This window comes from Glycomyces sp. TRM65418 (genome assembly GCF_019710475.1).
In the GTDB taxonomy this organism is placed as follows: domain Bacteria; phylum Actinomycetota; class Actinomycetes; order Mycobacteriales; family Micromonosporaceae; genus Glycomyces.
Window position 1 is genome coordinate 171,885 of record NZ_JAJFAX010000004.1, and the last position, 115,343, is coordinate 287,227.

General features: G+C 70.8%; 96 protein-coding genes, 2 tRNA genes and 2 pseudogenes. 73 read left to right on the plus strand and 27 right to left on the minus strand.

What is annotated here, in order from left to right; genetic code table 11:
• Positions 1 to 149: 149 nt before the first annotated feature.
• Both K3N28_RS11125 and K3N28_RS11130 read right to left on the minus strand, forming a co-directional pair.
• Positions 150 to 857, minus strand: a complete 708-nt coding sequence (locus tag K3N28_RS11125) for a helix-hairpin-helix domain-containing protein (RefSeq protein WP_228092601.1) — start codon at positions 855 to 857, stop codon at positions 150 to 152.
• Positions 854 to 2,287: a serine/threonine-protein kinase gene (locus K3N28_RS11130; protein ID WP_228092602.1), complete on the minus strand. Its 1,434-nt coding sequence runs from the start codon at positions 2,285 to 2,287 to the stop codon at positions 854 to 856. Before K3N28_RS11130 ends, K3N28_RS11125 begins: the two co-directional genes overlap by 4 nt.
• Before the next feature lie 438 nt (positions 2,288 to 2,725).
• Here K3N28_RS11130 and K3N28_RS11135 point away from each other — a divergent pair, with 438 nt between their 5' ends.
• From K3N28_RS11135 to K3N28_RS11150, 4 genes are all read left to right on the plus strand, one after another.
• On the plus strand, positions 2,726 to 3,346 hold the full coding sequence (locus tag K3N28_RS11135; protein WP_255640271.1) for a DUF4272 domain-containing protein: 621 nt from the start codon (positions 2,726 to 2,728) through the stop codon (positions 3,344 to 3,346).
• A gap of 36 nt (positions 3,347 to 3,382) precedes the next feature.
• Positions 3,383 to 4,534, plus strand: a complete 1,152-nt coding sequence (locus tag K3N28_RS11140; RefSeq protein ID WP_228092604.1) for an adenosine deaminase — start codon at positions 3,383 to 3,385, stop codon at positions 4,532 to 4,534.
• Positions 4,535 to 4,548: 14 nt separating this feature from the next.
• Positions 4,549 to 5,787 (plus strand): amidohydrolase family protein, encoded by a 1,239-nt coding sequence (locus K3N28_RS11145; protein WP_228092605.1) that lies wholly within the window; start codon positions 4,549 to 4,551, stop codon positions 5,785 to 5,787.
• 1,088 nt (positions 5,788 to 6,875) lie between these two features.
• Complete coding sequence (locus tag K3N28_RS11150) at positions 6,876 to 7,514, plus strand: class I SAM-dependent methyltransferase (RefSeq protein ID WP_228092606.1); 639 nt, start codon at positions 6,876 to 6,878, stop codon at positions 7,512 to 7,514.
• Positions 7,515 to 7,800: 286 nt separating this feature from the next.
• On the opposite strand, the gene K3N28_RS11155 is transcribed toward K3N28_RS11150, so the two are convergent.
• Complete coding sequence (locus tag K3N28_RS11155; RefSeq protein WP_228092607.1) at positions 7,801 to 8,661, minus strand: dioxygenase; 861 nt, start codon at positions 8,659 to 8,661, stop codon at positions 7,801 to 7,803.
• A gap of 79 nt (positions 8,662 to 8,740) precedes the next feature.
• On the opposite strand from K3N28_RS11155, the gene K3N28_RS11160 reads away from it, so the two are divergent.
• Positions 8,741 to 9,199, plus strand: a complete 459-nt coding sequence (locus K3N28_RS11160; RefSeq protein WP_228092608.1) for a MarR family winged helix-turn-helix transcriptional regulator — start codon at positions 8,741 to 8,743, stop codon at positions 9,197 to 9,199.
• Between the two features lie 122 nt (positions 9,200 to 9,321).
• Here K3N28_RS11160 and wrbA read toward each other — a convergent pair whose 3' ends face one another.
• Positions 9,322 to 9,954: an NAD(P)H:quinone oxidoreductase gene (wrbA, locus tag K3N28_RS11165; protein WP_228092609.1), complete on the minus strand. Its 633-nt coding sequence runs from the start codon at positions 9,952 to 9,954 to the stop codon at positions 9,322 to 9,324.
• A gap of 448 nt (positions 9,955 to 10,402) precedes the next feature.
• On the opposite strand from wrbA, the pseudogene K3N28_RS11170 reads away from it, so the two are divergent.
• The 15 genes and pseudogenes from K3N28_RS11170 to nuoN form a co-directional block, all read left to right on the plus strand.
• A pseudogene (locus K3N28_RS11170) lies at positions 10,403 to 11,674 on the plus strand (geranylgeranyl reductase family protein); the annotation flags it as partial.
• 244 nt (positions 11,675 to 11,918) lie between these two features.
• Positions 11,919 to 12,278 (plus strand): NADH-quinone oxidoreductase subunit A, encoded by a 360-nt coding sequence (locus tag K3N28_RS11175; protein ID WP_228092611.1) that lies wholly within the window; start codon positions 11,919 to 11,921, stop codon positions 12,276 to 12,278.
• A gap of 9 nt (positions 12,279 to 12,287) precedes the next feature.
• The gene (locus K3N28_RS11180; RefSeq protein ID WP_308062138.1) at positions 12,288 to 12,923 is read left to right on the plus strand and encodes an NADH-quinone oxidoreductase subunit B family protein; all 636 of its coding nucleotides are present in this window, start codon (positions 12,288 to 12,290) and stop codon (positions 12,921 to 12,923) included.
• Positions 12,920 to 13,618 carry an NADH-quinone oxidoreductase subunit C gene (locus K3N28_RS11185; protein WP_228092612.1) on the plus strand — a complete coding sequence of 233 codons (699 nt, stop codon included), beginning with the start codon at positions 12,920 to 12,922 and terminating at the stop codon, positions 13,616 to 13,618. Before K3N28_RS11180 ends, K3N28_RS11185 begins: the two co-directional genes overlap by 4 nt.
• A gap of 67 nt (positions 13,619 to 13,685) precedes the next feature.
• A complete protein-coding gene (locus K3N28_RS11190; protein ID WP_228092613.1) occupies positions 13,686 to 15,020 on the plus strand; it encodes an NADH-quinone oxidoreductase subunit D in 1,335 nt (444 codons plus the stop codon).
• A pseudogene (gene nuoE, locus K3N28_RS11195) lies at positions 15,017 to 15,694 on the plus strand (NADH-quinone oxidoreductase subunit NuoE); the annotation flags it as partial. The gene K3N28_RS11190 and the pseudogene nuoE, both read left to right, overlap by 4 nt.
• Positions 15,695 to 15,792: 98 nt before the next feature.
• Positions 15,793 to 17,043 carry an NADH-quinone oxidoreductase subunit NuoF gene (gene nuoF / locus K3N28_RS11200; protein WP_374209752.1) on the plus strand — a complete coding sequence of 417 codons (1,251 nt, stop codon included), beginning with the start codon at positions 15,793 to 15,795 and terminating at the stop codon, positions 17,041 to 17,043.
• Between the two features lies 1 nt (position 17,044).
• Positions 17,045 to 19,492, plus strand: coding sequence for an NADH-quinone oxidoreductase subunit G (locus K3N28_RS11205; RefSeq protein ID WP_228092616.1), 2,448 nt, complete (start codon positions 17,045 to 17,047; stop codon positions 19,490 to 19,492).
• Positions 19,489 to 20,832 carry an NADH-quinone oxidoreductase subunit NuoH gene (nuoH, locus tag K3N28_RS11210; protein ID WP_228092617.1) on the plus strand — a complete coding sequence of 448 codons (1,344 nt, stop codon included), beginning with the start codon at positions 19,489 to 19,491 and terminating at the stop codon, positions 20,830 to 20,832. The genes K3N28_RS11205 and nuoH overlap by 4 nt, the downstream gene beginning before the upstream one ends.
• Entirely contained in the window at positions 20,833 to 21,399 is a 567-nt protein-coding gene (gene nuoI, locus K3N28_RS11215; protein ID WP_228092618.1) for an NADH-quinone oxidoreductase subunit NuoI, read from the plus strand. It abuts the gene before it with no gap.
• Positions 21,396 to 22,163, plus strand: a complete 768-nt coding sequence (locus K3N28_RS11220) for an NADH-quinone oxidoreductase subunit J (RefSeq protein ID WP_228092619.1) — start codon at positions 21,396 to 21,398, stop codon at positions 22,161 to 22,163. Before nuoI ends, K3N28_RS11220 begins: the two co-directional genes overlap by 4 nt.
• On the plus strand, positions 22,160 to 22,459 hold the full coding sequence (gene nuoK / locus K3N28_RS11225; protein ID WP_228092620.1) for an NADH-quinone oxidoreductase subunit NuoK: 300 nt from the start codon (positions 22,160 to 22,162) through the stop codon (positions 22,457 to 22,459). Before K3N28_RS11220 ends, nuoK begins: the two co-directional genes overlap by 4 nt.
• A gap of 10 nt (positions 22,460 to 22,469) precedes the next feature.
• Complete coding sequence (nuoL, locus tag K3N28_RS11230; protein WP_228092621.1) at positions 22,470 to 24,371, plus strand: NADH-quinone oxidoreductase subunit L; 1,902 nt, start codon at positions 22,470 to 22,472, stop codon at positions 24,369 to 24,371.
• Complete coding sequence (locus K3N28_RS11235) at positions 24,368 to 25,912, plus strand: NADH-quinone oxidoreductase subunit M (protein ID WP_228092622.1); 1,545 nt, start codon at positions 24,368 to 24,370, stop codon at positions 25,910 to 25,912. The genes nuoL and K3N28_RS11235 overlap by 4 nt, the downstream gene beginning before the upstream one ends.
• Entirely contained in the window at positions 25,905 to 27,452 is a 1,548-nt protein-coding gene (gene nuoN / locus K3N28_RS11240; protein WP_228092623.1) for an NADH-quinone oxidoreductase subunit NuoN, read from the plus strand. The genes K3N28_RS11235 and nuoN overlap by 8 nt, the downstream gene beginning before the upstream one ends.
• 216 nt (positions 27,453 to 27,668) lie before the next feature.
• On the opposite strand, the gene K3N28_RS11245 is transcribed toward nuoN, so the two are convergent.
• From K3N28_RS11245 to K3N28_RS11255, 3 genes are all read right to left on the minus strand, one after another.
• Positions 27,669 to 28,217 (minus strand): hypothetical protein, encoded by a 549-nt coding sequence (locus K3N28_RS11245; protein WP_228092624.1) that lies wholly within the window; start codon positions 28,215 to 28,217, stop codon positions 27,669 to 27,671.
• Positions 28,218 to 28,434: 217 nt separating this feature from the next.
• On the minus strand, positions 28,435 to 29,430 hold the full coding sequence (locus K3N28_RS11250; RefSeq protein ID WP_374209742.1) for a polyprenyl synthetase family protein: 996 nt from the start codon (positions 29,428 to 29,430) through the stop codon (positions 28,435 to 28,437).
• A 77-nt stretch (positions 29,431 to 29,507) separates the two neighbouring features.
• Positions 29,508 to 30,680, minus strand: coding sequence for an MFS transporter (locus tag K3N28_RS11255; protein ID WP_228092626.1), 1,173 nt, complete (start codon positions 30,678 to 30,680; stop codon positions 29,508 to 29,510).
• A 644-nt stretch (positions 30,681 to 31,324) separates the two neighbouring features.
• On the opposite strand from K3N28_RS11255, the gene K3N28_RS11260 reads away from it, so the two are divergent.
• Together K3N28_RS11260 and K3N28_RS11265 are read left to right on the plus strand one after the other, a co-directional pair.
• On the plus strand, positions 31,325 to 32,065 hold the full coding sequence (locus K3N28_RS11260) for an IclR family transcriptional regulator (RefSeq protein WP_374209753.1): 741 nt from the start codon (positions 31,325 to 31,327) through the stop codon (positions 32,063 to 32,065).
• Between the two features lie 73 nt (positions 32,066 to 32,138).
• Positions 32,139 to 33,335: a hypothetical protein gene (locus K3N28_RS11265; protein ID WP_228092628.1), complete on the plus strand. Its 1,197-nt coding sequence runs from the start codon at positions 32,139 to 32,141 to the stop codon at positions 33,333 to 33,335.
• Between the two features lie 60 nt (positions 33,336 to 33,395).
• On the opposite strand, the gene K3N28_RS11270 is transcribed toward K3N28_RS11265, so the two are convergent.
• The 4 genes from K3N28_RS11270 to K3N28_RS11285 all read right to left on the minus strand — a co-directional run bounded on the left by K3N28_RS11270 (position 33,396) and on the right by K3N28_RS11285 (position 38,141).
• A complete protein-coding gene (locus tag K3N28_RS11270; protein WP_228092629.1) occupies positions 33,396 to 34,415 on the minus strand; it encodes a 2-oxoacid:ferredoxin oxidoreductase subunit beta in 1,020 nt (339 codons plus the stop codon).
• Positions 34,408 to 36,264, minus strand: a complete 1,857-nt coding sequence (locus tag K3N28_RS11275; protein ID WP_228092630.1) for a 2-oxoacid:acceptor oxidoreductase subunit alpha — start codon at positions 36,262 to 36,264, stop codon at positions 34,408 to 34,410. Before K3N28_RS11275 ends, K3N28_RS11270 begins: the two co-directional genes overlap by 8 nt.
• Positions 36,265 to 36,591: 327 nt before the next feature.
• Positions 36,592 to 37,539, minus strand: a complete 948-nt coding sequence (locus K3N28_RS11280; protein ID WP_228092631.1) for a hypothetical protein — start codon at positions 37,537 to 37,539, stop codon at positions 36,592 to 36,594.
• On the minus strand, positions 37,536 to 38,141 hold the full coding sequence (locus tag K3N28_RS11285; RefSeq protein WP_228092632.1) for an RNA polymerase sigma factor: 606 nt from the start codon (positions 38,139 to 38,141) through the stop codon (positions 37,536 to 37,538). Before K3N28_RS11285 ends, K3N28_RS11280 begins: the two co-directional genes overlap by 4 nt.
• A 112-nt stretch (positions 38,142 to 38,253) precedes the next feature.
• On the opposite strand from K3N28_RS11285, the gene K3N28_RS11290 reads away from it, so the two are divergent.
• The 6 genes from K3N28_RS11290 to K3N28_RS11315 all read left to right on the plus strand — a co-directional run bounded on the left by K3N28_RS11290 (position 38,254) and on the right by K3N28_RS11315 (position 41,750).
• A complete protein-coding gene (locus K3N28_RS11290) occupies positions 38,254 to 38,472 on the plus strand; it encodes a hypothetical protein (protein WP_228092633.1) in 219 nt (72 codons plus the stop codon).
• A gap of 292 nt (positions 38,473 to 38,764) precedes the next feature.
• A complete protein-coding gene (locus K3N28_RS11295) occupies positions 38,765 to 39,211 on the plus strand; it encodes an NADH-quinone oxidoreductase subunit A (RefSeq protein WP_228092634.1) in 447 nt (148 codons plus the stop codon).
• Positions 39,212 to 39,279: 68 nt separating this feature from the next.
• A complete protein-coding gene (locus tag K3N28_RS11300) occupies positions 39,280 to 39,759 on the plus strand; it encodes an NADH-quinone oxidoreductase subunit B (RefSeq protein ID WP_255640273.1) in 480 nt (159 codons plus the stop codon).
• 27 nt (positions 39,760 to 39,786) lie between these two features.
• Positions 39,787 to 40,539, plus strand: coding sequence for an NADH-quinone oxidoreductase subunit C (locus K3N28_RS11305; protein WP_228092635.1), 753 nt, complete (start codon positions 39,787 to 39,789; stop codon positions 40,537 to 40,539).
• Positions 40,529 to 41,482, plus strand: coding sequence for a complex I subunit 1 family protein (locus tag K3N28_RS11310; RefSeq protein ID WP_228092636.1), 954 nt, complete (start codon positions 40,529 to 40,531; stop codon positions 41,480 to 41,482). Before K3N28_RS11305 ends, K3N28_RS11310 begins: the two co-directional genes overlap by 11 nt.
• Before the next feature lie 118 nt (positions 41,483 to 41,600).
• A complete protein-coding gene (locus K3N28_RS11315) occupies positions 41,601 to 41,750 on the plus strand; it encodes a hypothetical protein (RefSeq protein ID WP_228092637.1) in 150 nt (49 codons plus the stop codon).
• Between the two features lie 192 nt (positions 41,751 to 41,942).
• On the opposite strand, the gene K3N28_RS11320 is transcribed toward K3N28_RS11315, so the two are convergent.
• The gene (locus K3N28_RS11320; RefSeq protein ID WP_228092638.1) at positions 41,943 to 42,266 is read right to left on the minus strand and encodes an FmdB family zinc ribbon protein; all 324 of its coding nucleotides are present in this window, start codon (positions 42,264 to 42,266) and stop codon (positions 41,943 to 41,945) included.
• Positions 42,267 to 42,424: 158 nt separating this feature from the next.
• A complete protein-coding gene (locus tag K3N28_RS11325) occupies positions 42,425 to 43,027 on the minus strand; it encodes a 5-formyltetrahydrofolate cyclo-ligase (protein ID WP_228092639.1) in 603 nt (200 codons plus the stop codon).
• A 157-nt stretch (positions 43,028 to 43,184) separates the two neighbouring features.
• Here K3N28_RS11325 and K3N28_RS11330 point away from each other — a divergent pair, with 157 nt between their 5' ends.
• The 4 genes from K3N28_RS11330 to K3N28_RS11345 all read left to right on the plus strand — a co-directional run bounded on the left by K3N28_RS11330 (position 43,185) and on the right by K3N28_RS11345 (position 48,192).
• The gene (locus K3N28_RS11330) at positions 43,185 to 45,149 is read left to right on the plus strand and encodes a diguanylate cyclase (protein ID WP_228092640.1); all 1,965 of its coding nucleotides are present in this window, start codon (positions 43,185 to 43,187) and stop codon (positions 45,147 to 45,149) included.
• Positions 45,150 to 45,314: 165 nt separating this feature from the next.
• Complete coding sequence (locus K3N28_RS11335) at positions 45,315 to 46,199, plus strand: UTP--glucose-1-phosphate uridylyltransferase (RefSeq protein WP_228092641.1); 885 nt, start codon at positions 45,315 to 45,317, stop codon at positions 46,197 to 46,199.
• A 55-nt stretch (positions 46,200 to 46,254) separates the two neighbouring features.
• Complete coding sequence (gene glp, locus K3N28_RS11340) at positions 46,255 to 47,493, plus strand: gephyrin-like molybdotransferase Glp (RefSeq protein ID WP_374209743.1); 1,239 nt, start codon at positions 46,255 to 46,257, stop codon at positions 47,491 to 47,493.
• 69 nt (positions 47,494 to 47,562) lie between these two features.
• Entirely contained in the window at positions 47,563 to 48,192 is a 630-nt protein-coding gene (locus K3N28_RS11345) for a GNAT family N-acetyltransferase (protein ID WP_228092643.1), read from the plus strand.
• Positions 48,193 to 48,231: 39 nt separating this feature from the next.
• Here the strand turns inward: K3N28_RS11345 and map are convergent, their stop codons facing one another.
• Positions 48,232 to 48,999 (minus strand): type I methionyl aminopeptidase, encoded by a 768-nt coding sequence (map, locus tag K3N28_RS11350; RefSeq protein ID WP_228092644.1) that lies wholly within the window; start codon positions 48,997 to 48,999, stop codon positions 48,232 to 48,234.
• A 53-nt stretch (positions 49,000 to 49,052) separates the two neighbouring features.
• Between map and K3N28_RS11355 the strand changes: the two genes are divergently transcribed.
• From K3N28_RS11355 to K3N28_RS23535, 5 genes are all read left to right on the plus strand, one after another.
• Positions 49,053 to 49,319, plus strand: a complete 267-nt coding sequence (locus K3N28_RS11355; protein ID WP_228092645.1) for a helix-turn-helix domain-containing protein — start codon at positions 49,053 to 49,055, stop codon at positions 49,317 to 49,319.
• 93 nt (positions 49,320 to 49,412) lie between these two features.
• Complete coding sequence (locus K3N28_RS11360; RefSeq protein WP_228092646.1) at positions 49,413 to 50,546, plus strand: 5-(carboxyamino)imidazole ribonucleotide synthase; 1,134 nt, start codon at positions 49,413 to 49,415, stop codon at positions 50,544 to 50,546.
• A 7-nt stretch (positions 50,547 to 50,553) separates the two neighbouring features.
• Positions 50,554 to 51,066, plus strand: coding sequence for a 5-(carboxyamino)imidazole ribonucleotide mutase (purE, locus tag K3N28_RS11365; RefSeq protein ID WP_228092647.1), 513 nt, complete (start codon positions 50,554 to 50,556; stop codon positions 51,064 to 51,066).
• A 54-nt stretch (positions 51,067 to 51,120) separates the two neighbouring features.
• Positions 51,121 to 51,513 (plus strand): RidA family protein, encoded by a 393-nt coding sequence (locus tag K3N28_RS11370; RefSeq protein WP_228092648.1) that lies wholly within the window; start codon positions 51,121 to 51,123, stop codon positions 51,511 to 51,513.
• Positions 51,514 to 51,691: 178 nt separating this feature from the next.
• Positions 51,692 to 51,913 carry a CGNR zinc finger domain-containing protein gene (locus tag K3N28_RS23535; RefSeq protein ID WP_374209754.1) on the plus strand — a complete coding sequence of 74 codons (222 nt, stop codon included), beginning with the start codon at positions 51,692 to 51,694 and terminating at the stop codon, positions 51,911 to 51,913.
• Here the strand turns inward: K3N28_RS23535 and K3N28_RS11375 are convergent.
• The gene (locus K3N28_RS11375) at positions 51,834 to 52,997 is read right to left on the minus strand and encodes a class I SAM-dependent methyltransferase (protein ID WP_228092649.1); all 1,164 of its coding nucleotides are present in this window, start codon (positions 52,995 to 52,997) and stop codon (positions 51,834 to 51,836) included. The genes K3N28_RS23535 and K3N28_RS11375 overlap by 80 nt on opposite strands.
• A gap of 251 nt (positions 52,998 to 53,248) precedes the next feature.
• Here K3N28_RS11375 and groES point away from each other — a divergent pair, with 251 nt between their 5' ends.
• Both groES and groL read left to right on the plus strand, forming a co-directional pair.
• Positions 53,249 to 53,548, plus strand: a complete 300-nt coding sequence (gene groES / locus K3N28_RS11380; RefSeq protein ID WP_228092650.1) for a co-chaperone GroES — start codon at positions 53,249 to 53,251, stop codon at positions 53,546 to 53,548.
• A gap of 90 nt (positions 53,549 to 53,638) precedes the next feature.
• Positions 53,639 to 55,279 (plus strand): chaperonin GroEL, encoded by a 1,641-nt coding sequence (gene groL / locus K3N28_RS11385; protein WP_228092651.1) that lies wholly within the window; start codon positions 53,639 to 53,641, stop codon positions 55,277 to 55,279.
• 278 nt (positions 55,280 to 55,557) lie between these two features.
• On the opposite strand, the gene K3N28_RS11390 is transcribed toward groL, so the two are convergent.
• Entirely contained in the window at positions 55,558 to 57,294 is a 1,737-nt protein-coding gene (locus K3N28_RS11390; protein ID WP_228092652.1) for an ABC-ATPase domain-containing protein, read from the minus strand.
• A 187-nt stretch (positions 57,295 to 57,481) separates the two neighbouring features.
• Between K3N28_RS11390 and K3N28_RS11395 the strand changes: the two genes are divergently transcribed.
• A complete protein-coding gene (locus tag K3N28_RS11395; protein WP_228092653.1) occupies positions 57,482 to 58,102 on the plus strand; it encodes a response regulator transcription factor in 621 nt (206 codons plus the stop codon).
• A gap of 235 nt (positions 58,103 to 58,337) precedes the next feature.
• Here K3N28_RS11395 and K3N28_RS11400 read toward each other — a convergent pair whose 3' ends face one another.
• Both K3N28_RS11400 and K3N28_RS11405 read right to left on the minus strand, forming a co-directional pair.
• On the minus strand, positions 58,338 to 59,498 hold the full coding sequence (locus K3N28_RS11400; RefSeq protein ID WP_228092654.1) for an amidase: 1,161 nt from the start codon (positions 59,496 to 59,498) through the stop codon (positions 58,338 to 58,340).
• Positions 59,495 to 59,863 carry a DUF5319 family protein gene (locus K3N28_RS11405; RefSeq protein WP_228092655.1) on the minus strand — a complete coding sequence of 123 codons (369 nt, stop codon included), beginning with the start codon at positions 59,861 to 59,863 and terminating at the stop codon, positions 59,495 to 59,497. Before K3N28_RS11405 ends, K3N28_RS11400 begins: the two co-directional genes overlap by 4 nt.
• A 101-nt stretch (positions 59,864 to 59,964) precedes the next feature.
• Here K3N28_RS11405 and K3N28_RS11410 point away from each other — a divergent pair, with 101 nt between their 5' ends.
• From K3N28_RS11410 to K3N28_RS11430, 5 genes are all read left to right on the plus strand, one after another.
• Positions 59,965 to 60,243, plus strand: a complete 279-nt coding sequence (locus tag K3N28_RS11410; RefSeq protein ID WP_228092656.1) for a hypothetical protein — start codon at positions 59,965 to 59,967, stop codon at positions 60,241 to 60,243.
• Positions 60,244 to 60,485: 242 nt separating this feature from the next.
• Positions 60,486 to 61,976, plus strand: coding sequence for an IMP dehydrogenase (gene guaB / locus K3N28_RS11415; RefSeq protein ID WP_228092657.1), 1,491 nt, complete (start codon positions 60,486 to 60,488; stop codon positions 61,974 to 61,976).
• A gap of 24 nt (positions 61,977 to 62,000) precedes the next feature.
• Complete coding sequence (locus K3N28_RS11420; protein WP_228092658.1) at positions 62,001 to 63,122, plus strand: GuaB3 family IMP dehydrogenase-related protein; 1,122 nt, start codon at positions 62,001 to 62,003, stop codon at positions 63,120 to 63,122.
• A 641-nt stretch (positions 63,123 to 63,763) separates the two neighbouring features.
• Positions 63,764 to 67,144 carry an adenylate/guanylate cyclase domain-containing protein gene (locus tag K3N28_RS11425; protein ID WP_228092659.1) on the plus strand — a complete coding sequence of 1,127 codons (3,381 nt, stop codon included), beginning with the start codon at positions 63,764 to 63,766 and terminating at the stop codon, positions 67,142 to 67,144.
• A gap of 549 nt (positions 67,145 to 67,693) precedes the next feature.
• On the plus strand, positions 67,694 to 69,598 hold the full coding sequence (locus K3N28_RS11430; RefSeq protein ID WP_228092660.1) for a serine/threonine-protein kinase: 1,905 nt from the start codon (positions 67,694 to 67,696) through the stop codon (positions 69,596 to 69,598).
• A 154-nt stretch (positions 69,599 to 69,752) separates the two neighbouring features.
• Here the strand turns inward: K3N28_RS11430 and K3N28_RS11435 are convergent, their stop codons facing one another.
• Positions 69,753 to 70,748, minus strand: a complete 996-nt coding sequence (locus K3N28_RS11435; RefSeq protein WP_228092661.1) for a ribonucleotide-diphosphate reductase subunit beta — start codon at positions 70,746 to 70,748, stop codon at positions 69,753 to 69,755.
• A gap of 109 nt (positions 70,749 to 70,857) precedes the next feature.
• The gene (locus K3N28_RS11440; protein WP_228092662.1) at positions 70,858 to 73,230 is read right to left on the minus strand and encodes a ribonucleoside-diphosphate reductase subunit alpha; all 2,373 of its coding nucleotides are present in this window, start codon (positions 73,228 to 73,230) and stop codon (positions 70,858 to 70,860) included.
• 364 nt (positions 73,231 to 73,594) lie between these two features.
• Between K3N28_RS11440 and K3N28_RS11445 the strand changes: the two genes are divergently transcribed.
• Positions 73,595 to 73,667, plus strand: a tRNA-Arg gene (locus K3N28_RS11445).
• A gap of 179 nt (positions 73,668 to 73,846) precedes the next feature.
• Here K3N28_RS11445 and K3N28_RS11450 read toward each other — a convergent pair.
• Together K3N28_RS11450 and K3N28_RS11455 are read right to left on the minus strand one after the other, a co-directional pair.
• A complete protein-coding gene (locus K3N28_RS11450) occupies positions 73,847 to 74,428 on the minus strand; it encodes a dihydrofolate reductase family protein (protein ID WP_228092663.1) in 582 nt (193 codons plus the stop codon).
• Between the two features lie 130 nt (positions 74,429 to 74,558).
• On the minus strand, positions 74,559 to 74,876 hold the full coding sequence (locus tag K3N28_RS11455; RefSeq protein WP_228092664.1) for a DUF3817 domain-containing protein: 318 nt from the start codon (positions 74,874 to 74,876) through the stop codon (positions 74,559 to 74,561).
• A gap of 154 nt (positions 74,877 to 75,030) precedes the next feature.
• Here K3N28_RS11455 and K3N28_RS11460 point away from each other — a divergent pair, with 154 nt between their 5' ends.
• The 14 genes from K3N28_RS11460 (at position 75,031) to K3N28_RS11525 (ending at position 93,690) form a co-directional block, all read left to right on the plus strand.
• On the plus strand, positions 75,031 to 75,681 hold the full coding sequence (locus K3N28_RS11460) for an LppX_LprAFG lipoprotein (RefSeq protein WP_228092665.1): 651 nt from the start codon (positions 75,031 to 75,033) through the stop codon (positions 75,679 to 75,681).
• Positions 75,668 to 77,164: an MFS transporter gene (locus tag K3N28_RS11465; RefSeq protein WP_228092666.1), complete on the plus strand. Its 1,497-nt coding sequence runs from the start codon at positions 75,668 to 75,670 to the stop codon at positions 77,162 to 77,164. Before K3N28_RS11460 ends, K3N28_RS11465 begins: the two co-directional genes overlap by 14 nt.
• A gap of 10 nt (positions 77,165 to 77,174) precedes the next feature.
• Entirely contained in the window at positions 77,175 to 77,465 is a 291-nt protein-coding gene (locus K3N28_RS11470) for a GNAT family N-acetyltransferase (protein ID WP_228092667.1), read from the plus strand.
• Positions 77,466 to 77,648: 183 nt separating this feature from the next.
• Positions 77,649 to 78,155 carry a histidine phosphatase family protein gene (locus tag K3N28_RS11475; RefSeq protein WP_228092668.1) on the plus strand — a complete coding sequence of 169 codons (507 nt, stop codon included), beginning with the start codon at positions 77,649 to 77,651 and terminating at the stop codon, positions 78,153 to 78,155.
• A 140-nt stretch (positions 78,156 to 78,295) separates the two neighbouring features.
• Positions 78,296 to 80,266 (plus strand): AAA family ATPase, encoded by a 1,971-nt coding sequence (locus K3N28_RS11480; protein WP_374209755.1) that lies wholly within the window; start codon positions 78,296 to 78,298, stop codon positions 80,264 to 80,266.
• Positions 80,267 to 80,569: 303 nt separating this feature from the next.
• Positions 80,570 to 82,267: an ABC transporter family substrate-binding protein gene (locus K3N28_RS11485; protein WP_228092670.1), complete on the plus strand. Its 1,698-nt coding sequence runs from the start codon at positions 80,570 to 80,572 to the stop codon at positions 82,265 to 82,267.
• Between the two features lie 232 nt (positions 82,268 to 82,499).
• Positions 82,500 to 84,194: an ABC transporter substrate-binding protein gene (locus K3N28_RS11490; protein ID WP_228092671.1), complete on the plus strand. Its 1,695-nt coding sequence runs from the start codon at positions 82,500 to 82,502 to the stop codon at positions 84,192 to 84,194.
• Between the two features lie 325 nt (positions 84,195 to 84,519).
• A complete protein-coding gene (locus K3N28_RS11495) occupies positions 84,520 to 86,217 on the plus strand; it encodes an ABC transporter family substrate-binding protein (RefSeq protein WP_228092672.1) in 1,698 nt (565 codons plus the stop codon).
• A gap of 535 nt (positions 86,218 to 86,752) precedes the next feature.
• Complete coding sequence (locus tag K3N28_RS11500; protein ID WP_228092673.1) at positions 86,753 to 88,486, plus strand: ABC transporter family substrate-binding protein; 1,734 nt, start codon at positions 86,753 to 86,755, stop codon at positions 88,484 to 88,486.
• Between the two features lie 421 nt (positions 88,487 to 88,907).
• Positions 88,908 to 89,933, plus strand: coding sequence for an ABC transporter permease (locus K3N28_RS11505; protein ID WP_374209744.1), 1,026 nt, complete (start codon positions 88,908 to 88,910; stop codon positions 89,931 to 89,933).
• Positions 89,926 to 90,837, plus strand: coding sequence for an ABC transporter permease (locus K3N28_RS11510; protein ID WP_228092675.1), 912 nt, complete (start codon positions 89,926 to 89,928; stop codon positions 90,835 to 90,837). Before K3N28_RS11505 ends, K3N28_RS11510 begins: the two co-directional genes overlap by 8 nt.
• Before the next feature lie 2 nt (positions 90,838 to 90,839).
• Complete coding sequence (locus K3N28_RS11515) at positions 90,840 to 91,994, plus strand: ABC transporter ATP-binding protein (protein WP_228092676.1); 1,155 nt, start codon at positions 90,840 to 90,842, stop codon at positions 91,992 to 91,994.
• 5 nt (positions 91,995 to 91,999) lie between these two features.
• The gene (locus tag K3N28_RS11520) at positions 92,000 to 93,034 is read left to right on the plus strand and encodes an ABC transporter ATP-binding protein (RefSeq protein ID WP_228092823.1); all 1,035 of its coding nucleotides are present in this window, start codon (positions 92,000 to 92,002) and stop codon (positions 93,032 to 93,034) included.
• A 179-nt stretch (positions 93,035 to 93,213) separates the two neighbouring features.
• Entirely contained in the window at positions 93,214 to 93,690 is a 477-nt protein-coding gene (locus K3N28_RS11525; protein WP_228092677.1) for a hypothetical protein, read from the plus strand.
• Positions 93,691 to 93,725: 35 nt separating this feature from the next.
• Here the strand turns inward: K3N28_RS11525 and K3N28_RS11530 are convergent, their stop codons facing one another.
• Together K3N28_RS11530 and K3N28_RS11535 are read right to left on the minus strand one after the other, a co-directional pair.
• Positions 93,726 to 94,652, minus strand: coding sequence for a hypothetical protein (locus K3N28_RS11530; protein WP_228092678.1), 927 nt, complete (start codon positions 94,650 to 94,652; stop codon positions 93,726 to 93,728).
• Between the two features lie 614 nt (positions 94,653 to 95,266).
• The gene (locus K3N28_RS11535) at positions 95,267 to 96,904 is read right to left on the minus strand and encodes an HNH endonuclease signature motif containing protein (protein WP_228092679.1); all 1,638 of its coding nucleotides are present in this window, start codon (positions 96,902 to 96,904) and stop codon (positions 95,267 to 95,269) included.
• Between the two features lie 469 nt (positions 96,905 to 97,373).
• Here K3N28_RS11535 and K3N28_RS11540 point away from each other — a divergent pair.
• The 6 genes from K3N28_RS11540 (at position 97,374) to K3N28_RS11565 (ending at position 101,604) form a co-directional block, all read left to right on the plus strand.
• Positions 97,374 to 97,456 (plus strand) — tRNA-Leu (locus K3N28_RS11540).
• Positions 97,457 to 97,883: 427 nt separating this feature from the next.
• Entirely contained in the window at positions 97,884 to 99,599 is a 1,716-nt protein-coding gene (locus tag K3N28_RS11545; protein ID WP_228092680.1) for a sensor histidine kinase KdpD, read from the plus strand.
• Entirely contained in the window at positions 99,599 to 100,048 is a 450-nt protein-coding gene (locus K3N28_RS11550) for a roadblock/LC7 domain-containing protein (protein WP_228092681.1), read from the plus strand. Before K3N28_RS11545 ends, K3N28_RS11550 begins: the two co-directional genes overlap by 1 nt.
• A complete protein-coding gene (locus K3N28_RS11555) occupies positions 100,048 to 100,416 on the plus strand; it encodes a DUF742 domain-containing protein (protein ID WP_228092682.1) in 369 nt (122 codons plus the stop codon). The genes K3N28_RS11550 and K3N28_RS11555 overlap by 1 nt, the downstream gene beginning before the upstream one ends.
• Positions 100,394 to 100,996, plus strand: a complete 603-nt coding sequence (locus tag K3N28_RS11560) for an ATP/GTP-binding protein (RefSeq protein WP_228092683.1) — start codon at positions 100,394 to 100,396, stop codon at positions 100,994 to 100,996. Before K3N28_RS11555 ends, K3N28_RS11560 begins: the two co-directional genes overlap by 23 nt.
• An 11-nt stretch (positions 100,997 to 101,007) precedes the next feature.
• Positions 101,008 to 101,604, plus strand: a complete 597-nt coding sequence (locus K3N28_RS11565; RefSeq protein ID WP_228092684.1) for a GAF domain-containing protein — start codon at positions 101,008 to 101,010, stop codon at positions 101,602 to 101,604.
• 96 nt (positions 101,605 to 101,700) lie between these two features.
• On the opposite strand, the gene K3N28_RS11570 is transcribed toward K3N28_RS11565, so the two are convergent.
• A complete protein-coding gene (locus K3N28_RS11570; RefSeq protein WP_228092685.1) occupies positions 101,701 to 102,897 on the minus strand; it encodes an acyl-CoA dehydrogenase family protein in 1,197 nt (398 codons plus the stop codon).
• Between the two features lie 391 nt (positions 102,898 to 103,288).
• On the opposite strand from K3N28_RS11570, the gene K3N28_RS11575 reads away from it, so the two are divergent.
• The 3 genes from K3N28_RS11575 to K3N28_RS11585 all read left to right on the plus strand — a co-directional run bounded on the left by K3N28_RS11575 (position 103,289) and on the right by K3N28_RS11585 (position 106,278).
• On the plus strand, positions 103,289 to 105,016 hold the full coding sequence (locus K3N28_RS11575) for a bifunctional UDP-sugar hydrolase/5'-nucleotidase (RefSeq protein ID WP_228092686.1): 1,728 nt from the start codon (positions 103,289 to 103,291) through the stop codon (positions 105,014 to 105,016).
• A gap of 154 nt (positions 105,017 to 105,170) precedes the next feature.
• Positions 105,171 to 105,977, plus strand: coding sequence for a Bax inhibitor-1/YccA family protein (locus tag K3N28_RS11580; RefSeq protein ID WP_228092687.1), 807 nt, complete (start codon positions 105,171 to 105,173; stop codon positions 105,975 to 105,977).
• A gap of 4 nt (positions 105,978 to 105,981) precedes the next feature.
• Positions 105,982 to 106,278 carry a hypothetical protein gene (locus tag K3N28_RS11585; protein ID WP_228092688.1) on the plus strand — a complete coding sequence of 99 codons (297 nt, stop codon included), beginning with the start codon at positions 105,982 to 105,984 and terminating at the stop codon, positions 106,276 to 106,278.
• Here K3N28_RS11585 and K3N28_RS11590 read toward each other — a convergent pair.
• On the minus strand, positions 106,275 to 108,353 hold the full coding sequence (locus K3N28_RS11590; RefSeq protein WP_228092689.1) for an FUSC family protein: 2,079 nt from the start codon (positions 108,351 to 108,353) through the stop codon (positions 106,275 to 106,277). The genes K3N28_RS11585 and K3N28_RS11590 overlap by 4 nt on opposite strands.
• 57 nt (positions 108,354 to 108,410) lie before the next feature.
• Here K3N28_RS11590 and guaA point away from each other — a divergent pair, with 57 nt between their 5' ends.
• Positions 108,411 to 109,955 (plus strand): glutamine-hydrolyzing GMP synthase, encoded by a 1,545-nt coding sequence (gene guaA, locus K3N28_RS11595; protein ID WP_228092690.1) that lies wholly within the window; start codon positions 108,411 to 108,413, stop codon positions 109,953 to 109,955.
• A 64-nt stretch (positions 109,956 to 110,019) separates the two neighbouring features.
• On the plus strand, positions 110,020 to 110,943 hold the full coding sequence (locus K3N28_RS23350; protein WP_304608716.1) for an NUDIX hydrolase: 924 nt from the start codon (positions 110,020 to 110,022) through the stop codon (positions 110,941 to 110,943).
• 37 nt (positions 110,944 to 110,980) lie between these two features.
• On the opposite strand, the gene K3N28_RS11610 is transcribed toward K3N28_RS23350, so the two are convergent.
• Entirely contained in the window at positions 110,981 to 112,231 is a 1,251-nt protein-coding gene (locus K3N28_RS11610) for a phosphatidylserine decarboxylase (protein WP_228092691.1), read from the minus strand.
• Positions 112,232 to 112,471: 240 nt separating this feature from the next.
• Between K3N28_RS11610 and K3N28_RS11615 the strand changes: the two genes are divergently transcribed.
• Both K3N28_RS11615 and K3N28_RS11620 read left to right on the plus strand, forming a co-directional pair.
• Entirely contained in the window at positions 112,472 to 113,590 is a 1,119-nt protein-coding gene (locus tag K3N28_RS11615; RefSeq protein ID WP_228092692.1) for a Cys-Gln thioester bond-forming surface protein, read from the plus strand.
• 430 nt (positions 113,591 to 114,020) lie between these two features.
• Positions 114,021 to 115,130: a thioester domain-containing protein gene (locus K3N28_RS11620; RefSeq protein WP_228092693.1), complete on the plus strand. Its 1,110-nt coding sequence runs from the start codon at positions 114,021 to 114,023 to the stop codon at positions 115,128 to 115,130.
• Positions 115,131 to 115,343 lie beyond the last annotated feature (213 nt).

A 115,343-nucleotide genomic window follows, 5' to 3' on the forward strand; every position in this document is an offset into this window, starting at 1 on the left:
GAGCTCGCGACAGGGCTGTCGCCCGTGATCGCCCGAGTCTCATAGCGCTTTGCGGCCCTGCGACCGGGCTGCGGTCCCTCCGAGCGTGCGCTCGCAGTGTTCGAGAACAGGCCCCGGAGCATTGCTCCGGGGCCTTCGCCTTGCGCTCTTCAGGGAATGAAGACGCAGTACTCGCGCAGGTGGTGCTCGAAGGAGGGGCTGATCTCGATCACGAGCATCACTTCGCCGAGGCTGCCGAAGGGGCCGGAGCGTTCGACCCGGTCCTGGATCTGCCTGGCGCTGCGCTCGGTCACGCCCGGCAGCGAGGTGAGGACGTGCAGGGGCGCGTGGTTGAGGTCGACGAGACCGCCGTCGTCGTACTGGCGCGGCAGGTCGGGGCGGCCGATGCCGAGGCGCTTGGCGAGCATCGGATCCGCCGCGGCGGTGCGGCGGGCCTGCTCGCGCAGGTGCCGGGCCCGGTCCACGACCTCCATGTTCGACAACCGCGCGACGGGCACGTGGTGCTGTGCGGGGGCGGCCCAGACCGCGGACCGGATCAGCAGGAGGTGCGCGGTCGAGACGACCGAGGTGACGCCGATGGCGATGTAGAACAGCACGTCCGCCCACAGCGGCGGGTACTGCCCGTAGACGCCGATGACGCCGCAGCCGGCGAGCATGAGCGCCGAGTGGGCCACCAGACCGACCAGCGTCCAGGTGCTGCGGCGGCGGGCGAGGGCGGTGGCGAACGCGATCGGCGCGCCGAACCCGCACGTGAGCAGCGGCAGCACGGCCCACAGGTAGGTGCCGATCACGGCGAGCCGGCGGTTGCGCGGTCTCGTGGCAGGAGCGGGCGGGGCGTAGGGACCGAGGGCGGTCATCGAGGCGGACTCCCGGGCGAGGTCGGGCGGGGCGCCGGCCACGCCGGGCCTGCCTGGGGCGGCACGGACCAGGCTCGAAGCAGCCGTTCGGCTTCGATGGTATCGGCATCGGCGGGACCGAGCGCCGCGGCCATCTCGTGGACCACGGTGGACAGCTCGTGGTGCGCCTCGGCCCCGCGGCCCAGCGTCGCGAGCAGCTCCGCGGCCACGCGCCGCGACCGGAGCGTCGAGCGCGCCCGCTCGCCTTCGAGGCGCCGCTGCCGTTCGATGACGCTGGTGAGCCCCGCGAGCGCGCTCGAGGCGTTCCCCAGGGCCGCGAGGCATTGCGCCGCGCGCATCTGGCAGTGCAGCGCGAGGGCCGGGTCGGGGCTCTCGAAGTCCTTCGCCAGGGCGCGGAACGCGGTGAGCGCGCCGCTGTAGTCGCCGGCGCCGAAGGCCCGGTCGGCCGCGGCGATGCGGTCGGCGGCCCGGTCGGGCTGCGGCGGGGCGGTCACGGCCCGGTCGGCGACCCGCGCGGGCGCGAGCGGGGCGCGGAACGGCCAGGTCGGGTCGCCGCAGTCGTGCGCGGGTGCACCGGATGCCGGAGTCGCGGCGAGCATCCGCGCGAGGTCGAGGTGGACCGCGGCGGCGTCGGAGCCGCGTTCGGCGGGGTCCTTCGACAGCAGCCGCGAGACGAGGCCGTCCAGTTCGGACGGCAGGTCCGGCCGGTGGCGGCGCACGGGTTCGGGCAGTTCCCTCAGGTGCGCGGTCTGGACCTCGTAGGCCGAGCCCCGGTCGGCGAAGAGCCGCTCGCCGGTGGCCATCTCGTACAGGAGCGCCCCCAGGGCGTAGAGGTCGGCGGCGGGCCCGGCGGGCTGCGCGCGGATCTGCTCGGGGGCCATGTAGTTGAGGGTGCCGGGCTTGTCGCCGGTGGCGGTGAGTCGCGAGGCGTCGGGTTCCAGGACCGCGGCGATGCCGAAGTCGACGACGTGGACGAGGCCTTCGGGGCCGACGATGACGTTGGCGGGCTTGAGGTCGCGGTGGACGACCTGCTTCTCGTGGGCGGCGGTGAGGACCGAGGCGAGCTGCGCCCCGATGGCGAGCGTCCAGTCCGCGGGGAGCGCGCCGGCCTCGTCGAGGAGGTCGCGCAGGTCGAGCCCGGGCAGGTACGCCATGACGAGGAACAGCTCGCCGGTGGCCTCGTCGAGTCCGGCGTCGAAGATCGCGGGCACGCCGGGGTGCCGGATCTGGGCGGTGACGCGGGCTTCGCGGCGGAACCGGGCGGCGGCCTCGTGCTGCTGGGGTCCGTCCAGGAGGTCGGGTCTGACGACCTTGACGGCGACCTCGCGTTCGAGATGGAGGTCGACGCCCTGCCAGACCCGGCCCATGCCGCCCGCGCCGACGGGCCGCTCGAGGCGGTAGCGGCCGCCGAAGACCTGGGGATCGCTCACGCCTACAAGCATGCCCGGCGGGCGTTCGGACGCCGTGGCCGGACCCTCGGGGAGGAGAGGGTCCGGCCACGGCGCCGGGTCGGTCGCGCCGCGACCCCATCGATGGAATACGCCGCGGGGCGGCCCTCGGGTTGCTTCGTCGCGCGAAAAATCCGCGGCATCGGCGGCGTTGCGCCGGAGCGGGTTACCGGTGGGTTCGGTTCGTCCCTCGGGGCACTTGCGACTCACGCGCGTCCGCAGTGAATCTCCTGCGTAACCCCTGTTTCCGCGCCGAAGGATTTCCGCCTCCCGCGTTGACTCGGACATGTGTCTGACGCTACAGTTCTTCACAAATACCCTTCCGAGTGAACGCGCACTCACCCCTCAGGTGAACCCCAAGTGGTAGGGAGCCATATGCCAACGGTGATCTCAGACCCGCGAAGCGTTCGACTGCGCACAGTGGACGGGCTCAGTGCCCTCGGCATCCCCGCGCCCCCCGCCCAGTTCCCGCTGCCGTTCCCCGACGGCCGGCTCCCGCGACTGCGCCCGCGCGGCCACATCGAGGCCCGCGCCGCGATCCTCAACATCGTCCAGGCCCGCGTCTTCGACATGCCCGAGGAGCTGGCGATGCGCTGGCTCCTCGACGCGCACGTGCTCGACCACCTCGCGCCCGACGAGTGGGGCTTCATCGCCTGCGGCCGCGGCGATCGCACCCGCTACGCCGACCAGCTCGAGAGCCTCTACACCGTCGCCTGGCTGCTCGGCCTCGTCGACCACCTCGATCCCGCCGTGCCGTGCGACGAGGAGCTCCCCGAACTCCTGCCCGACCTGCGTCGGCCCGAGTCCTTCGGGGCCTGGCGCGACCGCCAGCTCACGCCGACCCGCGACCCCGCGGTCGTCGCCGAGATGCTCGACCTCTACTACTGCCTCGACTGGGTGTGCGACCAGGCCCGGCGCGCCGGGCAGGTCCTGCCGCGCGGCGTCGACGACAACCTGGTGTGGCACCGGCGCTGGGCGCTGGAATGGGCCGTCGTCTTCGCCGAGGAGCGGCCCGTCCACTGGGACGAGGTGCGGCTGTGAGGCAGGCTCCCGAATCCCGCTGACTATATTCATGGGATGAATTCGAACTCTGTTTCGCAGCAAGGGTCGGCTCCGCAGCAACCACCGTCCACGACGCCGGCGCTGTCGCGCGACGTGATCCGCACGGCCCCCAAGGCCGTGCTCCACGAGCACCTCGACGGCGGCCTGCGCCCCCAGACCCTCATCGAGATCGCCGACGAGATCGGCCACACCCTCCCCGCCACCGAGCCCGAGGCCCTCGCCGACTGGTTCTTCGAGGCCGCCGACTCGGGCACCCTCGAGCGCTACCTCGAGACCTTCGCGCACACCGTCGCCGTCATGCAGCGCCCCGACGACTGCTTCCGCATCGCCTCCGAAGCCGCCCAGGACCTCGCGAGCGACGGCGTCGTCTACGCCGAACTGCGCTACGCCCCCGAGCAGCAGCTCCTCGGCGGCATGAGCCTCGAAGAGGTCGTCGAGGCCACCCTCGCCGGATTCGAGGAGGGCCAGCGCCTCGCCGAGCAGGCCGGCAACCCCATCACCGTCCGCACCCTCCTGTGCGGGATGCGCCACGCCGACCGCACCCTGGAGATCGCCGCGCTCGCGATCGCCTTCCGCGACAAGGGCGTCGTCGGCTTCGACATCGCCGGCGGCGAGATCGGCAACCCCGCCGAACGCCACATCGAGGCCTTCGACCTCCTGCGCCGCGCCTCGATGCCGTTCACCGTCCACGCCGGCGAGTCCATGGGCCCGGAGTCGATCCACGGCGCGGTCGCGATCTGCGGCGCCGACCGGATCGGGCACGGCGTCCAGCTCATCAAGGACATCGACCTCACCGGCGACGAGCCGAAGCTCTCCCCCCTGGCGCACTACATCCGCGACCGGCGCATCGCCCTGGAGATCTGCCCGTCCTCCAACCTCCAGACCGAGGGCGCCGAATCCATTGAGACGCATCCGATCAAGGCGCTGTACGACCTCGGCTTCCGCGTCACCGTCAACAACGACAACCGGCTCATGAGCCGCACCCACACCTCCCGGGAGTTCGAACTGCTCTCCGAGACGTTCGGCTGGGGCTGGCCCGAGATCAAGCGGTGCACCGAGAACGCCATGAAGGCCTCGTTCCTGCACCACCCCGAGCGCCGCCGCATCCTCGAAGAGGTCATCCGACCCGCGTACGCGGCGCTGGAGGCATCCGCTCAGCGACCCTGAGTAAGCTCGGCGGCATGCACGTTTACACCGCCCCTGTCGTCGTCCCCGTCGCGGGCGAACCGATCCACGAGGGCGCGGTCGGGGTCGACGACGGGCGGATCGCCTACGTCGGCCCCGCCGCCGACGCCCCCGAGGCCGAAGCGACCACCGCCTTCGACGGCGTCCTCACTCCCGGGCTCGTCAACGCCCACACCCACTTGTGCTACACCGCGTTCGCCGACATGTACGGCAACGAGAAGGAGTTCTTCGAGTGGATCCAGGACTTCGCGCGCCGCAATCCCGAGACCGCTGACGACGCCTGGAAGGCCTCGGTGCAGCTCGGCATCGACGAGTCGATCGCCCACGGCGTCACCGCCGTGGCCGACATCGTCACGCCCGCGGCCGGCTTCGAGCCGCTCTTCGCCTCCGACCTCGCCGGGGTCGCCTACTGGGAGGCGTGCTTCATCGACGACGCCGCCTGGGAGGTCCGACGCAGCGCCTGGCGCGAGGTGGTCACCGACAGCCGCGCCGTCAACCACTCCGACGTCGCCGTCGGCATCAGCCCCCACACGCTCTACACGCTCGGCACCAACGTCGCCAAGAGCCTCGCCGAACTCGCGCGCACCCTCGACATCCGCCTCCACCCGCACCTGGCCGAGACCCTCCACGAGGACATGTTCGTCCGCCGCGGCTCCGGCCCCTTCGCGTTCATGAACCGCCGCGGCGGCCTCGACCTCGAACTCGCCGACGGCGGCGCCGGGCACTCCCCGGCCGCCCAGATGGAGAAGGTCGGCTGGCTCGGCGCCGACTCCCATGTGGCCCATGGCGTCCACATCGACAAGGCCGACCGCGAGATCCTGCGCAACCTCGGCACCGCCGTGGCCCTGTGCGCCCGCTCCAACGTCCGCCTCGAATCCGGGGAGGCGCCCGTCGCGGCCCTGCGCGCCGAAGGCAACGCCGTCGCGATCGGCACCGACTCGCGCGCCTCCAGTCCCGACCTCGACGTGGCCGCCGAGTGGCCCGTGCTCCGCAAACTCGCGCTCGCCCAGGGCGACAGCGGTGAAGGCCTCAACGAATGGCTCGTGCGTGCGGCCACCGAAGGGGGCGCCAAGGCCCTCGGCCGCGAGGACATCGGGGCGCTCGCCGTGGGCAACCGCGCCGACTTCGCGGTCTTCGACGTCGACACCGACGGCGACCCGTACGCGGCCCTCGTCAACGGCGCCGCCGGCAACTGCACGGCCACGGTCCTCAAGGGCAAGCTCATCGAACGGTAGGAAGACGACAGGGCCCGGCGAGGCGAGCCCGAAGCCGTGAGGTCGCTTCGCCGGACCTGCGGCCGTGGTCGATAACGCTTCGATTTCGGCGCTTGCCGATCGGCCTCGGCGTCCGCAATGCTGAATGAGGCCGCCGTGGCGACGCTCGCGAGACGCGAGTGAACAGTGGGGCGACGCTTGCGAGACGCGAGCGCGCCGAGTGACGACGGCGGTCCGAGAGACCTCATTCATCGGAGAGGCCGAGCCTCTCTGTGTATCCCCTGGAGAAGGCGGGGCGTGCGGTGACCGCGCGCCCCGCCGCCGCATTCGCGGAAGCGATGCTCGCGTTCGCCGCACAGGGACGCCGGTGCCAAGGCACAGGGACGCTCGGGTTCGAAGCGAGCGGCCGCCCGCCTCGAAGGCGCAGGGCGCTCGCGTTCAAAACAGGGGGACGCCGCGGCCAAAGCAAAGAGGCGCCCGCGTCCAAGCCTCCCGGACGGCTCCGTCCGGGACACGGGCGCACCCCGGGGCGGAACACAGGGACGCCCCCGTCTAAAAACCCCGGAACCAGCGGTTTTCCGACCTTCGTGACGACCGCGCAGCGCGCTGTGACAACCGGCACGCCCTTGTTATCGGTAGGGTTACGCGTGATAACGGTTCGGTTTCATAGATCGACATCACAGCCTTCATGCGGCACTGTGGTGCTGTAGCGCAGGCCGCACTCGGGGGATCTCTCAGCGTCATCTCAGCCGAGGGCGAGGCGGCCCGGCGAACGGTTCGACCCATTCTCGAACGACGGACGACAAGGAGGCGCCGATGCACCGCTCATCCGAGCACACCGCGTCTCCCGCAGCGCTCCAAGCGCTCGCGTCGGCACCCCGGGTCGTGTCCCAAGCCTTCACACCGGGCGAGCGAGCGGCCGAATCCTGCTCCCTCAAGGCCGCTCGCGTCGCGTTACCCCGCGCGCGCCCGATATAACCCCTTGATCCGCCGGGGCCCACACCGACAGGGCTCCGGCGGATTTTCCGTTCGCGGTGTGCGAGGCTGTCCAGGTGATCGAGGCGAACGAAGCGAGTACACCGCGTAAAGAACCAGGTCGGATCGCGGCGATGTTCGACCGGGTCGCGCCCGGCTACGACCGCACCAACACCGTGATGGTCGCCGGCCAGGACAAGCGCTGGCGCCGGGCCGTGCGCGAGGCGCTGAGCCTCCAGCCGGGCGAGCGCTGCCTCGACCTGGGCGCGGGCACCGGCGTGTCCACCGTCGAGCTCGCCAAGTCCGGCGCCGACGTCATCGGCGTCGACTTCTCCCTCGGCATGCTCAAGCACCACCGGGACCGCCAGGTGCCGCTCGTGAACGCCGACGCGCTGCACCTGCCGTTCGCCGACGACACCTTCAACGCCGTGACCGGCTCCTTCTTCATCCGCAACGTCGTCGACCTCGACGCCTGCCTCACCGAGATCCGGCGCGTCCTCGCGCCCGGCGGGCGCATGGTGCTGTGCGAGGTCTCGCAGCCGGTCTGGAAGCCCTACCGCAAGGCCCACGGCGTCTTCGTCAAGCACGTGCTCCCGAAGGTCGCCTCCCGCGTCGCCTCGGATCCGGAGGCGTACCGGTACCTGGCGGACTCGACGATGGCCTGGCCCGACCAGGCCGCGTTCGCCGACCGCATCGTCAAGGCCGGCTTCCGCAAGGTCGCCTGGCGCAACCTCGCCGGCGGCGCGGTCGCCATGCACCGCGGCTTCAAATAGGCCGGCAGGCCCGGCCCGGCAGACGGCGCCCGCGCGGGGTCGCACACGGCCTGCGCTGATGCTGCTTTTCGGGCCTGCGCGTCGGGGCTGCTTACCGAGTCTGCGTGTGAGGCTTGGGGACAGCGCCTGCGCGTCGAGCCCGCCTACCGAGCCTGCGCGCCGGGCATGGGGAGGGCGATGCGCCGCCCGCACCGCAAGGCGGGCGCGGCGCGGGCGGCACTCGCGGGCGGAGATGACGATCACCGGCCCGCGTCAGTGGGCCCGCCCCGTGGTCGGGCCCGATGGCTCAGTCGAGTTGGAACGAGCGCTTCGCGAGGCCGAACCAGAACCCGTCGATGACCGTGGTGGCCGCCTGTTCCCGCTCGCTCGCCGCGCCGTAGGTCACGAACAGCGGGAGGTAGTGGTCGACCGTCGGGTGCGCGTACGGCATCCCCGGCGCCCGCGTGCGGTAGCGCGCGAGCTCCTCGACGTCGCCGCGCGCCAAGGCCTCCGCGGCCCACGCGTCGAAGTCGGCCGACCAGGCCGGAATCGCCTCGGGGCGGCGGAAGTCCACGAACGGCAGCCCATGCGTCATGAAGCCTGAGCCGACGACGAGGTAGCCCTCCTCGCGCAGCGGCCGCAGCCGCCGACCGATCTCCAGGAGCCGGTCGGGCTCGTGCGTCGGGATCGACATCTGGAGCACCGGCACGTCCGCGTCCGGGTACATGACCTTGAGCGGCACCCACGCGCCGTGGTCGAGTCCGCGGCTCGCGTGCTGATGCAGCGGCTCGGAATCCGGCATGGCCGCGGCCACCCGCCGGGCCATCGCGCTCGCGTCGGGCGTCGCGTACCGCATCCGGAAATACCGCTCGGGGAAGCCCCCGAAGTCGTAGACGAGCGGGGTTCCGGCCGCCGGGCTGGAGAGCGTGAGCGGCGCGGCCTCCCAATGGGCCGAGACGATGAGGACGCCCTTGGGTCGCGGCATGGCCTGCGCCCAGTCGAAGAGCCGGCCCATCCACTCGGCCTCGTCGAACAGCGGCGGCGCGCCGTGGCTGAGGTAGAGCGCCGGCAGCGCGCCGTCCTCGGGCGTCCAGTCGCGGCGCTCGGCCGCGCGGGGCGCGGTGGTCTCGAGAAAGGCGTCGAACGCGGCGCCGGGACTGCCGGGCATGAGCACTCCAAAAATTGAAACTTCAACTAACCTAGCGCAGGATTATTGACGCATCAACTAGTCAAGTTAAGCTTGGCGCATGAGTGATGCAGCGCCCTGGCTCGACGACGAGGAGATGACGACCTGGCTGGCGTTCGTCCGCGTGGTCATGCGGCTCCCGAACGCCCTCGACGGGCAGGTGCGGCAGGACGCCGGCATCAGCTACTTCGAGTACAGCGTCCTCGTGGTCCTCGAGCACGCCGAGGACCAGACGATGCGCATGAGCGACCTCGCGTTCCTCTGCAACGGCTCGCTCTCGCGGCTCTCGCACGTGGCCCGTCGCCTGGAGGACGGGGGCCTCATCCGGCGGTTCTCATGCCCCACCGACGGCCGGTCGACCCTCGCCGCCCTCACCGACGGCGGACGCGAACTCCTCGCCAAGGCCGCCCCCGGACACGTGAGGCTCGTGCGCGCGTTGGTGTTCGACGACCTCACCCGCGACGAGATGCGCCAGCTCGGCGAGCTGTCCGAGCGCATCCTCGCCCGCATCCAGGCTTGAATCAGGCCCGTTCAGTCCTGTGGACCGCCGGCCGCACGGCCGCTTCGACCGACGCGGAAGCGCCCGCCCGCACCCTCGATGCCGTTGAGGAGTCCGGGCGGGCGCTTCGGTCGCGATGCCGGTCAGGCGTCGGCGGCCGCGATGGCCGCGCGGCCGGCCTTGAGGTCGGCGGCGGTCTTGACGACGCGCTCGGCCTGCGCGGTGGCGGCGGCCAGCGTGACGTCGTCGGCCGGCTCGGAGCCGTAGTGCGCGACACCGTACGGCGAGGCGTTCGCGAACAGGGCCTCGTTGGTGTAACCGGGGGCGACGATGATGCCGCCGAAGTGGTGGAAGGAGTTGTACAGCGCCAGGATGGTGGACTCGTTGCCGCCGTGCTTGCCGGAGGTGGCCGCGAAGCCCGAGTACACCTTGTCGGCGAGCTTGCCCTGGAACCAGAGGCCGCCGAGGGTGTCGATGAACTGCTTCATCTGCGAGGCGATGTTGCCGAAGCGGGTGGGGGAGCCGACCAGCACCGCGTCGGCCCAGTCGACGTCGTCCGGGGTGGCCTCGGGGATGTCGGCGGAGGCCTGCACGTTGGCGGCCCAGGCCGGGTTCGAGTCGATCGCGGCCTGCGGTGCCAGTTCCGCGACGCGGCGCAGGCGCACTTCGGCGCCGGCCTTCTCCGCGGACGCGGCGAGCTGACGAGCCAGGGCGGTGACGTTGCCGGTCGCCGAGTAGAAGATGACGGAGACCTTGACGGGCTCGACTGCGGACATGTTCCTACCTCTTCCAAGAGAACGGTCTAAGTAGTTCAGATTTGAATTACCCCTCGACCATAGCGGGGTGCGCTCGAAAGTTCAAATTTGAACCATGTGGCGATTGCCACGTTGACCTGTCGTCCGCCGTCCCTTATGAGGGCCGGCGGGGCGCTGCGCGGGCCTGTTACGAGAGTGTTTCTTGTTGTCGTGGGGTACGAGGGTCGGCGACTGTCGGCTTTCTCACGCTCGGCCATCACGCCCCGCAAGGCCCTCCCGGCGCTCCCGCCACTCTGGCTCAAGCACGTGTGTATGCATCGTGACCTCGATTAATGATGACTTAGGCGGACCTAAGTGACATGGCGTGAATAGCCGAGTTCTAGACTTGGCAGCAAACGCTTGTGAAGAGCTTCACAAGCAGGTTGATCGTTAAAAGGATCACCACCCCCGTTCGCCTGAGAGGACGCCCGTGACCACTCACGCAACCCCGGACGCCGACGTCATCGTCGTCGGCGCCGGACCCGGTGGTTCCGCTGCGGCCTACCACCTCGCCTCCCGGGGCCTCGACGTCCTGCTCCTGGAGAAGACCCACTTCCCACGCGAGAAGGTCTGCGGCGACGGCCTCACGCCCCGGTCCGTCGCGCAGCTGCTCAAGATGGGCGTGGACACCTCCGAGTCCGCCGGATGGATCCGCAACAAGGGCCTGCGCGTCGTCGCCGACGACATCGCCATCGAACTCGACTGGCCCGCGCTCGAGCACTTCCCCGACTACGGGCTGACGCGCACCCGCGCCGACTTCGACCAGATCCTCGCCGACCGCGCCGTCGCCGCCGGGGCCTCGCTCCAGACCGGCGTCAAGGTCGCCGCGCCGATCTTCGACCTCGCCGGGCGCGTCTGCGGCGTGACCGCCACGCGCGACGGCGAGCAGGTCGCCTACCGGGCCCCGCTGGTCATCGCCGCCGACGGCGTCTCCGGGCGCCTCGCGCTGGCCTTGGGCCTCAAGCGGGACGAGAGCCGCCCCATGGGCGTCGCGGTCCGCCAGTACTACAAGTCCCCGGCCAAGCACGACGACGACTACCTCGAATCGTGGCTCGCCCTGCGGACCGCGGCCGAGCCGGACGTCCTCCAGCCGGGCTACGGGTGGATCTTCGGCCTCGGCGACGGCCGCGTCAACGTCGGCCTCGGCGTCCTCAACTCCTCGGCCGGCTATCAGAAGACCGACTACCGCGGGCTCCTCCGCGACTGGCTCGCCAACACCCCCGAGGAATGGGGCCTGACCGACGAGGCCAACGCCGACGGACCCGTCCGCGGGGCCGCGCTTCCCATGGGCTTCAACCGGACCCCGCACTACAGCCGGGGCCTCATGCTCGTCGGCGACTCCGGCGGAATGGTCAACCCGTTCAACGGTGAGGGCATCGCCTACGCGATCGAGGCCGGGGAAGTTGCCGCCGACGTCGTGGCCGCGGCCCTGAAAGCCCGGTCGGTGCCGCGCCGTGAGGCGATCCTGCGCACGTACGCGGACCGGATGGACGAGCTCTGGGGCTCGTACTACCGCATGGGCGGCATCTTCGTGCACCTCATCGGCCGCCCCGCCGTCATGCGGCTGTGCACCGAGCACGGCCTGAAGCGCCCCGCGCTCATGCGCATCGTGCTGAAACTGCTGGCGAACCTCACCGACCAGCCCGGGCGGGACGCCGCCGACCGGATCGTCAACGGGATGCGGCTCGTCACTCCGGGACTGGGCCGGGCCGGCATCCGGCCCGCGATCTTCGCGGGCGCCGCCGACCGGGCCCAAGGCCGGTCCGCGAGTTCCGCGGATCGAGTCCGCGGCCGGCTCGAGAACCTCACGAGCGCTGCGAACCGGGTCCGAGGCCGGCTCGAGAACCCCGCAAGCGCCGTGGACCAAGCCCGAGGTCAGCTCGAGAACACTGCCAACCGAGCCCGTGGTCGGCTCGAAAACCGTGCCGAAAGGAGGGTCTGAGCCGATGGAAGTCTACGTGCCCGTCGTGATCATGTTCGCGATAGGACTGGGGTTCGGCATCGTCTCGGTGGTCGCCTCGCGCATCACCGGCCCGCACCGCAGGAACCGCGCCAAGTACGACCCTTACGAATGCGGCATCGAGCCGGCCCCCTCGACCGCGGGGCCGACGAAGTTCCCGGTGAAGTTCTACCTCACCGCCATGCTGTTCATCGTCTTCGACATCGAGATCATCTTCCTCGTGCCGTGGGCGGTCCACCACGACGTGCTCGGGATCTTCGGGTTCTGGGCCGTCCTCATGTTCATCGCCGCGCTGTTCGTCGCCTACGCCTACGAATGGCGTCGCGGCGGACTGGACTGGGACTGAGGTTCCGATATGGGTGTAGAAGAGAAACTCCCGCAAGGCATCATCCTCACCACCGTCGAGGCCCTGATCAACTGGACGCGCAAGTCCTCCATGTGGCCCGCCACGTTCGGCCTCGCCTGCTGCGCCATCGAGATGATGGCCACCGGTGCCGCCCGCTACGACACCGGCCGCTTCGGCATGGAGGTCTTCCGGGCCTCCCCGCGCCAGGCCGACCTCATGATCGTCGCCGGACGCGTGAGCCAGAAGATGGCCCCGGTCCTGCGCCAGATCTACGACCAGATGCCCGAACCCAAGTGGGTCCTCTCGATGGGCGTGTGCGCCACCTCCGGCGGCATGTTCAACAACTACGCGATCGTGCAGGGCGTCGACCACGTCGTGCCCGTCGACATGTACCTCCCCGGCTGCCCGCCGCGACCGGAGATGCTCCTCGACGCGATCCTCAAGCTCCACGAGAAGGTCCAGCACGAGCCGCTGGGTGAGAAGCGCCGCCAGGCGCTCGCCGACGAGCCCGAGCCGCTGCTGAAGCCCGGGTCCATGCCGTCCTCCTACCGCTTCGACAAGCAGCGCAAGAAGGAATGGACCGAGGCGGTCAAGGACGGAACCGAAGAGCAGCTGCGCATCCGGAAGGCGGTGGCGAAACGATGAGCGACGAGGCCACGGGGACGGGCGAGGACCGTCCGGACGGCGTCCAGCCCGTCGGCATGCAGGTGCAGAAGGGGCTCTTCGGCGTCACCGACTCCGGCGACACCTCCGGCTTCGGCGGCCTCGTGCAGGCCACCCCGTTCGGCGCGGAGACGCCCTCCACGCCCGAGCCGCTCGGCGGCTACTTCGACGAGATCGTCGGCGCCCTGAGGGAACTGCTCGGCGACGACGTGACCCGCGCGGTCGTCGTCGACCGCGGCGAGCTCACCATCCACGTGGCCCCCGACCGGCTCGCCGAGGTCTGCCGGGCCTTGCGCGACGACGAGGGCCTCCGCTTCGAGCTCTGCAACTCGGTGTCCGGTGTGGACTACCCGGACCAGCGCAACCGCCTGCACGTGATCTACCACCTGACGTCGATGACCTACCGCAGGCGGGTGCGGCTCGAAACCGCCGTGGGCCTCGAGCACCCGGTCGTCCAGTCCGTCACCGCGGTCTACCCGACCGCCGACTGGCAGGAGCGGGAGACCTACGACATGTTCGGCGTCGTCTTCGAGGGCCACCCGCACCTCACCCGCATCCTCATGCCCGACGACTGGGAGGGCTTCCCCCAGCGGAAGGACTACCCGCTCGGCGGCATCGCGGTCGAGTACAAGGGCGCGCACATCCCGCCGCCGGACGAGCGGAGGGCCTACAAGTGACGACGAAACCGGCCGCCCCACGCGGCAAGCGGCACTGTCCGCCGCCAGACGAGAGGAGGGCCCGCAAGTGACCACCACCGAGAACTCCCAGGACGCCTACGCGGCGGAACGGGACACCACCGAAGGCCGCGTCTACACCGTCACCGGCGGCGACTGGGACGAGCTCGTCGCTTCGGTCGACCCGGTCAGCGAAGAGCGCCTCATCATCAACCTCGGCCCGCAGCACCCGTCCACGCACGGCGTGCTCCGGCTCGTCTGCGAGCTCGAAGGCGAGACCGTCCGCTCGGTGCGCCCCATCGTCGGCTACCTCCACACCGGCATCGAGAAGAACCTCGAATACCGGAACTGGACCCAGGGCACCACGTTCGTGACCCGCGCCGACTACCTCGCGCCGATCTTCAACGAGACCGCCTACTGCCTCGCCGTCGAGAAGCTCCTCGGCATCGAGGTCCCCCGGCGCGCCGACGTGATCCGCGTGATCATGATGGAGCTCAACCGCATCAGCTCCCACCTGGTCGCCCTCGCGACCACCGGCATGGAGCTGGGCGCGCTGTCGATGATGATCTACGGCTTCCGCGACCGCGAGAAGATCCTCGACATCTTCGAGGCCGTCTGCGGCCTGCGCATGAACATGGCCTACGTCCGCCCCGGCGGCGTCGCCCAGGACCTCCCGCACGACGGCGTGAAGATGATCCGCGAGTTCGTCGACTACATGCCGAAGGGCCTGGACGACTACGAGGGCCTCCTCACCGGCAACGCCATCTGGCAGGAGCGCACCCAGGGCGTCGGCTACCTCGACGTCTCCGGCTGCCTCGCCCTCGGCGTGACCGGCCCCGTGCTCCGCTCCGCGGGCCTGCCGTGGGACCTGCGCAAGACCATGCCGTACTGCGGCTACGAGGAGTACGACTTCGAGGTCCCGACCCACAACGGCGCCGACGCGTGGGCCCGCTACCTCATCCGCCTCGAGGAGATCCGCGAGAGCCTCAAGATCATCGCCCAGGGGCTCGACAAGCTCGAGCCCGGCCCGGTCATGGTCGAGGACAAGAAGATCGCCTGGCCCGCGCAGCTCGCCCTCGGCGGCGACGGCATGGGCAACAGCCTCAACCACATCCGGCACATCATGAGCCAGTCGATGGAGGCGCTGATCCACCACTTCAAGCTCGTCACCGAGGGCTTCCGGGTCCCGGCCGGGCAGGTGTACACCGCCATCGAGGCGCCGCGGGGCGAACTCGGCATCCACGCCGTCTCCGACGGCGGCACGAGGCCGTTCCGCATTCACATGCGCGAGCCCTCCTTCATCAACCTGCAGTCGATCCCCGCGCTCGCCGAAGGCGGCCTGCTCGCGGACGTCATCGCGGGCGGGGCCTCGCTCGACCCGGTCATGGGAGGTTGCGACAGGTGAACTACCCGGAGAAGATCCGCGAGCAGGCCGAGGCCATCCTCGTCCGCTACCCCGCGGGCCGCGAGCGCTCGGCGCTGCTGCCGCTGCTGCACCTCGTGCAGTCGCACGACGGCTGCATCTCGGACGACGGCATCGCGTTCTGCGCCGAGATCCTGAACATCACCAAGGCCCAGGTGCAGGCGGTCTCGACCTTCTACACCATGTACAAGCGCGAACCGGCCGGCGACTGGCTGGTCTCGGTGTGCACCAACACCCTGTGCCACGCCAAGGGCGGCCAGAAGGTCTTCGACGCGCTCAGCGACGAACTCGACGTCGGCCACGACGAGACCACGGCCGACGGCAAGATCACGCTGGAGCACGCCGAGTGCCTCGCCGCGTGCGACTACGCGCCCGTCGTCACCGTGAACTACGAGTTCTTCGACGACATGGACGAGCAGCGGGCCCTCGACCTCGTGCACGAGCTGAAGGAGGGCCGCCGCCCGGTCCCCAGCCGCGGGGCGCCGCTGTGCACGCTCCGCGAGATCTCGGTGCAGCTGGCCGGGTTCGAGGAGGAGCGCACCGCGGGGCTCGAAGGCAACGCCCAGGGCGACGCCACGCTCGCCGGTGCCCGCCTCGCCGCCGAGGCCGGGATCACCGCGCCGGCGTTCGACCCGGACGCGCCCCTGCTGGCCAAAGAACCCGAGGAAGCGAAGTGAGCGTAACCGTGCCCGGTCCCAGGCGGCCCCGCGAGGACGTCCTCGACAAGCTCAAGCCCGTCATCACCAAGCGCTGGATGTCCCCGAACGCGTGGCGGCTCGACGTCTACGAGCAGCTCGACGGCTACAAGGCGCTGCGCAAGGCCCTCGGCTACTCCGAGGCCGACCTCATCGCGTTCATGAAGGAGTCCGGCCACCGCGGCCGCGGCGGGGCCGGGTTCCCCGTCGGCATGAAGTGGCAGTTCGTGCCCGACGACGGCCAGGAGCACTACCTGGTCGTCAACGCCGACGAAGGCGAGCCGGGCACCTGCAAGGACCTGCCGCTCATGATGAACGACCCGCACTCGGTCATCGAGGGCATCATCATCGCCTCGTACGCCATCAAGGCTTCGCGGGCGTACGTCTACGTGCGCGGCGAGGCGATCCACGCCGCCCGCCGGCTCCGCCACGCCGTGCGGGAGGCCAAGGAGGCCGGGTACCTCGGCAAGGACATCCTCGGCTCCGGTTTCGACCTCGACGTCGTGATCCACTCCGGCGCGGGGGCGTACATCTGCGGCGAGGAGACCGCGCTCCTGGACTCCTTGGAGGGCAAGCGCGGTCAGCCGCGCCTGCGCCCGCCGTTCCCGGCCACGCACGGGCTCTACAACAAGCCCACCTGCATCAACAACGTCGGCACCATCGCCGCCGTCCCGCACATCGTGCTCGGCGGCGCGGACTGGTGGAAGTCCCTCGGCTCGGAGAACTCGGCCGGGACGATGATCTACTCGCTCTCGGGCCGCATCAAGCGCCCCGGGCAGTACGAGTGCTCCATGGGGACGACGCTCCGCGAGCTCATCGAGCTCGCGGGCGGCATGCAGGAGGGCCACGAGCTCAAGTTCTTCACCCCCGGCGGGTCCTCGACCCCGATGCTCGCGGCCGACTCGATCGACGTCCCGCTGGACTTCGACAACGTCGCCAAGGCCGGGTCCATCCTGGGCACCACCGCGGTGATGATCTTCTCCCACCAGGACGACCCGGTCGTGGCCTGCTGGCGGTGGATCAAGTTCTACGCGCACGAGTCCTGCGGGAAGTGCACGCCGTGCCGCGAGGGCAACTACTGGATGGTCCGCGTCTACGAGCGGATCCTCTCCGGCCAGGGCACGATGGGCGACCTCAAGCTGCTCACGGACGCGTGCAAGAACCTCCTGGGGCGCTCCTTCTGCGGCCTCGGCGACGGCGCGACCTCGTGCGTCACCTCGTCCTTGAAGTACTTCAAGCAGGACTACCTGGACTACATCGAAGGCCACAAGCCGGCCCTCTTCAGCGCCGAGAAGATCGGAGCGCACTGACATGACCGATCAAGTCACGTTCACCATCGACGGCGTGGAGATCACGGTCCCCAAGGGCACCTTGATCATCCGGGCCGCCGAGCAGCTCGGCATCGAGATCCCCCGGTTCTGCGACCACCCCCTGCTCGAACCGGTCGGGGCCTGCCGCCAGTGCCTCGTCGACGTCCCGGACATGGGCAACGGCCGCGGGATGCCCAAGCCCGCCGCGTCCTGCACGACCACCGCCATGGAGGGCATGGTCGTCAAGACCCAGCACTCCAGCGAGGTCGCCAAGGAGGCCCAGGAGGGGATCATGGAGTTCCTCCTGATCAACCACCCCCTGGACTGCCCGGTCTGCGACAAGGGCGGCGAGTGCCCGCTGCAGAACCAGGCGATGAGCACCGGCCGCACCGAGACGCGCATGGAGCCCGAGCACAAGCGCCAGTACAAGAAGCCGCTGCCGATCTCCTCCCAGGTGCTCCTCGACCGCGAGCGCTGCGTCCTGTGCGCCCGCTGCACCCGCTTCTCCGACCAGGTGGCCGGCGACCCGTTCATCGAGCTGATGGAGCGCTCCGCGCTGGAGCAGGTCGGCGTCTACGAGGACGAGCCGTTCGAGTCCTACTTCTCGGGCAACACCGTCCAGATCTGCCCGGTCGGCGCGCTCACCGGCACCCAGTACCGGTTCCGGTCCCGGCCGTTCGACCTCGTGTCGACCCCCAGCGTGTGCGAGCACTGCTCGGCCGGGTGCGCGCAGCGCTCGGACCACCGCCGCGGCAAGGTCCTGCGCCGCCTCGCGGGCAACGACCCGGCCGTCAACGAGGAGTGGAACTGCGACAAGGGCCGCTGGGCCATGTCCTATGTCGAGTCCGCCGACCGGATCACGAAGCCGCTGGTCCGCGAGGCCGACGGGTCGCTGCGCGAGGCCTCCTGGCCCGAGGCGCTGCGCCGCGCGGCCGCCGGGCTCGCGCAGGCGGGCGGCCGCGTCGGGGTGCTCCCGGGCGGGCGGCTCACCGTCGAGGACGCCTACGCCTACGCGAAGTTCGCGCGGGTCGCCCTCGGCACCAACGACATCGACTTCCGTTCGCGGCCGCACTCCTCCGAGGAGTCGGAGTTCCTCGCCCATGCCGTCGCGGGGGTCTACCCCTCCAGCGGCGCGGTCACCTACGAGGCGCTCGAAGCGGCCCCCGTGGTCCTCACCGTGGGCCTCGAAGTCGAAGAGGAATGCCCGATCGCGTTCCTGCGCCTGCGCAAGGCCGTGCGCCAGCGCGGGCAGCGCGTCCACGTCGTGGCGCCGTTCGCCACGCGCGGCACGAGCAAGCTCGGCGCGAACCTCATCGAGGCCCTGCCCGGCGAGGAGGCGGCACTCCTCGACGGCTGGCAGCGCGGCGGTTTCGTCCGCGACGCCCTCAGCGAGCCGGGCGCGGTGATCCTCGTGGGCGAGCGCCTCGCCACCGTGGAGGGCGCGTTCTCGGCCGCGGTCCGCCTGGCCCGCGCCACCGGCGCGCGCCTGGCGTGGATCCCGCGGCGCGCCGGGGACCGCGGCGCGGTCGAGGCCGGCTGCCTCCCCGGGCTGCTTCCCGGCGGCGGGCTCTCCTCGTACGAAGCCGACCGCGAGCAGCTCGCCGAGTACTGGGGCGTCGAGTCCCTGCCCGCCGGCGAGGGCCGCGGTGCGTGGGACATCCTGCAGGCCGCCGCGGACGGCGAGCTCGACGCGCTCCTGGTCGGCGGGGTCGACCCGTACGACTTCGCGGACGCGCCCGCGGTCGAGGCGGCCCTGTACGCGGCCGGGTTCGTGCTCTCCCTGGAGATCCGGCACTCGGCCGTGACGCGGGTGGCGGACGTGATCCTCCCGGTCGCCCCGGTGACCGGCAAGGCCGGCGCGTACTTCGACTGGGAGGGGCGCCTGCGGACCTTCGACACGGTGGTCCCCACGGAGCTCATGAGCGACCACGCGGTCCTGGACATCCTCGCCGAGGCCATGGGCTTCAAGCTCGGGCTCGCCGAGACCCGCACGGTCCGCGGCGAACTCGCGGGCCTGCCGGACCCGCTCACGCGCCAGCCCGCCCCGGACTGGTCCTTCGACCAGGCCGCCCGTCCGCAGGAACAGGGCAAGGCGGTCCTCGCGACCTGGCGCCAGCTCCTGGACGGCGGCTCGCTCCAGGAGAACAACCCGCACCTGGCGGGCTGCGCCCCCGACCCGGTGGTGCGCCTGAGCGCGGCCACGGCGAAGGCGATCGGCGCGAGCGAGGGCGGCGGCGTCACCGTCGCGACCGCGATCGGCGGGATCACCCTGCCGCTCAAGGTCACCGACATGCCCGAGGGCGTGGTCTGGCTGCCGCAGAACGCTCCTGGTCGCGGGATCTACCGCCATCTCGGCGCGGGCTCGGGCGACGTCGTCACGATCCGCGCCTACCCGAACGTGCCGCGCCCGGCCCAGCCCGGCGCCTCCGCTGAGGTGGTGAACTCATGAACGACCCCCTATGGCTGATGCTCGTCAAGGGCGTCCTGGTCTTCGTGGTCCTGGTCCTCCTGGTGCTCTTCACCATCTGGTTCGAGCGCCGGGTCGTCGCGATCATGCAGGTGCGGCCCGGGCCGAACCGGAACGGCCCCTTCGGGCTGCTCCAGTCGCTCGCGGACGGCCTGAAGCTGGCGTTCAAAGAGGACGTCATGCCGCGCACGGCCGACAAGATCGTGTTCATCGCGGCCCCGGTCATCGCGGTCACCTGCGCGTTCACCGCGTTCGCGGTGATCCCGTTCGGGCCCGAGGTGAGCGTCTTCGGCATCGAGACCGAGCTCCAGCTCACCGACTTCGAGGTGAGCGTGCTCTTGATCCTCGCGTGCTCGGCGCTCGGCGTCTACGGCATCGTGCTCGCGGGCTGGTCCTCCGGCTCGGCGTACTCGCTGCTGGGCGCGCTCCGCGCCGCCGCGCAGGTGATCTCGTACGAGATCGCCCTCGGGCTGGCGGTGCTCACGGTGTTCTTCCAGTCGCAGCTGCTGTCGACCGGCGCGATCGTGGAGGCGCAGGCCGAGGGCCTGCCGCTGGCCCTGGGCGGCCTCGAGCTGACGCTGCCGGGCTGGTACTTCCTCATCCTCGCGCCGAGCTTCGTGATCTTCGTGATCGCCATGGTCGGCGAGACGAACCGGGCCCCGTTCGACCTCCCGGAAGCGGAGTCGGAGCTGGTGGCCGGGTTCGCGACCGAGTACTCGAGCCTGAAGTACGCGTCGTTCTTCCTGGCCGAGTACGTGAACATGGTGACGATGTCGGCCCTGGCCGTCACGCTCTTCCTGGGCGGCTGGGCCGCGCCGTTCCCGAACTCCTGGTGGCCGGGCGCGAACGAGGGCTTCATGCCGCTCATCTGGTTCTTCGGGAAGGTCCTGGCGTTCCTGTTCTTCTACGTGTGGCTGCGCGGCACGCTCCCGCGCCTGCGCTACGACCAGTTCATGCGCCTGGGCTGGAAGGTCCTCGTCCCCGTCTCGCTGGTGTGGCTCATGGTCCTGGCGGCCATGAACATCGGCCTCGACACCGACAACGAGCTGCCGACCCGCATCGCCTTCGCGGGCGGCGCGGCGATCGCGGTCATGGCGCTGATCTTCTTCTGGCCCAGCCGCAAGCAGTACGAGGTCCCCGAGGAGCCCGACACCGGGCTGGGCGGCTTCCCCGTGCCGCCCATGGACCTCGCGGTCCCGCCGAACCCGCGCTCCCTCAAGGAGCTCGAACCCGCCAACACGACCGCAGTGCCGATCAACGGCTCGCGCTCAACCGAGCCCGCGAGCGGCTCGCAAGCTTCGCCGAATGGGAAGGAGGAGTAGATGTCCGGTTTCGCCAAAGGCTTCGGCGTCACCTTCTCGCACATGTTCAAGCCGAAGGTGACGGTCGACTACCCGGAGGAGCCCTCGAAGCTCCAGCCGCGCTTCCACGGGCGGCACGTGCTCAACCGCCACCCCGACGGCCTGGAGAAGTGCATCGGCTGCGAGCTGTGCGCCTGGGCCTGCCCGGCGGACGCGATCTACGTCGAGGGCGCGGAGAACACCGAGGCCGAGCGGTTCTCGCCCGGCGAGCGGTACGCCAAGACCTACCAGATCAACTACGCGCGCTGCATCTTCTGCGGCCTGTGCATCGAGGCCTGCCCGACCCGCTCGCTCACCATGAGCAACGAGTACGAGCTGGCCCGCGACGACCGGCGCGACCTCATCTTCACCAAGGAGGAGCTCCTGGCCCCGCTCTCGGAGGGCATGGAGCAGCCGCCGCACCCGATGCGCCTGGGCGACAGCGAGAAGGACTACTACGAGTCCGGCCCGACGAACCCGGGCGCGAGCGCGGGCGCGGAGTTCTCGCTCACGGAGATGCTCGCGCAGAGGAAGGGAGGCGAGCGATGATCGAACTCGCCCAAGCCGCTTCGACCGGCGAGGCCGTCTTCTTCTGGATCCTCGCGCCGATCGCCCTCGGCGGGGCCGTCGGCCTCATCCTGGCCCGCTCGGCGGTCCACGCGGCGCTCATGCTCGCGATCACGATGATGTGCCTGGCGGTCTTCTACATCATGCAGGCGGCCCCGTTCCTCGGGTTCGTGCAGATCATGGTCTACACCGGCGCGATCATGATGCTGTTCCTGTTCGTGCTCATGCTCTTCGGGCGCGACTCGAAGGACTCCATGTTCGAGACGCTCCGCGGCCAGCGCTTCTTCGCGATCTGCCTCGGCATCGGCCTCGCGGCGCTCCTGTCCGCGGGGCTCGCCCGCGCCGTCTCGGGCATGACCATGGCCCCCGAGGCACCCTGGGCCACCGGCGCCCAGTCGAACGTGGAGGCCATCGCCGAGGCGCTGTTCTCGACGTACCTGTTCCCGTTCGAGGTCGTCTCGGGCGTGCTCACGGTCGCCGCGGTCGGCGCGCTCATGTTCGCGCACGTCGCCAAGAAGGGCGGCCACCGCGGGCAGAAGGAGCACAGCCGCGAGCGGTTCGCCCCCGGCGTCTACCCGGGCCCGCGGCCCGGCCCGGGCGTGTTCGCCACCTCGGACTCGACCGCGACGCCCGCGCTGCGGCCCGACGGGTCGATCGAGCCGGCGTCGCTCTCGGAGTACGTCCCGCCGCGCCAGCTCACCGCCGCCGAAACGGCCCCGAAGCACACGGAAGGGCGGGAAGGATGAGTCCGGAGTACTACCTGATCCTGGCCGCCGCGCTGTTCACGATCGGCGCGGTCGGCGTCCTGGTGCGGCGCAACTCGATCGTCGTGTTCATGTGCGTGGAGCTCATGCTCAACGCCGGGAACCTGACGCTGGTGACGTTCGCGCGCACCACCGGCACCATCGACGGGCAGGTGATGGCCTTCTTCGTCATGGCCGTCGCCGCGGCCGAGGTCGTGGTGGGCCTGGCGATCATCATGGCGATCTACCGGTCCCGGCGCACCGCCTCCGTCGACGACGCCAACCTCCTGAAGGCCTAGAGGGGACACAGTGGACGAAATCTCGTACGCGCCCGCTTCGGGGCTGCTCGCCCTGTCGTGGGCGCTCATCGCCCTGCCCGCGCTCGGGGCCGCGGTCCTGCTGCTCGCGGGCCGCAGGGCCGACAAGTGGGGGCACTGGCTCGGCGTCGCCACGATCGGCGCGGCCTTCGCGCTCGCGGTCGGCATGTTCGCCTCCCTCGCGGGCCTGGACGACAAGAGCGCGCACCTGGACCTGTTCACGATCATCTCGGTCGGGGACCTCCAGATCGAGGCGAGCCTCCTGTTCGACCCGCTGAGCGCGATCTTCTGCATGCTCATCACCGGCGTCGGCCTCCTCATCCACGTCTACGCGGTCGGGTACATGGCCCACGACCCGGGACGCCGGAAGTTCTTCGCCTACTTCAACCTGTTCGCCGCCGCGATGCTCGTGCTCGTGCTGGGCGGCAACTACTTCATGACCTTCGTCGGCTGGGAGGGCGTGGGCCTCGCCTCGTACCTCCTCATCGCGTTCTGGCAGCTCAAACCCGCCGCCGCGACCGCCGGCAAGAAGGCCTTCCTGACCAACCGGGTCGCCGACGTCGGGTTCCTCCTGGCGATGTTCACCATGCTCGGCGCGCTCGGCAGCCTGGACTTCGCGGCAGTCTTCAACGGCGCCGCGACCCTGTCCACCGGCGCGAGCCTGGCGATCGGGCTGCTCCTGCTCGCCGCGGCCTGCGGCAAGTCCGGCCAGTTCCCGTTCCAGACCTGGCTCCCGGACGCCATGGAGGGCCCGACCCCGGTGTCGGCGCTCATCCACGCGGCCACGATGGTCACCGCGGGCGTGTACCTCATCGCCCGCTCGCACGTCATCTTCAGCCTGAACGCGGACGTCCAGACCGCCGTGGTCGTCGTCGGGGCCCTCACGCTCCTGTTCGGCGCGATCGTCGGCTGCGCCAAGGACGACATCAAGCGCGTCCTGGCCTGGTCCACGGTCTCGCAGATCGGCTACATGTTCCTCGCCGTCGGCCTCGGCGGCGCGGCGTTCGCGCTCGGCATCATCCACCTGCTCGCGCACGGCTTCTTCAAGGCCGGCCTGTTCCTCGGCTCCGGCTCGGTCATGCACGCCATGAACGACCAGACCGACATCCGCCGCTTCGGCGGGCTCTGGCGGGTCATGCCGCTCACCTACGCCACGTTCGCGGCGGGCTGGCTCGCGATCATCGGTCTGTTCCCGTTCTCCGGCTTCTGGACCAAGGACCCGATCATCGCCACCGCGTTCGCCCGCGAAGGCTGGCAGGGCTGGGTCGTCGGCGGCGCGGCGCTCCTCGGCGCGGCGCTCACCGCGTTCTACATGACCCGGCTGTTCGTCCTCACCTTCCACGGCCCCAAGCGGTGGACCGAGGACGTGCACCCGCACGAGTCCCCGGCGATCATGACCGGCCCCCTGGTGCTCCTGGGCCTCGGTTCGCTCGCCGCGGGCGGGCTCATGGCCTCGCCCGTCACCACCTGGCTCACGCCCGTCTTCGGCGAGCACCATGAGGCGCACGGCCACCTGAGCCACATGCAGGTCACCGTCGCGACCACGATCGTGGTCGTCCTCGGCGCCGCCCTCGCCTGGCTGCTGTTCCGCGGCGGCACCGACGAAGTGCCCCGCGCCGCCTCCTGGCCGGTGCGGGCCGCCCGCGCCGACCTCGGCGGCGAGGCCGTCAACCGCGGCGTCTTCGAACGCCCGAGCCGCCTCGTCGCGGGCGTCTCGGTCGCGGTCGACGCCCGCGGCGTCGACGGGATCGTCAACGGCCTCTCGGCGGCCATCGGCGGCACCTCGCGCCGCCTGCTGACGATGCAGACCGGTTTCGTCCGCTCCTATGCCCTGTCCATTCTGTCCGGCGCCGTCATCGTGGTGGCCGCGCTCATGGTGGTGGTCGTCCAATGAACGAACTCCCGTTGCTGTCGGCGCTGGTCGCCGTGCCCCTGATCGGGGCCGTGGTCGTCGCGTCGATCAAGCGCGAGAACGCCGACGCGGCCCGCTGGACCGCGCTGGCCGTGTCCGGCGTGGTCGTCGTGATCACCGCCTTGGTGGCCTTCGGCTTCGACTACGCCGCAGGCGCGCCCTGGCTGCAGTTCACCGAGTCCTACACGTGGATCGAGGCCTGGGACCTGCAGATCTCGTGGGGGGTCGACGGGATCGCGCTGCTCATGGTCGCGCTCACCGCCGGGCTCACGCCGATCGCGATGCTCGCGTCCTGGCGCGACCTCGACGCCGTGAAGCGCTCCGTCCCGGCGTTCTTCGCGCTCATCCTCGCGCTCGAAGCGGCGATGCTCGCGACGTTCCTCGCCTCCAACGTGCTGCTGTTCTACTTCTTCTTCGAAGCGATGCTCGTGCCGATGTACTTCCTCATCGGCTCCTACGGCACCGGCCCGAAGAAGCAGTACGCCGCCGTGAAGTTCTTCCTGTACTCGCTGCTCGGCGGCCTGTTCATGCTCGTGGCCGTCATCGCCCTGTGGGTGAACAACGGCGGGGTCTTCGACTGGCAGACCCTCGTCGAGGCCGAGCCCATGGCCGACGGGACGCTGCAGAACTGGCTGTTCCTGGGCTTCTTCATCGCGTTCGCGATCAAGGCCCCGTTCTTCCCGTTCCACACCTGGCTCCCGGACGCGGGCGGCGCGGCCCCGGCCGCGGTGGCCGCGCTCCTGGTCGGCGTCATGGACAAGATCGGCACGTTCGCGATCCTGCGCTACTGCCTGCCGATGTTCCCCGACGCGACGCAGACGTTCGCGCCGTGGATCATCGGCATGAGCGTCATCGGCGTGCTCTACGCGGCGTTCGTCGCGATCGGGCAGACCGACCTCAAGCGCCTCGTCGCCTACACCTCGATCGCCCACTTCGGCTTCATCGGCCTCGGGATCTTCGCGTTCACGCAGGCGTCCGCCACCGGCGCGGTCCTCTACATGTTCAACCACGGCCTCGCCACGGGCCTGCTGTTCATCGTCGTCGGGTTCCTCGCGATCCGCCGCGGCTCGGCCCAGATCGCCGACTACGGCGGGGCCGCCAAGACCCTGCCGCTCCTGGCCGGGGTGTTCCTGTTCGCCGGGCTCGCCTCGCTCTCGCTGCCGGGCACCGCGCCGTTCATCTCCGAGTTCCTCGTCCTGTTCGGCGCCTTCACCGGCAACGAGCCCGTCGCGGTCCTCGCGACCCTGGGCATCATCCTCGCCGCCGCGTACGTGCTCTGGATGTACCAGCGCACCATGCAGGGCGACCGGAACCCCGCGCTCGACGACGTGCCCGCGATGCGCCGCGACCTCACCCTCCGCGAGAAGGTCCTCGTCGCGCCGCTGGTGATCGCGATCCTCGGCTTCGGCTTCTACCCGCAGCCGCTCATCGACGCGGTCGAGCCCGCCGTCGACAACACGCTCCTGTTCATCTCCGGTGAACCGGAGGACCTGCCCGCCGCCGAAGGAGTCAGCAATGAATGAGGCCCAAGGGCTCCAGATCGACTGGGCCGGCCTGGCCCCCATGATCATCGTGTTCGCGGCGGCCTTCGGCGGGCTGCTCGTGGAGGCCACCGTGCCCCGGGCCCGGCGCCTCCCCGTCCAGGTCGCGCTCGCCGTGGCCGCGCTCGCCGCCGCGTTCATCGCGGTCGTCCTCAACAGCGGCAAGAACGCCGCCGCGTTCGCGATCGAGGGCACCGGCCTCGGCTCGGTCGTCCTCGACGGGCCCGGCCTGTTCCTCCAGGGGACGCTGGCGATCCTGGCGATCGTCGCCGTGCTCCTCCTCGCCGAGCGCCGCACCACCCGGGGCGGCGACTTCGTCGCGGAGGCCGCGGTCGTCGCCGACTCGGCCGCCGACCGGGCACAGCAGCGCGAGGACGGCGCGACCGAGATCTTCCCGCTGACGCTCTTCGCCGTCGGCGGCATGATGATGTTCGTGACCGCGGGCGACCTGCTCACCATGTTCGTCGCCCTCGAGATGCTGAGCCTCCCGCTGTACCTGCTGTGCGGCCTCGCCAAGCGCCGCCGCCTCATCAGCCAGGAAGCGGCGCTCAAGTACTTCCTGCTGGGCGCGTTCGCCTCCGCGTTCTACGTCTACGGCATGGCGATGCTCTACGGCTTCGCCGGCACCGTCGACCTCGCGGGCATCAACCGAGCGGGCGTCAGCTCGGGCCAGCCGCGGATGTTCCTGTACCTCGGCGTCGCGATGATCGCCGTCGCCCTGCTGTTCAAGGCCGCGGCGGTCCCCTTCCACATGTGGACCCCGGACGTCTACACCGGCGCGCCCACCCCCGTGACGGCCCTCATGGCCGCCTGCGTGAAGGTGGCGGCCTTCGGCGGGCTGCTGCGCGTCTTCAACGTGGGCCTGGCGTCCTCGGCGTGGGACTGGCACCTGATCCTGACGATCATCGCCGTCGCCACCATGATCGGCGGCGCGATCTTCGCCGTCACGCAGCGGAACATCAAGCGGCTCTTGGCCTACAGCTCCATCGCGAACGCCGGGTACCTCCTCGTCGGCGTCATCGCCCTCGGCGACGCGGTCGGCCAGACGATGTTCTACCTGGCGGCGTACGGCTTCACCGTGATCGCCGCGTTCGCGGTCGTCTCGCTCGTGCGCGACGGCGACGAAGAGGCGACCCACCTGGCCCGCTGGGCCGGCCTCGGCAAGAAGTCCCCGGCCACCGCCGTGGTCTTCACGGTGCTGATGCTCGCGCTGGCGGGGCTGCCGTTCACCAGCGGGTTCACGGCCAAGTTCAGCCTGTTCGCGGCCGCGCTGCAGGCCGACGAGCTCGGCCTGGTGATCGTCGGCGTCGTCTCCTCGGCGATCCTGGCGTTCCCGTACCTGAAGGTCGTGGTCCTGCTGTGGCTCAACGAGCCCGCGCCGGACGCGCCGACGGTCAACCTGCCGAGCCCCATGGCCGGCACCGTGGTCGCCGCAGGCGTCGCCGCGACCATCCTGCTCGGCGTCGCCCCGGGCCCCCTCCTCGACATCGTCGACCAAGCGAGCGTTTTCCTCAACACCTGAGGCGCAACGAGAAAGCCGCGGCGGGCCGGAGCCCGCCGCGGCTTTCTCGTTGCGCCCGACGATCCGGTCGGCACCCGGCACCGCGGCTACCACGCGATCAGTCGCGCTCGCCGGTGCACAACAGCGCCGACCGGTCCGGGCTCGCGGCCTTCCGCGCGGACCTGTGAACGCGAGAGCCGCGGGAAGCCGATGCTCCCCGCGGCTGCACGGCGCGTCTCAGCCGACCTTCGCCGCCTCGAGCTCGGCGGTGTCGGCGAGCTCGCGGTCGATCTCCACGAACAGCTCCTCGGCCGCGAACCACGCCCGGGACGCGCGGGTGCGCAGCAGCAGGAGGGTCGCGGTCGGGAACGAGCCGCAGACGACGAGCATCGCGGCGGCGCTGAGGAAGAACGGCGCCTCGTCGGGGAACGTCGCGAAGTACGCGCGCCCGAGGATCCACGCGAACATCGCGGCCGGCACGATCGCCAGCGCCCACCAGGCGACCCTGACGGCGTGTGCGCGGCGCTGCCCGAGCCGGGAGGCGATGAACGGCATGGAGACGGTGATGGCGACGCTGAGCAGGATGGTGACGAGGCGTTCGAGGTCGATCGCGCCGATCACGTCGAGCATCGTCTCCTGGCTGGAGGCGGCCCTGGTCGCGTCGAACAGGAACCGCACGCCGATCGAGTAGAGCAGCAGGATGACCGCGAACTGAAGCCAGATGACGGCCTGCGCCGCGAGGACGGTCTTCGGTTTGGCAGAGGGCCCGGTGTGCCTGGGTCGCACTGCGCTCCATTCTCGGCGGGTCTCGCGCGCCGGAGGGTGGTCGGGCCTCGGCGGCTTGCCAGCCGTCAATCAGCCCGGCGGACGGTGTCGACGCCGGGGGAGTTCTTCAAAGGGGCCGCTTCCTGGGGAAGGACGGCACTTTGAACGATAGCGAACCCTCGCCGCCCGCGAGCACTCGGTGCGGCCCGCAACACACCCGGCATCGCCGCCGGCCGCTCTAGGCCTCGCGTTCGAGCATGTAGTCGCAGATGTCGATCAGGGCCTTCTGCGGCGGGCCCTCCGGGAGGGACTTCGCGAGGGCCCTGGCCCGCTCCTGGTACTGGTGCAGGGTCGCCTTCGCCTGCTCCAGGGCCGCCGAGCCCCGCAGGAGTTCCAGGGCCTCGGGCAGGTCCGCTTCCGGGACCGGGCCCGCGACGAGCTCCCGCAGCCGCGCCTCGGCCGGGTCGTCGCCCGCGAGCGCGTAGATCACCGGCAGGGTCGGGACGCCTTCGAGGAGGTCGGTCCCCGGCGTCTTGCCCGAGGAGTCGGAGGCGATGTCGATGATGTCGTCGGCGATCTGGAACGCGACCCCGATGACCTCGCCGAACTCCGCGGCCGTCGCGATCGTCGCTTCGGAGGCCCCTGAGAACCACGACCCGAACTTCGCGCAGGTGGCGATGAGCGAGCCGGTCTTCTCCGAGAGGATGTTCAGGTGCCATTCGACCGCGTCGATGCCCTCGGGCTGCGGCATGGTCTCGTTGATCTGGCCGCGCACGAGCCGTGCGAACGTGGAGGCCTGGAGCCGCACGGCCTCGGTGCCCAGCTCGGCCATGATCTGCGCGGCCTGGCTGAAGAGGTAGTCGCCGGTGAGGATCGCGACCGAGTTGTCCCAGCGGGCGTTGGCGCTCGGGGCCCCGCGGCGCACGAGCGCCTCGTCCATGACGTCGTCGTGGTAGAGCGTCGCCAGGTGGGTCAGCTCCAGCGCGACGGCGGCTTCGAGGATGTTCGGCCGCGTCGGGTCGCCCAGGTGCGCGCACACGAGGGTCAGCATGGGGCGGAAGCGCTTCCCGCCGGCCCGGATGAGGTGGGACCCGGACTGGCGCAGCAGCGGCTGGTCGGTGTCGACGGCCTTGAGCAGGCGCTCTTCGACGAGGTCGAGGGAAGCTCGGATCTCCTCCGCGAAGGCGTCGTCGGAGAAGGTCAGTGCGGTCTGGGCTCGTCGGGTGGTCACCACAGGCTCACCTTATCGTGTGAGGGCGGGAGCGAGGACGGCACGGGAACCGGGAGTCGCCCGCGCCGCCATGAGGAACGTCAATGCGCATGTCGCCTCGCCACGGCGCTTCCGACGACGATGAACAGGGCCGACGCCGCCATGCACGCGACCACGGTGATCCAGCCCGCGCTCCAGCCGGCGTGCTCCACGATGAGCCCGATGCCGATCGGGCCGAACACGCCGCCGAGGAAGATCCCGGTCTGCGTCACCGACGTGGCCAGTGCGGGCGCGTCCGCGTACCGCTTGGTCACCGCGTGGTTCATCAGGCCCGGCCAGGCCCAGCCGAGGCCGTACGCCGCCACCGTGCCCAGCGGCATCAGCCAGTGCAGTTCGAACAGGAACGTCGCGACGCCCACCGCGCCGCCCGCGAGCATGAGCGTGATGATCGTGAACTCGCCGCCCCGCTTGCGGTCGCCGAGCGCCCCGAACCCGGTGCGGCCGATGATCCCGGCGATGCCGCCGATCGTCAGCACCAGGCCCGCGTAGCCTTCGGACCCGCCGATGTCCACCGTGTACGTCGTCAGGAACGAGCCGATCGGCGTCGCCGCGCTCGCGCCGAGGCATGTGGCGACTGCGAACAGCAGCAGCGTCCCGTCGAAGGACCGCGCGCCTCGGACCCGCGGCCGGATCCGGGGGCTGCCGAGCCCGGCGAGCGGGATCAGCGCGCCCAGGACGAGCGCGGCCCCGAAGACGAAGGCCCACCGCCAGCCGAGCGTCAAGGCGACGGCCGGGACGCTGAGCCCGCCGAGCATGATGCACAGCGGCACCGAGGCCTGCTTGGCGCCGAACAGGAGTCCGCGCCGCCCCTCGGGAGCCCACGTGGTGAGGACGACGTTCGAGGCGAGCTGCCCGAGCCCGTTCGCGGGCGCGCACAGCACCAGGAACAGCGCCAGCGTCCACGGCTCGTACGCGGCGGACGCGATCCCGAGCATCCCCGCGGCCGAGAGCCCCACCGCGATCCGCGCGGTCACCAGGGCCCCGAAGCGGTCGACGAGCCGCCCGGAGGGCACCGTCGTGGCCGCGGAGACCGCGAAGTAGAGGCCGGAGACCCACCCGATCGCGCTGACGCCCATGCCGAGTTCCCCGGCGATCTGCACGGCGAGTCCGCCGAAGAGGAACAGGGGGATGACGGCGGCGACCTGGACGCTCATGGCGGCCGCGACGGTCGTGGCGGTCCTGGGGGACGCGGGGGCGAGGGTCGCGGTCGGCACGTCGGCAACCGTACTCCAGCGTGCCGCGCCGTCTCGGCAACCGCTCACATTCAGGGACGGGCGCCGCCGCGTACGCAATACGAGTGAGTCCGCTTGACGGCCGAGCACCGCCTGTGCGACGGTTGAGCCCCGGTCGCCACGGCGGCCGCCGCCGGCGGCTCCGCGCTGTCGCCTGCTCTCCCGGGACCTCGGGGGAGACGAAACGCGGCGGCCCTGGTGGGAGGGAGCCGCCGCGTTTCGTTTATTCGAATGTTCCGCGGCGACGGCGAGGAAGTTTGGTGGGGACTCGACACCGCCGCCGCGGGGTGTTCGCGACCGGCCGGAGCCGGACCGCGAACGGTGCTGACACATAGATACTGCCTTGAATGCGACCGTGACGCAACCGGCTGTTGTTTATATAGTTAGATCACGGCCGACCCGGCCGGCGCCGCACCCGGCGTCGACCTGAGGTCGACGGGTGCAATTGGAGCAGCGGCATGGTGGAGCAGCGGCGACCAGGGGACGAACCGCGAGGCGGCGGCCCCCACGACTCGGGCGCGCCCAGAGAGCGCGCGGCGCGGACCCGGTCCGCGCGGCCCGCGCACAAGCCCGGCAAGGGAGCGGCGGCGAGTGCCCTGCCGGGCGCGCAGAGTGAGCCGACCAAGATGATCCAGAGCGTGCAGCGGGCGCTGCGCATCATGGAGTACGTGGGCCGCCACTCCGGCGGCGTCACGGCCCCGCGCATCGCGTTCGAGTGCGGCCTCAACCGCGCCACCGCGTACAATCTGCTGCGCACCCTCGTCTACGAGCACTACCTGCGCCGCGACGAGCACGGCAAGTACACGCTCGGCCTGGAGGTCTCCGACCGCTACTCCGAGCTGACCCGCACCATGGCCGGACCGCGCACCTGCGCGGAGTTCATGCGCCGCATGTCGAGCGAGACCGGCTACTCGACCTTCCTGGCCCGCTTCGTGGAAGGCCGCCCGGCCGTCACCGAGGTCACCGAAGGCAGCCGCAGCCCGCACGTGGAGGACCTCATCGTCGGCTTCGACGACGGGGCCCACGCCACCGCGCTCGGCAAGGCCCTCCTCGCCACGCTCCAGCCCCACGACCGGGCCCGGTTCCTCAAGGCCGCCGGGATGCGCCCGTTCACCCGCCGCACCCTCACCGAGCCCGACGCGTTCGAGTACGACCTGGCCGTCTACGGCGAGTCCGGGGTGTACGCCGAGCTGGGCCAGTTCCGCGAAGGCGTCGGCTGCGCCGGCGTCGTGGTCCGCGAGGGCGAGACCCCGGCCGACCGGATCGTCTTCGCCGTCGCCTTGCCGCTCACCGAGATCCGCGACACGTGGCCCGTGCTCGTGGGTCGTCTGCGCGACGCCGCGGCCGAACTCGAGCCGCTGCTCTAGCCCGGGCAACCGCGGAGCGCCCGTTCGCGTACTCACAGGGCCGGATGACCGCCGACCCTGTGAGAGGAATGCGATGCGACGCAACACTAGAGCAGCGGGCGCCCTCGTCGCCGCGCTCGTCCTGGCGGCCGCGGCCGCCTGCACCGGCGACGCCGGGAGCGGGGCCGACGACGCGGACGCGGGGAAGGCGTACGACGACGACCGCCTGGCCGACATGGCCAACGAGAGCGCCCGGCTCCTGTACGAACTGGAGTCCGCCGAGAACCGGATCATCCAGCACTGCCTGGAGCGCCGGGACTTCACGGTCCATGACCAGTTCTGGTTCTCGGCCGTCGAACCCGAGGAGCAGGACTCGCTGCTCGACTCCTACTCCTGGGGGAGCTGGCTCCCCGAGGCCGACGAGGCCGCCGAGTTCGGCACCGGCGGCTGGGCCATGACCGACGAGGGCCGCGACTCCGATGCGATCGACGCGTACTACGCGCACGAGGGCATCGACCCGGAACTGGAGGGCGACCTGAGGGCGGGCAACAGCGCCCTGCTCGACAACGGCGAGTTCGAAGCGCTCTCCCCTCAGGAGCAGTACGACTGGTATGCGGCCTTCTACGGCGAGGCGCTCGCGGCCTCGGAGCACGGCCACCTGGTCGGCGCCGAGGCCCCGACCGGCGGCAGCGCCGACACCGGCGGCATCGACGTCGACGACTTCGCGTACGTCGCCCCCGAACCGGGCGGCTGCCAGCGCGAGATGATCGACGCCCTCTACGACGACCTGCGGCTGGTCGAGGAGACCGAGGCGGACGCCGAATACCGCTACGCGTACTGGGAGTACCGCCCGGAGAACCCCGTCGACGACTTCGGGACCTTCGAGGAGTACCGGGTCCGCTTCCGCGAGGCGATCGCCGGAGTCCAGGGCGCACTGGTCGACTGCCTCGCCGAGCGCGGACACCCGGGCTGGGAGTTCGACGAGGAGGGCGCCCTGCCGGTCACCGATTACTTCTACGAGCTCTACGAAGGCCCGGGGAGCGTCGTCGGCGACTTCCCGGACCTGCCCGAGGACGCCCCCGCGGACTACGAGGGCAAGAAGGCGTTCGAGATCGCGTTCGCGGTCGATCTCGCCGCATGCGGCGACGAGACCGGGTTCCGCGAGACGGCGGACCGGGCTTGGGAGGACATGGTGAAGGACTACTACCTGTCGATCGAGACGTCGGTGTACGCCTGGCAGGACGAGATCCGCGACCTCCTCGCCGCGGCCCAGGACGTCATGGAGCGCTGAGTCCCGCAAGCGACGGCGGGCCGGACCCCGAAGGGTCCGGCCCACGTCACTTCGCTTGCGTTACAGCACGGTCCAGGTGTCGCCGGAGTGCAGGAGCCGGTCGAGGGCCTCCTTGCGGTCGACGCCGGCCGCGGCCTCGTCGACCTGGCGGCGCACGCCCTCGTCGTACGTGGGCCGCTTGACGTTGCGGAACACCCCGATCGGCGTGTGGTCGAGCTCGGTGCCCGACAGCCGGCTCAGCGCGAACGCGTACGCCGGGTCGTCCACGTCGGCCTTGTGCACGACCACGTCCGACTCGTCGACGTCGGCCGCGTCCTTGACCTCGAGCCCGTAACCGGACTGCACGACCACCCGGTCGCCGAACCGGATCGGCTCGCCGTCCTGGAGGCGGATGAGCGCCATGTCGCGCGTGTCGGGGTTCTTCAGCGTCTCGAAGGCGTTGTCGTTGAAGATCGGGCAGTTCTGGTAGATCTCCACGAACGCGCTGCCCTCGTGCTCGGCCGCGGCCCGCAGGACCTCCTGCAGGTGCGCGCGGTCGGAGTCGAGCGTGCGGGCCACGAACGTGGCCTCCGAGCCCAGCGCGAGCGACAGCGGGTTGAACGGCGCGTCGACCGAGCCGACCGGGCTCGACTTGGTGAGCTTGCCCGGCTCGGACGTGGGGGAGTACTGGCCCTTGGTGAGCCCGTAGATCCGGTTGTTGAACAGCAGGATCTTCAGGTTCACGTTGCGGCGCAGCGCGTGGATGAGGTGGTTGCCGCCGATCGACAGGGCGTCGCCGTCGCCGGTGACGACCCACACCGACAGGTCCGGGCGGGAGACCGCCAGGCCCGTGGCGATGGCCGGGGCGCGGCCGTGGATCGAGTGCATCCCGTACGTGTTCAGGTAGTACGGGAACCGCGAGGAGCAGCCGATGCCGGAGATGAACGCGATCTTCTCGCGCTCCAGGCCCAATTCGGGCAGGAACGACTGGACCGCGGCCAGGATGGCGTAGTCGCCGCAGCCGGGGCACCAGCGGACCTCCTGGCTGGACTTGAAGTCCTTGGCCTTCAGCGTGGGGGCGTCGAGCTTGACGTCAGCCATTCTTGATGACCTCCTCCAGGGCTTCCTGCAGTTCGTTGGAGGTGAACGGCAGGCCGCGCACCTTGTTGTAGCCGACCACGTCGTTGCCGGGGAAGTTCGCGCGCAGCAGCATCGTGAGCTGGCCCAGGTTCATCTCCGGGACGACGACCTTGTCGTACTTCGCGAGGACGGCGGCCGTGTTGTGCGGCATCGGGTTGAGGTAGCGCAGGTGCGCGCGGGCGATCGAGACGCCCTTCTCGCGCAGGGCGCGCACGGCCGCGCCGATCGGGCCCCACGTGGAGCCCCAGCCGAGGACGAGCACGCGGGCGTCGCCGTTCGGGTCGTCGACCTCCAGGTCCGGGACGTCGATGCCGGCGATCTTCGCGGCGCGGGTGCGGACCATGTGGTCGTGGTTGACGGGGTCGTACGAGATGTCGCCGGTGCCGTCGGCCTTCTCGATGCCGCCGATGCGGTGCTGGAGGCCGGGGGTGCCGGGCACGGCCCACGGGCGGGCCAGGGTCTCGGGGTCGCGCTGGAACGGCAGGAAGATCTGCTCGCCCTTGGCGTCCACGGCGTTCATCTCGGTCGCGAACTCGACCGAGAGGTCCGGGAGGTCGGCCATGTCCGGGAGCTTCCAGGGCTCGGCGCCGTTGGCGATGTAGCCGTCCGACAGGACCATGACCGGGGTCCGGTAGCGTGTGGCCATGCGCGCGGCCTCGAGCATGATGTCGAAGCAGTCCGAAGGGGACTGCGGCGCGAGGATCGCGATCGGGGCCTCGCCGTGGCGGCCGAACATGGCCATCACGAGGTCGGCCTGCTCGGTCTTGGTCGGCATGCCCGTGGAGGGGCCGGCGCGCTGCACGTCCACGACGATGAGCGGCAGCTCCAGGGAGACCGCGAGCGAGATCGTCTCCGACTTGAGCGCGATGCCCGGGCCCGAGGAGGTGGTGACGCCGAGCGCCCCGCCCCACGAGGCCCCCAGGGTCGCGCCGACCGCGGCGATCTCGTCCTCGGCCTGCACGGTGGTGACGCCGAAGCGCTTGTGCTTGGACAGCTCGTGGAGGATGTCGCTGGCCGGGGTGATCGGGTACGCGCCCAGGAACACCGGCAGGCCGGTCGCGACGCCCGAGGCGGTGATGCCCCAGGCGAGGGCGACGTTGCCGGTGACGTTCCGGTAGGTGCCCGCGGCGAGCTTCGCCGGGGGGATCTCGAAGCGCACCGGGAAGGCCTCGGTGGTCTCGCCGTAGTTCCAGCCGGCCTTGAGCGCGGCGATGTTCGCCTCGGCGATGGCGGGCTTGTTCTTGAACTTGCCGCGCAGGAACGCCTCGGTGGCCTCGGTCGGGCGCGAGTACATCCAGGAGACGAGCCCGAGCGCGAACATGTTCTTCGAGCGCTCGGCGTCCTTCTTGCTGACCTCGAACTCGGCGAGCGCCGCGATCGTGAGGCTCGCGAGCGGGACGGGGTGGACCTGGTAGTCCTCGAGGGAGTCGTCTTCGAGCGGGTTCGCGTCGTAGCCGACCTTGGTGAGGTTCCGCTTGGTGAACTCGTCGGTGTTGACGACGATGGTGCCGCCGGGCTTGAGGTCGCGCAGGTTGGCCTTGAGCGCGGCCGGGTTCATGGCGATGAGCACCTCGGGGTGGTCCCCGGGGGTGAGGATGTCGCTGTCGGCGAAGTGGATCTGGAAGCTCGACACGCCCGGGAGGGTCCCGGCGGGCGCCCGGATCTCGGCGGGATAGTTCGGGAGTGTCGACAGGTCGTTGCCGAGTTTGGCGGTCTCCGCGGTGAAGCGGTCTCCCGTGAGCTGCATCCCGTCGCCGGAGTCCCCTGCGAAGCGGATGACGACCCGGTCGAGCTGCCGGACGGTGTTCACCTAGTTCTCCTCATGCGGGTTCTGGGGCACGCAAGGACTGCGGCGTTTCGGTTCGGAAGAGCGGCGCTCCGCCGTGTCTGCTACTTGCGATGCTACGCGGGCGTCGGCTCGCGGTGCCAACCCTGCGACACGGGCGCGATGTAGGCGACACCACTGTCGGCGATCCGGCTCACATGCTGAGACGATCCTCTGCTCGCAGTGACGCAGACCTCCGGTTCCGGCGATTTCACGGCCGCGAGACCGTGATGTCACCGTCCCGGATCGTGGACGTGAACGCCGCTCGGAGACACGCCGGAGTCGTGGATCCGACCCGGTGCGAGGCTCCTCTCAGGACTCGCCCGAGGCGGTCGAGGTCGCGCCTTCCGCGGTCGGCGTCTCGACCGGCGGCGCGGGGCTGCTGGTGCTCTCCGTCGGCGTCGGGTCGGCGGGTGCCACGTCGTCCTCGACCGGTGCGAAGCCCTCGCCGTCCCACGTGAAGCGGGTCTGCCAGGTCTCGGGGTGCTGGGCGTACCCGCCGAGCGTGATCACGCCGTTTTCGACGAGCTGGATGTCCACGGTCGCGCCCGCGTCCCCGGGCTCCCACACCCAGCCGAGCATGTGCAGGCTGGTGCCGGTCTCGTCCCAGGTGAACGCGGCGATGCCGGTGGCGCGCTTGTCGCAGCCGAGTTCCAGGAGGACGTCGTCCGCGTCGCCGTCGGCGTCGAGGTCGAGCGGCGCGTCGTAGTCGTGCGCGTAACCGGTGTCCGCGACGGCCGGGTCGGCGGCGGGGTCGACGATGTCCCAGGGGCTCTCGTCGCCGATCTTCCAATCGGCGGCGTCGAAGGGCTGGGGCCCGGTCTCGCAGTGGACCGCCCAGGCGTCGGGCGACCCCTCCCACCAGTCGGCGGGTTCGATCACGATGACCGGCTCGCCGTCGGGCGCCGCGGTGGCCGTCTCGTCGTCCGTCTCGTCGACGTGCGGGCTCGCCGGGTCGCCGAGGCGGGTCGGGCCGTCGCCGTCGGGCTCGGCCGTTTCGGAGGCGGCCGAGCTGCTGGCGGCCGTGTCGGGGCCGCCGCTGAGCGGCCCGAGCGTCTGGGCCACGGCGAAGCCGCCCGCGGTGACCGCGGTGCACGCGCCCACGACGGCCGCGAGCGACATGAGGCGGCGTCGCCGCAGTGCGGCCGGGCCGCGGCCGAGGAGCTCGTTCACCGGCGGCGGCGGGAAGTGCGCCGAGGACTCCGCCTTCAGGCGCGCGAAGGCCGCCGCGACCTTCTCGTCGTCGGGGTCGATGGTCATGAGCGGTCCTCCTTCACGGAAGCTCGGCGGCCCGCGGACCGGGACACGCGCGGGGTCCCCGGGATCGCGCGCCGGATGCGGATCGGCATGGTGTCGGGGTCGGTCTCGACGGCCTTCACCGCCGGCGTCTCGTCGGTGAGGATCGCGGCGAGTTCCTTCCGGCCGCGGTGCAGCCAGGACTTCACGGTGCCCTCGCGCGCGCCGGTCTGCTCGGCGATCGCGCTGATCGTCATGTCGGCCATGTAGTGCATGACGAGCGCCCGGCGGCGCTTGGCCGGGATCTGCCGCAGCGCGGCGACCAGCGCCACGTGGTCGGGGCTCGCGGCCGGGGCCGCCTCCGGGGCGGACGACTTCTGGAGGAACTTGCGCGCCACCTGGTTCCGGCGGTGCTTGCTGGTGGCGAGGTTCCAGGCCACGCGGCGGACCCACGCGACCGGCTCTTCGTACCCGCCGACCTTCTCCCAGCGCTGCCACGCCCGCAGGAAGGCCTCCTGGACCAGGTCCTGGGCTTCGGTGGCGTCCCCGAGATAGGCGCATACCTGGGCAGCGAGCTCAGAGAAATGCTTCTCGTAGAGGTCGGTGAATTCCGCCTCCGTTCGCACATCGGCTCCAGCGCAGGTAGGGGGGACAAGGGCAGGTTCCGGGTCATCACGGTCGTGCCCGGCGGCAACCATTGTCGCTTTCGCGCGGGTCGAGACACGAGGCGGGGTCGCCATGTCCATCATCGCATCGACGGCCGGATCCGTGGGGCCGCCGACGGCCTCGTCCCCGTCCGTCGTCGGCCAATCGAGCACCAGGGCCGCGAACTCGGCGTCGAGCGCCGGGCCGTGCGCGGTCGGGGCGGCCGAGGCCGCGGGCCCGCGGCTCGCGAGCGCCGCCGAGGCGGTGAACGTCCGGCTCGGGAGCGCCGCCGAGGCGGCGTCCGGGCCGTGATGCGGGATCGCCGAAGCCGCGGCGGGCGATTGCCCGGCCCGAGACAGCGGCGGTGCGCCGGCGGCGGTCATGTGCGGTGATCCCATTCCTCTTGCCTGTGTCCGAGTGCCGCGTCGTTCCCCCGGCGTTCGGCCGGAGGCCGCGCCGCATTCGGCGTGAATCCTCTTCGTACAGCAACACGCTCCGGCGTGCCGGTCGGTTGCGCCCCGTGCGGGGCGGAATCCCCGGAAACGCCGCGCGAAAGCCGCGCTCGCGGGTACCGCTCGCCGTGGTCCAGCACTAAGGTGTCGGTATGGAGACCTCCGGACCGGCCGACTACCTGACGTTCGGGGTGCTGCTGCTGACCGGATTCGCCTTCGTCGCCGTCGCGATGACCGCCAACCGGATCCTGCGTCCGAGCGCGCCCTCGGCGGACAAGGCCCAGACCTACGAATGCGGCGTCGACCCCGCGCCCGACGCCCCGCCCGGCCGGCTCGCTTCGCTCGCCTATCCCCGGACCGGAGCGGCGTCGCCGCCCCGGGACCATGTCGGCAAGGACTGGGCCCAGGTCCAGATCCGCTACTACGTCTACGCGTTCCTGTTCGTGCTCTTCGCGGTCGAAGCGGTGTTCCTGTTCCCGTGGGCCGCCGTGTTCCGGGCCTTCGGGACCGCCGCCGCGGTCGAGATGGGCGTCTTCGTCGGCGTCCTCGCCCTCGGGCTCGCCTACGCCTGGAGGAAAGGGGTGCTGCGATGGCGGTGAGGCTCCCGTTCCCGGCCCGCCCCTCCGACGCCGATCGGAGCCGGTCCGCGGCTCACACCGAGCCCTCGATGCTCGGCGAGCCGATCCGGTTCGTCCTCAACTGGGGCCGCCGCTACTCGCTGTGGGTCTTCAACTTCGGGCTGGCCTGCTGCGCCATCGAGTTCATCGCCGCGTCGATGAGCCGGCACGACTTCATGCGCCTCGGCGTGATCCCCTTCGCGCACTCCCCGCGCCAGGCCGACCTCATGGTCGTCTCGGGCACCGTGACCGACAAGATGGCCCCCGCGATCAAACGGCTCTACGATCAGATGCCCGAGCCGAAGTACGTGATCTCCTTCGGCGCCTGCTCCAACTCCGGCGGCCCCTATTGGGACTCGTACTGCGTGACCAAGGGCGTCGACCAGATCATCCCCGTCGACGTCTACATCCCCGGCTGCCCGCCGCGCCCCGAGGCCCTCCTCTACGGCATCGGCGAGCTGCAACGGCAGATCGGCCGCGCGCCGCTGCGCAAGCCGAGCCTGCGCGCACCGCTGAGGAGACCGGAATGACCACGGGACGCACCGGGGACGGGCGCGATGCCTGACTTCTGGGAGGAGCGCCTGCGCGCCGCCCTCGGCGTGGAGGCCGTCGGCGCGGACGGCCCGCGCTCGGTCGCCGACGTCGACCCCGGGCAATGGCACGAGGCCGTGCGCGCCTGCCGCGACGAGCTCGGCTGCGACTTCTTCGACTGGCTGTCCGCAGTGGACGAAGGACCGGCCGGGCCCGAGAGCGGGGACGCCCCGTCCGGGCCGCACCGGTTCCGGATCGTCGCCCACCTCTGGTCCGTCGCCGACCGTCGCGGCGTCCTCCTGCGCGCGCTCCTCGCCGAAGGCGCGATCGCCTCGGTCACCGACCTCTACCCGGGCGCCGACTGGCACGAGCGCGAGACCCACGAGATGTTCGGCGTCGACTTCCCCGGACACCCCGACCTCAAGCCGCTCCTGCTCACCCCCGAGTTCGAGGGCCACCCGCTCCGCAAGGACTTCGTGCTCGCCTCCCGCGTCGTCAAGCCCTGGCCCGGCGCGAAAGAACCCGGCGAGGGCGGCCGGACGCACGGCCCGCAGGACTCACCGAGAGGGGGCGCGGCCCGCAAGCGGGCGCCGAAGCGCCCGCCGGGGGTGCCGGAGCACTGGATCCAGCCGGACCCGCCCGCGGCGGCGGGAGCGACCGAACCGGGCCCGCCGTCGCAGGCGAGCGAACCCGGCGCGCCGACCCCGGCGGGAGCGACCCGACCGGAGCCGACCGAGCCTCCCGCCGACCCCCGGACGAGGCGGCCCGATGCTTCTTGAGCTGATCGTCAAGGTCGCGGCCGTGTTCGCCGCCTTCCTGGTGCTCCCGCTCCTCGTCGGGCAGACCGAGCACAAGCTCATGGCCCACATGCAGGGCCGGCTCGGCCCGATGCACGCCGGGGGCTTCCACGGCTGGGCCCAGCTCATCGCCGACGGCGTGAAGTTCGCCCAGAAGGAAGACCTCGTCCCCGACGCCGCCGACAAGCCCGTCTTCAAGCTCGCGCCCGCCGTCGCGCTCCTGCCGTACCTGCTCGTCATCCTGTTCATCCCGCTCGGCCCCGGCGACCTCGTCGGCGCGAACCTCGACATGGGCCTGTTCATCGTGGTCGCGCTCGTCGGCGTCGGCGTCCTCGCGGTGCTCATGGCCGGGTGGTCCTCGGCCAACAAGTACACGCTCATCGGGGCGCTGCGCGGGGCCGCGCAGCTCATGGCCTACGAACTGCCCCTCGTCCTCGCCGCCGCGTCGGTCGCCGTCGCGGCCGGGACGCTCAGCCTCCCCGCGATCGTCGAGGCCTGGAACCCCTGGTGGCTGCTGTGGCAGGCCCCGGCCGCGCTCGTGTTCTTCACCGCCGGGCTCGCCGAGATCCGCCGACCGCCGTTCGACGCGCCCGTGGCCGACTCCGAACTCGTCTTCGGCTATCTCACCGAGTACGCGGGCCTCCGCTTCGCGCTGCTGCTGCTCGCCGAGTACGTCGGCATCGTCGTCATCTCGGCCCTCACCGCCGTCCTCTTCCTCGGCGGCTGGCGCGGCCCCGGCCCCGAATCGCTCGGCTGGCTCTGGACGCTCCTCAAGACCGGCGCCCTCGCGGCCGTCGTCATCTGGCTGCGCGTGGCCTGGCCGCGCCTGCGCGTCGACCAGATCCAGGCGCTGTGCTGGAAGGGCCTCGTCCCGATCGCGCTGGCCCAACTGGTCCTCACCACCGCCGTCGCGCTGGCGGTCTGACCCGCCGTATCCGAGCGGCGACTTGTCCCGTTCGGGGCCGAAGACCGTCGAGGCAGCCGAATCGTCCCGCCTTCGCGTATGGCACGCATGGAAGGTCGAGCCGCCGCCGGACGACGAAATGGCGTTCGAGGAGGAGCGGGCCGCGGACGCCGCGGAGGAGGAACTCGCGGACGACGAGACCGAGGAGCGCGGCGGGGAGGAGGGCACCGCCCCGACCACCGCCGACCCGATCTCGGAGCCGGGCGCGGATACGGCGGGCGAAGGCTGAATCGGCGGCCGAGGACGCGAACCGGCCCCCGTCGCGGGAACGAGGGGCCGGCGCAGTGTTCAGGTGCGCTTCACACCGCGGACGGCATCTGCCCGGAGGCGCGGACGCGAAGGGACGGTGCCGCGGTCGCGGGGAAGCGGGGGTCCGGGTGCGCCGAGCGGCGAGTCCGGGTGCGCCCGGAGGCGCGGGGACTCAAGCCGCCTTGGCGGCGCTTCCCGAGCCGGACGCGGTGGAAGCGGTCGTGGAGGTCGCGGCGGGCTTGGACTCCGACTTGCTCTCGCTCGGCTTTGCGCCGTTCTGGGAGCCGTTCGAGCTCAGCGAGCTGGAATCGGTGGACCGCGAGTCGGTCCGGTAGAAGCCGCTGCCCTTGAAGGTCACGCCGACGTTCCCGAAGACCTTGCGCAGCGCGCCCCGGGCCTCGCAGCTGGGGCAGTCGGTCAGACGCGCCTCGGCGAACGACTGGTGTTTGTCGAACTCGTAACCGCACTCCTTGCAGCGGTATTCGTAGACAGGCACGGCCTAACCTCCAGGAGTCATCACAGATCCGGATCGACATTAGCACTCAACACCCCGGAGTGCTAATACCGTCCCGCCTGCACGTGAGCCGCCGGGCACGAGATCCTCGGCACTGCCGCCGGGTCGCCGGGTCGCCGGGTCGCCCCCGCGGCGCGCCGCTACCGCAGCGACGTGAACCCGTTCGACGGCGTGATCACGCCCGTCACCGGCCGGTCGTGCGGCTCCGCCGGGACCGCGACGCCGAGCTCGCCGTCTCTGAGCAACGCCACCACGGGCACGTCCGGGCCGACCCGGGCCAGCGCGCGGTCGTACGATCCGCCGCCCCGACCGAGCCGGATCCCCTCGTTGGAGACCGCGAGACCGGGCACGATCACCGCCGCCACCTGCTGCACCGCCTCCGGTCCGTGCGTCTCCCCGCGCGGCCTCGGGCCGTCGCCCCCGACCGAGTTCTCGTCCGGCTCCCCCTGCCCGCCAGGGCCTCCCGCCTCCTGCCAGGCGAGGTCGTTGTCAGGCAGCAGCACCGGCAGCAAGACCTTGTAGACCACCGCGAGCCGTTCGGGCAGTTCGGGTTCGAGCGCCGCGCCCGGTTCCGACCCGAACGGCCGGTACGCCGCCACGGCCGCTCCCTCGTCCACGACCTCGATCAAGAAGTCCCGCAACGCCTTCCAAGTCGCCAGGTCCGCGTGCCCGCGCGCCTCCCCGGGCATCGCGTTCCGCGCCGCCAGCAGGTGGCGGCGTGCCGCCGTCTTCGCCTCTTGCATGCCAGTCCCTTCCTTCGCGGTATGCACCTGGCAGGATTCCCCCGAGCAGTCGCAAACACTCATCCTTTCGGCTAATCCTGCCGAAAAGCCCATGCCGTGTCGTGTCCGAACAGTTGCTCTAGGTAGTCTTCTAGGGAGTGAACTTGAGGGGGCTTCGGTGTCGCTGCGCTCACGGCTCACCACGGCGTTCCTCGTCGTCGTGCTCGGGCCGGTCCTGGTGGGAGCCGTGTTCGTCGCTGCCGTCATGTCCCACCTGGCGGACTCCCGCGGGGAGGCGCTGGCGGACTCCGCGGTGACCATGGTCGACTCCACCCTCGGCACCATCTGCGAGCGCATCCAGGCCTCCGCGGCGGCGGTGGCCCTCAACTACCGTAGCGGCGGCGAGGCGAACGCGGCCGAAATGGCGCAACTCGTCGTCGACCGGTCCGTGGTCGACGGCGTCGTCTTCTCCAGCATCGCCGCCGCCGGCCGGGAAGGCGGCACCGACATCGGCGTGGAGGCCCCCGAAGGCTCGTGGGTCGACTGCGGCGAGACCGCCGCCTACGCCGGGGCCGACCCGATCGTCGCCCTCGGCGCCCAGGCCGAGGTCCGGAACACCGACGGCAGCACCGCCGCGTTCAGCGCCTTCCGCGTCGTCGACCAGGAGTTCCTCGGCCGCCTCGCCCGCGTCGCGGACGCCGACATCATCCTCCAGGACAGCCGCAGCGATCCCCTCGAGGCCGGCGGCGCCGACGCCGGGCGCTGGGACTACTCCGACTCCTTCCTGCCGTTGAGCATCGGCACCGTCGCCACCGACGTCACCCCCATGTACTGGACCCTCGCCGCGATGGTCACCGCCTCGGCCGTGTGCGCGGTCGGCCTCGCCGCGTGGCTCGCGCGCTCGACCACGCGCCCGCTCGCCGAGCTCTCGGCCGCCGCCGAACGCGTCTCGGAAGGGGACCTGAACGTCCGCGTGCCCGTCCACGGCCGCGACGAGGTCGCCCAGCTCGCGCTCACCTTCAACCGCATGACCGCGCAGACCCAGGCGTACGTGCAGGCCCTCACCGCGTCCCGCGACCAGATGCGTGGCCAGCTCGGCCGCCTCGGGCAGACCCTCACGGCCACCCTCGACCTCGACCGCATCCTCGAGGTCATCCTCGACACCGCCATGGTCACCGCCGGAGCCGAGGCCGGGGTGATCATGCTCGTCGACGTGGACGACGCCGACCAGCTCCGCGAACGCGCGGGCGAGGGCGACCTCGGCCTCGACCAGCCCGCGAGCATCCGCCTCGGCGAGGGCATCGTCGGCGCGATCGCCGCCGGCGGCGTCCCGGCGCACGGCCGCATCGTCGACGGCAAGTTCGAGGACCGCGTTCGCGCCGACACCGAACCGGACGCGCGCACCATCGCGGCCGTGCCGTTCCGGGGCCGCCAGCCCGTCGACATGCTCGGGGGCCGCCCGGAGGCCGACTACGGCGCGCCGCGCACCGACGCCGGGGTCCTCGGCGTCCTCGTGCTCTACAACCGGGTCGCGGGGGAGGACTTCGAGCCCGGCGACGTGGACACGCTCCGCACCTTCGCCGGGCAGGCCTCGGTCGCGGTCGAGAACGTGCTGCTCCACCGCCAGGCCGAGCGCCTGAGCCTCACCGACCCGCTCACCGGCCTGTGGAACTACCGGTTCATGCAGACCTCGCTGCGTCGCGAGGCCGAGCGGTGCCGCCGCTACCAGCGGCCCTCGGCGCTGCTCGCGATCGACCTCGACCGCTTCAAGGACGTCAACGACACCTACGGCCATCCCGTGGGCGACCAGGTGCTCATCGAGCTCGCCCGCCGCATCACCGCGCAGATCCGCGAAGTCGACCTCGCCTTCCGCCACGGCGGCGAGGAGTTCATGGTGCTGCTGCCCGAGACCGACGCGGTCGGGGCCTCCGTGGTCGCCGAGCGCCTCGGCCGCGCCGTCAACGTCCGCGGCTTCAAGGTGAACGACGCCTCGGGCGGGCGCGAGCTCAACGTCACCGTCTCCATCGGCGTCGCCGTCCTCGGTGAGCACGCCGACACGGCCACCGGCGTCCTCGCCGCGGCCGACGAGGCCCTCTACGCCGCCAAGGCGGCGGGCCGCGACACCTGGAGAGTGGCCGTCTGAGCGCCGCCCGGGCGGGTCCGGCATGCGAGCGCGGTGAGCGGCCTCGCGGGGCTCCGCGTCCGGGACCGCCGCCCTCCGCGCGCGGACTGAGCGGCATGAACGTTCACGCGCTGTTCGACCGGGTGGCTGACATCTGACGCAGCGTATGCACGCTACCCTCGCGGTATGTCAGATACCGCGCCCCGCGCCACGAAAGCCGTCATTCCCGCGGCTGGCTTCGCCACCCGCTTCCTGCCGGTCACCAAGGCCATCCCGAAGGAACTGCTGCCGATCGTCGACAAGCCGGTCCTCCAGTACATCGTGGAGGAGGCCGCCGCCGCCGGTCTCGAGGACGTCACCCTCGTGACCGCTCCCGGCAAGGACGCCATGGTCGACTACTTCGACGCCCGCGCCGACCTCGACAACGCCCTCAAGGCCAAGGGCAAGGACGAGATGCTCGCGAGGGTCAAGGCCCCCGAGTCCATCGCCGAGATCACCGCGATCCGCCAAGGCGGCGCCAAGGGCCTCGGCCACGCCGTCGGCCGCGCCGCCTCCCACGTCGGCGACGAGCCGTTCGCGGTCCTCCTCGGCGACGAGTTCTACGAGCCCGACCTTCTGCCGCGCATGATCGACCTCCAGGCCGAGACCGGCGGGATCGTCCTCGCCCTCCTCGAGGTCCCGCGCGAGGAGGTCGTGCGCTACGGCGTCGCCGCCGTCGAGACCACCGACGACGAGGACGTCGTCCGCGTCACGGGCCTCGTCGAGAAGCCCGCCGTCGACGACGCGCCGTCCAACCTCATCCTCATCGGACGCTACGTGCTGCCGGGGACGATCTTCCCGGTCATCGACCAGACGCCCCCGGGCCGCGGCGACGAAATCCAGCTCACCGACGCCATGGACACCTTGCGAGACAAGGGAACCCCCGTCCACGCGGTCGTCTACCGGGGCCGCCGCTACGACACCGGCGAGCCCGTCGCCTACCTCCAGACGCTCGTGGAACTCGCCAGCCGGCGGGACGACTTGCCCGGCTTCAACGCCTGGCTGCGCGAATTCAGTGCGACACTGGATTGACTGCACCGCCGCACGGCGGCGACGGCAGAGGAACTGACCGACGGGGGGACGAGGGGTGAAGGGGACCGGCGAGGCGACGCCATTGGCCGACTTCCTTGCGAAGGCGCTGGCGCTGGTCCGACCCCTGCCCCCGGTCGACATCGACATGACGCAGTCGACCGGGTCGGTGCTGGCCGAGAACGCGGTCAGCCCCGGCCCGCTGCCGGCGTTCGATTACGCCGCCATCGACGGGTACGCGTGCGCGGCCGACGACGTCGCCGGGGCCAGCCCCGAGCGCGGCATCGGCCTCAAGGTCCTCGGCGACCTCGCGGCGTCCTCGTGGCGGCCGGTCCGCCTCGTCACCGGCACCTGCTTCTCCGTCGCCGCGGGGGCGCCGCTCCCCGTCGGCGCGGACATCGTGGTGCCGCTGGCGTGGACCGACGAGGGCATGGCCACCGTCGAGGTCCGCCAGGTGCCCCGTCGCGGCCACGGCGTGCGCCGCATGGGATCCGAGCGGGCCTCGGGCGAGATCCTCGCCCACGAGGGCCGCCGCGTCACCCCCAACCTCATCGGGCTCCTCGCCGCCGCGGGCATCGCGGACGTCGTGGTCCGCCCGACCCCGCGCGTGGTCGTCATCGCCACCGGGGACGAACTCGTCGACACCGGCAGGCCCTCGCAGCCCGGCCAGCTCATCGACGTCAACTCGCACCTGGTGACCGCCGCCGCGTCGGAGGCCGGCGCCCACGCCTACCGCGTCGGCATCTGCGACGACGAGCCCGACGCGCTCCGCAGCGTGCTCGACGACCAGATCCTCCGCGCCGACCTCGTCATCACCACCGGCGGCACCGGCACCGGACCCGGCGACATGGTCCGCCGCACCTTCTCCCGCGACGGCGCCGTCGACTTCGCGCCCGTCGCCGTCTACCTCTGCGAGACCATGGGCTTCGGCACCATCGGCCCCGAAGAGGTCCCCGTCGTGTGCCTGCCCGGCGACCCCGTCGCGGCCACCATCGCCTTCGAGGTGATCGCCCGACCGCTCATCCAGCGCCTCGCCGGGGCCGAGCCCGTATTCCGGCCCAGCGTGCGCGCCAACCTGACCGAGCCCGTATCCTCACCGAACGGGCTGAGGGAATTCCGCCCCGTCCGCGTCGCCGAGAGGCGCGGCGGCGGCTACACCGTCGCCCCGCTCGGATCCACTTCCTACACGCTCTCCGGACTCGCCGAGGCGACCGGCCTGATGACCATCGGAGAGAACGCGACCCGGGTGCCCGCGGGTTCGACCGTGGACGTGCTGCTCCTGGACCGGAACCGATGACGCCCGACTCCGACCCGCCGGTGGACCGCATCCGATGACCGTCCACCACGAACCGCCGCTGGACCTCGAATGACCCTTTCCAACCCCGGATGGCCCGTCCACCTCGCCCACGGCGACGTGAGCGTCAGGCCCTTCCGCCGCTCCGACGCGAACCGCTGGTCCGAACTGCGCCGCGCCAACGAAGCCTGGCTCGCCCCGTGGGAGCCCGGCACCGGCACCACCTGGCACGAGGCGCACTCCCCGGCCGCGTTCCGGGCGATGGTCCGCGGCCTCAAGCGCTCCGTCAAGGACGGCACGAGCTGGCCGCTCGCGGTCTGCTGGAAGGGAGAGCTCGTCGGCGGCCTCACCGTGGGGAACATCGTGCGCCGCGCCTTCGGCTCCGCGTACGCCGGCTACTGGATCGACCGCGGGCACGCGGGGCGGAACATCACCGCGACCGCGCTCGCGATCGTGATCGACCACGCCCTCACCGTGGGGCGTCTGCACCGCATCGAGGTGAACATCCGGCCCGAGAACGGCCCCTCGAACCGGGTCGCCGAGAAGCTCGGCCTGCGCCGCGAGGGCCTGCACAAGCGCTACCTGTACATCGACGGCGACTGGCGGGACCACTACGGCTACGCGGTCACCGCCGAGGAGATCGCCACGGAGCGCATGATCGACCGGATGGCCCGGCTGGCCCGCGCCGAAGCGGACCGCTAGCGCCGCGGCCGCCCGGCCCGTGCCGACGCCCGAGGCGCTTCAGTCCCGCGCGGTCAGCACGATCGGGCCGTCCTCGGTGACGGCGATCGTGTGCTCCATGTGCGCGCCGCGCGAACCGTCCGCGCTGCGCAGCGTCCACCCGTCCGGGTCGTAGACGATCTCGTCGGTCGTCTGCAGGAACCACGGTTCGATCGCGATCACGAGCCCCGGCTTGAGCTTCAGCCCCCGGCCCGGGCGGCCGTCGTTGGGGATGTGCGGGTCGCCGTGCATGGTCCGGCCGACCCCGTGCCCGCCGAACTGCGTGTTCACGCCGAGGCCTTCCGCCCGCGCGACCGTGGCGATCGCGTGGCCGACGTCGCCGACCTTGTTGCCCGCCTGCGCCGCCGCGATCCCGGCCTCCAGGGCCCGCCGCGTGGTGTCGATGAGCTTCAGGTCCTCCTCGCGCGGGGTGCCGACCACGACGGAGAGGGCCGAGTCCGCGACCCAGCCGTTCACCTCGGCGGCGAAGTCGAAGCTCACCAGGTCGCCGTCCTTGAGCCGGTAGTCGAACGGCAGGCCGTGCAGGACCGCGTCGTTCACCGACGTGCACAGGACCTTCCCGAACGGGCTCCCGCCGAACGACGGGTGGTAGTCCACATAGCAGGAGACCGCCCCGGCCTCCTTGATGCGGCGCGCGACCAGGTCGTCGAGTTCCAGGAGGTTCATGCCGACCTCGGCGACCTCCGACAGCTCGGTGAGGATCCCGGCCACGAAGCGCCCCGCCGGACGCATCGCTTCGATCTCGGCGGGGGAGTAGTACTCGATCACGGCAGGCCCTTCGATAGTGGACGGTATTTCTATACCGGTACTATAATACCGATATGATTCGGCCGCCGCTGAGACCCGAGGAGCACGCGCGTGGCCGCGCGCTCGGCCGCGCCCTGCGGGCCTTCAGGGGCCCGCGGAGCCTCCACGACGTCGCCGCCGCGGCCGAGATCTCCCCGGAGACGCTGCGCAAGATCGAGAGCGGGCGCATCGCCACACCGGCGTTCTTCACCATCATCGCGCTCTGCCGCGCGCTGGGGCTCTCGGCCGACGAACTCGCCGCGGCCGTCACCCAAGATACATCCCATGATCCGGCTACTTGACCGATCCGTGGCCTGCGAGCTGCGGTAAGGGCGCAGGTCACGAGCGGCGGCGAACCCTCCGAAGGCCGCGGGCCGCCGGGTTAGGCTCAGGCCGTGGACGCCGCGACGCAACTTCCGACGGTGGGCATGATCGGCGCCGGTCAGCTCGCCCGCATGACCCATCAGGCCGCCATCGCCCTCGGCCAGAGCCTCAAGGTGCTCGCCGGGGACCCCGCCGAGAGCGCCGCGGTCGTCACCCCGGCGACGACCTTCGGCGACTACCGCAGCGTCGAGGACCTCCGGGGCTTCGCCAAGGGCTGCACCGTGGTCACCTTCGACCACGAGCACGTCCCGCAGGAGGCCGTCCAGGCCCTCGTCGCCGAAGGCGTCGAGGTCCAGCCCCGGCCCGAGGCCCTGATCCACGCCCAGGACAAGCAGGTCATGCGCTCCCGCCTCGCCGGGCTCGGCCTGCCGCAGCCGCGCTGGGCCCCCGTCGACTCCATCTCGGACGTCGAGGCCTTCGGACTCCCGTGCGTCCTCAAGGCCGCGACCGGCGGCTACGACGGCAAAGGCGTGTGGATGATCGACACGCCCGCCGACGCCCAGGCCGTCCTCGCCTCCGGCATCCGCCTCATCGCCGAGGAGCGCATGCCCCTCCAGCGGGAGCTCGCCGTCCAGATCGCCCGCTCCCCGCGCGGCGAGACCGCCGTCTACCCCGTGGTCGAGACCGTCCAGACCGGCGGCGTCTGCACCGAGGTCATCGCCCCGGCCCCGCACCTCGACGACGCGACCGCCGCCGAGGCCGCCCGCATCGCCGTCGCCGTCGCGACCGAACTCGACGTCTGCGGCATGCTCGCCGTCGAGCTCTTCCAGACCTCCAAGGGCCTCTTCGTGAACGAACTCGCGATGCGGGCCCACAACTCCGGCCACTGGACCATCGAGGGCGCCCGCACCAGCCAGTTCGAGCAGCACCTGCGCGCCGTCCTCGACTACCCGCTCGGCTCGACCGAGACCGCCGCGCCCTACACTGTCATGGCGAACGTCCTCGGTGGACGAGCCGGCGGGCCCCGTCTCGACGAGCGCCTCCAGCACCTCCTCGCCGAGGATCCGGGCGCGCACGTCCACCTCTACGGCAAGGCGGTCCGCCCCGGCCGCAAGATCGGGCACGTCACCGTCTGCGGCGACGACCCCGAGACCCTGCGGCGCCGCGCCAAGCGGGCCGCGAAGTGGCTCCAAGAAGGCGAGTAGGGAACACATGTCTGAGCAGAAGCCCCGCGTCGGCGTCATCATGGGATCCGACTCCGACTGGCCCGTCATGGAAGCCGCGACCGTCGCCCTCGCCGAGTTCGACGTGCCCTACGAGGTCCGCGTCGTCTCCGCCCACCGCACCCCGCACGGGATGCTCTCCTACGCGGACTCGGCCGCCTCCCGCGGCCTCCAGGCCATCATCGCCGGCGCCGGCGGCGCGGCCCACCTGCCGGGGATGGTCGCCTCCGCGACCCCGCTCCCGGTCATCGGCGTCCCCGTGCCGCTCAAGCACCTCGACGGCATGGACTCGCTGCTCTCGATCGTCCAGATGCCCGCCGGCATCCCGGTCGCCACCGTCTCGGTCGCCGGGGCCCGCAACGCCGGGCTCCTCGCCGTGCGGATCCTCGGCGCGAGCGACGAGGCCCTCCGCGGCCGGATGCAGAACTACCAGGTCGACCTCGAACGCATGGTCACCGAGAAGGACGCGAGCCTGCGCTACCGGATCGCGCACCCCGAGTAGCCGCTCGGGAAAAAACCGGTGTCCACGGCGCGGCGCGGGACATAGACTCGCGTCGTGTCGCATCCAAAACTGCACCCCACCGGGGGCTATGAGCACGTCACGATCGTCGAGTCCGGGAGGCTCGCGTTCCTCGCCGGGCAGTGCCCGGTCGATGCCGACCAGCAGGTCGTCGGCGTCGGCGACCTCGACCGTCAGATCGAGCAGGTCGCCGCGAACTGCCTCGCCGCGCTGGCGTCGATCGGCGCGAAGCCCGAGGACGTGGTCCGCTCGATCGTCTACGTCGTGAGCGACGACAGCGGCACCGTGGGCGGCGCCTGGCACCGCCTGTTCGAGCACCCCGACCTCGGCCCGGCCTTCAGGGCCGCCAGCACGGTGACCGGCGTGACGGCCCTCGGCTACCCCGGTCAGCTCGTCGAAGTCGACCTCACCGCCCGCCTCCCCGACTAGCCGCCCGCAGCGCCGATTCATACCCCGTGCCGAGGGCGCCGAGGCCCGGCTCAACGCCGTCCTCGCCCACGGTTCCCGCCGCCCGCGCCTGGACGGCGTCCTCGACGACCCCGCCTGGCTCCCGGGCTGGCACCGCGCCGTCGCGTTCCTCGACCCCCTCGAACGCCGGCCCGGCCGGATCCGCCAGTGCGCCGACCCGAAATGCGTCCTGTGGCACTTCGACGCCACCGGGAACGGCAGCCGCCGCCGGCACTCGATGGCGACCTGCGGCGACCGCGCCAAGGCCGAGCGCTGCCAGCGCCGCCGCTCCTGGCGCCCGCTCACGCCTCCGAGCAGAGGATCGCGGCGTGGGCCTCGCCGATGCGGGTCGCCACGAGGGTCGCCTCGTTCGCTCCCTTGAGCTTCAACTGCTTCCGCAGCGCGGCCGGATCGATGCCGGTGCCCCGCTGCTTGATCGTCAGGCGGCCGATCCCTCGCTCGGCCAACAGCGCGCGGAGCTTCTTCGGGTGCAGCGGCCAGACCTCCTCCACCTTCCACGCCCGCGCGAACGGCGTCTCCCGCAGCGCATCGCCGTAGAGGTAGGCGATGTGCTCGCTCGCCGTGTGCGCCTCCAGCCCTGCGGCGAGTTCGGCCACCAGGCCCGCCCGGATCACCGCCCCGTCCGGTTCGTAGAGGTACCGCGCGACGTCCCCGACCGCGGCCCGCTCCCGGCCGCTGCCGGTGAGCTCGTGCCACTCGCCGGCCTTGCACACGCTCGCCCGGCGCGGCGCCGCCGCCGCCTCGCCCAGCCACAGGCACGCCTCGACCACGTCCCGGTCCACCGAGACCCATTCGGCCTCGGCGCCTTCCGGCAGCCACTCGTGCTTGATCCCCGGGCCGAGCTTCACCGCCGCGAAGCGCACGTCATCGAGGCGTGCCAGCAGGTCGTCCAGCGGCGGCGAGTACTCGGCCGGGTTGAAGTTCCTGGTGCCTCCGGCTCGTCTCGCCGGATCCGCGAACACCGCCGCGCCGAGCGGTGTCGTCAGGGCGTCGTCCACCCGCACGTCGACGTCCAGGCCCGTCGCCGCCGCGTTCGCCCTCGCGTACGCGGCCGTCGCCTCGCTCCGGTCCACCGCCGCGACCCGCAGGCCCGCCTCGGCGAACGCCAGCGCGTCGGTGCCCACGCCGCAGCACAGGTCCGTCACCTCGTCCACGGCCCGCGCGAACCGGGCCGCCCGCCGCTCGGCGACCGCCCACCGCGTGGCCTGCTCCAGGCCCGGTCTCGTGAAGTACAGCCGCTCGGCGCGCTCGCCGAGCTTGGCCGTGGCGTGCGCCCGCAGGTCCGCGAGCGTGAGCGCGGCCGCCGCGAGTTCCGGTGCGACGCCCGCCTTCCGCAGCGTCAGGGGTGCGCGGTCGCCGTGCTCCCGCAGGGCCTCGGCGGCCCGCCGCTGGAGTCCCGGATCGGCTCGGAGGGCTTCGAGCAGGCTCGTTTCCACGTGGTCCATGATCCCTCACCGTTGGCGTGCCGCCCTGTCGGGCTATGAAATCGGAGACCCGGCGTTGACGCTCCCACCTGGGCGAACTAACCTACGTCTTAGCACTCGCAGACCGAGATTGCTAAGCGCTATGATGAGCCTGGCACTCTCGACTGGAGAGTGCCAACAGCCACGGGCCGGTGCCTCGGCACCCGCGACGACGAGACCCGCGCTGTCGTGGCGGACATCCGTACTGAACACGTCAGGTTTGGAGATACCAAGTGAGCAAGGCTGCCATCAAGCCGCTGGGCGACCGCATCGTGGTCCAGGCGAACGAGGCCGAGACCACCACCGCCTCCGGTCTCGTCATCCCCGACACCGCCAAGGAGAAGCCGCAGGAAGGCACCGTCCTGGCCGTGGGCCCGGGCGCCTTCGACGACAAGGGCAACCGCCTCCCGATCGACGTCAAGGTCGGTGACGTGGTCATCTACTCGAAGTACGGCGGCACCGAGGTCAAGTACAACGGCGAGGAATACCTCGTCCTGTCCTCGCGCGACGTCCTCGCGGTCGTCGAGCAGTAGCACGCCCGGGGCCCTCACACGGCGACGCTCGCAAGCCGCGGGCGTCCGCCGTGCGAAGGGCCCATCGGTGTTCCTCTGGAAGGGAAACCCATGCCGAAGATTCTCAACTTCGCCGAGGACGCGCGGCACAACCTGCTGCACGGTATCGACGAACTCGCCGACACCGTCAAGGTCACGCTCGGCCCCAAGGGCCGCAACGTGGTCCTCCAGCGTTCCTTCGGCGCGCCGCTGATCACCAACGACGGCGTGACCATCGCCAAGGAGATCGAGCTCGCCGACCCGTACGCCAACCTGGGCGCGCAGCTGGTGAAGGAGGTCGCGACCAAGACGAACGACATCGCGGGCGACGGCACCACCACCGCGACCGTGCTGGCCCAGAAGATGAGCCACGCCGGCATCAAGGCGATCACGGCCGGGGGCAACCCGATCGCGATCCGCAAGGGCATCGAGGCCGCGGCGAACGCCGTCTCGGACGAGCTGCTGAGCCAGGCCATCGAGATCTCCGACCACGAGCACATCGCGCAGGTCGCGGCGGTCTCGGCGCAGGACCCGGAGATCGGCGAGCTCATCGCCAAGGCCATGGACGCCGTCGGCGTCGAGGGCGTCATCTCCGTCGAGGACGGCTCCAGCCTGGAGACCGTGCTCGAGGTGACCGAGGGCATGCAGTTCGACAAGGGCTTCGTCTCCCCGAACTTCATCACCGACCAGGACCTGCGCCAGACGGTCTTCGAGGACCCGTACATCCTCATCAGCAACTCGAAGATCTCCTCCATCGAGGAGATGCTCCCGGTGCTGGAGAAGGTCGTCGAGACCTCGAAGCCGCTGCTCATCATCGCCGAGGACGTCGAGGGCCAGGCCCTCGCGACCCTGACGGTGAACGCCCTGCGCGGCACGCTGCGCGTGTGCGCCGTCAAGGCCCCGGCCTTCGGCGACCGCCGCAAGGCCATCCTGGGCGACATCGCGACCCTCACGGGCGCGGAGGTCATCTCCTCGGAGATCGGCCTCGACCTCAAGCAGGCCGACCTGTCGCACCTGGGCCGGGCCCGCCGCGTCACCGTCTCCAAGGACGCCACCACCATCGTGGACGGCGCCGGGGAGCGGGAAGCGGTCGACGCCCGCATCGCGCAGATCAAGCAGCAGGCCTCCACGACCGAGTCCTCCTGGGACCGCGAGAAGCTCGAGGAGCGCCTCGCGAAGCTCTCGGGCGGCGTCGCCGTCATCCAGGTCGGCGCGGCCACCGAGGTCGAGCTGAAGGAGCGCAAGCACCGCATCGAGGACGCGGTCAACGCGACCAAGGCCGCGGTGGAAGAGGGCATCGTCGCCGGCGGCGGCGCGGCCCTGGTCCACGCGATCGCCGGGCTCGAGAAGATCGAGCTCGACGACGCCGAGGCCCGCGTCGGCATCAAGATCGTCGAGGCCGCCCTGTCCGAGCCGCTGCGCCGCATCGCGGTCAACGCCGGCGAGCCCGGCGAGGTCATCGTGAACGCGGTGTCCCAGAAGGGCTGGCGCGAGGGCTGGAACGCCGCCACCGGCGAGTACGAGGACCTGGTCGCGGCCGGCATCCTCGACCCGGTGAAGGTCACCCGCAACGCGCTGCTCAACGCCGCTTCGATCGTCGGCATGCTGCTGACGACCGAGGTGACGATCGTGGACAAGCCCGAGGACGAGGACGAGTCGGCCGGTCACGGCCACTCGCACTCGCACGGCCACGGGCACGGCCACTCCCACTGAGGCGAGTCCGGGGACCTAGGGTCCCCGGCCCGGAACGGAGCAAGGCCGCCGACGGCGTCGGCGGCCTTGCGCTGTGTTCGGCCCCGGTGCCGGGACGGAACTCCAAGTGTCAACATCCCGACAGTTTGTCGCGTAACTGTCGGGAAACCGATAGAGTTCAAGTGCCTTCGCGGCCTTTGGGGATCGGAGCCGCGAAGGCACTTTTCCGCCCTGAAACCGCCCTGCGCCAGGGCCGTGCCGGGACCGCCCGCACCGGGTCCCGCGCCGGAAGGCCTTCCTCACTCCCCGCTCTCGCGGACCTGCAGCTCCCGCATCCGGTTCAGCGTCGCCGCGACCTCGAACCGCCTCGGCAACGCCAGGTCCGCGTCCCGGATCCGCAGCAACTCGGCCTCGCCGTCCTCGTCCAGGGCCTCGTCCAAGCGGTCCAGGACCTCGGCCACCGTGGCCTTCCCGTCGATCCAGCCCTGCCGCACGGCCGCCTCGATCGCCAGCCCGATCCCCGTGGTCATCGCCGGATCGGTGATCTGCTCCACCGACCTGACATCCACTTCGGACTCGCCGAAGCGCAGTCCGTCGGTGCCCTCGGCCCGGATCTTCTGCCTGCCCCGCGCCTCCGACGACACCGAACGCGGATCGACCACCCGCGCCCGCGGCATCCGGAACCCCTCCGCCTCCACGCGCCGCCCGGTCGGCTTGGCCGCGAGGGACTTCGCCCGCTCCGTCACGTCCTCGGGCCGGTACGCGTCCATGAGGACCACCCGGTCGGCGACGTCCATGTAGTCCCCCGAACCCCCCATCACGAGGATCGTCGACACCCCGTGCTCGTCGGCCATCGACCGCACCAGGTCCACCAGCGGCGTCAGCGGCTCGCGGTCCTTCGCCACCAGCTCCTGCATCCGCGCGTCGCGGATCATCAGGTTCGTCGCGGCCGTGTCCTCGTCGATGAGCAGCGCCCGCGCGCCCGCCTCCAATGCCTCGACCACCGCGGCCGCCTGCGAGGTCGACCCGGAGGCGTTCTCGGTCGTGAAGCGCCGCGTGTCGTCCCCGCTCGGCAGGTGGTCGACGAACGCGTGCACGTCGACGCCCGTGACGGCCCGGCCGTCCTCGGCCCGGACCTTCACCGCCGACCGGTCGGCGACGACGAAGTCCCGCCCGTCCCCGGGGACGTGGTCCCACACCCCGGACTCCAAGGCCCGCAGCAGGGTCGACTTCCCGTGGAAGCCCCCGCCGACGATGAGCGTCACGCCGGGGCCGATGCCCATGCCCCGCACCGTGCCCGCGTGCGGCAGCGCGAACTCCACCGCCATGGACGCCGGGCTCGCGAACGGCACGCCCGCTTCCAGCGGCCGATCGTCCACGCCGGAGCGCCGCGCCAGCATCGAACCGTCCGCGACGAACGCGACCAGACCCGCCGCCGCGACCGCCTCCCGCAGCGCCGCAACGTCGTCCGCGTGCCGCGCCCACTTCGCGGCCTCGTCCTCCGGCACCGCGAGCGCCTCGTCGGCCGCATCCGGCAGCAGCTCGCACAGCAGCCGCGCCGCCTGCCGGCCGGCGATGCGCCGCCCGTGCCCCGGCAGCTGCGCGCCGAGCCGGAACACCACCGACCCGTCCTCGCCGACCTCGCACGAGGACCGCCGCAGGATCTCCTGACCACCCGCGTCGATCCTCAGCTCCCTTGTCGGGCAGGCCTTCCGGAGCCGCTTCGCGAGCATCACCGCGACCGCTCGCCGCCGCTCAGGGGTCGCGTACCAGTCCGGCAGCAGGTCAGCGGTCTCGGCGTCGTAAGACAGCGCCACGCGGCTCGGCGGAGCATACGGGTCGGCCTGGACTTTGGCAATGTCCAGAATCGCCGGACCTGCCCACCATTTGCCACGCAGGGATTTATATCGGCCGTAACTCGTACCTTCCAGGGCCGTTAGTTCGTTAGACAGGTCATGGCGAGGTGGATGTGAACGATGATCACCAAAATCGCGGGACCCGGCCCGGTGCTGTCGTCCGCCTCTTCGCTGTGTCATGCCCCCAGTTTCCCATCCGGGACGAGGACTTCGCGTCAGCGAACTCAACACCATGCGTCCACGCCTCATCCTGGAGACCTCGAAAAGTCACTCGAAAAATCCGCGCGAACTCGCGTCATGGCGGCGGACCCGCTGCGTGCTGGAACCAGAGACACGCACGGCCTACCGCAGCGAAAGGTAGAAACAAGTGAGAACCGTACTGGTCTGTGTTAAGACTCCTCAAGCCGGACAGAAGATCTCGGCCTGCGCGACCCGCATGGGGCTGGCGCAGGCGGTGAAGTCGGTCGAGGGATCGCCCGAGCTGTTCCTCGAGCTCGGTCGCCGCCAAGTGGACGTGGTGCTGGTCGACGTGGGGCTCGCCGCACCCGACCCGGTCAAGTTCGTCAAGACCGTCCGCGCCCGGTCCCCCCGGACCGGCGTGCTCCTGTCCGGCGCCGCCGACCCCCGCACGGCCGCCATGGTGGTCGCCGCGGGAGCGAGGGGCGTCATCCGCACCCCGTCCAACAACTCCGACGACCTGCTGGTCGCGCTGGCGCAGGCGATCATGTTCGCCTCGCCGACCCTCCAGCGGGTCACGGAGACCGTCCCCCGGCAGCGCTCGACGCTGCAGGGCATGAAGCTCACCGAACGCGAGCTCCAGGTCCTGCGGGGCATGAGCGAAGGGAAGTCCAACGCGGAGATCGGACGCGACCTGTTCGTCTCCGAGGACACCGTCAAGACCCACGCGCGGCGCATGTTCCGCAAGCTCGGCGCGCGCGACCGGGCCCACGCGGTGGCCGAGGCGTTCCGTTCGGGCCTCGTCTGCTGACCATCCACTCAAGACACGCGCCTCGACTGGCAGGAACGGGCGCGGCGGCCGGCCCACGGACCGGCACGCGCGACAGGACCGGGGGATCCGCGGGGCGGGGAGGCAGGCCCCGCGGGACGGCCGCGACCGGAAGCGCGGCACGACGCCATGGTCCGGGCTTCGACAGGATCGATCGACACGCAAGCGCATCGCCCGGCATCGCCGCTGCCGATCCGCAGCGGTGCACGGCTCGCCGTCAGGCGAGTTCCAGCAACCGCTCGTCGGCGCCCGGAGCGGCCACGAGCTGCAGGCCCACCGGCAGGCCGTCCACGGTCCCGGCCGGCACCGCCAGGCCGGGCGCGCCGGCCAGACCCGCGAGGCACGTCAACCGCACGATCGCCTCGCGGTCGGGCTGCTCGCCGATGCGGATCGCCGGACCCGGCGCGGCCGGGATCGCCAGCGCGACGCCGTCGGGCAGCCGGTCCCTGACCAGCGCCACGACGCCGCTGCGCACCCGCTGCGCCGCGGCGATGTCAGTGCTGCCGATCGACGCCGCGGCCCGGAACCGGGCGGCGACGCCCTGCCCGAACTCAGGGGCGTGCGCCTCGATCCACGCGCCGTGCGCCTGCCAGGCCTCCCAGGCCTGCAGGGTCGCGTAGGCGACCCGCGCGGTCTCCAGCGGCGACGTCCCGGGCTCGGTCCCGTCCACGGGCGTCTTGAACAGCGGCCCGTACTCGATCGCGAGGCCGAGCGCCTCGACCTCGGGCATCACCGCTTCGCGGGTGGCCTCCGGGATGTCGTCCCAGACGTCTTGGGGCACCAGCAGTCTCGTGATCGGCGCGGTCGGCCGCGTCCGGCGCTCACCGGCGTCACGGTCGAGCAGCACGCCCATCGCCAGTCGCAGCGTCGCCGCGTCCCTGGTGAGCACGCCGGCCGTGTCGAAGGACGGCGCGAGCGGGACCGCGCCCGCCAGGCTCACCCGTCCGTGGGTCGGGCGCAGCCCGTACAGCCCGCAGTAGGACGCCGGGACGCGGATCGAGCCGCCGGTGTCGGTGCCCAGGCCGATGTCCGCCAGGCCCGCGGCGACCGCCGAGGCCGATCCGGACGAGGACCCGCCGGGCACCCGCCCCGGCGCGGCGGGGTTGTCCGGTGTCCCGTAGTGCGCGTTGGTGCCGTTGAGGCTCCACGCCAGTTCGTCGGTGATCGTCTTGCCGACCACCCGGGCGCCGGCGTCTCGCAGCCGCGCCACCGCCTCGGCGTCCTTCGCCGGCGTCTCGTGGGTCTCCCGCCAGCGCGGATTGCCCGCCCCGGTGGGCGTCCCGGCGAGGTCGAACAGATCCTTGACGGCCAGCCGCAGCCCCGCGAGGGGCCCCGCCCCGGACGGCAGGTCGAGGCGCGTGACGAAGGGGTCGCTCACGTGTCGCCGCCGTGGGTCTTGAGCCAGCAGTCGGAGAATCCCCTGGCGTAGTCCCAGGTCACGTAGTGGGCGGGGTCGGGATCGAAGGCGGGTTCGTGGACTTGGGCGCAGTTGGCCTCCAGGAGGCCGCGCAGGTTGGACATGAGCAGGCCCCAGGTGAAGTAGTGCGGCTCGTCGCAGTCGGCGCAGTCGACCACGACGCCCCGGAACCCCTGCGGGTGCAGGACCTTCTCGAACATCTCCAGTTCGTGGAGGTCTTCGAGGAGATCCGCCCGGTCGTCGTCGTCCAGCTCGGGTTCGAACGGCGCGAGCGCCTCAGCGTGGTCGGGGTCGTCGGCGAATGGGTCGCGTGGCTCCTCATACACGTCTACCAGCCTAACCCCCGGGTGCGTCAGCGCCGGGAATCCGAGGGGCGTCTCGTGAGCGGGGCCTTCCCTCCGGGCGCGCCGAGGCGGGGATCGCCGGCGTGTCGGTCCTCGACTCCCGGATGCGTGCCAGCCTCGGGCCTGGACCGCACGCCGACGCGGTGCACTCATTAATATGGGCCGCAAGCAACCCGAGTTATGAGGAGACCGCTGTGGACGGCTTCGGCGAGAACGTGGAAGAGATCTTCGACGACGTGGTGGACGGCATCGCCGATGCGGTCACCGACATCGACGCCACCGAGGTGTGGGACGACGTCACCGACGGCGTGGGCGAGGCCTGGGACGTCGTGTCGGAAGAGGCGGGCGAGCTCCTCGAGTAGCGCTCGGACCCCCCCTCGACGCTCGACGCGCGTGCCCGGTCCCGTCCCGCGGGGCCGGGCACGTCCCATGACCCTCTGACCGGACCCCGCCGCCTGCTGCGAATCACACCTCAGGGGTCGCGTGCGCTGCGGAGCGACGCAGGTTACGGCACTACGATTGGGCCATGGCGTTCTCAGGGGATTTCGGAATTCAAGGGCTCGAGGGTGCTGCCGGTGAGCGTGTCAAAGGCACCACGGTGCCGATGGGCGCGGTCGGAGGCATCCCGCTCGGCCTGACCTACGACGACGTGCTGCTGCTGCCGGGCGAATCCGAGGTGGTCCCGGCCGAAGTCGACACCTCCTCCCAGCTCACCCGCAACATCCGCATCTCGGTGCCGCTCCTGACCGCGCCGATGGACACCGTCACCGAGGCCCGCATGGCGATCGCCATGGCCCGCCTCGGCGGCCTGGGCATCCTCCACCGCAACCTCCCGGCCGAAGAGCAGGCCCAGCAGGTCGACCTCGTCAAGCGCTCCGAGTCCGGCATGGTCGCCGACCCGGTGACGTGCTCGCCCGAGGACACCCTGGAGCAGGTCGACAAGCTCTGCGGCAAGTACCGCATCTCCGGGCTGCCCGTCACCGACGAGGACGGCAAGCTCGTCGGGATCATCACCAACCGCGACATGCGTTTTGAGAACGACCAGTCCGTCAAGGTCGCGAACGTCATGACCTCCCGCAACCTCGTCACCGCGAACCAGGGCGTCTCCAACGAGGAGGCCCTCGAGCTGCTCAAGCGGCACAAGATCGAGAAGCTCCCGATCGTCGACGGCGAAGGGTTCCTGCGGGGCCTCATCACCGTCAAGGACTTCGCCAAGCGCGAGGAGTTCCCGAACTCGTCCAAGGACGACTCCGGCCGCCTGCGCGTCGGCGGCGCCATCGGCGTCGGCGAGGACCAGTACGCGCGCGCCGGGCAGCTCGTCGAGGCCGGCGTCGACCTGCTCGTGGTCGACTCCTCGCACGGGCACTCGCGCGGCGTGCTCGACATGATCGCGTCGATCGCCAAGGACTTCGGCGACCGGGTCGACATCATCGGCGGCAACATCGTCACCGCCGAGGCCGCGGCGGCCCTCATCGACGCCGGCGTGGACGGCATCAAGGTCGGCGTCGGCCCCGGCGCGATCTGCACCACCCGCGTGGTCGCGGGTGTGGGCGCCCCGCAGGTCTCGGCGATCATGGACACCGTCCGCGTCGCCCGCACGCGCGGCGTCCCGGTCATCGCCGACGGCGGCATCCAGTACTCCGGCGACATCGCGAAGGCCATCGTCGCCGGCGCCTCCACCGTCATGATGGGACAGCTGTTCGCAGGCTGCGCCGAGAGCCCGGGCGAGCTCATCTACATGAACGGCAAGCAGTTCAAGTCCTACCGCGGCATGGGCTCGCTCGGGGCCATGCAGACGCGCGGACAGGCGAAGTCCTACTCAAAGGACCGCTACTTCCAGGACGCCGTCGACACCAACGACAAGCTCGTCCCCGAGGGCGTCGAAGGCCAGGTGCCCTATCGCGGCACCCTCGCACAGGTGGTCTACCAGCTGGTCGGCGGGCTGCGCATCGCGATGGGCTACACCGGGGCCGGTACGATCGAGGGGATGCATGAACGCGGCCGACTGGTCCGGATCACCGCTGCGGGCCTCAAGGAGAGCCACCCGCACGACATCCAGATGACCGTGGAAGCGCCCAACTACCACACCCGGTAGTCGGGCCCTGTAGGAGGAGAGACTGTGCGCGAATTGGTCGAGATCGGCCCCGGCAAGATCGTGGCGCGCGGCTGGCGGCTGTCCGAAGTGGCGCTCGTGCCGACCCGGCGGACCCGGGACATCGATGACGTCTCCACCGAATGGCAGCTCGACGCCTACCGGTTCGAGATCCCCGCCATGGCGCACCCGTCGGATGCGACGATGAGCCCGGCGTCGGTGATCGAGATGGGACGCCTCGGCGGCCTCGGCGTCCTGAACGCCGAGGGCCTGTGGTGCCGCTATGTGGACCCGACGTCGCTGCTGAAGGAGCTCGCGGACACGCCTGCGGAGAACGCGATCGAGCGGCTCCAGGAGATCTACGCGGAGCCGGTGAAGCCCGAGCTCATCGCCGAGCGGGTCGCGGAGATCCGCGCCGGCGGGGTCACCACGGCGCTCCGGATGAGTCCGCAGCACACCGCCGAACTCGGGCCGCTCGCGGTCGAGGCCGGGGTGGACCTGCTGGTCATCCAGGGCACGATCGTCTCCGCGGAGCACGTCTCCTCGGGCGGCGACGTCCTGAACCTGAAGCAGTTCATCGCCGACCTGGACGTCCCGGTCGTCGTGGGCGGGGCCACCAACTACAAGACGGCGATGCACCTGATGCGCACGGGCGCGGCGGGCGTCATCGTCGGGGTCGGCTCCGACGACTGGTCCACCACGGACACGGTCCTCGGCATCGACGTGCCGATGGCCTCGGCCGTCGTCGAGGCCGCGGCGGCGCGCCGCGACTACCTGGACGAGACCGGCGGGCGCTACGTGCATCTCATCGCGGACGGCGAGATCACCCACTCGGGTGCGATCGCGAAGGCCATCGCGTGCGGCGCCGACGCGGTCATGCTCGGCTCGATCCTCGCGGACGCGGCGGAGTCCCCGGCGGCGGGCGCCTGGTGGCACTCGGCGGCGTCCCACCCGAAGCTCCCGCGCGGCCGGTTCCGCCCGGGCGACTCGGGCGACGTGGAGGTCCCCGACCTGGAGGCCATCCTCTACGGCCCGAGCAACAGCTCGGACGGCAGCCAGAACCTCTTCGGAGGCCTGCGCCGGGCCATGGCCAAGACCGGCTACACGACGGTCAAGGAATTCCAGAAGGCCAGCCTGGTCACCGCATAACGAAGCAGAGCAACGAGGCCCGGCCCGCGAAAGCGGGCCGGGCCTCGGCTCGTCTCGCTCCTCCACGTGGGCCGGCGCACCGATCCGCCGCAGGCGGCGCGCCGACGCCTGCCAGTCCTCCGGATCGGACCCCTGAGGTCTCGTCCATACCCGCTCACGCCCATGCCGAGCGGTTCCGCGATCCGTCGCCGACTGAACCGGACCGCCCGCCGGGACGGTCCTACGGGTACGGAGGCGCGGCGGCGGGAGGTGCGGAAGGGCAGGTTCGGGCCTTCGCGGTCGGAACCGTGAGGAGTCGGTTCGGCGGTCATCGGTCCGGCCTTGAGGCCGTTGCCGGGCTCCCGATCGCCGAGGCCGACCGCGAAGTCCGCCCTGCGGCCCGGCCTCGCCGGCTTCATCGGGTTCTGTGCGATCGGCGGGTTCTGCCGCGGCGTCCGGTTCGGGCTCCGCGGGCTCAGCCTTTCAGCCGAGCCGCCGGTCCGGTTCTCGGGCAATTGTGCCTTGGCGCACAGGTATCTGTCAGGTAGGCCACGTATCCTTGCCAGCGTGAATCGCACGATCCTCCCCCTTCCCACAAGGAGTGGGGAACAACACACCCCGGTCTCGGCGTTGGTGCTGCTGTGACCTGCCCATTCTGCTCCGTGCCCACTGTGCCGGGCGCGCGCTACTGCCACAACTGCGGTGCGCCGCTGTCCCCCGAGGCGACCGCTCCCCAGACCGAGCGCCGCTACGTCACGGTGCTCTTCGGCGACCTCTCCGACTTCACCACCTGGTCCGAAAGCCTCGACCCCGAGCGCGTCTCGTCCGTCACCGACCGGCTCCTCGCCGAGTGCGTCTCCGCCGTCAACGAGTTCGGCGGGCACGTCGACAAGCTCACCGGCGACGGGCTCATGGCCGTCTTCGGCGCACCCCTCTCCCACGAAGACGACGCCGAGCGGGCCGTCCGCGCCGCTCAAGCCATGCAGAAGCGGGTCCGCCGGCTCCTCAAGGCCGAATCCGGCGGCGGCCTCCCCATCGGCCTGCGCATCGGGCTCTACTCCGGCCTCGTCGTCGCCGGCATGCAGGCCAACCTCGAATACACCGTCATCGGCGACACCGTCAACACCGCCGCCCGCGTCTGCGCGGTCGCCTCCGTCGGCACCGTCTGGGCCGGCGCGGAGACCATGCGCGCCACCAAGCACACCGCCGCCTGGCGCCGCCTCACGCCCGTGCGCCTCAAAGGCAAGCGCGAACCGGTCGACGTGTTCCAGCTCCTCGGCCTCGAAGACGAGCCCGGCACCCGCGCCAGCCTCGGCGACACCGCCTCCTTCATCGGACGCGACGCCGAGATCGGCCGCGTCACCGGCCGCCTCGAAGCCGTCATCGACCGCGGCGAGCCGCTCGTGCTCATCCACACCGCCGAAGCCGGCATGGGCAAGACCCGCTTCGCGCGCGAAGTGCGCACCATCGCCACCGAGCGCGGCGCCCGCGTCCTCACCGTCCGCGTCGCCCCCTACGGCGAGGGCCGCCGGTTCGGGCCGCTCGCCGACCTCGTGCGCAAGGCCGCCGGGCTCCGGTTCGACGACGACCGCGCCACCGCCGAGGCCAAACTCCGGCGCATCGCCGACGGCCACGCCGACCACGGCGAGTGCCGCCTCAACATCGCCCTGCTGCTCGGCCTCCTCGGCCACGGGCGGCCCGGCGCGACCGACCGCCCCGGCGGCTTCACCGGCCAGCAGTCCGACGCCTACACCATCCCCGAGGCCGTCGCCGAGCTCATCACGCACATGGCCACCCAAGGGCCGCTCGTCCTCAACATCGACGACCTGCACACCGCCTCCGCCGACGGCATCGACGCCCTCGGCGTCGCCCTCGCGAAGATCCACGGGCCCGTCCTCGTCCTCCTCTACGGCCGCCCCGAACTCACCCGCTCCTCCGGCGTGCTCACCCGGATCTCCGAAGCCGAGGTCCACCCGCTGCCGCCGCTCACCGGCGCCGACGCGGCCCGGCTCCTCCGCGAGTTCCTCGGCGGCGGCCGCCTCCCCAAGCCCGACGAGGACCGCCTCCTCGGCTTCGCCCAGGGCAACCCCTACTACCTCGCCGAACTCGTCACCCTCCTCACCGAGCAGGGCCTGCTCACCGGCGACGGCGACCAGTGGCGCCTCGCCGCCGGGTCCCTCACCGGCCGGGTGCTGTCCCGCGACCTCGCGCAGGTCCTCGGCGCCCGCATCGACGCCCTCACCCCCTCGGCGCGGGCGCTCCTGCGCGCCGCCTCGATCTTCGGCGACGCCGTGCCCCCCGAAGCCGCGCAGCTCCTCGAGAAAGAGGTCCCCGGCGAGTTCGACCGCGCCCTCCAGGAACTCCTCGACCGCCGCATGCTCCGCCGCCGCTCCTACGGCGGCTACCGCTTCGTCACCCCGCTCCTGCGCCAGGCCGCCTACGCGCCCATCGGGAAAGCCGACGCCGCCCACGCGCACGCCGAGATCGCCCGCTGGGCCGCCGACACCGAGCTCGAAGGCCAGAGCGCCGACGACCTCGTCGTCTTCCACGCCGAGCAGGCCGTCACCCTCGCCAAGGAAGTCGAGATCGAAGCGATCGACGAGGTCTGGAACGTCCTCCCGCTCGCCGTCGAAGCCGTCCGCAAGCAGGCCGCCCGCGCCATGGACGCCTCCGAGCCCGAACGCGCCGTCGCCCTCCTCAACGGCGTCGAGCGCCTCGCGCCGCTCTCCTCCGACGACCGCCTCCTGCGCGGCCGCGCCCTCACCCGCCTCGGCCGCACCGAGGAGGCCGAGGCCGAGATCGAAGGCCTCGCCATCGACATCGGCCTCATCGTCCCCGCCGACGAGAACGAGCACGCCGACCACGAGGAGCACCCCTCCGGGCGGCTCTTCGGCGACGACTTCCCCGAGGACGAAGCCGAACTCGTGGCGCAGCTCCTGCTGCTGCGCGGCCGCCTCCACCGCTACAAGGGCGAACTCCAGGACGCCCGCACCGCCTGGACCGCCGCGCTGGCGCTCTCGCGCCGCGAGGGCCTCGCCGGCCCCCGCTGCGACGCGCAGTGCCGCATCGGCCTGCTCGACTTCCTCGCCGGGCACCTCTCCGAAGCCGAGGCCCGCTTCCTCGACGCCTACGACACCGCGTTCGGCGTCGGCGACGACAAGCGCCTCGCCTGGGCCCTCCAGCACCGCGCGTGGGTCCTCGTGGCCCGCGGCGACTTCGACGGCGCCGACGACGTCCTCCGCGAGGCCGCGAAGGCGTTCGCGCGCCAGATGGACCTCGTCGGCCGCGCCTGGGTCCGCGGCGTCTCCGCGTTCGCGCTCCTCATGGCCGGCCGCTTCACCGAGGCGAAGCGCCTGTCCGACGTGTTCATGCCGATCGGGGAGCGCTCGGGCGACGTGTTCGCCGTCGGGCTGCTGCGCGCCATCGGCGCCGCGGCCCAGGTCGGCCTGGGCATCCCGGCCGGGGCCGACGCCGCCGCCCGCAAGTCCTTCCGCGACTTCGAGCGCATCGACGACGACTGGGGCCGCGGCTTCGCCAAGTACGTGCGGGCCCTCGCGGCCCGCTCGATCGGCGCGCTCGACCACGCCCTCGACCTCGCCGCGGGCGCGGAGGCATACGGCGCGAAGACCGGCCACCCGCTCCTGATCAGCTTGGCGCACAACCTTAGAGGCCGCTGCGCCCTCGAAGCGGGGGACTGGGCCGCGGCCGAGGCCGCCGCCGAGGAGGCGCTCGCGCTCGTCACCGACGACGTGCTCGAACCGGGCCGCGCGGCCAACACCGCGCTCCTGGCCGACGTGCGCGCCGCCAAGGGCGACCGCGCCGAGGCCCTGCGGATGCTCGGGGCGATCGCGGCGCACTTCGACGAGCCGTCGCTGGGCCGCCCGCGCCGCGCCATCGTCGCCCGCTACGCCCAGCTCCTCGACGAGGACGGCCAGGTCGAGGAGGCCCGCAAGTGGGCCCTGACCGCGCTGAAGTCCTTCGGCGAGGACCCCGAGGCGACCGCATGGGCCGAGGGGTACCTGGAACGCGCCAGCGTCTCGTGACGACCGGATCCGTCGAAGGCGGGCGCCGCGGAATCCCGGGAGGACGCACCGCTTGTGCGCCGACCGCCTCGGCGCTTCCTGGGATGCTGGTTCTCATGGGTCAGACGCAGCGGGTGGACGGGCGGCCCTTTCGGACCGCGGCCTTGCGGCACGGGGCCCGTTCCAGTCGGGCCGCCCGTCCTCCCGCGCGCCGCACGGGGGATGCATTCACTATGCGTCACGCGCCTCTGCCCCTGGGGAAGCGACATATCAACCGTTCGGCCAGTTATCGCTGGCTCTTCGTCCAGGGGTATACAGAATCGTGGGCGCGTTGCCGTAACGTTATGCGTGAAAGGTCCCATGACTCGGATCCCCCAGGCCCGGGCATCGCGACCGAGGCTCGGTACGCCCCCTCGCATCGACCCGCGCACCGACCTGCACCGAACACGGCACTACGCTAAATCACGGCTCGCGAAGCGTCGCCGAGCGGGCTGCATCTCGGCCCGAAGGCGTCGCCGAGAAGGCTCATCCCCGGCGCGCGAGCGCCGCCGAGAACGGAGGCTGTATCCAGTGGACACCATCTCGTCCTACGGTGCTCCAACCGCTCCACACCTCTCCCCGAACGCCCCCCTCTCGCCGCCCGGCCCGCGCGCCGAGGCCGACCCGGAGGCGCTCCTCAAAGGGATCGAGCGCCTGACCGCGTTCCACGAGATCGACCGCGGGGCCTTCTCCACCGTCTACAGCGCCACCCGCACCGACGACGGCGCCGAAGTCGCCGTCAAGATCGAGGCCCGGCCGCTCACCGACGACGCCTCCCGCGAGCGCTTCCGCCACGAGGTCCAGACCGCCGGCCGCCTCTCCGACCACCCGTGCGTGGTCAAGATGCTCTCCGCGGGCCTCACCCACCAGGCCAACCCGTACGTGGTCATGGAACGCTGCCGCGGGTCCGTGGCCGACCTGCTCGACCGCCACACGACGATCCCGCCGCACCGGACCATCGAGATCGGCATCCGCATCGCCGACGCCCTCGCGGCCGCGCACGAGGCCGGGATCGTCCACCGCGACGTCAAGCCCGCGAACCTCCTCGTCGACCACCACGGCCACGCGGTCCTCGCCGACTTCGGCCTCTCCAGCCTCATCGCCGCCCCCCGCCCCGGGGAACCGGTCTCGATGATGGCCACGCCCGCGTACGCGCCGATGGAGGTCTTCCAGATGCGCGAGGTCGGCCCCAGCGCCGACGTCTACTCGCTCGCGGCCACGCTCTACACGATGCTGAGCGGGACGCCGCCGCGGTTCCCCGCCGACGGGGTGCTCGACATCAACGACGTCGCGGCCCTGTTCGACCAGCCGATCCCGGCGATCCCCGGTATATCGCCGCTCCTGTTGGAGATGCTGCGCACGGCGCTCATCAACAACCCCGGCGGGCGCCCGACCGCGGTCGAGTTCCGCGAGTTCCTCGCGAGCATCCCGGAGGCGTCGACCGGTTTCCTCCCGCGCGTCACCGACGACCCGCCGGTCTCGCCCGCGCCGCAGGGCGTCGGCGTCTACGGCGCCTACTCCTCGCCGCCGCGCGAGGAGATGCGGGCGGCCGCCCCGCCGTCCGAGGCCCAGCCCGGTTACGCCGAGCTCGACCCGAGCGCGTTCCCCGACACGCCGTCCACGGTCCGCCTCGGCGAGCGGCCGTCGACGCTCCGCCTGGCCCCGGGCAAGCGCCGCGGCCGCACTCCCGAACGGCAGGCGGCGTACGCGTCCGCGGTCGCCCCCGAAGCGACCGCGCGCATCGCCACCGCGCCGGTCAGTCCTCCGGTGAGCCCGTCCGTGACTCCCGTGGCCCCCGAGCCCGGTCTCGGCGACGACGCCGACAAGTGGAAGTCCTTCGCCGCCGGCTCCCGCGACCACGACTCGCGCCTGCCGGTTCCCGTGGCGCGCAACGAGACCGGTCTGACCCGCCGCGAACGCCGCCTCAAAGAGGGCGACACCGGCTCCGGCATCGGCGCCCTCATCGGCATGGGCGCGGCCGGCCTGGTCGTCCTGGGCCTGCTCATCACCGGCGGCATCTGGCTCTTCGGCGGCGGCGGCGAGAGCAAGGACCTCGCCGAGCAGTCCATCGCCGACGAGTATGTGAACCCGTGCGCGCTCGACGCCGAAGGCTACGGCTGCGTCACCGAACCGACCTGCTACGACGCCGCGTTCGCCGCGGCCAGTTGCGACGGCGCCCACCTGTGGGAGGCCTACGCGACCGGCCGGCTCCCCGAAGGCGTCACCGACGCCGCGGGGGCCCGCGCCGACGCGACGGTCGCGGAGGCGTGCGTCGAGGGCCAGCGCGACGGCGGCCCGCTCTCACTGCTCGTGGGCGCCGACGCGATCGACTGGGTCACCGACGTCCATCTGCCCGGCGACGGCTCGTTCCAATGCGTCGCGCAGCTCTCCAACGGCACTGAGGCTTCGGGCGCGGTCTTCGCCCGGGCCGGATAGCGGCCCGGAGGCGACGGGTCGCGAAGCGACGCGCAAGGCCCTCCGCGTGCGCGGAACGAACGGAAAAAGCCCGGCACCTCTCGGTGCCGGGCTTTTCACCGCGGCAGGGACTGGGTTCGCTCACGGCTCGTCGCCGTGCTCCCGCGGCTTCGGATCAGAACTCCTCGTCGAGGTCGACCTTGCCTTCCACGGCCACTTGGTAGGCGGTCGGCCGACGTTCGAAGAAGTTCGTCAGCTCTTGGACGTCCTGGAGCGCCATGAACGGGAACGGGTTCTCCGAGCCCCACTTCTTGGGCATGCCGAGGCGCACGAGGCGCTGGTCGGCGGCGTACTCCAGGTACGACTTCATGTCCTTGACGGTCATGCCGGGCATGCCCTCGCCGATGAGGTCCTCGGCGAACTGGAGCTCGGCCTCGACGGCCTCCTCCAGCATGTCGGTGACCTGCTGGCGCATCCGCTCGTCGAACAGCTCGGGCTCCTCCTGGCGCACGACGTCGACCACGCTGAACGCGAAGTTCATGTGGCAGGACTCGTCGCGGAAGACCCAGTTGGTGCCGGTGGCGAGCCCGTCGAGCAGGCCGCGGCTGCGCAGCCAGTACACGTACGCGAAGGCGCCGTAGAAGAACAGCCCCTCGATGCACGCGGCGAAGCAGATGAGGTTGAGCAGGAACGTGCGCCGGTCCTCGGCGGTCTTGAGCTCCTGCAGCTCGAAGACCGAGTCGATCCATTTGAAGCAGAAGTCGGCCTTGCGCTTGATCGACGGGATGTTGTTGACCGCGTCGAACGCCTTGGTGCGCTCCTCCGGGTCGGGCAGGTACGTGTCGAGCAGCGTCAGGTAGAACTGGACGTGCACGGCCTCCTCGAAGAGCTGGCGCGAGAGGTACAGGCGCCCTTCGGGGGAGTTGACGTGCTGGTACAGGTTGAGCACCAGGTTGTTCGCGACGATGGTGTCGCCGGTGGCGAAGAAGGCCACGAGGCGGTGGATGAGGTGCTGCTCCTGCGGCGTGAACGCGGCCAGGTCGGTCAGATCGGAGGCGAGGTCGACCTCCTCGACGGTCCAGGTGTTCTTGATGGCGGCCCGGTACTGGTCGTAGAAGTCCGGGTACTTCATCGGTCGCAGTGTCAGGTCCATGCCCGGGTCGAGCAGCATTGGCGGGTCCTCTCTCGTCGTTGGCTCGGGGTGCGGGGCGGGTGCACGGCTCGCAGGCGTCGCCGTGGAGGGGCGCGGGCGGGGCCCGGGGGCCCCGCCCGCGAGGGTCTTACTGGCAGGCCTCGCAGCTCTCCGGGTTCTCCAGGGAGCAGGCGATGTCGGCCGGGATCACTTCCAGCTCCGCGGGCGGCTCCTGCGCGGCGGCGGGCGCGCTCACGGTGGTCTGGTTGATGCGCGTGGCCGGGCGGCTGCGGAGGTAGTACGTGGTCTTCAGGCCCTGCTGCCAGGCGTAGCGGTACATCGAGGAGAGCTTGCCGATGGTCGGCGAGGCCTGGAACAGGTTGAGCGACTGGGCCTGGTCGATGAACGGCGTGCGCGCGGCGGCCAGGTCGATGAGCGCCCGCTGCGGCAGCTCCCAGGCGGTGCGGTAGCGCTCCTGGAGGTCGGCCGGGATGACGTCGACGCCCTGGACGGAGCCCTCGGCGACCACGATGGCCTGGCGGACGGTCTCGTTCCAGATGCCGCGCTCCTTGAGCTCGGCGATCAGGTGCCGGTTGACCTGGAGGAACTCGCCCGAGAGCGTCTCGCGCTTGAAGACGTTCGAGACGACCGGCTCGATGCACTCGGCGCAGCCGGCGATCGAGGCGATGGTCGCGGTCGGCGCGATCGCGATCATGAGCGAGTTGCGCAGGCCGTGCTCGCCGATCTGCGCGCGCACCGCGTCCCAGCGCTCGCCCAGGGTGACCCGGGCGTTCGGGTAGTGGTCGAGGTGGAGCACGCCGTCGGCGGCGCGGGTCTCGGCGAAGTTCGGGTGGGCCCCGAGCTCGGCGGCGAGCGACGCGGACGTCTCGTACGCGACGATCGCGATGCGCTCGGCGATCGCGGTCGAGAGCCGCAGGGCCTCCTCGGAGTCGAAGGCGAGCTTGAGCTTGAAGAACACGTCGGCGAGGCCCATGCAGCCCAGGCCGATCGGGCGCCACTTGCGGTTGGCCTTCTCGGCCTCGGCGGTCGGGTAGAAGCCGAGGTCGATGGTGCGGTCGAGGAACTTGACGGCGGTGCGCACCGTCGACTCCAGCCGCTCGAAGTCGAAGCCCTCGGTGGAGCAGTGCTCGGCGAGGTTCACCGACCCGAGGTTGCACACGGCGGTCTCGGAGTCGTTGGTGACTTCGAGGATCTCGGTGCACAGGTTCGAGAGGTGGATGACGTTCTCTCTGCGGGCGGTCTGGTTCGAGGTCCGGTTCGCGGTGTCGGAGAAGGTCATCCAGCCGTTGCCGGTCTGCGCCAGGGTCCGCATCATGCGGCCGTACAGCTCGCGGGCGGCGACGGTCTTCCTGGCCTTCCCGGCCGCCTCGGCGGCCCGGTACGCCTCGTCGAACTCCTCGCCCCACAGGTCCACGAGCTCGGGGGTCTCCTTGGGGTCGAACAGGGACCACTGGGCGTCGGCCTCGACGCGGCGCATGAACTCGTCGGGGATCCAGTTCGCGAGGTTGAGGTTGTGGGTGCGGCGCTCGTTGTCGCCGGTGTTGTCGCGCAGCTCGAGGAACTCCTCGATGTCGGCGTGCCAGCTCGCGAGGTACACGCACGCGGCGCCCTTGCGGCGGCCGCCCTGGTTCACCGCGGCGACCGACGAGTCGAGGGTCCGCAGCCACGGCACGATCCCGTTCGAGTGCCCGTTGGTGCCGCGGATGAGCGAGCCGCGCGACCGCACGCGGGACCACGCGATGCCGATGCCGCCGGCGTACTTGGAGAGGCGCGCGACCTGGCTGTAGCGCTCGTAGATCGAGTCGAGCTCGTCCTTGGGGGAGTCGAGCAGGAAGCACGAGGACAGCTGCGCGCGGCGGGTGCCGGAGTTGAACAGCGTCGGCGAGGACGGCAGGTAGGACAGCGTCGACAGCAGGCGGTAGAGTTCGGCGGCCTCCTCGACCGTCCGGCTCAGCCCGCACGCGACGCGGAGCATGAAGTACTGGGGCCGTTCGAGCACGGTGCGGTGCTCGGGGTGGCGCAGCAGGTACCGGTCGTAGACGGTGCGCAGACCGAAGTACTCGAAGCGGTCGTCGGCGGCGTCGTCGACGACGGCGTCCAGCGCCGCGGCGTTCGCCTCGACGAACGCGACGAGCTCCGGCGCGAGGAGCCCGTTGTCGCGGCAGGCCGCGATCGAGGTCGTGAACGAGGTGACGCCTTCGCCCGCGGTCTCTTCGGCGATGTGCTCGGCGAGGAGCCGCGCGGCGAGCTTGGAGTAGGTGGGCTCGGAGGCCACGGTGGACGAGGTGATCTCGACGGCCCGCTCGCGCAGGGCCCGCTCGGTCGCGCCGGGCCACAGGCCCGCCTCGATCTGGGCGACGACGCGCTCGGCGTCCACGTCGGGCAGGTCCGCGGCGTGGACGCGGATGCGCTCGGCGATCAAGGCGGCGGGGCCTTGCTCGGGGCTCCGCTGATGCGGAGCGGTGGTGGCGGCGGATGGCGTGGTGGCGAGCCCGGTCATTGCTGCATCCCCTCGTGATGTGCGATCCCTGCGGATCGCGTTCGGCGGCACGGCGGCGCCGCCCTCCCCGCATGGCGGGAGCGGAGGCTGACAGCACCGACCTGACAGAGGGGAATCATACATGTAGTGGTCAGTCGTCGGACCTTCCCCAACATGTTGCGATTTTCGAACGGATCGAGGGGTGTAACCCCAGCGTGTCCGCTAGGCTCGGAGGTTTCGGCGGGGTCAGCGTAGCCCCGGGATCCGGCGCTCCCCGCGTCAAACCGCCGACGCCGCCCGGGTGTGATCCTCGACGGCCAAACCGGCTGCGGGGGCGCGCCCGCCCCCTGGTAGCATCGTCTCGGTCCGGCGCTCAGCCGGCCATGCCTCCGTAGCTCAGTGGATAGAGCACTGGTTTCCGGGACCAGGTGTCGCAGGTTCGAATCCTGCCGGGGGCACAGCAGCGAAGACGAGCAGGGCCGGGGTTTCCGCGAGGAGCTCCGGTCCTGCTCGTCTTCCCGTTTCCGGAGGTGTCCGGACTGCGGCGATGCCGGAGGGGCCCGCGCGGATCCGCACGGGCCCCTCCGGCGTCGCTCGGTTCAGAGCGGGTTCAGTCGCTCGCCGCGCGGGCAGGCGTTCAGTGGTGCAGCGTCGGCCGGTAGATGAGCTCTTGGGTGTGGCCGTCGAGCGTGTGGTGCTCGATCAGCTCGAGGTCGAAGTCGGCGGCCCCTGCGAAGATCGGGGCGGTGCCGGTCTGACCGCTGACCACCGGGAAGATCGTCACGTGGACGCGGTCGACGAGCCCTGCGTTCATCAGCGCCCTGTTCAGCGACAGGCTGGCCTGTGAGCGCAGCGGCACGTCCGATTCTTCCTTGAGCCGCGTGACGATGTCGACGGCGTCACCGCTCACGATGGCCGCGTTCGGCCAGTCGAGGGTGTCGTGCAGCGTGGAGGAGATCACCGTCGCCGGCATGCGCCTGGTCCGGACGTTCCACTCGTCGAGCGTGTTGGGGTCGACGCCCGCGGACATGCTCTGCGCAGTCTCCCGAAAGGTGGTGGCCCCGAAGACCATCCGCTGCTCGGTGTCGAACAGGGCCGCGCGACGCTCGAGCAGCTCGGGACCCTGCTTGCCCCAATAGCCGCCCCAGTCGCCGTCGGGGCCGTACGAGCCGAAGCCGTCGAGGGTGGAAAAGACGTCCCAGGTGTAGGTCGCGGGCATGTCGCTCTCCTAGTGTGCGATGCGGCGCCTGATCGGCGGCTCGGCCGTGGCTTCGGCCGTACCGTCACCGTAGGCGCCGGAGCCGCCGCTCCGCTCTCGCCGCACTCACGTCCACCCGGGCGAGCCGGCCTCAAGCGGGCTGGGCGGCCCGTTCGGCTTCGAGGAACTCCTGCTTCTTGTAGTGGTGGAAGACGAAGGGGGCGAGGGGGATCACTGCAGCGATGAGGGCGACGAGCGTCGTGCCGAAGCCCCAGCCGAGGCGGCGGCGGATCAGGAGCGTCCCGAGGACCAGGAGCACGAACAGCGCCCCGTGCAGGGACCCCAGCGGCATCACCAGGTCGATCTCGGAGACCCGGCTCAGCAACGAGCCGAAGACGAGCAGCAGCACGAACGACCAGCCCTCGGCCAGCGTCAGCATGCGGTAGTGGAAGACCGGGTTCGCGATCACGGGAAGGTGTCCTCTCGGCGGGCGGCGCAGGGGCGCACGGGTTTCCTGCGGCCGACAGTAACACCGGATTCGCCCCGCGCCCGCTGTGGTCTTCGGCGGCCGGTTCCCCCTCACGCGCTCCCTGAGGGCGGTTCCGGCGGCATAGGATCGGGGCATGCGATCCAAATCCCTCGTGCTCGCCGGCCTCCTCGCCCTGACGCTCAGCGCCTGCTCCGGCGACGAGGTCCCGCCCGCCGACGAGGTCATCCCCGACGCCGCCTCGGCCATGGCCGAGGTCGAGAACGTGCGCTTCGACCTGGCGGTCGACGGCGAGATCCCCGGGCTCGACGTCAAGGCCGCCGACGGGGTCGTCACCGCCGACGGCGCGGCCGAGGGCACCGGCACGCTCACCGCCCTCGGGATGGACATCGAAGCCGAGTACGTCGTCATCGGCGAAGAGGCCTGGGTCAAGGGCCCCACCGGCGGCTTCCAGCAGATCCCCGTCGGCGACGACATGCTCCCGTACGACCCCACCGTCCTGCTCTCCCCGGACCGGGGCGTCTCGGCGCTGCTCGAAGCCGTCGACTCCGCCGAACCGCAGGGCGCCGAGGAGGTCGGCGGCGTCGACGCCTACCGGTACGCGGTCGTGTTCGACCCGGCCGCGTTCGCCGAGTTCATTCCCGCCGAAGGCGACTGGAACGACGCCACGGTCTGGTTCGACCAGGAGACCTCTCGGGTCGTCAAGGCCGAGTTCGCCCAAGGCGACGCCACCGTGACGCTGCTCCTGTCGGACTACGACGAATCGGTGACGATTGACGCTCCCTGACCCCGGTCCGGCCCGCAGGCGGATCGCGCTCGGCGCGGCCGGGACCGCCGTCCTCATCGGCTCGATCGACGCGTACGTGCTCGTCTCCGTGCTCGTCGACATGATCGGCGAGTTCGACATCCCCGTGAACCACCTGGAGCGGGCCACGCCGCTCGTCACGGGCTACCTGCTCGGCTACACGGCCGGGATGCCGCTGCTGGGGCGCCTGTCGGACCGCTTCGGCCGCAAACCGGTCATCCACCTCTGCCTGGCGGCCTTCGCCGTCGGCTCCCTCGTCAGCGCCACGGCCACCGACCTGGCGCCGCTCGTCGCCGGCCGCGCCCTCCAAGGACTCGCCGGCGGCGCGCTGCTGCCGGTGACCATGGCCCTCGCCGCCGACCTCTTCGCGGCCCGCCGCCGCCCCGCCGTCCTCGGCTGGGTCGGGGCCGCCCAAGAACTCGGGGCCGTCATCGGGCCCCTCTTCGGCGCGGGCGTCGCCGCCCTCGTCGGCTGGCGCGGCATCTTCTGGATCAACCTGCCGCTCGCGCTGCTCGCCGCACTCGCCATCCACTTCGCACTCCCGAACGCCCGGACGCGCCGCGACGCCGGGCGCGTCGACGTCCTCGGCGGGCTGCTGCTGGCGGTCGCGCTGGGACTGTTCACCGTCGGCCTCTACAACCCCGAACCGGAGGCCTCGGTCCTGCCGCCCTGGGGGCCGCCCACGGTCGTCGGCGGGGTCGCCGTGCTGGTCGTCTTCGGTCTCCAGCAGTGGCGCTCCCCGGTGCGGCTCCTCGAACCCGACGGGGTCCGCTGGCGGCCCTTCACGGCCGGGCTCGTCGCGAGCCTCGCCGCCGGGGCGGTCCTCATGGTCACCCTCGTCGACGTCCAGCTCCTGGCCCAGACCCTGCTCGACCTGGACTCCGGCGGCGCGGCCCTCCTGCTGCTGTGGTTCCTCATCGGCCTGCCCGCGGGCGCGCTCGTCGGCGGGTTCCTCGCCTCGCGCTTCGGCGAACGCCTCCCGACCGTGATCGGCTTCGCCGCCGCGGCCGCCGCCTACCTCTGGATCGGCCGGTCCATCCCCGACATCGAATCCGGCCTCGCCCTCGCCGGGGCCGCCCTCGGCGTCACCATCGCGCCGCTGTCCTCGGCCGCGCTGCGCACCACCCCCGAGGACCGCCACGGCACCGCCGCCGCGGTGGTCGTCGTCGCCCGCATGATGGGCATGCTCGTCGGCGTCGCCGCCCTCACCTCCTGGAGCCTCCACCGCTTCCAGGCGGCCACCGCCGACCTCGACACGCCCCTGCCGTTCGGCGTGCCCGAAGCCGAGTTCCTCGAGCGCCAAGCGGCCTACCTCGAGGCCTTGGACGCGGCCCTCGCGAACCAGTACGCCGAGGTCTTCACCGCCGCCGCCGGCATCTGCCTCGCCGCCGCGATCGTCTCGGCCGCCCTGCCCGGACGTGTGCGACAGCGCAGTTCCTCGCTGGCGGGCGCCGAAGCTGGATAGTGTTGGCGGCATGGCGGATCTTTCTGTGGTCGAGAATGTCGACGAGCACCGGTACGAACTCCGGGACGACGCCGGGACCGTGCTCGGTTACCTGGAATACCTGACCCGCGAGGACTTCGTCGTCCTCCCGCACACCGAAGTGGACCGTGCCCTCCGCGGCCAGGGCTGGGGCGACCGGCTCGTGCGCCACGCCCTCGACGACCTGCGCGACAAGGGCGCCAAGGCCTACCCGACCTGCCCGTTCGTCGACCGCTGGATCCAGAAGCACGAGGAGTACGAAGACCTCCGCTACCGGCCCTGAGCCCGGCCGGACGGCCCGGCCCGGGCCGTTCAACGGATCTCGGCCCCGCCGTCGCGGACTGTTCACCTCTGCTTCAACTCCGGGTTCAACCGTTGTTCACTCAGGAATGAAGCATCGTCGTATGCGTCTCCAGGCCGCCCTGATCCGACCGTCACGCCGATGCCGCGCGAACGGGGGCCGCTGATGCTGTCCGCACTCATCCTCCTGCGCCACGTCGCCCTCCCCGGCGCCCCCGAGGCGCCCCTCACCGAGACGCAGTCCCGCCGGGCCCGGGCCCTGGCCGACTTCCTCCAGCTCTACAACCCCACCATCCTGCTCAGCGGCCCCGGCCGCGCCTGCGCCGACACGCTCGCGCCCCTCGCCGGCCGCCTCGACCTCCCCGTCACCGCCTCCGACGACCTCAGCGCCGACACCCTCAAGCTCCCGGGCCCCGCGCACGCCGCGGTCTGGCTCGCCGCCAAGGCGATCCGCACCCTCCCCGACCCGCGCCGCACCGCCGTCGTCTGCGCCGAAGGCATCGTCCTCGCCGCGCTCCTCGTGGCCGTGGCCGCCCGCGACGGCCACGACCTCTCCACCTACGACCTGACCGTCCCCCTCGACGGCCCCGACCTCATCCCGCCCGGCGGCGGCTGGGTCCTCCACCGCGACGACGGCCGACTCGCCGACGTCAAGGCCCTCGCCGTGCGATAAATCGATTGCTCCCGCAGGTCAGGCAGCAGTAGGCTCGACGGTTCGTCTGCTTCAATCCTGTCCGAATCCACCGGGAGAGAGCTGTGTCCGAAACCGAACTCGAAGCCGAGATCGCCCACCACGAACGCGCCCGCGCCCACATGGCCGCCATGCTCCGCACCACCGCCGGCGTCCACCGGCTCCACGGCGCCGACTTCGGCGAGAACAGCGAAGGCGGTAGCGGCGACGGTGACGTCGGCCCCGACAAGCACCTCGGCTGGGCCATGGCCAACTACACGATCGCCCGCATGGCCGACCTCAACGACCGCGACATCGCCCTCTTCTTCGGCCGCATCTGGATGGACGACGGCGAGGACTTCCACATCGGCCGCCGTCACATCCGCGACGAACGCAACGACCCGCTCGTCCTCGACTGGCGCGCCCCGCTCTCCGAGCAGTACTACCGCGCCTCGGCCCACGACCGCAAGGACGTCGCCAAGCGCCGCCGCTTCGGCTTCCAAGGCGCCCGCATCACCGGCTTCGAAGACGAGAACCTCCTCCTCGGCGAAGCCGTCGCCTCCGAGATCCTCACCAGCGAGATCGAACGCCCCCGCACCGGGCCCATGCGCGACATCGTCGCCACCATCCAGCCCGAGCAGGACGAGCTCATCCGCCGAGGCGCCGCCACGAACCTCTGCGTCCAGGGCGCCCCCGGCACCGGCAAGACCGCCGTCGGCCTCCACCGCGCCGCCTGGCTCCTCTACAACTACACCGAGAAGCTCGACAAGGCCGGCGTCCTCGTCGTCGGCCCCAACGAGGGCTTCCTCTCCTACATCTCCGGCGTCCTCCCCACCCTCGGCGAGACCTCCGTCTGGCAGGTCACCGTCCAGCAGCTCACCGGCGCCCACACCGCCACCGCGGTCGACTCGTACGAAGCGGCCCTCGTCAAGCACGACGCCCGCATGGCCCTCGTCTGCGAACGCGCCGTCTGGGGCCACGTCGGCACCGCCGCGGACGGCGGCATCACCGCCGACGACGGCCTCCTCATCGCCGACGGCGGCTGGCGCTGGCGACTCGGCCTGAACTACCTCGAAACGGCGATCACCAACGCCCGCAAGCACACCCGCACCTACACCGCCGGACGCAAATCCGTCGAGGACGCCATCGTCCAAGGCGCGCGCCGCCAGGCCGAGATCCGCTCCGGCCACTCCCCGGACGGCAAATGGGCCACCAAGCTCAAACGCGCCCCCGCCGTCCAGGCCTTCCTCGACGCCGTGTGGCCCAAGCTCAACACCAAGACCGTCATGAAGAAGCTCTACGGCGACGCCGCGTTCCGCGCCGACGCCACCCGAGGGATCCTCACCGACGACGAGGCCGCCCACCTCACCGCCGCCAAAGGAGGCAAGCGCACCCCCGGCGACCTCCTCATCGCCGACGAGATCGAATCCCACCTCAAACTCCGCGAACCCTCGGAGTCCTTCGGCCACATCGTCATCGACGAAGCCCAGGACCTCTCCCCGATGCAGTGCCGGGCCATCGCCCGCCGCTCCGGCAAAGGCTCGGTCACCGTCCTCGGCGACCTCGCCCAAGGCACCACCCCGTGGGCCGCCGCCTCCTGGACCGACCAGATGCGCCACCTCGGCAAGGACGAAGTGGAGCACACCGAGCTCACCACCGGCTTCCGCGTCCCCGCCGTCATCATCGAACTCGCCAACCGCGTCCTCCCGCACCTCGGCGTCGACGTCGCGCCCGCCCGCTCGATCCGCGCCGACGGGTCCCTCGATCGCATCCGGACCGCCGACCTCGAATCCGGCGTCCACGAGGCGGTCGCCAAGGCCCTCGCCGAAGAAGGCCTCATCGGCGTCATCGCCGCCGACGACCGCGCCGCCGCGCTCAGGCCGCTCCTCGAAGGGACCGAACGGGTCGAACTCGTCGCCGCGAGCCTCGCCAAAGGCCTCGAATACGACCACGTCGTCGTGGTCGAACCCGCCGAGATCGTCGAAGCCCCGGCCACCGGCGGCGGCACCTTCGACGGCGTCGGCCTCCGCCACCTCTACGTGGCCCTCACCCGCGCCGTCTCCAGGCTCACGGTCGTCCACGCTCAGGACCTGCCCGCCGAGATGGAGGCCTGACGCCTCACCGGTCGTCACCGGGGTCTGCTCGCGCCGGGGACCCGGGCTCCGAGAGGGACTCTGACCGCCCATGCCGCCGGGGTCTGTTCGCCCAGGCTCGCCCGCTGAGGCCTGACCGCCCCGGCTCGCCCATGCCCCCGATGCGGACCGCCTGACGGCCGCCTTCCCGAGCCCAGCACTCAACGTAGCGTCTCGATTACCGAATCTCCCCGAAAGCGGCCGTTCCAGGTGTCACGATGATCCCCAGTCGCGGGCCCGCCGCAGCGCGGCCCACAGGGGACTCACACACGGGGGAGTGGTCATATGCGACCAGCACAAGCGAGGGCCTTCGCCCTCGCCGGATCGGCCGCGCTGGCCGCCGCGGCGCTCGCCGCCTGCGGCGGCGGCGACGGCAGCGACTCGGGCGGCGGGGGCGGGGAGATCACCTGGGCGATCAGCTCGGGCTGGGAGTCATGGAACGAGAACACCGCCGACGGCAACAACTCGTACCTGCACCAGGCGCTCTCGCCCGCGGCGACGACACTGGGCGACTTCGGCCCGGACGCCGAATGGGTCTACAACGACGCCCTCCTCGCCCAGGCGCCCGAACTCACGAGCGAGTCGCCGCTGACGGTCACCTACACGCTCAACGAGAACGCACAGTGGTCCGACGGCGAGCCCTTCGGCGTCGACGACTTCACCTACCTCTGGTACCAGATGTCGGGCGACGAGGCCAAGTGCGACCAGGCCGCGTGCCTGCCGGCCTCCACCGACTGGGGTGCGAACGTCGCCTCCATCGAGGAGACCGCCGACAACGTCATCACGATGACCTATGTCGACGGCTACCTCGACCCGGAATGGCAGTACCTGCAGTCGCCGATGTACCCGGCCCACATCGCCGAGGCGAACGGCTTCACCGACTGGAAGACCGACCCGGCCGTCATGGGCGAGAGCGCCACCTGGTTCGCGGAGAACCCGCCGACCTGGGGCACCGGCCCGTACACGCCCGTGGACGCGGCGGCCGGGAACTACGTCGCGTACGAGCCCAACGAGAACTACCAGGGCTCGGTCGAGCCCGCCCTCGACAAGCTCACCATGAAGGTCGTCGAGGGCACCGAGGCGATCATCACCGAGCTGCGGCAGGGCTCGATCGACGGGGCCTGGCCCTCCGAGTTCAGCCAAGAGGAGCTCGACAAGGTCGAGGGCGACTCGGCCATCACCACCGAGGTCTACAAGGGCTCGATCTGGATCCACATCGACACGAACACCAACAACCGGTTCCTCGGCGACGAGGCCCTGCGCCAAGCGGTGTTCACGGCCATCGACAACGAGGACATCATCGCCAAGGCCTATCCGGACACCGACGTCGCGCCCCGGAGGAACCACTTCTTCGACAGCGAGTCCGAGTACTTCACCGATGCCCTCGGCGAGACCGACCCGCAGCAGGGCAGCGGTGACGCCGACGCGGCGAACGCCCTGCTGGAGGAGGCCGGGTACACCACCGGCGACACGCTCACCACGCCCGACGGCGAGCCGGTCACGCTCACCTTCCGCTACGGCGAAGGCGACGCGACCCGCACGCTCATCGGCGAGCTCGTCCAGGCCTCCCTCGCGGAGATCGGCATCGACGTGACGCTCACGGCGATCCCCGACGGCGAACTGGGCACCGTCCTCACCGAAGGCGACTTCGACCTGGTCGTCTACGGCTGGTCCGGCACGCCCGCGTTCACCACCGCGCCGCAGCAGTACTTCGGCTCGGAGTCGTCGTCCAACTTCGGCAAGTACACGCTCGAAGGACTCGACGAGGCCATCGCGAAGGTCCGCTCGACCACCGACATCGCCGAGTCGGCGCAGTTCGCCAACGAGGTCGAGGCGATGGTCGTGCCCGCCGCGTTCACGCTGCCGCTGTTCGACGAGCCGCAGTCGACGCTCTACAACAACGGCACGCTCGCCGGCATCGTCCCCAACGGCAACAGCCAGGCCGGACCGATGTGGAACATCCAGGAATGGCAGCCCGCTTAGCCGCGCTCGTCTCGAGGGGCGGCCGGACCGGCCGCCCCTCTGCGTATCGGTCCGATAACAATGACCCGGCAAATTCGTACCGAGACGTTCCCATCCGTCCCGTGACATGGCACTGTGTGATCCAGCACTGCCGAGAGGCCGCCTGGCCCCTCCGCGTCCCCGGCGGCAACGAAGCCCTCCGCGGCCCGCATCGGGCGATCCCCTCGGCCAGACCCTATGGAGGAGACACAGCATGGCTCTGACTCGTAGAGCACTCGGCGGCCTGACCATCGGCGGCTCGGCGGCCGTCACCTTGGCCGCCTGCGGCGGCAACGAAGGCGGCTCCGACAGCAACGCCGAAGTGGTCTGGGCGATCGACTACGCCTGGGAAGCCTGGAACGAGAACACCAGCACCGGCAACAACTCCTCGGGCGCGCGGGCGATGCGCCCGATGAACCCGGCCGGGCAGATCGGGTACGACTTCGACACCGAGGGCAACGTCTTCTATGACGACGCCATCTTCGAAGGCACGCCCGAGCTGGTCTCCGAATCGCCGATGGTCGTCAAGTTCGCGCTCAACGAGAACGCCCAGTGGTCCGACGGCGAGCCCGTCCGGCTCGAGGACTTCCTGTTCTACTGGTACGGCGTCTCCGGCAAGCCCGAGCACGCCAACCAGGAGAAGGCCATCCCCGCCTACACCGGCTGGGGAGAGAACATCGCCTCCATCACGCAGGAGGAGGACGGCTCGATCGTCTTCACCTACGTCGACGGCTACATCGACCCCGAGTGGCAGTTCATCGGCGGCGTCTACCTGCCCAGCCACGTGGCGGAGGCCGAGGGTTTCGACTGGCAGAACGACCCCGAGGCCATGGGCGACGCGGTCGTGTGGTTCAACGAGAACCTGTGGGACGTCGTGGTCGGCCCGTACAAGCCGATCGACTGGAAGCTCGGCGAGTACATCAAGTACGAGATCAACGACAAGTACCAGGGGTCGGTCAAGCCGACCATCGAGAAGCTCACGATGACGGTCGTCGACGGCACCGCGGCCGTCGTCACCGAGCTGCGCCAGGGCACCATCGCCGGCAGCCAGCCCGGCGACTTCGTCCTCGAGGAGTACCAGAAGCTCGACGACGCCGAGAACCTCAAGTACGAGACCTACTCGGGCGCCACCTGGTCGCACTTCGACGTCAACGTCAAGGGCAAGTTCCTCCAGGACCTCGCCCTGCGCCGAGCGGTGTTCACCGCCATCAACATCGAGGACATCACGGGGCGGATCTTCCCCGGCACCGAGGTGACTCGCAAGGGCAACCACTTCTTCAGCGAGGGCAGCCCCAACTACGTCGACTACGCCGGCGAGGCCGGATACGGCATGGGCGACATCGAGACGGCCAGGCAGATCCTCACCGACGCCGGGTACACCTGGGACGGCAACGACGCCCTGCTCAGCCCGGACGGTGAAGCGGTGACGTTCAACTTCCGCTTCGCGACCTCCAGCGAATCGCGCAAGCTCACCGGCGACATCCTCCAGGCGCAGATCGAGGGGCTCGGCGTCGCGTTGGAGCTCAAGGGCTTCGGCGACGACGAGTTCGCCGCGGTGCTCTCCAGCGGCGAGTTCGACATCATCGTCTTCTCCTGGGTCGGCGACCCGGCCTTCACCAGCGGTCCGCAGCAGTTCTTCAAGTCCGACTCGGAGTCGAACTACGGCCAGTTCGAGGACCCCGAAGTGGACGCGGCCATCGAGCTGGTCCGCTCCACCTACGACCTCGACGAGGCGGCCGGGTTCGCCAACGAGGTCAGCCGGATGGCCGTCGAGCGGGCGTGGACCCTGCCCCTGTACGACGGTCCGCTGGCGGTCGTGTACAACTCCGATCTGCTCAGCAACATCGGGCCGAACCGGTACAGCCAGGTCAGCTCCGAATGGAACCTGCGCGAGTGGAAGCAGCCGTAGACCGACCGCGACCGGTGGAAGCGGCGGCCGTCGAGCCGTTTCCCACCGTGACAATTCACTGAATTCCCCCGTGGGGCCGATGCGGCATCGGCCCCACGGTCCTTTCCGCGACCTGCAACTGCGTGCAAAGTCACGAATACATCACGAATAAACTCCAGTTGAGGCCCCGACCATGTCAAACGCCTCACGTCTGTGCCAGTGTTTGACACAACACGGCCGAGGGCCCTGCGCCTCCCCTTTTTCCCCGTTCGCTCGGACGCGAGGCATCGGCGCCTTCGCGGCCACGCGGAGGCCCCTCGGCATCGATATCTGGAGGAGAACACTCATGGCTCTGACCCGTAGAGCTCTCGGCGGCCTGACCCTCGGCGGCTCGGCCGCCTTCACCCTCGCCGCCTGCGGCGGCAACGAAGGCGACGGCGGCTCCGGCGCGACGGAGCTCACCTGGGGGGTTTCCTCGGCGTGGGAGTCCTGGAACGAGAACACCCAGTCTGGCAACAACTCGTACGGCCACCAGGCGATGTACCCGATGCGCTACGGCCTCGACGGCAACACCTCGGGCGACTGGGACGAGAACGGTGAGTTCCACCTCGCCGACCAGGTCTTCGCCGACGCCCAGGTCATCAGCGAAGCCCCCCTGCAGGTCGAATACACCCTGCAGGAGAACGCGCAGTGGTCCGACGGCCAGCCGATCCGCGTAGAGGACTTCATCTTCCAGTGGTACAGCATCTCGGGCCTGCCCGAGCACGCCGACCAGACCAAGGCGCTCCCCGCGTCCACGAGCTACGGCCCCAACATCGCCTCCATCGAGGCCTCCGAGGCCGGCTTCGTCGTGACCTTCGTGGACGGCTACCTCGACCCTGAATGGCTCTACAGCCCCACCATCTACCTGCCCTCGCACGTCATCGAGGCCGAGGGCTTCGCCGACTGGCAGACCGACCCGGCCGTCATGGGCGAGGCCATCGCCTGGAGCGAGTCCAACCTCATCGACGTCGTCGTCGGCCCGTACAAGCCCGTCGACTACAAGATGGGCCAGTACATCACGTACGAGCTCAACGACAAGTGGAACGGCTCGGTCAAGCCCACCGTCAAGAAGCTCACGATGAAGGTCGTCGAGGGCACCCCCGCGATCGTCACCGAGCTGCGCCAGGGCACCATCGCCGGCGCCTGGCCGAGCGAGTTCGACCAGGAGCAGTTCGACAAGGCCGCCGAAGACCAGGCCCTCGCCCAGGAGATCTACGAGGGCGGTGTGTGGCTCCACATCGACACCAACTACAACTCCGAACCCCTGAAGGACCAGGCGCTCCGCCAGGCGATCTTCACCGCGATCAACGTGGACGACGCCATCGCCCGCGTGTTCCCCGACACCGAGGTCTCCCGCCGCCTCAACCACTTCTTCGGTGTGAACAGCGAGTACTTCGTCGACCACATCACCCCGACCGGCCAGGGCTCGGGCGACACCGCCGCCGCCGCGCAGATCCTCACCGAGGCCGGTTACACCGGCGCCGCCGAGGGCGAGACCCTCACCAAGGACGGCACCGCCGTCCCGAACCTGGTCTTCCGCTACGGCGAGGGCGACGCCGCCCGCACCACCATCGCCGAGCTGGCCCAGGCCCAGCTGGCGCTCATAGGCCTCACCGTCGACATCGTCGCCATCCCTGACGGCGACCTCGGCACCGTGCTCACCGAGGGCGACTTCGACCTGGTCATCTTCGGCTGGTCCGGCAGCCCGTCCTTCGTGGCCGCGCCGAACCAGTACTTCGAGACCGGCGTCAACTACGGCTCGTACTCCTTCCCGGAGCTCGACGAGGCCATCGCCAAGGTCAAGTCCACCTCGGACGTGGCCGAGGCCGCCCAGTTCGCGAACGACGTCGAGGCCATCGCCGTCCCGCTGGCGCTGACGCTCCCGCTGTTCGACGAGCCGCAGGGCATCCTGTGGAACACGAACCTCATCGACGGCGTGGTCGGCAACGGCAACAGCCAGGGCGGACCGATCTTCAACTGCGCCGAGTGGAAGACCGTCTAACCACAGGGCTCGAGTAGCGGAGCGGCGGGGCCCTTGCGGTCCCGCCGCTTCCCTGCTTTCCGGGAACGGGCATCGGCGGCCACCCGGAGGTCTCCTGCGCCAGGGCGCTTCCCTGCTTTCCGGGAACGGGCCCTCGGCGCGGCCTCCCGGTCGCGGGAAGCCCTCGGCTCCCTCGCCGCATCGGTCGCAGCGCCGCGACCCCCGCCCCGCCACCGCCGGCCCACGCGCCCCCGGCGGACATGGATTTCCCCTGGCAGGCAGTTGAAATACCCCCCAATCGCCGCCATTCAGGGAATGAACGTCACGGGAACATAACGAACGAAACTCATCTCGTGTTCGGTCATCCGAAACCCGAGATTCCCGTGGAAAGCTGTACCTCGCGTCACCCGACCAGCCCGCCGAACACGTGAGCCCGCCACCGATCCACCGATCAGGCCGAGCCCGCGCGCCCACCGACGGCACGGCCCGGCAGGCAACCGAACCCACGCGGTGCCTCCCTCCGAACGGCCGGCGACGCAAACCTTCGAGAGGAACCATGAAGCGACACCACACGGCGGCCGTCGCCGCCTTCGCCTGCACCACCATGGTGCTGGCCGGGTGCGGGCAGGGCGAGGCGCCCTCGACCAGCCTCGACGCGTGCCTCGTCGACCCGGTCGGCTGCAACGCGGGCGATCGCGCCGACGGCGGCGAGATCACGTGGGCCCTCGACGGATCCTGGGGCGCCTGGAACCAGAACACCTCCCAGGGCAACAACGCCTACCTGTCCATGGCCGTCGTGGGCATGTGGCCGTACACCGGACAGTTCGACCAGAGCGGCGACTTCATCGTCAACGAGGGCCTCTTCGCCTCCCCGCCCGAACTGATCAGCGAGAACCCCGTCACCGTCGAGTACACGCTCAAGAGCGGCGCGAACTGGGGCGACGGCACCGACGTCTCCGTCGACGACTTCATCTACCACTGGTACGCGACCTCCGGCGACGCCGCGCTCTGCGACGGCTGCGACCCCGCCAACATCACCCGCGGCTCGCAGGTCGAGTCGATCACCGGCAGCGGCTCCCAGATCACCGTGACCTACAAGGACTCCTACCACTCCGCCGAGTGGCAGTACGAGGAAGTCCTCTCCCAGCCGGCCCACGTCGCCGAGGCACAGGGCTTCGACTGGAAGAACGACCCGAAGGCCATGGCCGCCGCCGAGGAGTACTTCTCCGCCACGGTGCCCACCTGGTCCACCGGCCCGTTCGTCATCGAGGACGCCAAGGCCGGGGACTACGTCATCTACAGGCCCAACGAGGACTGGGCCGGCGACACCGAGGTCACCCTCGACAAGATCACGTTCAAGGTCATCGACGGCATCGACAACATCGTCACCGCCCTGCGCAACGAGGAGGTCGACGGCGCCTCCCCGTTCGCGGCCACCTCCGAGGCAGTCACCCAGCTGGAGACCGCCGACGGCGTCTCGTATGCGGTCGCCGGCGGGCCCTCGTGGGAGCACATCGACCTCAACACGAAGAACGAGTTCCTCTCCGACGTCGCGCTGCGCCAGGCCGTGTTCACCGCCATCGACGTCGAGAACATCATCTCCCGCACCTACGCGTTCGTGCAGTCCGACATCGAGCGCAAGGGCAACCACCTCTTCCGCAACGGTTCCGACTACTACGCCGACTACCTCTCGGCCACCGGCCAGGGCTCGGGCGACATCGAGATGGCCCGCGGGATCCTCGAAGCGGCCGGCTACACGTGGGACGGCGACGGCGCCCTGCTCACCCCCGAGGGCGACGAGGTCGAACTCGACTTCCGGTACTCCGAGACCAAGGAGTCCCGCAAGATCACCGGCACGCTGGCCCAGGCGACCCTCGCCGACCTCGGCATCGACGTCGAACTGCGGCCCATCCCGGACGCCGAGCTCGGCGACGTCCTCGGCGAGGGCGACTTCGACATGATCAACTTCGGTTGGAGCTCCGACCCGCTCTTCGTCGCCGCCGCGTCCCAGTACTGGGAGACCGGCTCCGGCTCCAACTTCGGCGGGCTCGAGGACCCCGAACTCGACCAGCTCATCGCCGAGATCAACGGGACCCTCGACTACGACGAGGCCGCCGAGCGCGCCAACCTGGCCGTCAAACGGGTTATCGAGGACGCCTACTCGCTGCCGATCGTGGACACACCGGTCATGGTCATGGTCTCCGATAGGTTGGTCAACGTCCGCGACAATTGGGCGTCGCAGCAGCGCGCGGCGTACAACATCGCGGAGTGGGGGGTCAGCGGTGAGTGACGGCCACAGTGCGGCTCCTTTCGGCGGCGAAGCCGTGCGACCGGTCCAGTGGAGCGGAGGTCAACGGTGAGCGACAGGCCCAGCGCGACCATCGCTCGCGGCGAAGCCGTGCGACCGGCTGAGCCGAACGGGAAGCCGCGGCGGGTGAGCGACCGCTTCGGTTCGGTCCCCCTCCGGCGTGACGGGGCGGCGCGCAGCGCCGCAGAATGGGGTGTCGCATCTGAGCAACAGTGACAGCCCGCGCGGGGCCGCACATGCCCCCCGCACCCGGAGAGCATTGAATTCGGAAGAGTGCCAGGCGCTCACCGACCAGGCCACAGAATGGGGAGTCAGTGAGCCGTAGGAGCAGCCGCGCGGCAGCGCGGCCGGACCGGTCGGCAGGCGAACCGGTCCACACCAGAGAAACCGTTAACGAGGCATTATGGTTGTATTCATAATCCGGCGCACCCTGATGATGATCCCAGTGCTGCTGGGGGCCACTATCTTGTGCTTTGTCCTGGTGGACGTCGCGAACGATCCCGTCCAGGACCGGATCTTCGAGATTCAGCAGTCCACCGGCGAGCCGGTCCCCCAATCGACCGTCGACGCGTTGGAGAAGTCGTGGTACTACGACCGCTCCGTCCCCGAACGCTATTGGATCTGGCTCACCGGGCTCGGTGAGACCAACGGCGACATCGGGCTGCTCCAAGGCGAATGGGGTCCTTCCATCAAGGGCACCGCCATGGACATCGGCTTCGAGGTCTCCACTCGGTTCTGGATCACGCTCAGGTTGGTCCTGTTCGCCACCTTGGCCTCCATCGGTCTCGCCATTCTCGCCGGTGTCGTCAGCGCGGTCAAGCAATATTCGCGGACCGACTACTCGCTGACCTTCCTCGGATTCCTGTTCCTGGCCATGCCCGTGTTCTGGCTCGGCTCCCTCTTCAAGGAAGGCGCGGTCCAGCTGAACAACATCCTGGGCTCCACGATCTTCCAGACCTACGGCTCGGGCACCACCGGCTTCCAGGGGAACGGCTGGGAGGTCTTCGTCGACTCCCTGCCCTATCTGATCGTCCCCACCCTGGTGCTCATGCTCGGCGGCTACGCCGCGATCTCCCGCTACCAGCGCGCCAGCATGCTCGAGGTCATGAACTCCGACTACGTGCGCCTCGCCCGCGCCAAGGGCGTCCGCAACGGCACCGTCATGCGGCGGCACGCCCTGCGGACCGCGCTCATCCCCGTCGCGACCTTCGCGCCGCTGTCGCTCTCCGCGGCCATGGGCGGCGCGATGGTCACCGAGAGCATCTTCGGCTGGCGCGGCCTCGGCGTGTACTCCCTGGACGCCATCCGAGCCGGCGACACCTTCGCCGTCATGGCCTACGTGCTCATCTCAGGTCTCGTCGTCCTCATCGGCGTCCTGATCTCCGACATCCTGTACGGCGTGCTCGACCCGAGGATCCGCTATGAGTAACACCGCTGCCCCGAGCCTCGACGCCGAGGCCATCACCACCAAGGAACGCGGCCAGTGGGCGATGGTGGCCCGCCGCTTCTTCCGCCACCGAGCCGCCGTCGTCAGCCTCGTGCTCTTCATCCTCATCGTGCTGTTCGCGTATCTCGGGCCCTTCTTCTGGAAGTGGGACTACAAGATCCACTCGGAGATCCCCTCGTGGGCCGCCCCGAGCCTGGACCACCCCTTCGGGACGGACAAGGCCGGGCGCGACATGCTCGGCGCGATGATGCAGGCGACCAAGCAGTCCCTGAACGTCGCCCTGGTCGTCGCCATCGGCTCCACGGTGCTCGGCGCGCTCTACGGCGCCGTCGCCGGGTTCTACCGCGGCTGGATCGACGCGGTCATGATGCGGTTCCTCGACGTCATGTTCGTCATCCCGTTCCTGGTCATCACCGGTGCCCTCGCGGGCGCGATCGACACCAGCGTCCGCTGGTACCACATGGCGATCATCCTCGCGGTCTTCGGCTGGACCTCCATCGCCCGCGCCGTGCGCGCGGAGGTGCTGTCCCTGCGGGAGAAGGAGTTCATCGAGGCCGCCCGTTCGGCGGGGGGCTCCGACTGGCACATCATCGTCAAGCACCTCATCCCGAACACGATGAGCGTCATCATCGTCTCGGTGACCCTGCAGATCGCCTTCGCGATCCTGTCGGAGACGACCTTGTCCTTCCTCGGCCTGGGCATCCAGAGCCCTGACACGTCGCTGGGCCTCCTCATCGAGGCGGCGGGCGCGTCGGCGTTCAACGAGCGCTGGTACCTGTTCTACATCCCGGGTCTCATGATCATCCTCATCGCGCTCACCATCAACTTCATCGGTGACGGTCTGCGCGACGCGATGGACCCGCGGCAGACGATGGTGAGGCGATAACGATGTCGGACATCTCAGTCAGCACCAACGGAGCCCCGCGCTCCACGGGCGCCAAGGGCGACGTCGTCCTGGAGGTCAAGGACCTCAACGTGTCGTTCCCGACCGACGACGGCCTCGTCCACGCCGTCCGCGGCGTCACCTACGACCTGCGCCGGGGCCAGAGCCTCGGCATCGTCGGCGAGTCGGGCTCGGGCAAGTCGGTGACCTCGATGGCGATCATGGGCCTGCTGCCCAAGACCGCGCAGATCACCGGCTCCGCCAAGCTCGAAGGCGAGGAGCTCCTCGGCCTCCGGGACGTCGAGCTCTCGCGGATCCGCGGCAAGAAGATCTCGATGATCTTCCAGGACCCGCTGACCAGCCTCAACCCGGTCTACACGGTCGGCTTCCAGCTGTCCGAGGCCATCCGCGTCCACTACCCGGACGTGAACAAGGCCGAGGCGCGCCAGCGCTGCATCGACCTGCTCGACTCGGTCGGCATCCCCAACCCGCAGCAGCGGGTGGACGCCTACCCGCATGAGCTGTCGGGCGGCATGCGCCAACGCGTGGTGATCGCGATCGCCATGGCGAACAACCCGGACGTCATCATCGCCGACGAGCCGACCACGGCCCTCGACGTGACCGTCCAGGCCCAGGTCCTCGAGGCCCTGGAGAAGGCCCGCGAAGAGGTCAACGCCGCGCTCATCCTCATCACCCACGACCTGGGCGTCATCGCCGGCCACACCGACGAGGTGCTGGTCATGTACGCCGGGCGCCCCGTCGAGCAGGGCAGTGTGGACGAGATCTTCTACGAGCCGCGCATGCCCTACACGCTGGGACTCATCGGTTCGCTGCCGCGCATGGACGAGGACCGGGGCCACCGCCTCACCCCCGTTCACGGCACGCCGCCGTCGATGTTGAACATGCCGTCGGGCTGCCCGTTCCGGCCGCGCTGCCCGATGCACCAGGACATCTGCGCCGAGGTCGAACCGCCGCTGATGCCGGTGAGCGGGACGGGGCACGTGTCGGCCTGCCACTTCGCGGGCGATCTGGAAGGCAAGTCGCCGGACGACGTGTTCGCGCCGGACGCCTCCGACCTCTCCGTCGAAGCCGAGGTCGAGGCCGCCGAGATCGAGGCCGCCGCGGCAGCCGAAGTCGAGTCCTCTGAGGAGGGGAAGTGAACGCCATGCTCGACACGCCGCAGAGCGTGACCAGCCCGGTCATCGCCGGGAAGAACCTGGTCAAGGAGTTCCCGGTGCGGTCCAAGGGGATCCTCCGCCGCAAGGTCGGCGCGGTCCACGCCGTCTCGGGGGTGAGCCTGGAGATCGGCGCGAACGAGACGCTGGCGCTCGTGGGCGAGTCCGGTTGCGGCAAGTCCACGACCGCCCGGGTGCTCATGAACCTCATCCCGCCGACCTCCGGCGAGGTCATCTACGAGGGCCGGGACCTGACGAAGCTGTCGCGCAACCAGATGCGGCCGGTGCGGCGGGACATCCAGCTGGTCTTCCAGGACCCGATGGCGTCGCTGGACCCGCGCATGACGGTCTTCGAGATCATCGCCGAGCCGCTGCGCGTGCACGGCATGTTCAAGAACGGCGGGCGCGACCGGGTGAACAGCCTGATCGAGATCGTCGGCCTGAACCCGGAGCACCGGAACCGGTACCCGCACGAGTTCTCGGGCGGGCAGCGGCAGCGCATCGGCATCGCCCGGGCGCTCGCCCTGCAGCCGAAGGTGCTCATGCTCGACGAGCCGGTGTCGGCGCTCGACGTGTCTATCCAAGCGGGCGTCATCAACCTGCTGGAGGACCTGCAGGACGAGCTGGGGCTGTCGTACCTGTTCGTGTCGCACGACCTCTCGGTGGTGCGGCACATCGCGGACAAGGTCGCGGTCATGTACCTCGGGAAGATCGTGGAGGAGGGCACCACGGACCAGCTGTTCGCCGGTCCGGCCCACCCGTACACGCAGGCCCTGATGTCCGCGATCCCGCTGCCTGACCCGCGCAAGGAGCGGAGCCGGGAGCGGATCGTCCTCCAGGGCGACGTGCCGAGCCCGTCCAACCCGCCCTCGGGCTGCCGCTTCCGCACCCGCTGCCCGCTGTTCAAGGAGCTGGGGGAGTCGGAGCAGGCCAAGTGCATCGAGATCGAGCCGCCCCTGCGGTCCGACCACGCGGGCCTGACCCGCGCGGCCTGCCACTACGCGGAGCCGAAGCAGCTGGTCTAGGCGGTAGCGGCCAGTACAGCGAAGAGGGCCGCCTCGCCGGTGCAAACCCGGCGAGGCGGCCCTTTCCCCTCGCCCCGGGCCGGTCAGGGCGTTCCGGCGACACCGGGCCTTTTGCGACCGGAGGGCCGAGAGGCGGGAATCGGGTTGGCACGCGGCGCAGGCGGTGCGAGACTGCCGACATGACCGCAGCGAACGCCGAAGCCACTGTGACCGCCCTGCTCGCCGAACTCGGCGACGAGTGGGCGACGGTCGAGGAGATCACCACCGCGAGGGAACGCCTCATCGACGCGATCCCCGGCTGGCGGCTTCCGGCGGCGTACGGGCTCGGACTGCGCCAGGAATCGGGCGAGGTCGCGTTCGCGAAGACGAACGTGGGCGAGCATCCGCTTCCGGTCGTCGTGATGTCCACAGTGATCGGACACGAAGGCGGGTCCGCTTCGTTCACCGTGGACGCGGCGACGCTGGACCAGGCGATCCGCCTGCTGGCCCCCGCCGAGGCCTGCACGGCCTACGAGCACCCGAACCTGGCGGCCTGGAGATCGGTGCGCCAGGCGCTCGACGGCGGGACCGACGCGGTGATGGTCTTCGTGGGTGACCTGAACGAGAAGAGCGACGACGCGGACGTGGAGGCCTTGCGCGACATCGCGAAGGGCTAGCGGGCGACGGGCGGACGGCCGGCCACGGGCGTCGCTCAGCCCTCTCCGGGGCCCGTCCATGTCGTTCTCGGGCACGGCGGCTTCGTGGCGCCCAGGTAGAACACGGCGGCCACGAGGAGCCCGATGCCCCACACCGTGTACCCGGGGATCACCATCAGGATCCACCAGAGCGGGAACGCCGGGCCGAGGTCGCCGAGGATCGCATAGGTGCCGCCGACGAGCCCGAAGTAGGCGGCCAGTCCGCCCCCTACCAGGAAGGCCGGCACCAGGACGATCCATCGGGGCACGTGGCGTCCGGCGAGCGGCAGCACCCATCGCGGCCAGATCCGGCCCCATCGGTGCGCGAGCGCGAGCGGCAGGAGCGACCCCGCGGCGGCGTAGAGGATGAGGAAGACGACGGTCTCCGGTTCCGTCGGCGACCAGGGCAGTCCCGTGACCAGCTCGGCGGCGAGCCGAACGACGGCCCCGGCCAGCGCGCCGTACGCACCGGCATACGCCCACCACGGGGCGGAACCTCCTCGGCCGGAACCGGGATGCGCCGCAGGTGAGCGCCCGCACCGTGAACAGGCGCCGCGGGCTCGGCGCTGGGCGGCGACCGCGCGGAGGAGGGTGAGCACGCCGCAGGTGACACCGAGCCCGCGAATGAGGAGCCCGGTCGAGCCGGAGGCGGTGAACTCCCCGAACAGGATCGACGCCAGATCCAGCGCGAACATGAACGAGTACAGGACCATGCCGATGCCGGCCGCCCACCCGAAGACCACGACGGCCCAGTCGTGTCGGATCGAGCGGAGGAAGAGCAGATTCGCGGCCAGCGCTGCCGAGGCGATCGCGACTGGCGTCCAGGCTCCTGGGATGAACGATTCCCCGAAGGAATCGAAATGCGGAGCGCCCGCGAGGGCCCACCAGATGTGGATGGCCGTGTACGCCGCGAGAAGGAACGCCGGCAACAGTTTCGGTCGCATGGACCCAGCCTCCAAGGCGGCATCATGGTCGCGCCTCACCCGGCGAGGGGAGCAGCGTCCCCCATGGAGGTGAAGCATCGACGGGCCGGGTGTCCGCTCTTCGGCATTCGCTTCGGTGAGCGGCGAAGTCCAAGCGGGCGGCGACTACGAGGCCGCTTGAGCCGGGGTCTTACGTCGGCCTTGAGGCGGCGTCGACTGCGGTATGCAGGTGATGACGACACCGGAGCGGGCCTCCCCTTCTCTTCGGCTTCGGGGCGCGCCGTGGTCGGCGTTCAGGCCGCAGCGACAACGAGGTCGCTGCTCCTCCCACTTGCACTCCGGCTTCCGGGCGGGCTACTGCAGGCAGCGACAACGAGGCTCTTCCTACCTTCTCTTGCACTCCGGCTTTCCGGCGGTGGCCGGGCGAGGTTACTTCTGGCGGCGACAACGAGGTCGCTGCTTCTCCCGCCTGCCCTTCGGCCTTCCCGTTGGCGGCGGTTCGGCGTTGCCTGGGGCGGCGACTACGAGGTGCTGCTCCCTCCCTCTCCCACTTCGGCCTTCCGATGGCGGCCGGTCGCGGCTACTTCGGGCAACCACAACGAGGTGTGCGCGGGGCTGGGGTCGCTCTTCGGCTTTCATGCGAGGGAGTGCGGCGGGCTGCCCGGCCTCTCTTCTGGCCCTGGACATGCTGAGGGGCCCGATCCCTCTGGGGGATTCGGGCTGCGCGGCGGTCTCCCTGCGCTCCCCTCAGCAGTCGCCCGCTGAAGGCGGGGTAAGAACGGCGGCCCGCCCGGGTCTTCGCGGAGGACCACCGGTGTCGCCGGTGTCGCCACCGGCTTTGCCCCCAGGGCAGGCTCCGTCATCCGACAGGCCTTGACCGCGGCGGCGTCGCTCTCCCGGAACTTCGCCCGGGACTCGGCGATCGTCGCTGCCATGCTCTTCTGGGCGAACCAGTTGGCATAGTCGGTCAGCTGCGGTTCATAGACGGGGGACCACTCGTCCGCACTGTGCCCGTTGGGCAGGTCCTTCAGCGGATCAGCGTCCCACTCGGCATCGGTGGCGCCGGTGCGCTTGTGCCGAATCTCCGCCTTGCCGGGGCCGGTCTTCTCGATCGTCCAGCGCCCGAGGTGAATCCGGGAGTGGTGGAACCGGCACAGGAGGATCAGGTTCTCAGCGGTCGTCGCGCCGCCGTCCGCCCAGTGCTCCAGGTGGTGCGCCTCGGTCCACGAGACCGGTGCCCGGCAACCGGACCAGGCGCAACCCTCCGGCTGCTCGAGCTCCAGCTTGTGCCGCAGGGCCACGTTGGGGAGGCGCTTCGCCCGGCCCAGCTCAACGGCCTCACCGGTGCTGTAGTCGAAGACCGAGGGAATGACGCCGGCCTCCCAGGCGAGCAGGCGGGCCTTGGAGACCGAAATCGCCCTGCCGTCCAGCATCGGGAGCCGTCCCGTCCGCTCACCGCGCAGCGTGGCCAGATCGCAGGTGAGGTTCAGGGTGGCGGTGTGCCCGTGTCGCTTCGGAGCGCCGGGGTCGGTGCCATAGGCGGCGACCATCTGGTGCAAGGCCTCGGCGTTCCTGCCGGAGACGCGGGGGAGCAGCCCGTCGCTGTCGGCCTCGTCCTGGCGAGGCGGCGGCACGGCGGTCCTGAGCGCGTTGCTGAGGAGCTTGCCGGTGTCATCGGTGAGCAGGCCTTCGATGTCCCACATGCCGTCAGGGCGCCGGTTGATCTCCAGCCAGGCAAGGGACTGCTGGCTCAACTCGTCGAGGAGCGACTGCCGGTCGAACAGTTCGGCGCAGAGGCGGTCCAGGTGCTCGGTGAGTTCGCCCCGAGTCGCGTGGACGCAGTACTCCCGGATCAGCGCTTCGGGAGTGGCGCAGGAGACCGAAGGGTCGTAAGGGGACTCGGCCGGGACGGGGTAGGGGATCCGCGCGTGCACGGCCAGGCCTTCGCGCTCGAGGCGGCGCACGGCATAGGCGACGGCGTCGATGCGGGCGGTCCCGGAGAGGGCGGCCGAGGCGAGGTGTTTGAACTTCGGGGCCAGCCGGGCGATGGAGGCCATCTGACCAGCGGTGGCCGCATTGAAGTCGAAGCACTCCATGATCCAGTCGCGGATGCCGGAGAAGCCGTCGCACTCCTTGTGGAGGCCTTCGGAAGTGTAGGCGACGACTGCTTGGAGTGCTCGGGCGTCGTGAGCGCGGGCCTGGGCGGCGATGGACTCGATCTGGGAGGGGAGGGCGGCGGCCTGGGCTTCTCGGTCCGTTTCGTTGGCTTTCATCCCGATCACCCCCTGAAGAGCTATCCGATTGTGCGACTGGGCGTTATAGGTCAATAGTGACATGGATAGGAGGGAGTGTCATCACTCAAATGGGTGAATGTCAGTCCGAAAGGGACCCCGGAGACGTCGTCCCGCCTCATTCGCGGCCTCAATGCCCAAGCGGACCAATGCAACGGGAGACCGCTTTTGCCGCTGATTCGAGGACCTTGTGGCGTGCGGTTTGCAAGTCGAAGTGGGGCAAGGAGTTCCGCCCGCCTCGTTGTCGCCGCCTCAGAACCGCGAGCCCGAGCGGCCGGAAAGCCGAAGTGCCTGCGATGTCTTCACTGAACCGAGTAAGCAAACCCCATGGCGCTCGGACAACCTACTGTCGTGATCCCGACACTTGGGTGTAGTGCGAGGTGACGAGGCCCCTACCGAGAAGGCAGGGGGACCACTCTGGCCGGTTTCCCGCTAGCGTGTCTGCATGCGGGCCCGAGTGGTGGAATCTGGTAGACACAGTCGGCTTAAAACCGGCCGTCGTGAGACTTGCGGGTTCAAATCCCGTCTCGGGCACGGATGCTGACGGCCTGCGGGACAGTGCGATCGGACGGAGTGGGGCCGTCCGGTCCTAGAGTGTCGTTCCTCGCATTTCGGGCGTGCCGCTCGATCGGGTGATCGGCGCCGAGCTTCCGGTCGGCCCGCACATGCCGGGCCCCTTCCTTCCCTGACCTGCCCAATGAGGCCGGTGAACGCTGAGTTCCGGGCCGGCTCCAGGCTGCATCGACAGGTTGACTGCGCAGGGCCGCCGTGCTATCCAGGGAGGCGAGCGCTGATACCATTCTGTCGAGCCAGTCGGTGGGGACACGGTTTTCCCTTCCGCTGCAATGACTTTGTCACTTCCCGGTATCGCGGAAGCCGATAGGCCAGTGTCGTGAGGATGGCGATGCCCGAAACACCTCGGTCCACAACCCATACGTTTCAACCCCCCGGGCCTGCGCCCATGACCCCCGCCGCCGGCGAGGAGCCCGGCGCTCCCGCCGATCTCAAAGCCCGTCTGCTGCGCATCGCGCTGCTGCCGCTCGCCGCCACCGCGGTGCTCGGCACCGGCGTCGTCGTGCTCGTGACCCAGGCTCCGGCCGACCGTCCCTCCTGGATGATCCCCGCCGCGTTCGGCGCGACCGCGGTCCTCGTGGCCCTGGTCGCCTACCTGGCCGCCTCCGCGGCCTCCAAGACCGACGCCGACCTCGGCCGCCGGATCAACACGATCCGCCGCTCCACGGTCGAGACCCACTACAAGGTCTGGCAGCTCCTCGACGACCTGCAGCGCGAACTTCCCGCGGACCAGCGCTGGTCCGTCCCGCTCCCGAACGCCGCCGGCGGCGCCACCACCACGGTCGAGGCCCTGAGCCTCCTGGCCTCCGAGGCCCGGCACCTCCGGGCGGCCGCCGAGACCGTCGCCGCGCGAGGCGTCCGCCCGGCCGCCCCGCAGGCGCCGGCGCGCCCCCCGGTCTCGATGATCACGTCGGGTCCGATCGACGCGGTGAGCGCGCACTCGCGCGTGGGCATCTTCGTGAACCTGGCCCGGCGGCTGCAGTCGCTGGTGCACCGGGAGATCGAACAGCTCGACGAGCTGGAGAACCAGGTCGAGGACCCCGATCTGCTCAAGGGCCTGTTCTCGGTCGACCACCTGGCGACGCGGATCCGCCGCCACGCGGAGAACCTCGCGGTCCTGGGCGGCGCGACCTCGCACCGGCAGTGGTCGCGTCCGGTCAACGTCTACGAGGCGCTGCGTTCGGCGGTCGCCGAAGTGGAGCAGTACGCGCGGGTGAAGCTGGTGCGCCCGATCGACGGCACGCTCAAGGGCCACGCCGTCGCGGACATCATCCACCTGGTGGCGGAGCTGGTCGAGAACGCGACGACGTTCTCGGCCCCGAACACGCAGGTGCTCATCCGGGTCGCCCGGGTCCGCACGGGCCTGGCCGTCGAGGTCGAGGACCGCGGCCTGGGCATGGAGGCGCACGAGCGCGACCGGTTCAACAAGATGCTGGCGACGCCGGACCAGGTCGACCTGGACGAGCTGCTGGCCGACGGCCGCATCGGCCTGTACGTGGTCTCGTCGCTGGCGCACCGGCACGATTTGACAGTGCAGTTGCAGTCCAATATCTTCGGCGGCACGCAGGCGATCCTGGTAGTCCCGGAGGTGCTCTTGGGCGACGACACTCCGAAGGCCCCCGCGCCCCGCGAGGCGCCTGCCGCGGAGCCGCAGCAGATGCCCGTCCGCCAGCCGGCCCCTCCGCCGCAGCTGCCTTCAGTGCAGTTGCGCCCCTTGCCGACCGCGGGCGCCGGTCATTTCGGGAACTCGACGCCGCAGCCGCGCATGGACGCCGCGCCGATGAACGGCTACCGGCCCGTGAACGGGGCGACGAGGGTCGACACCGGCGCCCTGCCGGTGACGGCCGAGCTGCAGGCGGTGGACGTCGACCGCCGAGGCGGTCCCGGCGGCGACGGCCGCCCGGAGCTGCCGAAGCGCAACAAGCAGACGCACTTGGCGCCGCAGCTGCGCGACGTGCCCCAGTCGGGCTCGCGCGGCTCCGAGGCGGGCCACGACCCGGGCCTGATGAAGGCGTTCCAACAAGGACGGCAGCGCGCGGACACCGGTCCGCAGATCCCCGCATCAGATGGTTCCGTTTCTCCGTACAGGAATGAGGAGTTCTAATGGCAGGCGATGAGGCAGGCGCGCAATCGGATCTCAGCTGGCTGCTGGCCGGTCTGGTGAGGAAGGTGCCGCACACGCGGAGCGCCCTCCTGCTGTCCTCGGACGGCATCAAGAAGGCCTTCCACGGCATGGGCGTCGACCAGGCCGACCAGCTCTCGGCGATCGCCTCGGGCATGTTCTCGCTGGCGAGGAGCGCGGGCGTCCAGTTCGGTTCGGCCGGCGGCGTGCGCCAGGTGGTGGCGGAGCTGGACGACACGCTGCTGTTCGTCTCGACCGCGGGTCAGGGGGCGGTGCTGGCGGTGGCGGCGGGCCGGGAGGCGGACGCGGGCGTGCTCGGCTACGAGATGTCCATCCTGGTCAAGAGCGTGCGGCCCTACCTGGAGACCCCCGTCCGCCGGGCCGCCGCGGCCAGCGGCACCGTGCCGCCGAACGGTGAACTGGTCGGCTGATGTCCGACTTCGAGCATCCGCTGCTCGATGACGATGCGGGGCCGTTGGTCCGGCCCTACACCGTCTCGAACGGCCGAACCGCTCCGACGGCGAAGCTGGACCTGCTCTCGCTGGTCCGCTCGACCGGGCAGCTGCGGCCCTCGCAGCTGGAGAACGAGCACGCCGAGGCGCTGCTCCTGTGCCGGGAGCCGATCTCGGTCGCGGAGGTCTCGGCGCATCTGCGGCTGCCGGCGATGGTCATCAAGGTCCTGCTTTCCGACCTCGTCGACGTCGGGGCGGTCATCGCCCAAGCCCCTGATCCCGCCGTCGATCCCACCGACCAAACCGTATTGGAGGCACTCCTCAATGGCCTACAACGGCGACTCTGACCGCTCGCCTGCACAACAACCGCCCCTGCCCACCGCCATCAAGCTGCTCGTCGCCGGGGGTTTCGGCGTCGGCAAGACCACCTTCGTCGCGGCGGTCTCGGAGATCGAGCCGCTGAGCACCGAGGAGACGATCACCACCGCCTCGATCGGCACGGACGACCTCACGGGCGTGGGCGACAAGGTGACGACGACCGTGGCGTTGGACTTCGGCCGGATCACCCTCGATCCGCAGCACATCCTGTACCTGTTCGGCACCCCCGGCCAGGACCGGTTCTGGTTCATGTGGAACGAGCTCTCGGACGGGGCGTTCGGCGCGGTGGTGCTCGCGGACACCCGGCGCCTGGAGGACTGCTTCCCGGCGCTGGACTTCTTCGAGCGCCGCGGCACCCAGTTCATCGTGGCGGTCAACGAGTTCGACACCGGCTACCGCTACGAGCCGGAGGAAGTCCGGGCCGCCTTGGACCTCAAACCGAATATCCCGATCGTCTGCTGCGACGCACGCGATCCACGTTCCGCAACGTTGGTGCTGGTCACCTTGACCAAGCACCTGATGTCGGCCGCCGCTTCGAGCGTCCGGTGAAGGAGCCCAGCATGTCCATTCCCGAGAACGAGTTTCGACTCACCATCACGCCCGACGACCCGGGCGCCTCAGAGCGGGCCAAGCGCCTGCGCGACCTCGGGATCGGCAATCTGCCCGACCCCGAGTTCGACGAGCTCGCCAAGGAGCTGACCGAGCTCACCGGCGCGCCCTACGCGATGGTGAACTTCATCGACGAGGACCACCAGTACTTCGCGGGCCTCGCCGCCCCGGCCTCGGACGCGGCGAGCCAGGCGCTCGCCGGCGCCACCGAGGCCCCGGAGGTGGGCCGGGAGATGGACCGCGACCACGGCTACTGCCCGCACGTGGTGGTCCGCGGCAAGGCGCTCGTCCTGGGGGACGTGTGCGACTACCCGCGATTCGCGGGGAACCCGGTGGTCGACAAGATCGGGATCCGCTCCTATCTGGGGGCGCCCCTGATCGACGACGACGGGAACACCCTGGGGACGGTGTGCGTGGTCGACACCGAGACCCACGACTGGGGCCGTCCGGGCCTGGAGATCATCAAGGGCATGGCCGCGAAGGTGATGGACCGGATCCGGGAGCGCAACGCCGCCGAGGAGCGGCGGGAGGATCCGTTCCAGGGGTGAAGTGAATGAGGAGGCCGCGTACGCCGCCTCCTCGTTCGCTATGGGGGATGTCGAGGGTGCGCGATCTTCCGGCCGATCCTCCGGATATCGCGCGCTCTAGTGCACCTTGACGGCCTCGCCGTGGACGATGCGCTCGGACCACTGGCCCTTGGTCCGTCCCATCGCGGCCTCGGCGAGTCGCAGGCGCTGGACGTCGGAGGTGCCCGCGGGGGCGAAAATATGGTAGGCGTCCCGCAGGAACCGCTCGATCGGCCGGTCGGTGGTGAGCCCGATGGCCGCGTGGATCTCCATCGCCTCACGCGCGGAGTCCAATGCGGACTCCACGTTGACGAGCTTGGCGTTCATCAGCTCGATGTCGCAGGGCTGGCCCCGGTCGAGCAGGTGCACCGCGTGGTAGGCGGTGATCCTGGCCGTCATGAGCCTCGAGGTGATCTGCCCGATCTTCTGCTTGATGTTGTCGAGTTCCGCGATGGGCTTGCCGTAGAGCTCCCGTCCGGACGCGTACTCGACCGTGGCGTCGAGGATCGCCTGGTGGATCCCGAGCGACACGGCGGTCAGGTTCGACCGTCCGTAGAGGATCGAGGACGAGTAGGCGACCGCGAGGCCGTCGCCCTCGTCGCCGAGCCGGTTCGCGGCAGGGACGCGGCAGTTCTCGAACAGGAGCTCCCCGAAGCTGAACCCGTGCAGGCCCATCGTGGACTGCTGCGGGGCCAGCGCGAACCCCGGCCGGTCGGACTCGACGAGGAACGCGGTGAGCCCCTTGGGGCCCAGGCCGGTGCGCACGACCACGCCGTGGAGGTCGCCCACGTGGCTGTTGCCGACGAAGACCTTGTGGCCGTTGAGGATGTAGTCGTCGCCGTCGCGGACCGCCCTGGCCCGCATGCCGAGCACGTGGCCGCCGGAGGCGGATTCGGTGACGGCGATGGTGGGCAGGCAGGCGCCTTCGGCGACCTTGGGCAGCCAGGTCTTCTTCTGCACGTCGGAGCCGAAGTGGAGGATCTTGGCGACCCCGAGCTGGGAGGCCTGCACCATCGCTCCCATGGCGCCGGAGACGCGGGCGAGTTCTTCGATGATGATGGTCTTCGCCAAGTGGCCCATGCCCATGCCGCCGTAGTCGACGGGTATGGTCACGCCGAGCCATCCCTGGGCGGCGATGAGGCGGGAGAGCTCGTGGTGGACGGTCTTCCGGGTTTCCATTTCGGGGACGCGCGGGCGGACTTCGCGTTCGGCGAAGGCCCGGACCTCGGCTCTGAGGGCGTCGTGCTGTTCAGTGGTGAAGTAGCCGGTCGTCAACGGGTAACCCCCTGTGGGCGTGGCGCTCGCCTATGACCGCTCCGCAGCAGTCCCCACCGGTGACGAGCTGTATATGCGAGTTGTCTTCGCAGTGACTGTAGCAACGGTTACCGCAGGGGGCAAGAGACGGCAATGTGGACATAGTGTAGTTACGAATCAGTAACAAGATGTTGTGTCGCAAGGGATCACGTGCAACAATGCCGATCCCGCATCCCGGGAGTGAGGGTGTGCGCACGGTCGCTGTGTGCTACAGGGGTCCGGCCCTGACCGTTATCCGGCCTTGGTGAAGCCGTTATGCTGCGTTGACTCGGGCGCAATCGTCCCATGATTGGATCAGCGTGGGGCGGCCCCGGCCCGCGCCGCACACCCATCGACCCCCATACGGAGAGCCATGTTCACCATCAGTCGCAAGCGCCGCGCGGTGGCCGCCGTCGGCGCGGCCGCGCTCGCCGCGACCACCCTCGCGGTCGGCGCCTGGTCGGCCAGCGCCGGCCAGGACCACCGCAACCGCGAAGTCGACCTCCAACTCCTGGCGATCAATGACTTCCACGGCAACATCGAGGCCTCCTCCGGCCTGACCCACCCCGTCGACGGTGTCAACGTCCCCGCGGGCGGCGCCGAGTACCTCGCCACGCACCTCGCGCAGGCGCGCGAGGGCGAGCGGTACTCGACCACCGTCGCCGCCGGCGACCTCATCGGCGCGAGCCCGTTCCTGTCGGCCGTGTTCGACGACGAGCCGACGATCGAGTCGCTCAACGCGATGGGCGTCGAGGTCTCCGCCGTCGGCAACCACGAGTTCGACGCGGGCTTCGACGAACTCAACCGCATCATCGAGGGCGACGAGGACTTCGCGGGCGCGGACTTCCCGTACCTCGGCGCGAACGTCGTCGACGAGGCCACGGGCGAGCCCGTGCTCGACCCGTACTGGATCAAGCGCTTCCCCGGCGGCGTCCGGGTCGGCTTCATCGGCATGACCCTCGAGGGCACCGGCGACATCGTCTCCAAGTCCGGCATCGAGGGCCTGGAGTTCCTCGACGAGGTCGAGACCGCGAACAAGTACGCCGAGGAGCTCAAGGCCAAGAGCGTCAACGCGATCGTGGTGCTCCTCCACGAGGGCGGCCAGCCCGTCGCCGAGGACACCGGCCACGACTGCGAGTCCCTCGACGGCTCCGGGGTCGGCATGTCCGGCCCGATCGTCGACATCGCCGAGACCATGACCCCGCTCGTGGACATCGTGGTCACCGGCCACACCCACCAGGAGTACGTCTGCTCGGTGCCGGACCCGGCCGGGCACGAGCGCATGGTGACCTCCGCGTCGTCCTACGGCCGCGTGTTCACCCAGATCGACGCCACGTACAACAAGTTCACGAAGGACATCGTCCGCTCGACGGTGACCGGCTCCAACACCGTCGTCACCCGCGACGTGCCCGCCGACGAGGCGCAGTCCGACATCCTCGCCGAGTACGGGCCCCTCGCCGAGGAGGCGGGCGGCCGCGTCGTCGGCTACATCGCCGAGGACATCAAGCGCGGCGCGACCCGCGCCGAGGAGTTCCCGCTCGGGAGCCTCATCGCCGACGCGCAGCTGTGGAACACCGCGGACGCGGACGCCGGCGGCGCCGAGATCGCGTTCATGAACCCCGGCGGCGTCCGAGCCGACCTCCTCTACGACCAGGGCACGCCCGGCGAGGCGACCTACGCCGAGGTGTTCACGGTGCAGCCGTTCGCGAACTACGTCGTCACGATCGACCTGACGGGCGAGCAGATCCTGGAGGCCCTGCGCCAGCAGCTGCCGGGCGAACAGCGCTCGACCACGCTGACGCTGCAGGTCTCCGAGGGCTTCACGTACACGTGGGACAAGACGGCGACGGGCGCCGACCAGATCGTCGCGGACTCGCTGCGGCTCCACGGCGAGCCGATCGACATGGACCGGACCTACCGGGTGACGGTGAACTCGTTCCTGGCCGACGGCGGCGACTCCTTCACCGTCTTCGCCGAAGGCGCGAACCGCCTGTTCGGCGAGCTCGACGTGGACGCCTTCGAGGACTACCTCGCCGAGTTCGGCACCCAGGCCTCGCCGATCGAGGCGCCCGAACCGGGCCGGATCGACGTCGTCTCGTAATTCCCTTAGGAGATTCACAGCCGCCGGGGCCCGAGGTCACCGGCGGCTGTGTCGTCTTCCGTGTGGCGACCGGATAAGCTGGGTGCACCCTTGGACTTTCAACGGAGGACCGCAGGTCATGGCAATGCAGAGCAGGAACTCATCCCTTCGGAACATGATGAAGACCCAGTACAACGAGCAGCACATGGGTGCCGCGTACGGGCCTTACGGACAGATGACGCAGGCCCCGCAGGTCCAGACCATGCGGATCGACGACGTCATCGTCCGCACCGTCGCCCTCGTCGGCGCGACCTTCGTGGCCGCCATGCTCACCTGGTCGATGGTCAGCAACGCGTTCGCGACGAACGCCGCCGGGGACATCGTCATCACCGACCAGTCGGCGTTCAGCACCGCCATGACGCTCGGCACCGTGGGCGCGTTCATCGGCCTCGGCGTCATCCTCTTCTCGATGTTCAAGCCGATCACGAACCCGATCATCTGCTTCGTGTACGCGATCGGGCAGGGCCTCCTCCTCGGCGGCGTGAGCGCCTTCTTCGAGGCGCGCTGGCCCGGCATCGTCGTGAACGCGCTCCTGGGCACGGTCCTGGTCTTCGCGGGGATGCTCGCGCTGTACAAGTTCCGCATCCTGAAGAACTCGCCGATGTTCACCAAGGTCATGGTCGGCGCCGGCTTCGGCATCTTCGCCCTGATCGCGGTCAACTTCGTCGCGAGCATGTTCGGCGCGGACCTGGGCCTGTTCGCCTCGGACGGCAACGCCAACACGCTGCAGTGGATCATCGCGATCGGCATCACCCTGTGGGCGGCGTTCTCGTTCATCCTCGACTTCGACATGATCGAGCAGTCCGCCGCGATGGGCGCCCCGAAGAAGTTCGCCTGGGCGGGCGCGTTCGGCCTCACCGCCGGCCTCATCTTCCTGTACTGGAACCTGCTGCGCCTCCTGAGCTACTTCCAGGGCGACTAGCATTGTGAGCACTGAACTCGAGCGGGCGATCGGGCGTGTCGTCGAAGGCACGCGCCACTGGTCGCCCGCTCGCTGGTCGTCCAGGGCCGGGGCGATGCACACGCTCGTGCAGGCCCTGGCCGACATCGCCGCCGACGCCGAGGGCCAGCCCCGGCGTCCGGTCCCGCGCCTGCCGAACGACCTGCAGCTGCCCGACCAGCTTCAGGTGATCGGCCTCGACCTCCTCGAATGCGACCTCACGCCCGAGCAGCGCGACGCCGCCGAGCGCGCGATCACGACCGCCCGGGCCGCGATCTTCTAGCGGTTCCAGCCGGCCATGAGCAGGGCCGCGTCGTCCAGGGCCTCGACGAGGTTGTCCGACTCCCAGCGGAGGACGCTGCGCCTGGTGCGGGTGTCGCGGTCCTCGATCGCCGCCAGGTGCAGATCGAGCCGGTGCAGCGCCTGGCTCAGGTCGACCCCGCCCGGCGGGACCTCGCCCCTCGCGAGGGCCGCGAGCCGCAGGTACGCCGCGTCCAGCGCATCGGCGAACGCGTCCACCCCGGAGAGGCCCTTCGCCTGCTCGTCGCGGCCGAGCGTCGCGTTCACCGCCACCAGCGCCCTGCCCGCCCTCGACAGCGCCGCCTCGGCGCCGAGGGCGTCCGCCGACAGCGGGCCCGGCCCGGTCACCGGTTCGGCCTTCGCCTGGTCGGCCGCGCTGTTGAGCGCGGCCCGGCGGGCCCGGATCCGGTCGATCGCGGCGTGCATGACCTTCCGGTCGTAGTCGGCCGGGTGCGCCTGCCGGTCGAGCGAGAGCCGCGCGAAGTCGCGGTAGGCGTCGATGAGGTCCCCGAGCAGGTCCCCGAGCCGCCTCGTCTGCCACGTCGGGACGAGCACGTAGAAGCCGATCGCGACCGCCGCTCCGACGAGCGTGCACGCCCCCCGGTCGAACGCGGCGGCCACGGGGCTCTCGCCCGACAGGTCGATCTGGAACACCGTGAACCCCGCGACCGCGGCGGCGAACACGAGCATCGACACCGGCCGCGTCAGGTACGCCACGAGCGCGTAGGCGAGCACGGTCAGGCTCAGCCACAGGAGGTCCTGCGGCAGCAGCATCCCCAGCAGCGAGGCGAGGACGACGCCGCCGGTGGTGCCGACGGCGCGCGTGACGCCGCGGGTGAGCGTCCCCGCGAAGTCCGCTTGGAGGACCAGCCAGGCGGTGAGCGGGATCCAGTAGCCGTGGTCGGTGGGCCAGGCGAGTCCGACGATCATGGCGAGGGCGATGACGCCCGCGCGGCGCAGCGCGTGGTGGACGACCGGGTCGCGGCGGTGCAGGCGGGCCTGCAGCTGCCCGAGGGCCTGGCGGGCGGCGCCGGTGGCGTGCTTGAGGGCGGGGTCGGCGATGACGTCGTCGCCGCCGGAGGTGATGCGCTCGGCGAAGCCGCCGGTCTCGTGGAGCGTGCGCAGGAGGCCGCCGATCTCGCTCGGCATCGTGCCCGTCGACGTCGCCATGGGGTTCTGGGAGAGCCCGTCCAGGAGCGCGTCCCAGTCGAGTTCGGCGGGCTTGCGGCTCGTGATCTGCTCGGCGAAGTGGTCGAGGAGCCGCGCGGCGAGTTCGAGCGCCTCGGAGTAGAACTCGACGGTGTCGCGGTCCTGCGCGTCGGCGCGGGCGCGCGCCGACGCGGTGCGGCCGATCGCGCTGGAGACGGCGTAGATCTGGCGGCGGGCCTCGAGGATCGCGGCCGGCAGCGCCCGGCGCCGGTCGAGCTCCTGCGCCGCCTCCAGCAGTGTTTCCGTGCGGAACGGCGCGTTCGGGTCGGCGGCGAGCGCCTCGGCCTCGGCCGCGAGCGCGAGCCAGGCGTCGGCGAGGGTGCGCCGGTCCTCGGCCCACCGGTAGTACGGCGGCAGCAGCGCCATCGCGGCCTGGACCGCGCCGCCCGCGGCGACGGCGAGCGCCGCGAAGAGCGCCCCCGTGGACTCGGTCAGGTGGTCGGCGAGGAAGAACATGATGCCGGACACGGTGAACGTGACACCGGCGACATGGGAGACCGAGCCGATGAACGTGAGCGTGAACGCGTACACGGCCGCGGCGGCGACGAGGACCGCCGGGTGCTCGATCGCGCCGAGCGCGACCCCGAGGACCCCGGCGGCGCCCACCACGAGCGGCAGGGACGGGCCGGTCCGGGTCCCGGGCGTGAGCATGGCGACACCGCCCAGCCAGGCGCCCATGACGGCGGCCTGGCCCCAGCTCGGGTGCCCGAGCAGCGCCACTGCGGCCATGGCCGCGGCGATGCCGCAGGCGGCGCGCACCGCCAGCACGGGCGCGGCCTCGGCGGAGGTCCACGACCCCAGGTCCCGGCCGACCCGGCGGAAGGACTCGGCGACGCCCGGGTTGAGCACGCCATCAGGGTAGCCGCGCCTTCCAGTGTGAGGCCGACTACCGGTTACGCTGGTGGCATGCGACAAACGGTGCTGGTGGTCGACTTCGGAGCCCAATACGCGCAGCTCATCGCTCGGCGCGTCCGCGAGGCCCACGTCTATTCGGAGATCGTGCCCTCCTCGATGCCCGCGGGCGAGATGCTCGCCAAGGATCCGGCCGCGATCATCCTCTCGGGCGGTCCTTCGAGCGTGTACGCCGAAGGCGCCCCCCAGGTCGACCCGGCGCTGTTCCAGGCCGGCGTCCCGGTGCTCGGCATCTGCTACGGCTTCCAGGCCATGGCGAGCGCGCTCGGCGGCACCGTCGCGAAGACGGGCGTGTCCGAGTACGGCGGGACCGAGATGGACGTGGTGTGCGCGTCGAAGCTGCTCGACGGCCTGCCCGGCCACCAGTCGGTGTGGATGAGCCACGGCGACTCGGTGACCGAGGCCCCCGACGGCTTCCAGGTCGTCGCCCGCACCGCGGGCGCGCCCGTGGCCGCGTTCGAGAACCTCGAATCGCGCCTCGCCGGTGTCCAATACCACCCCGAGGTGGCGCACACCCCGCACGGCCAGGCCGTGATCCGCCACTTCCTGCACGACATCGCCGGGATCAAGCCGAACTGGACGAACGCGGCGATCATCGACGAGCAGATCGCGGTGATCCGTGAGCAGGTCGGCGACCGGCGGGTCCTGTGCGCGCTCTCGGGCGGCGTGGACTCCTCGGTGGCGGCGGCGCTCGTCCACCGGGCCGTCGGCGACCAGCTCACGTGCGTGTTCGTCGACCACGGCCTGCTGCGCGCGGGCGAGGCCGAGCAGGTCGAGAAGGACTACGCGCAGCTCACCGGCATCGACGTGCGCACCGTGGACGCCTCGGAGCAGTTCCTCACCGCGCTCAAGGGCGTCTCGGACCCCGAGGAGAAGCGCAAGATCATCGGCCGGGAGTTCATCCGGACCTTCGAGGCGGCCGCGCGCGAGATCGCCGAGGAGCAGGGCATCGACTTCCTCGTCCAGGGCACGCTGTACCCGGACGTCGTCGAGTCCGGCGGCGGCACCGGCACCGCGAACATCAAGAGCCACCACAACGTGGGCGGCCTCCCCGACGACCTCCAGTTCGACCTCATCGAGCCGCTGCGGACCCTCTTCAAGGACGAGGTCCGCGCGATCGGCCTCGAACTGGGCCTGCCCGAGGCGATGGTGTGGCGCCACCCGTTCCCCGGCCCCGGCCTGGGCATCCGCATCGTCGGCGAGGTCACCCGGGAACGGCTCGACCTGCTCAAGGCCGCGGACGCGATCGCCCGCGCCGAGCTGACCGCCGCGGGCCTGGACCGCTCGGTGTGGCAGTTCCCGGTGGTCCTGCTCGCGGACGTCCGCTCCGTCGGCGTCCAGGGCGACGGTCGCACCTACGGGCACCCGATCGTGCTGCGCCCGGTCTCCTCCGAGGACGCCATGACCGCCGACTGGTCGCGCCTGCCCTACGAGCTGCTCGCGAAGATCTCCACGCGCATCACCAACGAGGTCGCCGACGTCAACCGCGTCGTGCTCGACGTCACCAGCAAGCCGCCGGGCACGATCGAATGGGAGTAGCAGCGGGCCGCTCACCGTTCGCAAGCGTCGCCGAGTCCCCGTCATCAGGCCGTACAGTTGAGGGATGCAATACCGGATAGCTGCGTACGGGGAGGTCCGTGACGAGAACGGCCGGGTGCTGCTGACACGCAGGAAGCGCGCGGGACGTGAAGCGGGGCCGTGGCATCTGCCGGGCGGCCTCATCGACCACGGCGAGCCCCCGAAACGGGCCGCCGGGCGACTGGTCGGCGAGCACACCGGCTACGAGGTCGCCGTCGGCGCGCCGCTCGAAGCGGTCGCCGTCGCCAGACGCGGCGTCCACACCAACGCCATCGTCTACGCCGCCGAGGTCGTCAGCGGCCCCGAGGCGGACTTCGCCGAGCACGAGGCCGCGGAGTGGGTCGACCCGGCCCGGGCCGCGGCCGAATCCCATTCGCCGTTCGTCTCCGCGTGCCTCGGGCTCGCCGACGACCGGCTCGCCGGGCGCGTCGACAAGGCCCCGCAGGAGGCCCGGCCCGTCCCGCCCACGAAGGCCAAGAAAGGCCGCCGGCGCCGCGGCCAGCGCTTCGGCGCGTACGGCGTCGTCGCCGACGGCGCGGGACGGATCCTGCTCGCCCGGATCGCCGAGGGCTACCCCGGCGGCGGCACCTGGCACCTGCCCGGCGGCGGGGTCGACTTCGGGGAGTCGCCGCGCGCGGCCGTCGCCCGCGAGATCTACGAGGAGACCGGCCAGGAGGCCCTGGTCGGCGACCTGCTCAACGTCACGTCGTTCCGGCACCGCCGCGCGATCGGCCCCGAGGGGTACCCGCTCGACTGGCACGGGGTGCGCGCGATCTACTCGGCCACCGTCCCGGACCCGTCGGCCGCGGTCGTGGTCGAGGCCGCGGGCGGCTCCACCAGCGAATCGCGCTGGTGGGACGCCGCCGCCCTCGACGACCTGCCGCTCTCGGCGGCCGTCGAAGACGCCCTCCAGGTCGTGGACCTGAAGAACCTCGCGGCGCAGGCCTGAGCGCGAGCGGCCCGACCTCCGGGTCTCGTGCGGCCCGCTATATCCACCGGGCGACGACGGTCTCGCCCGCGCGGATCGTCTGGCCGGGTTCGACCACGGCCTCGGCGGCCCCCGCCGGCAGGTACACGTCGGTGCGGGAGCCGAACCTGATGAGCCCGTAGCGTTCCCCCTTGGCGAGGGCCGCGCCCGGCTTGGTGCGGTTCACGATGCGGCGCAGGATCATCCCCGTGCGCTGAGCGACCACGACGCGCCCGCGCGGCGTCGACACCACCGTGTAGCAGGCCACGTTGTGCTCCCCTTCGGGCGTCGAGGCCTTCGCGTAGCCGCCGCGCTCGGTGAACACGTCCACGACCTCGCCCGCGACCGGGGCGCGGTTGATGTGGACGTCGGTGAGCGACAGGTACGCGGCGATCCGCAGCCACTCGGACCCGGCGGTGCCGGTGGCGGCGCCGAAGCGCTCGTCCACGACCGTCTCGACCGCCATGATCCGCCCGTCGGAGGCGGCGAGCACCGATTCGGGCTCGTCGTCCTCGCCGCGCAGGTCGGCCTCGCGCTGCGGGTCGCGGAAGAACGCGGCCACCGGCGCGGCCGCGAGCGCGGGCAGCGCCCACGCTTTCGACGAGGGCCGGATCCGCTTCGCGGCCCAAGCGGTCCCGAGCAGCAGCCCGGCGGCGATGACGCCGTTGGAGTCGAGGTGGAGGCGCGGCGTCACGGCCACCGAGGAGGCCCGCCACGCGGGGGCCAGGTCCTCGGCGGCGGCGATCGCGCGCGCCCGGCCCTCGCGTTCGGACGCCGAGCCGATCCGGAGCCGGTGGATGCGCACCGGCGGCAGCGACCGGACGATGAGGTCGGTGCCGATGCCGTACTCGGCGACGAGCTCCGCGATCTCCTCGCGCGCCGGCGCGGTCAGCGTCGCCGCGAACGAGAGCACCCCGCCCGGTGACACCTTCTCGCGCAGCAGCGCGATGTCGTCGATGAAGGCCTCGGCCTCCACGGTCACCGGCGAGGCGAGCATGACCTCCTCGGCCGGTCCGGCCTCGGCGAGCGAGGCGACGGCCGTGACGTTCCCGGCGGTCCAGGAGCCTTCGGCGGCAAGCGAAGCGCGCAAGTCCTCAATGGATACGGGGTCCGCGACGACGGTGAGCCGGTCGGCGGGCATGAGCGCTTCCAGCGCGGCCGTCAGGACGGGGTTGCCCCAGGTCGCGCCGACGACCAGGCCGCTCTTGGGGCCCCTCCGGCGAGCGAATTCGTCGGTGATGCCGCGAGCGGCGGCTTTCGAGATCGGCATAACCCCGACTATAGAGCGCCGCGCGGGACGGCCCGGGCCGCGCTCGCGTGTTGCCGCTGGGGTGAGACGCCGTTCTTGCCCTGGTTTGGGATCGTACTTTCGGAGGGTTCTGCGCATCGTTCGGCCGAGTGCCCGCGCCGCCCCCGAGGGTCCCCTCGTTTCCCCTCATGTCAGGGAACGCCGGCGCCCCACATCAGACTCCGCACACCTCACGTCCGCTCCCAGGAGGACCGAAACACGATGAGACTCAAGACGATCCGCACTCCGCTCGCGGCCGCGGCCGCGCTGGCCGCCGTATTCGCGGGCGCCCCCGCCCACGCCGAGGAGCCCGAGCCGGTCACCGGCGACGCGGTCACCACGCCGGGCCTGGAGCTGCGCGGGAAGCTCGACGGAGAGCGGTTCGACGCGTGGGCCAACGTCCTCGGCCTCCAACCGCACGGCTCCGAGGAGACGCTCGTCGTCTACTGCATCGACATCGAGACCCCGCTCGACTTCGAGAGCCCCTACGCCGAAGGCGACTGGGAGGAGTCCGGAGTCGCGAACCTCGAGCAGGTCCGCTGGGTCCTGTTCAACGGCTTCCCGAACGTCGGCGCCGAGGAACTCGTCGAGGCCTCGGGCGGCGAGGTGAACCCGGACTGGACCGACGCCGAGGTCGCCCAGGTCGCCTACGCGGGCACGCAGGCCGCCGTCTGGCACTTCACCGACGACTGGGCCCTGCTCGCGGACAACCCCGTCAAGGGCGGCAACAACGGCGAGGACGAGGCCGTGCTCGCCGTCTACGAGCACCTCACCGAGGACACCGGGCGCGTGCCCGACCCCTCGGAGTTCACCGTGGACCTCGAAGGGGAGGAGTCCGCGGCCTACGAGGACGGACGCTTCGGGCCGTACACGATCCGCTCCAACGCCGGGCCGGTCGAGCTGACCGCCGACGGCGGACGCCTGGAGACCGACGGCGGCGACCCCGCCGCGAGCCTCGATGACGGCGAGCGCTTCTGGATCGTCCTCGACGAGGGCACCACGGAGATCACCGTCTCCGGCACCGCCGCCTACGACCTCCCGGTGGGCCGGGTCTTCCTGGCCACCACCGACGAGTCGCTCACCGGCGACGCGGCGAACCCCGTCAAGTCCGGCGAGTCCCAGAAGCTCATCCTCGCCCAGCCGCGCGCAGGCGAGGTCCCCGCCGAATGGCGCTTCGCCCTCGACGCCCCGCCGAGCGAGCGGCCCTCCGAGGCCGGCGGCGCCAAGCTCCCGAGCACCGGCTCCAGCCTCAGCGTCGCCTTCGCCGCAGGCCTGGCCCTGCTCGTCGGCGGCATGACCGTGGTCGCCCTCGGCAAGCGCCGCAAGGCGATCGAGCACTAAGACCTGAAGGACGCGGGCGGTCGCAGGCCGATGTCGGCCGCCCGCTGCCGCAGGAGCGTTCCGGACCACGTCGAACGGTCCGGACCCGGGCGCGCTCCCGCGGCTCATCGCAAGGCCCGGCGCATGGTGCGGCCGGGACCGGAGGCGGCGATCCCCTCCGGTCCCGGCCACTCTGGTCACTCGGGCCGACGGCCGTCACCCCCGGCGCGCATCGATCGGCCGATACCGAATCGTTACAGTGGCGCGGCTCATTCGAGTCGCGCCGTTTCCCTTGCCGTGCAGGCGAAACCCTGGTCCGCGAATTCCGCCCCCCGAATGCAACCGGCAGGGTGCCGCTAACGTGTCGCATGCAGAGTCTGTACTGATTTATGACTCGCAATCACCGCCAAGACTGCGTCTATCCCTCGGAACAGCAAAGGGACTGCTACCAATGATGACCAAAGCCCTGAAAGGGACGCTCGCGGCCGCCGCGGGCGTCGCGCTCAGCCTCACCGGCGTCGCCGGCGCCCAAGCGCAGGAAGAAGAAGGCCCGAGCATCGCAGCGACGGGCGGCGTCGTCCTCGAGCCCGGCATCTGGCTGAACGGCGAGAGCAAGAGCCTCGAGGCCACGATGATCGGCCTGGACCTCGGCGACGGGGAGACCCGCACCGTCTACTGCATCCAGATCCACGTCGACCTCGAGGAGGACCTCGCCCACGAGGAGCGTCCGTGGGAGGACGTCCCCGTCGAGCAGCTCCCGAAGGTGCTCGGCGTCCTCGTCAACGGCTTCGACGGCACCAACGCCGCCGAACTCATCGAAGCCGCCGGCGTCTCCGGCGAGGACATCGACCCGTTCACGCAGGACCAGGTCGCCTACGCCGGCACCCAGGCCGCCATCTGGTCGCTCACCGACGGCTGGAAGGCCAACGCCGCTGACGCCACCGAAGGCGAAGCCGGCGTCGACACGGCCGTCAACACGATCCGGGAATACCTGATCACCGAGTCCGAGCCCGTCGACGAGCCCGACTTCGAGCCCTACTTCGAGATCGACGACGCCGAGGCCACCACCGAAGGCGCCCTCGTCGGCCCCTTCACCGTCGCCACCAACTTCGACGCGCTGAGCTTCTCGCAGCCCGAGGGCGCCTCCATCGTCGACGAGAACGGCGAGGAGGTCTCCTCCTTCACCGACGGCCAGACCTTCTACGTCGAGTTCGACGAGGCCAAGTCCGGCTCGGTCACGCTGACGACCGACTCGATCACCTGGACCACCCCCGCCGGCCGCACCTTCGTCCCCGTCGACGCCGAGGGCGCCGACGTCGAAGGCCAGCGCCTCATCCTCGCCGAGGAGTACACCTCGGAGTACGCCGCCGAGGTCGAGTTCGAGATCGCCGTCGAAGAGGTCCCCCCGGCCAGCGAGTCCCCGAAGCCGCAGCTGCCCGTCACCGGTGCCAGCCTGACCACCGTCGCCTCCGTCGGCGCCGCCGTCCTGCTCGCCGGTGTCGGCGCGATGGTGCTCATGCGCCGCCGCGCTGCCCGCGCCGACTGGGGCTCGGACGCTTAACACCAGGCGAACACTGCGATAACCGCCACACGCCCGCTGGTCCGACCGGCGGGCGTGTGGCATACTTGCGGCGTGACTCAGAGCGCGCGATTTTACTTTTTCTACGGCACGGAACGTCCGAGCCGTAGGTCGCGCTGAACTCAGACCTACAGCCCCGGGCGAACAGCCCGGGGCTTTTTGCACGTCCAGGGCTCACCCGCCCGGATCTCGATC

Excerpts from the sequence above, each read along its gene's own strand:
- K3N28_RS11125 (WP_228092601.1), bottom strand. The coding sequence starts at position 857 with ATGACCGCCCTCGGTCCCTACGCCCCGCCCGCTCCTGCCACGAGACCG.
- K3N28_RS11140 (WP_228092604.1), top strand. The coding sequence starts at position 3,383 with ATGAATTCGAACTCTGTTTCGCAGCAAGGGTCGGCTCCGCAGCAACCA.
- K3N28_RS11145 (WP_228092605.1), top strand. The coding sequence starts at position 4,549 with ATGCACGTTTACACCGCCCCTGTCGTCGTCCCCGTCGCGGGCGAACCG.
- K3N28_RS11150 (WP_228092606.1), top strand. The coding sequence starts at position 6,876 with ATGTTCGACCGGGTCGCGCCCGGCTACGACCGCACCAACACCGTGATG.
- K3N28_RS11155 (WP_228092607.1), bottom strand. The coding sequence starts at position 8,661 with ATGCCCGGCAGTCCCGGCGCCGCGTTCGACGCCTTTCTCGAGACCACC.
- K3N28_RS11160 (WP_228092608.1), top strand. The coding sequence starts at position 8,741 with ATGAGTGATGCAGCGCCCTGGCTCGACGACGAGGAGATGACGACCTGG.
- wrbA (WP_228092609.1), bottom strand. The coding sequence starts at position 9,954 with ATGTCCGCAGTCGAGCCCGTCAAGGTCTCCGTCATCTTCTACTCGGCG.
- K3N28_RS11175 (WP_228092611.1), top strand. The coding sequence starts at position 11,919 with ATGGAAGTCTACGTGCCCGTCGTGATCATGTTCGCGATAGGACTGGGG.
- K3N28_RS11180 (WP_308062138.1), top strand. The coding sequence starts at position 12,288 with ATGGGTGTAGAAGAGAAACTCCCGCAAGGCATCATCCTCACCACCGTC.
- K3N28_RS11185 (WP_228092612.1), top strand. The coding sequence starts at position 12,920 with ATGAGCGACGAGGCCACGGGGACGGGCGAGGACCGTCCGGACGGCGTC.
- nuoF (WP_374209752.1), top strand. The coding sequence starts at position 15,793 with ATGTCCCCGAACGCGTGGCGGCTCGACGTCTACGAGCAGCTCGACGGC.
- K3N28_RS11205 (WP_228092616.1), top strand. The coding sequence starts at position 17,045 with ATGACCGATCAAGTCACGTTCACCATCGACGGCGTGGAGATCACGGTC.
- nuoH (WP_228092617.1), top strand. The coding sequence starts at position 19,489 with ATGAACGACCCCCTATGGCTGATGCTCGTCAAGGGCGTCCTGGTCTTC.
- nuoI (WP_228092618.1), top strand. The coding sequence starts at position 20,833 with ATGTCCGGTTTCGCCAAAGGCTTCGGCGTCACCTTCTCGCACATGTTC.
- K3N28_RS11220 (WP_228092619.1), top strand. The coding sequence starts at position 21,396 with ATGATCGAACTCGCCCAAGCCGCTTCGACCGGCGAGGCCGTCTTCTTC.
- nuoK (WP_228092620.1), top strand. The coding sequence starts at position 22,160 with ATGAGTCCGGAGTACTACCTGATCCTGGCCGCCGCGCTGTTCACGATC.
- K3N28_RS11235 (WP_228092622.1), top strand. The coding sequence starts at position 24,368 with ATGAACGAACTCCCGTTGCTGTCGGCGCTGGTCGCCGTGCCCCTGATC.
- nuoN (WP_228092623.1), top strand. The coding sequence starts at position 25,905 with ATGAATGAGGCCCAAGGGCTCCAGATCGACTGGGCCGGCCTGGCCCCC.
- K3N28_RS11260 (WP_374209753.1), top strand. The coding sequence starts at position 31,325 with ATGATCCAGAGCGTGCAGCGGGCGCTGCGCATCATGGAGTACGTGGGC.
- K3N28_RS11265 (WP_228092628.1), top strand. The coding sequence starts at position 32,139 with ATGCGACGCAACACTAGAGCAGCGGGCGCCCTCGTCGCCGCGCTCGTC.
- K3N28_RS11270 (WP_228092629.1), bottom strand. The coding sequence starts at position 34,415 with ATGGCTGACGTCAAGCTCGACGCCCCCACGCTGAAGGCCAAGGACTTC.
- K3N28_RS11280 (WP_228092631.1), bottom strand. The coding sequence starts at position 37,539 with ATGACCATCGACCCCGACGACGAGAAGGTCGCGGCGGCCTTCGCGCGC.
- K3N28_RS11290 (WP_228092633.1), top strand. The coding sequence starts at position 38,254 with ATGTCCATCATCGCATCGACGGCCGGATCCGTGGGGCCGCCGACGGCC.
- K3N28_RS11295 (WP_228092634.1), top strand. The coding sequence starts at position 38,765 with ATGGAGACCTCCGGACCGGCCGACTACCTGACGTTCGGGGTGCTGCTG.
- K3N28_RS11300 (WP_255640273.1), top strand. The coding sequence starts at position 39,280 with ATGCTCGGCGAGCCGATCCGGTTCGTCCTCAACTGGGGCCGCCGCTAC.
- K3N28_RS11305 (WP_228092635.1), top strand. The coding sequence starts at position 39,787 with ATGCCTGACTTCTGGGAGGAGCGCCTGCGCGCCGCCCTCGGCGTGGAG.
- K3N28_RS11310 (WP_228092636.1), top strand. The coding sequence starts at position 40,529 with ATGCTTCTTGAGCTGATCGTCAAGGTCGCGGCCGTGTTCGCCGCCTTC.
- K3N28_RS11315 (WP_228092637.1), top strand. The coding sequence starts at position 41,601 with ATGGCGTTCGAGGAGGAGCGGGCCGCGGACGCCGCGGAGGAGGAACTC.
- K3N28_RS11325 (WP_228092639.1), bottom strand. The coding sequence starts at position 43,027 with ATGCAAGAGGCGAAGACGGCGGCACGCCGCCACCTGCTGGCGGCGCGG.
- K3N28_RS11335 (WP_228092641.1), top strand. The coding sequence starts at position 45,315 with ATGTCAGATACCGCGCCCCGCGCCACGAAAGCCGTCATTCCCGCGGCT.
- K3N28_RS11345 (WP_228092643.1), top strand. The coding sequence starts at position 47,563 with ATGACCCTTTCCAACCCCGGATGGCCCGTCCACCTCGCCCACGGCGAC.
- K3N28_RS11355 (WP_228092645.1), top strand. The coding sequence starts at position 49,053 with ATGATTCGGCCGCCGCTGAGACCCGAGGAGCACGCGCGTGGCCGCGCG.
- purE (WP_228092647.1), top strand. The coding sequence starts at position 50,554 with ATGTCTGAGCAGAAGCCCCGCGTCGGCGTCATCATGGGATCCGACTCC.
- K3N28_RS11375 (WP_228092649.1), bottom strand. The coding sequence starts at position 52,997 with ATGGACCACGTGGAAACGAGCCTGCTCGAAGCCCTCCGAGCCGATCCG.
- groL (WP_228092651.1), top strand. The coding sequence starts at position 53,639 with ATGCCGAAGATTCTCAACTTCGCCGAGGACGCGCGGCACAACCTGCTG.
- K3N28_RS11390 (WP_228092652.1), bottom strand. The coding sequence starts at position 57,294 with ATGACACAGCGAAGAGGCGGACGACAGCACCGGGCCGGGTCCCGCGAT.
- guaB (WP_228092657.1), top strand. The coding sequence starts at position 60,486 with ATGGGCGCGGTCGGAGGCATCCCGCTCGGCCTGACCTACGACGACGTG.
- K3N28_RS11435 (WP_228092661.1), bottom strand. The coding sequence starts at position 70,748 with ATGCTGCTCGACCCGGGCATGGACCTGACACTGCGACCGATGAAGTAC.
- K3N28_RS11440 (WP_228092662.1), bottom strand. The coding sequence starts at position 73,230 with ATGACCGGGCTCGCCACCACGCCATCCGCCGCCACCACCGCTCCGCAT.
- K3N28_RS11450 (WP_228092663.1), bottom strand. The coding sequence starts at position 74,428 with ATGCCCGCGACCTACACCTGGGACGTCTTTTCCACCCTCGACGGCTTC.
- K3N28_RS11460 (WP_228092665.1), top strand. The coding sequence starts at position 75,031 with ATGCGATCCAAATCCCTCGTGCTCGCCGGCCTCCTCGCCCTGACGCTC.
- K3N28_RS11470 (WP_228092667.1), top strand. The coding sequence starts at position 77,175 with ATGGCGGATCTTTCTGTGGTCGAGAATGTCGACGAGCACCGGTACGAA.
- K3N28_RS11475 (WP_228092668.1), top strand. The coding sequence starts at position 77,649 with ATGCTGTCCGCACTCATCCTCCTGCGCCACGTCGCCCTCCCCGGCGCC.
- K3N28_RS11480 (WP_374209755.1), top strand. The coding sequence starts at position 78,296 with ATGGCCGCCATGCTCCGCACCACCGCCGGCGTCCACCGGCTCCACGGC.
- K3N28_RS11485 (WP_228092670.1), top strand. The coding sequence starts at position 80,570 with ATGCGACCAGCACAAGCGAGGGCCTTCGCCCTCGCCGGATCGGCCGCG.
- K3N28_RS11490 (WP_228092671.1), top strand. The coding sequence starts at position 82,500 with ATGGCTCTGACTCGTAGAGCACTCGGCGGCCTGACCATCGGCGGCTCG.
- K3N28_RS11495 (WP_228092672.1), top strand. The coding sequence starts at position 84,520 with ATGGCTCTGACCCGTAGAGCTCTCGGCGGCCTGACCCTCGGCGGCTCG.
- K3N28_RS11500 (WP_228092673.1), top strand. The coding sequence starts at position 86,753 with ATGAAGCGACACCACACGGCGGCCGTCGCCGCCTTCGCCTGCACCACC.
- K3N28_RS11505 (WP_374209744.1), top strand. The coding sequence starts at position 88,908 with ATGGTTGTATTCATAATCCGGCGCACCCTGATGATGATCCCAGTGCTG.
- K3N28_RS11510 (WP_228092675.1), top strand. The coding sequence starts at position 89,926 with ATGAGTAACACCGCTGCCCCGAGCCTCGACGCCGAGGCCATCACCACC.
- K3N28_RS11515 (WP_228092676.1), top strand. The coding sequence starts at position 90,840 with ATGTCGGACATCTCAGTCAGCACCAACGGAGCCCCGCGCTCCACGGGC.
- K3N28_RS11520 (WP_228092823.1), top strand. The coding sequence starts at position 92,000 with ATGCTCGACACGCCGCAGAGCGTGACCAGCCCGGTCATCGCCGGGAAG.
- K3N28_RS11525 (WP_228092677.1), top strand. The coding sequence starts at position 93,214 with ATGACCGCAGCGAACGCCGAAGCCACTGTGACCGCCCTGCTCGCCGAA.
- K3N28_RS11530 (WP_228092678.1), bottom strand. The coding sequence starts at position 94,652 with ATGCGACCGAAACTGTTGCCGGCGTTCCTTCTCGCGGCGTACACGGCC.
- K3N28_RS11535 (WP_228092679.1), bottom strand. The coding sequence starts at position 96,904 with ATGAAAGCCAACGAAACGGACCGAGAAGCCCAGGCCGCCGCCCTCCCC.
- K3N28_RS11545 (WP_228092680.1), top strand. The coding sequence starts at position 97,884 with ATGACCCCCGCCGCCGGCGAGGAGCCCGGCGCTCCCGCCGATCTCAAA.
- K3N28_RS11550 (WP_228092681.1), top strand. The coding sequence starts at position 99,599 with ATGGCAGGCGATGAGGCAGGCGCGCAATCGGATCTCAGCTGGCTGCTG.
- K3N28_RS11555 (WP_228092682.1), top strand. The coding sequence starts at position 100,048 with ATGTCCGACTTCGAGCATCCGCTGCTCGATGACGATGCGGGGCCGTTG.
- K3N28_RS11560 (WP_228092683.1), top strand. The coding sequence starts at position 100,394 with ATGGCCTACAACGGCGACTCTGACCGCTCGCCTGCACAACAACCGCCC.
- K3N28_RS11565 (WP_228092684.1), top strand. The coding sequence starts at position 101,008 with ATGTCCATTCCCGAGAACGAGTTTCGACTCACCATCACGCCCGACGAC.
- K3N28_RS11575 (WP_228092686.1), top strand. The coding sequence starts at position 103,289 with ATGTTCACCATCAGTCGCAAGCGCCGCGCGGTGGCCGCCGTCGGCGCG.
- K3N28_RS11580 (WP_228092687.1), top strand. The coding sequence starts at position 105,171 with ATGATGAAGACCCAGTACAACGAGCAGCACATGGGTGCCGCGTACGGG.
- guaA (WP_228092690.1), top strand. The coding sequence starts at position 108,411 with ATGCGACAAACGGTGCTGGTGGTCGACTTCGGAGCCCAATACGCGCAG.
- K3N28_RS23350 (WP_304608716.1), top strand. The coding sequence starts at position 110,020 with ATGCAATACCGGATAGCTGCGTACGGGGAGGTCCGTGACGAGAACGGC.
- K3N28_RS11610 (WP_228092691.1), bottom strand. The coding sequence starts at position 112,231 with ATGCCGATCTCGAAAGCCGCCGCTCGCGGCATCACCGACGAATTCGCT.
- K3N28_RS11615 (WP_228092692.1), top strand. The coding sequence starts at position 112,472 with ATGAGACTCAAGACGATCCGCACTCCGCTCGCGGCCGCGGCCGCGCTG.
- K3N28_RS11620 (WP_228092693.1), top strand. The coding sequence starts at position 114,021 with ATGATGACCAAAGCCCTGAAAGGGACGCTCGCGGCCGCCGCGGGCGTC.